This window comes from Streptomyces sp. NPDC034099, assembly GCF_055575415.1.
Genome location: NZ_JBVISR010000017.1, coordinates 1 through 115,343 on the forward strand (window position 1 = coordinate 1; position 115,343 = coordinate 115,343).

The 115,343-nt window shown below is 72.4% G+C and carries 91 protein-coding genes and 1 pseudogene (1 of these 92 running past the window's edge); 30 read left to right on the forward strand and 62 right to left on the reverse strand.

Annotated elements, in window-relative coordinates; all coding sequences use genetic code 11:
• Window positions 1-159 precede the first annotated feature (159 nt).
• The 3 genes from ACZ56V_RS34285 to thyX form a co-directional block, all read right to left on the reverse strand.
• Window positions 160-1,845, reverse strand: a complete 1,686-nt coding sequence (locus tag ACZ56V_RS34285) for a ribonuclease J (RefSeq protein WP_104636073.1) — start codon at window positions 1,843-1,845, stop codon at window positions 160-162.
• A 153-nt stretch (window positions 1,846-1,998) separates the two neighbouring features.
• The gene (gene dapA, locus ACZ56V_RS34290) at window positions 1,999-2,898 is read right to left on the reverse strand and encodes a 4-hydroxy-tetrahydrodipicolinate synthase (protein WP_356371547.1); all 900 of its coding nucleotides are present in this window, start codon (window positions 2,896-2,898) and stop codon (window positions 1,999-2,001) included.
• A gap of 219 nt (window positions 2,899-3,117) precedes the next feature.
• Window positions 3,118-3,858 (reverse strand): FAD-dependent thymidylate synthase, encoded by a 741-nt coding sequence (gene thyX / locus ACZ56V_RS34295; RefSeq protein ID WP_356371546.1) that lies wholly within the window; start codon window positions 3,856-3,858, stop codon window positions 3,118-3,120.
• Between the two features lie 190 nt (window positions 3,859-4,048).
• Between thyX and ACZ56V_RS34300 the strand changes: the two genes are divergently transcribed.
• Window positions 4,049-4,288 (forward strand): hypothetical protein, encoded by a 240-nt coding sequence (locus ACZ56V_RS34300; protein WP_104636076.1) that lies wholly within the window; start codon window positions 4,049-4,051, stop codon window positions 4,286-4,288.
• 116 nt (window positions 4,289-4,404) lie between these two features.
• Window positions 4,405-4,956 carry a hypothetical protein gene (locus ACZ56V_RS34305; protein ID WP_398914983.1) on the forward strand — a complete coding sequence of 184 codons (552 nt, stop codon included), beginning with the start codon at window positions 4,405-4,407 and terminating at the stop codon, window positions 4,954-4,956.
• Window positions 4,957-5,045: 89 nt separating this feature from the next.
• Here ACZ56V_RS34305 and ACZ56V_RS34310 read toward each other — a convergent pair whose 3' ends face one another.
• From ACZ56V_RS34310 to rpsO, 5 genes are all read right to left on the reverse strand, one after another.
• Complete coding sequence (locus tag ACZ56V_RS34310) at window positions 5,046-5,501, reverse strand: tetratricopeptide repeat protein (protein WP_356371544.1); 456 nt, start codon at window positions 5,499-5,501, stop codon at window positions 5,046-5,048.
• A gap of 13 nt (window positions 5,502-5,514) precedes the next feature.
• The gene (gene dapB / locus ACZ56V_RS34315) at window positions 5,515-6,267 is read right to left on the reverse strand and encodes a 4-hydroxy-tetrahydrodipicolinate reductase (RefSeq protein ID WP_398914979.1); all 753 of its coding nucleotides are present in this window, start codon (window positions 6,265-6,267) and stop codon (window positions 5,515-5,517) included.
• 35 nt (window positions 6,268-6,302) lie between these two features.
• Window positions 6,303-7,682: a M16 family metallopeptidase gene (locus ACZ56V_RS34320; RefSeq protein WP_356371542.1), complete on the reverse strand. Its 1,380-nt coding sequence runs from the start codon at window positions 7,680-7,682 to the stop codon at window positions 6,303-6,305.
• Window positions 7,679-9,898 carry a polyribonucleotide nucleotidyltransferase gene (locus tag ACZ56V_RS34325; protein WP_398914977.1) on the reverse strand — a complete coding sequence of 740 codons (2,220 nt, stop codon included), beginning with the start codon at window positions 9,896-9,898 and terminating at the stop codon, window positions 7,679-7,681. The genes ACZ56V_RS34320 and ACZ56V_RS34325 overlap by 4 nt, the downstream gene beginning before the upstream one ends.
• A gap of 283 nt (window positions 9,899-10,181) precedes the next feature.
• Window positions 10,182-10,469: a 30S ribosomal protein S15 gene (rpsO, locus tag ACZ56V_RS34330; RefSeq protein ID WP_161166086.1), complete on the reverse strand. Its 288-nt coding sequence runs from the start codon at window positions 10,467-10,469 to the stop codon at window positions 10,182-10,184.
• 284 nt (window positions 10,470-10,753) lie between these two features.
• On the opposite strand from rpsO, the gene ACZ56V_RS34335 reads away from it, so the two are divergent.
• Entirely contained in the window at window positions 10,754-11,050 is a 297-nt protein-coding gene (locus tag ACZ56V_RS34335; RefSeq protein ID WP_104636082.1) for a DUF397 domain-containing protein, read from the forward strand.
• A gap of 14 nt (window positions 11,051-11,064) precedes the next feature.
• On the opposite strand, the gene ACZ56V_RS34340 is transcribed toward ACZ56V_RS34335, so the two are convergent.
• Window positions 11,065-12,642, reverse strand: a complete 1,578-nt coding sequence (locus ACZ56V_RS34340; protein ID WP_468947513.1) for an outer membrane protein assembly factor BamB family protein — start codon at window positions 12,640-12,642, stop codon at window positions 11,065-11,067.
• Window positions 12,643-12,985: 343 nt separating this feature from the next.
• Between ACZ56V_RS34340 and ACZ56V_RS34345 the strand changes: the two genes are divergently transcribed.
• The 6 genes from ACZ56V_RS34345 to ACZ56V_RS34370 all read left to right on the forward strand — a co-directional run bounded on the left by ACZ56V_RS34345 (window position 12,986) and on the right by ACZ56V_RS34370 (window position 22,358).
• Window positions 12,986-16,135, forward strand: a complete 3,150-nt coding sequence (locus ACZ56V_RS34345; RefSeq protein ID WP_468947515.1) for an SCO5717 family growth-regulating ATPase — start codon at window positions 12,986-12,988, stop codon at window positions 16,133-16,135.
• Window positions 16,136-16,438: 303 nt separating this feature from the next.
• The gene (locus ACZ56V_RS34350) at window positions 16,439-18,304 is read left to right on the forward strand and encodes an ABC transporter substrate-binding protein (protein WP_468947517.1); all 1,866 of its coding nucleotides are present in this window, start codon (window positions 16,439-16,441) and stop codon (window positions 18,302-18,304) included.
• Window positions 18,297-19,349 (forward strand): ABC transporter permease, encoded by a 1,053-nt coding sequence (locus ACZ56V_RS34355; protein ID WP_398914969.1) that lies wholly within the window; start codon window positions 18,297-18,299, stop codon window positions 19,347-19,349. The genes ACZ56V_RS34350 and ACZ56V_RS34355 overlap by 8 nt, the downstream gene beginning before the upstream one ends.
• Entirely contained in the window at window positions 19,346-20,293 is a 948-nt protein-coding gene (locus tag ACZ56V_RS34360) for an ABC transporter permease (protein WP_398914967.1), read from the forward strand. The genes ACZ56V_RS34355 and ACZ56V_RS34360 overlap by 4 nt, the downstream gene beginning before the upstream one ends.
• Window positions 20,290-21,306, forward strand: a complete 1,017-nt coding sequence (locus ACZ56V_RS34365) for an ABC transporter ATP-binding protein (protein WP_468947519.1) — start codon at window positions 20,290-20,292, stop codon at window positions 21,304-21,306. Before ACZ56V_RS34360 ends, ACZ56V_RS34365 begins: the two co-directional genes overlap by 4 nt.
• On the forward strand, window positions 21,303-22,358 hold the full coding sequence (locus ACZ56V_RS34370; RefSeq protein WP_468947520.1) for an ABC transporter ATP-binding protein: 1,056 nt from the start codon (window positions 21,303-21,305) through the stop codon (window positions 22,356-22,358). The genes ACZ56V_RS34365 and ACZ56V_RS34370 overlap by 4 nt, the downstream gene beginning before the upstream one ends.
• Window positions 22,359-22,398: 40 nt before the next feature.
• Here ACZ56V_RS34370 and ACZ56V_RS34375 read toward each other — a convergent pair whose 3' ends face one another.
• The 9 genes from ACZ56V_RS34375 to rimP form a co-directional block, all read right to left on the reverse strand.
• A complete protein-coding gene (locus ACZ56V_RS34375) occupies window positions 22,399-23,355 on the reverse strand; it encodes a bifunctional riboflavin kinase/FAD synthetase (protein ID WP_398914961.1) in 957 nt (318 codons plus the stop codon).
• Window positions 23,356-23,497: 142 nt separating this feature from the next.
• Window positions 23,498-27,433 (reverse strand): trypsin-like peptidase domain-containing protein, encoded by a 3,936-nt coding sequence (locus ACZ56V_RS34380; protein ID WP_468947522.1) that lies wholly within the window; start codon window positions 27,431-27,433, stop codon window positions 23,498-23,500.
• Between the two features lie 255 nt (window positions 27,434-27,688).
• Window positions 27,689-28,594 carry a tRNA pseudouridine(55) synthase TruB gene (truB, locus tag ACZ56V_RS34385; protein ID WP_356371532.1) on the reverse strand — a complete coding sequence of 302 codons (906 nt, stop codon included), beginning with the start codon at window positions 28,592-28,594 and terminating at the stop codon, window positions 27,689-27,691.
• A complete protein-coding gene (gene rbfA / locus ACZ56V_RS34390) occupies window positions 28,591-29,055 on the reverse strand; it encodes a 30S ribosome-binding factor RbfA (protein ID WP_104636672.1) in 465 nt (154 codons plus the stop codon). Before rbfA ends, truB begins: the two co-directional genes overlap by 4 nt.
• A gap of 56 nt (window positions 29,056-29,111) precedes the next feature.
• Window positions 29,112-29,405, reverse strand: coding sequence for a DUF503 domain-containing protein (locus ACZ56V_RS34395; protein WP_104636674.1), 294 nt, complete (start codon window positions 29,403-29,405; stop codon window positions 29,112-29,114).
• 152 nt (window positions 29,406-29,557) lie between these two features.
• Window positions 29,558-32,659 carry a translation initiation factor IF-2 gene (gene infB, locus ACZ56V_RS34400; protein WP_398914956.1) on the reverse strand — a complete coding sequence of 1,034 codons (3,102 nt, stop codon included), beginning with the start codon at window positions 32,657-32,659 and terminating at the stop codon, window positions 29,558-29,560.
• A gap of 161 nt (window positions 32,660-32,820) precedes the next feature.
• Window positions 32,821-33,126 (reverse strand): YlxR family protein, encoded by a 306-nt coding sequence (locus tag ACZ56V_RS34405; protein ID WP_467384924.1) that lies wholly within the window; start codon window positions 33,124-33,126, stop codon window positions 32,821-32,823.
• A 102-nt stretch (window positions 33,127-33,228) separates the two neighbouring features.
• Window positions 33,229-34,251, reverse strand: a complete 1,023-nt coding sequence (nusA, locus tag ACZ56V_RS34410; protein ID WP_398914952.1) for a transcription termination factor NusA — start codon at window positions 34,249-34,251, stop codon at window positions 33,229-33,231.
• A 2-nt stretch (window positions 34,252-34,253) separates the two neighbouring features.
• A complete protein-coding gene (gene rimP, locus ACZ56V_RS34415) occupies window positions 34,254-34,793 on the reverse strand; it encodes a ribosome maturation factor RimP (RefSeq protein WP_468947525.1) in 540 nt (179 codons plus the stop codon).
• A 298-nt stretch (window positions 34,794-35,091) separates the two neighbouring features.
• On the opposite strand from rimP, the gene ACZ56V_RS34420 reads away from it, so the two are divergent.
• The 3 genes from ACZ56V_RS34420 to ACZ56V_RS34430 are packed head-to-tail and all read left to right on the forward strand — an operon-like array spanning window position 35,092 to window position 37,041.
• Window positions 35,092-35,646: a hypothetical protein gene (locus ACZ56V_RS34420; RefSeq protein ID WP_468947527.1), complete on the forward strand. Its 555-nt coding sequence runs from the start codon at window positions 35,092-35,094 to the stop codon at window positions 35,644-35,646.
• Window positions 35,647-35,649: 3 nt separating this feature from the next.
• A complete protein-coding gene (locus ACZ56V_RS34425) occupies window positions 35,650-36,102 on the forward strand; it encodes a ferritin-like domain-containing protein (RefSeq protein WP_398914947.1) in 453 nt (150 codons plus the stop codon).
• A gap of 39 nt (window positions 36,103-36,141) precedes the next feature.
• Window positions 36,142-37,041, forward strand: coding sequence for an aminoglycoside phosphotransferase family protein (locus ACZ56V_RS34430; RefSeq protein ID WP_468947528.1), 900 nt, complete (start codon window positions 36,142-36,144; stop codon window positions 37,039-37,041).
• Window positions 37,042-37,362: 321 nt separating this feature from the next.
• On the opposite strand, the gene ACZ56V_RS34435 is transcribed toward ACZ56V_RS34430, so the two are convergent.
• The 7 genes from ACZ56V_RS34435 to ACZ56V_RS34465 form a co-directional block, all read right to left on the reverse strand.
• Window positions 37,363-39,066, reverse strand: a complete 1,704-nt coding sequence (locus tag ACZ56V_RS34435) for a proline--tRNA ligase (RefSeq protein WP_467384932.1) — start codon at window positions 39,064-39,066, stop codon at window positions 37,363-37,365.
• Between the two features lie 73 nt (window positions 39,067-39,139).
• Entirely contained in the window at window positions 39,140-39,682 is a 543-nt protein-coding gene (locus ACZ56V_RS34440) for a GNAT family N-acetyltransferase (RefSeq protein WP_398914941.1), read from the reverse strand.
• Window positions 39,683-39,752: 70 nt separating this feature from the next.
• Window positions 39,753-40,601, reverse strand: coding sequence for a GNAT family N-acetyltransferase (locus ACZ56V_RS34445; protein ID WP_198601929.1), 849 nt, complete (start codon window positions 40,599-40,601; stop codon window positions 39,753-39,755).
• A 100-nt stretch (window positions 40,602-40,701) separates the two neighbouring features.
• Window positions 40,702-41,859, reverse strand: coding sequence for a flavodoxin-dependent (E)-4-hydroxy-3-methylbut-2-enyl-diphosphate synthase (gene ispG, locus ACZ56V_RS34450; protein ID WP_352146767.1), 1,158 nt, complete (start codon window positions 41,857-41,859; stop codon window positions 40,702-40,704).
• Window positions 41,860-42,115: 256 nt separating this feature from the next.
• The gene (locus tag ACZ56V_RS34455) at window positions 42,116-43,408 is read right to left on the reverse strand and encodes a M50 family metallopeptidase (RefSeq protein WP_398915004.1); all 1,293 of its coding nucleotides are present in this window, start codon (window positions 43,406-43,408) and stop codon (window positions 42,116-42,118) included.
• Window positions 43,409-43,416: 8 nt separating this feature from the next.
• A complete protein-coding gene (gene dxr, locus ACZ56V_RS34460) occupies window positions 43,417-44,673 on the reverse strand; it encodes a 1-deoxy-D-xylulose-5-phosphate reductoisomerase (protein ID WP_398914937.1) in 1,257 nt (418 codons plus the stop codon).
• Between the two features lie 96 nt (window positions 44,674-44,769).
• Window positions 44,770-46,743, reverse strand: coding sequence for an acyl-CoA dehydrogenase family protein (locus ACZ56V_RS34465; RefSeq protein ID WP_468947531.1), 1,974 nt, complete (start codon window positions 46,741-46,743; stop codon window positions 44,770-44,772).
• Window positions 46,744-47,035: 292 nt separating this feature from the next.
• On the opposite strand from ACZ56V_RS34465, the gene ACZ56V_RS34470 reads away from it, so the two are divergent.
• Together ACZ56V_RS34470 and ACZ56V_RS34475 are read left to right on the forward strand one after the other, a co-directional pair.
• Entirely contained in the window at window positions 47,036-48,049 is a 1,014-nt protein-coding gene (locus ACZ56V_RS34470; protein ID WP_398914933.1) for a LacI family DNA-binding transcriptional regulator, read from the forward strand.
• Between the two features lie 57 nt (window positions 48,050-48,106).
• On the forward strand, window positions 48,107-50,158 hold the full coding sequence (locus ACZ56V_RS34475; protein WP_467384617.1) for a glycoside hydrolase family 31 protein: 2,052 nt from the start codon (window positions 48,107-48,109) through the stop codon (window positions 50,156-50,158).
• Window positions 50,159-50,213: 55 nt separating this feature from the next.
• Here the strand turns inward: ACZ56V_RS34475 and ACZ56V_RS34480 are convergent, their stop codons facing one another.
• The 6 genes from ACZ56V_RS34480 to ACZ56V_RS34505 are packed head-to-tail and all read right to left on the reverse strand — an operon-like array spanning window position 50,214 to window position 58,918.
• On the reverse strand, window positions 50,214-50,954 hold the full coding sequence (locus tag ACZ56V_RS34480) for a glycoside hydrolase family 12 protein (RefSeq protein ID WP_398914930.1): 741 nt from the start codon (window positions 50,952-50,954) through the stop codon (window positions 50,214-50,216).
• Between the two features lie 38 nt (window positions 50,955-50,992).
• Window positions 50,993-53,221: a glycosyl hydrolase family 95 catalytic domain-containing protein gene (locus tag ACZ56V_RS34485; protein ID WP_468947534.1), complete on the reverse strand. Its 2,229-nt coding sequence runs from the start codon at window positions 53,219-53,221 to the stop codon at window positions 50,993-50,995.
• The gene (locus ACZ56V_RS34490) at window positions 53,218-55,200 is read right to left on the reverse strand and encodes a beta-galactosidase (RefSeq protein ID WP_468947536.1); all 1,983 of its coding nucleotides are present in this window, start codon (window positions 55,198-55,200) and stop codon (window positions 53,218-53,220) included. The genes ACZ56V_RS34485 and ACZ56V_RS34490 overlap by 4 nt, the downstream gene beginning before the upstream one ends.
• Window positions 55,200-56,126 (reverse strand): carbohydrate ABC transporter permease, encoded by a 927-nt coding sequence (locus ACZ56V_RS34495; protein WP_468947600.1) that lies wholly within the window; start codon window positions 56,124-56,126, stop codon window positions 55,200-55,202. Before ACZ56V_RS34495 ends, ACZ56V_RS34490 begins: the two co-directional genes overlap by 1 nt.
• Before the next feature lie 41 nt (window positions 56,127-56,167).
• The gene (locus ACZ56V_RS34500; protein ID WP_398914924.1) at window positions 56,168-57,205 is read right to left on the reverse strand and encodes an ABC transporter permease; all 1,038 of its coding nucleotides are present in this window, start codon (window positions 57,203-57,205) and stop codon (window positions 56,168-56,170) included.
• Between the two features lie 27 nt (window positions 57,206-57,232).
• A complete protein-coding gene (locus ACZ56V_RS34505; RefSeq protein ID WP_467384623.1) occupies window positions 57,233-58,918 on the reverse strand; it encodes a type 2 periplasmic-binding domain-containing protein in 1,686 nt (561 codons plus the stop codon).
• A 332-nt stretch (window positions 58,919-59,250) separates the two neighbouring features.
• Between ACZ56V_RS34505 and ACZ56V_RS34510 the strand changes: the two genes are divergently transcribed.
• On the forward strand, window positions 59,251-62,091 hold the full coding sequence (locus ACZ56V_RS34510) for a glycoside hydrolase family 3 C-terminal domain-containing protein (RefSeq protein WP_468947538.1): 2,841 nt from the start codon (window positions 59,251-59,253) through the stop codon (window positions 62,089-62,091).
• 41 nt (window positions 62,092-62,132) lie between these two features.
• On the opposite strand, the gene ACZ56V_RS34515 is transcribed toward ACZ56V_RS34510, so the two are convergent.
• Both ACZ56V_RS34515 and ACZ56V_RS34520 read right to left on the reverse strand, forming a co-directional pair.
• Window positions 62,133-62,846: a response regulator gene (locus ACZ56V_RS34515; RefSeq protein WP_468947540.1), complete on the reverse strand. Its 714-nt coding sequence runs from the start codon at window positions 62,844-62,846 to the stop codon at window positions 62,133-62,135.
• Window positions 62,843-64,039 (reverse strand): sensor histidine kinase, encoded by a 1,197-nt coding sequence (locus ACZ56V_RS34520; protein ID WP_468947541.1) that lies wholly within the window; start codon window positions 64,037-64,039, stop codon window positions 62,843-62,845. Before ACZ56V_RS34520 ends, ACZ56V_RS34515 begins: the two co-directional genes overlap by 4 nt.
• A 142-nt stretch (window positions 64,040-64,181) precedes the next feature.
• Here ACZ56V_RS34520 and ACZ56V_RS34525 point away from each other — a divergent pair, with 142 nt between their 5' ends.
• The 3 genes from ACZ56V_RS34525 to ACZ56V_RS34535 are packed head-to-tail and all read left to right on the forward strand — an operon-like array spanning window position 64,182 to window position 66,926.
• A complete protein-coding gene (locus ACZ56V_RS34525; RefSeq protein WP_468947543.1) occupies window positions 64,182-65,315 on the forward strand; it encodes a glycosyltransferase 87 family protein in 1,134 nt (377 codons plus the stop codon).
• The gene (locus ACZ56V_RS34530) at window positions 65,312-66,499 is read left to right on the forward strand and encodes a glycosyltransferase family 4 protein (RefSeq protein WP_398914913.1); all 1,188 of its coding nucleotides are present in this window, start codon (window positions 65,312-65,314) and stop codon (window positions 66,497-66,499) included. Before ACZ56V_RS34525 ends, ACZ56V_RS34530 begins: the two co-directional genes overlap by 4 nt.
• 13 nt (window positions 66,500-66,512) lie before the next feature.
• Window positions 66,513-66,926 (forward strand): cytidine deaminase family protein, encoded by a 414-nt coding sequence (locus ACZ56V_RS34535; protein ID WP_468947545.1) that lies wholly within the window; start codon window positions 66,513-66,515, stop codon window positions 66,924-66,926.
• 9 nt (window positions 66,927-66,935) lie between these two features.
• Here the strand turns inward: ACZ56V_RS34535 and ACZ56V_RS34540 are convergent, their stop codons facing one another.
• From ACZ56V_RS34540 to ACZ56V_RS34550, 3 genes are all read right to left on the reverse strand, one after another.
• Window positions 66,936-68,381, reverse strand: a complete 1,446-nt coding sequence (locus ACZ56V_RS34540; protein WP_468947547.1) for an aldehyde dehydrogenase family protein — start codon at window positions 68,379-68,381, stop codon at window positions 66,936-66,938.
• A 142-nt stretch (window positions 68,382-68,523) separates the two neighbouring features.
• Complete coding sequence (locus tag ACZ56V_RS34545) at window positions 68,524-70,173, reverse strand: PucR family transcriptional regulator (protein WP_398914907.1); 1,650 nt, start codon at window positions 70,171-70,173, stop codon at window positions 68,524-68,526.
• A gap of 152 nt (window positions 70,174-70,325) precedes the next feature.
• Window positions 70,326-72,449, reverse strand: coding sequence for an ATP-binding protein (locus ACZ56V_RS34550; protein ID WP_398914905.1), 2,124 nt, complete (start codon window positions 72,447-72,449; stop codon window positions 70,326-70,328).
• Between the two features lie 252 nt (window positions 72,450-72,701).
• Here ACZ56V_RS34550 and gabT point away from each other — a divergent pair, with 252 nt between their 5' ends.
• Entirely contained in the window at window positions 72,702-74,036 is a 1,335-nt protein-coding gene (gene gabT / locus ACZ56V_RS34555; protein ID WP_398914903.1) for a 4-aminobutyrate--2-oxoglutarate transaminase, read from the forward strand.
• A gap of 398 nt (window positions 74,037-74,434) precedes the next feature.
• Here the strand turns inward: gabT and ACZ56V_RS34560 are convergent, their stop codons facing one another.
• Complete coding sequence (locus ACZ56V_RS34560) at window positions 74,435-75,247, reverse strand: tetratricopeptide repeat protein (protein WP_468947550.1); 813 nt, start codon at window positions 75,245-75,247, stop codon at window positions 74,435-74,437.
• 44 nt (window positions 75,248-75,291) lie between these two features.
• On the opposite strand from ACZ56V_RS34560, the gene ACZ56V_RS34565 reads away from it, so the two are divergent.
• Window positions 75,292-75,999 carry a phosphatase PAP2 family protein gene (locus tag ACZ56V_RS34565; RefSeq protein ID WP_468947552.1) on the forward strand — a complete coding sequence of 236 codons (708 nt, stop codon included), beginning with the start codon at window positions 75,292-75,294 and terminating at the stop codon, window positions 75,997-75,999.
• Here ACZ56V_RS34565 and ACZ56V_RS34570 read toward each other — a convergent pair.
• The 8 genes from ACZ56V_RS34570 to ACZ56V_RS34605 all read right to left on the reverse strand — a co-directional run bounded on the left by ACZ56V_RS34570 (window position 75,938) and on the right by ACZ56V_RS34605 (window position 85,670).
• A complete protein-coding gene (locus ACZ56V_RS34570; protein ID WP_468947554.1) occupies window positions 75,938-77,755 on the reverse strand; it encodes a chitinase in 1,818 nt (605 codons plus the stop codon). The two genes, ACZ56V_RS34565 and ACZ56V_RS34570, sit on opposite strands and share 62 nt — an antisense overlap.
• A 112-nt stretch (window positions 77,756-77,867) precedes the next feature.
• Window positions 77,868-78,326, reverse strand: coding sequence for a hypothetical protein (locus ACZ56V_RS34575; RefSeq protein ID WP_398914896.1), 459 nt, complete (start codon window positions 78,324-78,326; stop codon window positions 77,868-77,870).
• Between the two features lie 129 nt (window positions 78,327-78,455).
• Complete coding sequence (locus ACZ56V_RS34580) at window positions 78,456-79,883, reverse strand: NAD(P)/FAD-dependent oxidoreductase (RefSeq protein WP_467384641.1); 1,428 nt, start codon at window positions 79,881-79,883, stop codon at window positions 78,456-78,458.
• Window positions 79,884-79,917: 34 nt separating this feature from the next.
• Window positions 79,918-80,730, reverse strand: coding sequence for an ABC transporter permease (locus tag ACZ56V_RS34585; RefSeq protein ID WP_356365749.1), 813 nt, complete (start codon window positions 80,728-80,730; stop codon window positions 79,918-79,920).
• Complete coding sequence (locus ACZ56V_RS34590; protein WP_398914892.1) at window positions 80,731-81,660, reverse strand: ABC transporter permease; 930 nt, start codon at window positions 81,658-81,660, stop codon at window positions 80,731-80,733.
• Complete coding sequence (locus tag ACZ56V_RS34595) at window positions 81,660-82,826, reverse strand: ABC transporter ATP-binding protein (RefSeq protein ID WP_467384671.1); 1,167 nt, start codon at window positions 82,824-82,826, stop codon at window positions 81,660-81,662. The genes ACZ56V_RS34590 and ACZ56V_RS34595 overlap by 1 nt, the downstream gene beginning before the upstream one ends.
• 5 nt (window positions 82,827-82,831) lie before the next feature.
• The gene (locus ACZ56V_RS34600; RefSeq protein WP_468947556.1) at window positions 82,832-84,079 is read right to left on the reverse strand and encodes a polyamine ABC transporter substrate-binding protein; all 1,248 of its coding nucleotides are present in this window, start codon (window positions 84,077-84,079) and stop codon (window positions 82,832-82,834) included.
• A gap of 55 nt (window positions 84,080-84,134) precedes the next feature.
• A complete protein-coding gene (locus tag ACZ56V_RS34605) occupies window positions 84,135-85,670 on the reverse strand; it encodes a gamma-aminobutyraldehyde dehydrogenase (RefSeq protein WP_467384646.1) in 1,536 nt (511 codons plus the stop codon).
• Between the two features lie 202 nt (window positions 85,671-85,872).
• On the opposite strand from ACZ56V_RS34605, the gene ACZ56V_RS34610 reads away from it, so the two are divergent.
• Window positions 85,873-86,463 carry an NADAR family protein gene (locus ACZ56V_RS34610; protein WP_467384648.1) on the forward strand — a complete coding sequence of 197 codons (591 nt, stop codon included), beginning with the start codon at window positions 85,873-85,875 and terminating at the stop codon, window positions 86,461-86,463.
• Between the two features lie 72 nt (window positions 86,464-86,535).
• On the opposite strand, the gene ACZ56V_RS34615 is transcribed toward ACZ56V_RS34610, so the two are convergent.
• The gene (locus tag ACZ56V_RS34615) at window positions 86,536-87,867 is read right to left on the reverse strand and encodes a class II 3-deoxy-7-phosphoheptulonate synthase (protein ID WP_467384650.1); all 1,332 of its coding nucleotides are present in this window, start codon (window positions 87,865-87,867) and stop codon (window positions 86,536-86,538) included.
• A gap of 216 nt (window positions 87,868-88,083) precedes the next feature.
• Between ACZ56V_RS34615 and ACZ56V_RS34620 the strand changes: the two genes are divergently transcribed.
• Window positions 88,084-89,577, forward strand: a complete 1,494-nt coding sequence (locus tag ACZ56V_RS34620) for an anthranilate synthase component I family protein (protein WP_468947558.1) — start codon at window positions 88,084-88,086, stop codon at window positions 89,575-89,577.
• Entirely contained in the window at window positions 89,574-90,161 is a 588-nt protein-coding gene (locus ACZ56V_RS34625) for an anthranilate synthase component II (RefSeq protein ID WP_398914884.1), read from the forward strand. Before ACZ56V_RS34620 ends, ACZ56V_RS34625 begins: the two co-directional genes overlap by 4 nt.
• Here the strand turns inward: ACZ56V_RS34625 and pdxR are convergent.
• Window positions 90,127-91,542, reverse strand: coding sequence for a MocR-like pyridoxine biosynthesis transcription factor PdxR (pdxR, locus tag ACZ56V_RS34630; RefSeq protein ID WP_398914882.1), 1,416 nt, complete (start codon window positions 91,540-91,542; stop codon window positions 90,127-90,129). The two genes, ACZ56V_RS34625 and pdxR, sit on opposite strands and share 35 nt — an antisense overlap.
• A gap of 108 nt (window positions 91,543-91,650) precedes the next feature.
• On the opposite strand from pdxR, the gene trpD reads away from it, so the two are divergent.
• Window positions 91,651-92,739, forward strand: coding sequence for an anthranilate phosphoribosyltransferase (gene trpD / locus ACZ56V_RS34635; protein WP_468947560.1), 1,089 nt, complete (start codon window positions 91,651-91,653; stop codon window positions 92,737-92,739).
• Window positions 92,740-92,862: 123 nt separating this feature from the next.
• On the opposite strand, the pseudogene trpC reads toward trpD, so the two are convergent.
• The 10 genes and pseudogenes from trpC to ACZ56V_RS34685 form a co-directional block, all read right to left on the reverse strand.
• A pseudogene (gene trpC / locus ACZ56V_RS34640) lies at window positions 92,863-93,677 on the reverse strand (indole-3-glycerol phosphate synthase TrpC); the annotation flags it as partial.
• Window positions 93,677-95,293 carry an FAD-binding oxidoreductase gene (locus ACZ56V_RS34645; RefSeq protein ID WP_468947562.1) on the reverse strand — a complete coding sequence of 539 codons (1,617 nt, stop codon included), beginning with the start codon at window positions 95,291-95,293 and terminating at the stop codon, window positions 93,677-93,679. The pseudogene trpC and the gene ACZ56V_RS34645, both read right to left, overlap by 1 nt.
• Entirely contained in the window at window positions 95,293-95,940 is a 648-nt protein-coding gene (locus ACZ56V_RS34650; RefSeq protein ID WP_398914876.1) for a DsbA family protein, read from the reverse strand. The genes ACZ56V_RS34645 and ACZ56V_RS34650 overlap by 1 nt, the downstream gene beginning before the upstream one ends.
• On the reverse strand, window positions 95,937-97,223 hold the full coding sequence (locus tag ACZ56V_RS34655) for a flavin-dependent oxidoreductase (protein WP_468947564.1): 1,287 nt from the start codon (window positions 97,221-97,223) through the stop codon (window positions 95,937-95,939). Before ACZ56V_RS34655 ends, ACZ56V_RS34650 begins: the two co-directional genes overlap by 4 nt.
• Entirely contained in the window at window positions 97,220-98,329 is a 1,110-nt protein-coding gene (locus tag ACZ56V_RS34660) for a monodechloroaminopyrrolnitrin synthase PrnB family protein (protein ID WP_398915000.1), read from the reverse strand. Before ACZ56V_RS34660 ends, ACZ56V_RS34655 begins: the two co-directional genes overlap by 4 nt.
• 185 nt (window positions 98,330-98,514) lie before the next feature.
• Window positions 98,515-99,948 (reverse strand): polyketide synthase, encoded by a 1,434-nt coding sequence (locus ACZ56V_RS34665; protein WP_398914873.1) that lies wholly within the window; start codon window positions 99,946-99,948, stop codon window positions 98,515-98,517.
• 96 nt (window positions 99,949-100,044) lie between these two features.
• Window positions 100,045-100,962 (reverse strand): SDR family oxidoreductase, encoded by a 918-nt coding sequence (locus ACZ56V_RS34670; RefSeq protein WP_467384659.1) that lies wholly within the window; start codon window positions 100,960-100,962, stop codon window positions 100,045-100,047.
• A gap of 81 nt (window positions 100,963-101,043) precedes the next feature.
• A complete protein-coding gene (locus tag ACZ56V_RS34675) occupies window positions 101,044-102,474 on the reverse strand; it encodes an MFS transporter (RefSeq protein ID WP_398914869.1) in 1,431 nt (476 codons plus the stop codon).
• A complete protein-coding gene (locus tag ACZ56V_RS34680) occupies window positions 102,461-103,960 on the reverse strand; it encodes a 4-hydroxyphenylacetate 3-hydroxylase family protein (RefSeq protein WP_468947566.1) in 1,500 nt (499 codons plus the stop codon). The genes ACZ56V_RS34675 and ACZ56V_RS34680 overlap by 14 nt, the downstream gene beginning before the upstream one ends.
• Window positions 103,961-104,061: 101 nt before the next feature.
• Window positions 104,062-105,366: an FAD-dependent monooxygenase gene (locus ACZ56V_RS34685; RefSeq protein WP_398914865.1), complete on the reverse strand. Its 1,305-nt coding sequence runs from the start codon at window positions 105,364-105,366 to the stop codon at window positions 104,062-104,064.
• A 146-nt stretch (window positions 105,367-105,512) separates the two neighbouring features.
• On the opposite strand from ACZ56V_RS34685, the gene ACZ56V_RS34690 reads away from it, so the two are divergent.
• Complete coding sequence (locus tag ACZ56V_RS34690) at window positions 105,513-106,469, forward strand: AraC family transcriptional regulator (protein WP_398914864.1); 957 nt, start codon at window positions 105,513-105,515, stop codon at window positions 106,467-106,469.
• A 23-nt stretch (window positions 106,470-106,492) separates the two neighbouring features.
• Here the strand turns inward: ACZ56V_RS34690 and ACZ56V_RS34695 are convergent, their stop codons facing one another.
• Window positions 106,493-106,942: a DUF4190 domain-containing protein gene (locus ACZ56V_RS34695; RefSeq protein WP_468947568.1), complete on the reverse strand. Its 450-nt coding sequence runs from the start codon at window positions 106,940-106,942 to the stop codon at window positions 106,493-106,495.
• Window positions 106,943-107,000: 58 nt separating this feature from the next.
• Window positions 107,001-107,666: a DUF4190 domain-containing protein gene (locus ACZ56V_RS34700; protein ID WP_398914862.1), complete on the reverse strand. Its 666-nt coding sequence runs from the start codon at window positions 107,664-107,666 to the stop codon at window positions 107,001-107,003.
• A gap of 156 nt (window positions 107,667-107,822) precedes the next feature.
• Here ACZ56V_RS34700 and ACZ56V_RS34705 point away from each other — a divergent pair, with 156 nt between their 5' ends.
• The 3 genes from ACZ56V_RS34705 to ACZ56V_RS34715 all read left to right on the forward strand — a co-directional run bounded on the left by ACZ56V_RS34705 (window position 107,823) and on the right by ACZ56V_RS34715 (window position 110,921).
• Complete coding sequence (locus ACZ56V_RS34705) at window positions 107,823-108,884, forward strand: adenosine deaminase (RefSeq protein WP_467384663.1); 1,062 nt, start codon at window positions 107,823-107,825, stop codon at window positions 108,882-108,884.
• 14 nt (window positions 108,885-108,898) lie between these two features.
• Window positions 108,899-109,606, forward strand: a complete 708-nt coding sequence (locus tag ACZ56V_RS34710) for a glycerophosphodiester phosphodiesterase (protein ID WP_398914858.1) — start codon at window positions 108,899-108,901, stop codon at window positions 109,604-109,606.
• 157 nt (window positions 109,607-109,763) lie between these two features.
• Window positions 109,764-110,921 (forward strand): serine hydrolase domain-containing protein, encoded by a 1,158-nt coding sequence (locus ACZ56V_RS34715; protein WP_468947602.1) that lies wholly within the window; start codon window positions 109,764-109,766, stop codon window positions 110,919-110,921.
• On the opposite strand, the gene ACZ56V_RS34720 is transcribed toward ACZ56V_RS34715, so the two are convergent.
• The 3 genes from ACZ56V_RS34720 to ACZ56V_RS34730 all read right to left on the reverse strand — a co-directional run bounded on the left by ACZ56V_RS34720 (window position 110,899) and on the right by ACZ56V_RS34730 (window position 114,320).
• Window positions 110,899-111,474, reverse strand: coding sequence for an HXXEE domain-containing protein (locus ACZ56V_RS34720; RefSeq protein WP_468947570.1), 576 nt, complete (start codon window positions 111,472-111,474; stop codon window positions 110,899-110,901). The genes ACZ56V_RS34715 and ACZ56V_RS34720 overlap by 23 nt on opposite strands.
• A 12-nt stretch (window positions 111,475-111,486) precedes the next feature.
• Complete coding sequence (locus ACZ56V_RS34725) at window positions 111,487-112,686, reverse strand: polyamine ABC transporter substrate-binding protein (protein WP_468947572.1); 1,200 nt, start codon at window positions 112,684-112,686, stop codon at window positions 111,487-111,489.
• A 194-nt stretch (window positions 112,687-112,880) separates the two neighbouring features.
• Window positions 112,881-114,320 (reverse strand): gamma-aminobutyraldehyde dehydrogenase, encoded by a 1,440-nt coding sequence (locus ACZ56V_RS34730; protein ID WP_468947573.1) that lies wholly within the window; start codon window positions 114,318-114,320, stop codon window positions 112,881-112,883.
• Window positions 114,321-114,484: 164 nt separating this feature from the next.
• On the opposite strand from ACZ56V_RS34730, the gene ACZ56V_RS34735 reads away from it, so the two are divergent.
• Window positions 114,485-115,000: an Lrp/AsnC family transcriptional regulator gene (locus ACZ56V_RS34735; protein WP_356365722.1), complete on the forward strand. Its 516-nt coding sequence runs from the start codon at window positions 114,485-114,487 to the stop codon at window positions 114,998-115,000.
• Window positions 115,001-115,002: 2 nt separating this feature from the next.
• Window positions 115,003-115,343, forward strand: partial view of an aspartate aminotransferase family protein gene (locus ACZ56V_RS34740; RefSeq protein ID WP_356365719.1) — the beginning only. The gene runs 1,033 nt beyond the window's last position; the window shows 341 of its 1,374 coding nt (coding positions 1-341); the start codon lies at window positions 115,003-115,005; its stop codon lies off the right edge, out of view.

The window sequence follows — 115,343 nt, forward strand, 5'->3', positions numbered from 1 at the left end:
GACTCCTGGTTGGGGTTTTCACCCCTCCGGGTCGTCTCCGAACAAAGAAGGCGCGTGTTCCCTTTCAACGCGAGGGTGAACCCTCCTGGAGCCGTGCCCCCCCACTCACACCCGCCCCCCCCCGCTCCTGGTTGGCGCTGTCGGTGGTCCGACGGTCCGTCAGACCTCCACGACGACAGGCAGGATCATCGGCCGGCGCCGGTAGGTGTCCGAGACCCACTTGCCGAGGGTCCTGCGGATCAGTTGCTGCATCTGGTGCGGCTCGACGACACCGTCCTGGGCCGAGCGCTCCAGCGCTTCGGTGACCTTGGGGAGTACCGCGGCGAAGGCCGAGTCCTCGATGCCCGAGCCGCGGGCCTGGACGTGCGGCCCACCGGTGATCTTGCCGGTGGAGGAGTCCATCACCACGAAGACCGAGATGATGCCCTCGTCGCCGAGGATCTTGCGGTCCTTGAGGGCCGGCTCGCCGACGTCGCCGACCGAGAGCCCGTCGACGTAGACGTACCCCGCCTGCACCTTGCCGGAGATCTTCGCCTTGCCCTCGACGAGGTCGACGACCACGCCGTCCTCGGCGATGACGATGCGGTCGTGCGGGACGCCGGTGAGGGCGCCCAGTTCGGCGTTGGCCCGGAGGTGACGCCATTCGCCGTGCACCGGCATCAGGTTCTTCGGGCGGCAGATGTTGTAGAAGTACAGCAGCTCACCGGCCGAGGCGTGGCCCGAGACGTGGACCTTGGCGTTGCCCTTGTGGACCACGTTGGCGCCCCAGCGGGTCAGGCCGTTGATCACCCGGTACACCGCGTTCTCGTTGCCCGGGATGAGGGACGAGGCCAGGATCACCGTGTCGCCGTTGACGATGCGGATCTGGTGGTCGCGGTTGGCCATGCGGGACAGGGCGGCCATCGGCTCGCCCTGGGAACCCGTGCAGACCAGGACCACCTCGCTGTCGGGCAGGTCGTCGAGCGTCTTGACGTCGACCACCAGGCCCGGCGGCACCTTCAGGTAGCCGAGGTCTCTCGCGATGCCCATGTTGCGGACCATGGAGCGGCCGACGAAGGCGACCCGGCGGCCGTACTCGTGCGCGGCGTCCAGGATCTGCTGGATGCGGTGGACGTGGCTGGCGAAGCTCGCCACGATGATGCGCTTGCGGGCACTGGCGAAGACCTGGCGCAGGACGTTGGAGATGTCCCGCTCGGGAGGGACGAAGCCCGGCACCTCGGCGTTGGTCGAGTCGGCGAGGAGCAGGTCGATGCCCTCCTCGCTGAGACGCGCGAAGGCGTGCAGGTCCGTGAGCCGGCCGTCCAGCGGAAGCTGGTCCATCTTGAAGTCGCCGGTGTGGACGACCATGCCCGCGGGGGTGCGGATGGCGACGGCCAGCGCGTCCGGGATGGAGTGGTTGACCGCGACGAACTCGCAGTCGAAGGGGCCGACGCGTTCGCGGTGCCCCTCCGCCACCTCGAGGGTGTACGGACGGATGCGGTGCTCCTGGAGCTTGGCCTCGATGAGCGCGAGGGTCAGCTTGGAGCCGATCAGCGGGATGTCCGGCTTCTCGCGGAGGAGGAAGGGGACGCCGCCGATGTGGTCCTCGTGGCCATGGGTCAGGACGATGCCCTCGATGTCGTCGAGGCGGTCCCGGATGGACGAGAAGTCCGGCAGGATCAGGTCGATGCCGGGCTGCTCCTCCTCGGGGAAGAGCACGCCGCAGTCGACGATCAGCAGACGGCCGCCGTATTCGAAGACCGTCATGTTGCGGCCGATTTCACCGAGGCCGCCGAGGGGGGTGACCCGGAGGCCGCCCTTCGGGAGCGCCGGGGGACGACCCAGTTCAGGATGCGGATGACTCAAAAGACTCTCCTCACCACACGCGCCACGTACCGGTGGGCACGTGGCGCGCGTGACGTTCGTGCAGAAGCAGTTGTCGTATGGGGTGCGGGCACCGGTGGCCCGCCTATTCAGTTGTGAAGTCCGTCCGGTCGTGCGGTGGTGCGAAGTCTGATGTCAGAGCTGTACCCCGCCGGCGGCAAGATCGATCTTGAGCTGCTCGGTTTCCTCGGGCGTGAGGCCGACCATGGGGGCGCGCAGCGGCCCGGCGGGCAGCCCCTGGAGGGCGAGCGCGGCCTTGGTGGTCATGACGCCCTGGGTGCGGAACATGCCGGTGAAGACGGAGAGCAGCTTCTGGTGGATCTCCAGTGCCTTCTGTACGTCACCCGCGACGTGCGCGTCCACCATGGCGCGCAGTTCGGGGGTGACGACGTGGCCGACGACGGAGACGAAACCGACCGCGCCCACGGAGAGCAACGGCAGGTTCAGCATGTCGTCACCGGAGTACCAGGCGAGGCCGGAGCGCGCGATGGCCCAGCTGGCGCGGCCGAGGTCGCCCTTGGCGTCCTTGTTGGCGACGATCCGCGGGTGCTCCGCGAGGCGGACCAGGGTCTCGGTGTTGATCGGGACGCCGCTGCGGCCGGGGATGTCGTAGAGCATGACCGGGAGCCGGCTGGCGTCGGCGATGGCCGTGAAGTGCTGGTACAGACCCTCTTGCGGGGGCTTGTTGTAGTACGGCGTGACGAGCAGCAGGCCGTGGGCGCCGACGCGCTCGGCGGCGCGGGCCAGCTCGATGCTGTGCTGGGTGTTGTTGGTGCCGACTCCGGCGACGACGTGTGCCCGGTCGCCGACGGCCTCCAGGACGGCTCGTACGAGGTCCGCTTTCTCCGCGTCGCTGGTGGTCGGGGACTCGCCTGTGGTGCCGTTGATGATCAGGCCGTCGTTGCCTGCGTCCACCAGGTGGGTGGCGAGCCGCTGGGCGCCGTCGAGGTCGAGTGCGCCGTCCGCCGTGAAGGGCGTGACCATGGCGGTGAGGACCCGCCCGAAGGGGATCTGCGGAGTGGAGGTCGGAGCCATGGGTTACACGCTACTCGTTGCTCAGGGCGGGGTCTGCCCTCGGGGGAGGCGGCAGGCCGGTACGGAAGTGGAGCCCGGCACTGCCTGCTCGGGGGTTCAAGCAGTGCCGGGTCCCTTTGATCAGGCTAGATGAACTTCACCAAACGCCGCAATCCGGACACTTCACATGGTTGATGCGTACATCAGTGCCCAGCCCGGCCGGCCCGGAGGCCAGGCTCGTTACGGCGCCACGCGGCCGTTGGCGTTGAAGGCGGCGTGGGTGAGCGGCATGAGGCGGGCCCACTCCTCTTCCATCTTCTCGCCGACCATCTCGATCTCCCGCTGCGGGAAGGAGGGCACCTTCGCCAGCTCGTGCTGGGTGCGCAGGCCCAGGAAGTGCATCAGCGAGCGGGCGTTGCAGGTCGCGTACATCGACGAGTACAGGCCGACGGGAAGCACCGCGCGGGCCACCTCGCGGGCGACACCGGCGGCGAGCATCTTCTGGTACGTCGCGTAGGCCTGGCGGTAGGAGTCCTCCATCGCGCCGCCGACCAGCTCGTGCTGCTCCGGGGTGCCCTCGACGAAGACGTACTTGCCGGGGCGGCCCTGCTGCACCAGCTTGCGGGAGGCGTCGGGCACGTAGAAGACCGGCTGGAGCTCCCGGTAGCGGCCCGACTCCTCGTTGTAGGACCAGCCGACACGGTGCCGCATGAACTCCCGGAAGACGAAGATCGGGGCGCTGACGAAGAAGGTCATCGAGTTGTGCTCGAACGGGCTGCCGTGCCGGTCCCGCATGAGGTAGTTGATCAGGCCCTTGGAGCGCTCCGGGTCCTTCTTCAGCTCGTCCAGGGACTGCTCCCCCGCGGTCGAGACGCGGGCGGCGAACAGCACGTCGGAGTCGGTCGCGGCGCTCTTGACCAGCTCGACGGTGATGTCACCGCGGAGGTCGATCTTGAAGTCGTCGGCGGGTGTGTCGGTCACGGTGTGGTGGGCCTTCCCATCTCGTCACTTGGCGGGGTCACTCTACGACCGCCGGGTCGCGGGCCGCCGAATCGGGCGATCGGTGCCGTGCCGCAATGAAGTCGGCGAAACAGGGCACCTGGAGGGCCGTTCGTTCGTCTGTATGAGTAACAGCACTTCATTCCAGTCCCTGAAGGGAGACGCAGTCCCTATGATCCGCCGGCGTGAACCCGTGCCGTTCGCCTTCGTCGCCGAGGCCGACAGGTTCCGCAGCAATGTCGCACCCCCGCCGCGTGAGCGGGCGTCCTTCGGCCAGCTGGCCGGACGCTGGCTCCTCGGCGTCACCGTCGTCGCCGGTCTCGTGGGCTCCCTGGTGATAGGGATGCCCGCTCTGTCGGCCGACCAGCCCTCCTCGCACAAGCAGCCGTCGCAGGCGTCCGAGGGGCGCTAGGGGCGACGGGCACGGTCGGCCCGACTCCGTCCGGACCCCCGAGGGTGGTGACCGGAGACACAGGTCGGTAGCCTCACCGGGCACAACACCTGCCTTGGAACGAGTGAGGACCAGCCGTGCCCCTGCCCTTCCTGACGGCCGACCGCGCCTTTGACACGGCCGACGACGTCGCGCTGCCGTACGACGACCGCGACCTCTGGCGCCGGCCCTACCGGCCGGGGCCGTGGCGGGTGGGGGCGGCGGCGCTGATGCTGCTGCTCGCCTCGTTCGTCCTGTTCGCGGCGGTCATCATCGCGGCGACGGGCGGGCCGTCCTCCGCCGGGGTGGTCTTCGGTCTCGCGGTGGTCGTCATCCTGTGCTCCCTGCGGATGCTGCGCATGGGCGTGTGGGTGAGCGCGCACGGAGTGCGTCAGGTGGGCTTCTTCACCACCCGCACGGTGGCCTGGCAGCAGGTCGCCAGCCTGCGCACGGTGCAGCAGCCGGTGCGCTGGCTGGGACTGCCGCGCACGGTGCAGGGGCAGGCGCTGCTGCTCGTACGGCAGGGCCGGTCGACGGAGCCCTCCCCGCTGCTGACCACGCACAACTGCGACTTCCTCGCCCGCGACGGCGCCTTCAACCGGGCGGCCGACGCGGTGGAGGCGTGGGCCGACGAGTACCGACGGGGCTGACGCACCCGACAGTCGAAACGCCGGGGCCCGGACCGCACAGCCGCGGTCCGGGCCCCGGCGTTCGGTCCAGGCCTCGGCGTTCGGTCCGCTCAGGCGGCCTCGACGTGCTTGCCGTCGTGCAGGGCGATCGCCCGTTGCATCGCCTTGCGGGCGCGCGGGGTGTCGCGGGCGTCGTGGTAGGCGACCGCCAGGCGGAACCAGGTGCGCCAGTCGCCGGGGCTGTCCTCCGTCTCGGCCTTGCGCTGGGCGAAGACCGCGTCGGCCGACTCCCGGTCGACGCGGCCGCTGGGGGTGCGCTTCAGCTCGTCGACGGGCAGTCCGCCCTCGGCGTCGAGTTCGGCGGCGAGCCGGTTGGCCCGGCGGACGAACTGGGTGTTCTTCCAGAGGAACCACAGGCCGATCACCGGCAGGATCAGCACCGCGACACCGAAGGTGACGGTGAGGAGGGTGCCGGCCTCGATGAGCAGCACGCCGCGGCTGCCGACCAGGAGGAAGTAGAAGACCAGGACGGCGGCCGTGACGAGGTAGGTGATCTTCGCGCGCATCAGGGTGTGGGTCTCAGTTCAGGTCCAGGAAGTGTTCCAGGCCGAAGGTGAGGCCCGGGGTGGTGACCACCCGGCGGGCGCCCAGCAGGATGCCCGGCATGAAGCTGCTGTGGTGCAGGGAGTCGTGCCGGACGGTGAGGGTCTCGCCCTCGCCGCCGAGCAGGACCTCCTGGTGGGCGAGCAGGCCGCGCAGCCGAATGGCGTGCACCGGGATCCCGTCCACGTTCGCGCCGCGGGCGCCGTCCAGGGCGGTGGCAGTGGCGTCGGGCGCCGGTGCGGAGCCTGCCTTCTGCCGCGCCTGGGCGATCAGCTGGGCGGTACGGGTGGCGGTGCCGCTGGGGGCGTCCACCTTGTTCGGGTGGTGCAGCTCGACGACCTCGACGGACTCGAAGTACGGGGCGGCGAGCTGCGCGAACTTCATGGTGAGCACGGCGCCGATGGAGAAGTTCGGCGCGATGAGCACGCCGGTCTCCGGGGAGGCGTCGAGCCACGCGTTCAGCCGCGCGAGACGCTCGTCGGTCCAGCCGGTGGTGCCGACGACGGCGTGGATGCCGTGGCGTACGCAGTAGTCGAGGTTGTCCATCACCGAGGCGGGGGTGGTCAGCTCGACGGCGACCTGGGCGCCGGACTCGGCCAGCGCCTCCAGGCTGTCGCCCCGGCCGAGGGCGGCGACCAGCTCCATGTCCTCGGCGGCCTCGACCGCCCGTACCGCCTCGGAGCCGATCCGGCCCTTGGCGCCCAGGACGGCCACGCGCAGCTTGCTCATGTTGTGTTCGCTTCCTTACCGAGAGACCGGGAGTGTCAGGCGACGGCGTCGTGCAGCCGGGCCGCCTGCTTGTCCTTGAGCGGGCCGATGACCGACAGGGACGGCCGTCGGCCCAGGACGTCACGGGCGACGGCGCGGACGTCGTCCGGCGTGACCGAGGCTATCCGGGCCAGCATGTCGTCGACCGACATCTGCTCGCCCCAGCACAGCTCGCTCTTGCCGATACGGTTCATCAGCGCGCCCGTGTCCTCCAGGCCGAGGACCGTGGAGCCCTGGAGCTGGCCGACGGCACGGCCGATCTCGTCGTCCGTGAGGCCGTGCTCGGCGACGTGGTCCAGCTCGTCGCGGCAGATCTTGAGCACGTCGTGCACCTGGGAGGGCCGGCAGCCCGCGTACACGCCGAAGAGGCCGCAGTCGGCGAAGCCCGAGGTGTACGAGTACACGCTGTAGGCCAGCCCGCGCTTCTCCCGGACCTCCTGGAAGAGGCGGGAGGACATGCCGCCGCCGAGGGCGGTGTTGAGGACGCCCATGGCCCACCGGCGCTCGTCGGTGCGGGCCAGGCCCGGCATGCCGAGGATGACGTGGGCCTGCTCGGTCTTGCGGCCGATCAGCTCGACGCGGCCGGCGGTGCGGATGGTGCGCCGGCCGTCGCGCGGAGCGAGGGGCTGGGCGACCGGGTCCTTGAGGGCGCCGGCCTTCTCGAAGGCGGCGCGGACCTGGCGTACGACCTTGTTGTGGTCGACGTTGCCGGCCGCGGCGACCACCAGGTGGGTGGGGTCGTAGTGCTTCCGGTAGAAGCGGCGGATGCGGTCGGCGGTGAGGGCGTTGACCGTGTCGACGGTGCCGAGGACGGGGCGGCCCAGGGCGTTGTCGCCGAACATGGTGTGCGCGAACAGGTCGTGCACGCAGTCGCCCGGGTCGTCCTCGGTCATCGCGATCTCTTCGAGGATGGCGCCGCGCTCGACGTCGACGTCCTCCTCCTGGATCAGCGAGCCGGTCAGCATGTCGCAGACCACGTCGATGGCGAGCGGCAGGTCGGTGTCGAGTACGCGCGCGTAGTAGCACGTGTACTCCTTCGCCGTGAACGCGTTCATCTCGCCGCCGACCGCGTCGATGGCGGAGGAGATGTCCAGCGCGCTGCGCTTGCGGGTGCCCTTGAAGAGCAGGTGCTCCAGGTAGTGGGTGGCGCCGTTCAGCGCGGGGGTCTCGTCGCGGGAGCCGACGTGGGCCCAGATGCCGAAGGTCGCCGAGCGGACCGAGGGGAGGGTCTCGGTGACGATGCGCAGGCCGCCGGGGAGGGTCGTCCTGCGGACCGTGCCGATGCCGTGCTCGCCCTTGATGAGGGTTTGGGTACGGGCGACGGCCCGCGCCTCCGAGGAGGTGCGGGCCGTCGCCTCGGCGCTACGGGACGTCACTGGTCGGCGTCGTCCTTCTTGTCGTTGTCGCCCTCTTCGCCCTCGATCACGGGGATCAGGGAGAGCTTGCCGCGGGAGTCGATCTCGGCGATCTCGACCTGGACCTTGGCGCCCACGCCGAGCACGTCCTCGACGTTCTCCACGCGCTTGCCGCCGGCCAGCTTGCGGATCTGCGAGATGTGCAGCAGACCGTCCTTGCCGGGCAGCAGGGAGACGAACGCACCGAAGGTGGTCGTCTTGACGACCGTGCCCAGGTAGCGCTCGCCGACCTCGGGCATGGTCGGGTTGGCGATGCCGTTGATCGTGGCGCGCGCGGCCTCGGCCTGCGAGCCCTGGGCGGCACCGATGTAGATCGTGCCGTCGTCCTCGATCGTGATGTCGGCGCCCGTGTCCTCCTGGATCTGGTTGATCATCTTGCCCTTGGGGCCGATGACCTCACCGATCTTGTCGACCGGGATCTTCACGGTGATGATCCGCGGCGCGTTCGGGGACATCTCGTCCGGCGTGTCGATCGCTTCCATCATCACGTCGAGGATGTGGAGGCGGGCGTCACGGGCCTGCTTGAGGGCGGCGGCCAGGACGGAGGCGGGGATGCCGTCCAGCTTGGTGTCGAGCTGGAGGGCGGTCACGAACTCCTTGGTGCCGGCGACCTTGAAGTCCATGTCGCCGAAGGCGTCCTCCGCACCGAGGATGTCGGTGAGGGCGACGTAGTGCGTCTCGCCGTTGATCTCCTGGGAGATCAGGCCCATGGCGATACCGGCGACGGGGGCCTTGAGCGGCACACCGGCGTTCAGCAGCGACATGGTGGAGGCGCAGACCGAGCCCATGGACGTCGAACCGTTGGAGCCGAGGGCCTCGGACACCTGGCGGATCGCGTAGGGGAACTCCTCGCGCGTCGGCAGCACCGGCACGATGGCGCGCTCGGCGAGGGCGCCGTGGCCGATCTCGCGGCGCTTCGGGGAGCCGACGCGGCCGGTCTCGCCGACGGAGTACGGCGGGAAGTTGTAGTTGTGCATGTAGCGCTTGCGGGTCACCGGGGAGAGGGTGTCCAGCTGCTGCTCCATGCGGAGCATGTTCAGGGTGGTGACGCCCAGGATCTGGGTCTCGCCACGCTCGAACAGGGCGGAGCCGTGCACGCGCGGGATGGCCTCGACCTCGGCGGCCAGGGTGCGGATGTCGGTGACACCGCGGCCGTCGATGCGCTTCTTCTCCTTGATGACGCGCTCGCGGACCAGGGACTTGGTCAGCGAGCGGTACGCGGCGGAGATCTCCTTCTCGCGGCCCTCGAACTCCGGCAGGAGCTTCTCGGCGGCGAGCCCCTTGACGCGGTCCAGCTCGGCCTCGCGCTCCTGCTTGCCGGCGATGGTGAGCGCCTGCGTCAGCTCAGGCTTGACGGCGGCGGTCAGCGCCTCCAAGACGTCGTCCTGGTAGTCCAGGAAGATCGGGAACTCGCCGGTCGGCTTGGCGGCCTTGGCGGCGAGGTCGGCCTGGGCGCGGCAGAGCACCTTGATGAAGGGCTTCGCGGCGTCGAGACCGGCGGCGACGACCTCCTCGGTGGGCGCCTCGGCGCCGCCCTCGACCAGCTTGATGGTCTTCTCGGTGGCCTCGGCCTCGACCATCATGATCGCGACGTCGCCGTCCTCCAGGACGCGGCCCGCGACGACCATGTCGAAGACGGCGTCCTCGAGCTCGGTGTGCGTCGGGAAGGCCACCCACTGGCCGCGGATCAGCGCGACGCGGACGCCGCCGATCGGGCCGGAGAAGGGCAGGCCGGCCAGCTGCGTCGACGCGGAGGCGGCGTTGATCGCCACGACGTCGTACAGGTGGTCGGGGTTGAGGGCCATGACCGTGGCCACGACCTGGATCTCGTTGCGCAGGCCCTTCTTGAAGGACGGGCGCAGCGGGCGGTCGATCAGGCGGCAGGTGAGGACGGCGTCCTCCGAGGGCCGGCCCTCACGACGGAAGAAGCTGCCGGGGATCTTGCCGGCGGCGTACATCCGCTCCTCGACGTCCACCGTGAGGGGGAAGAAGTCGAGCTGGTCCTTCGGGTTCTTGGAGGCGCTGGTGGCCGACAGCACCATGGTGTCGTCGTCCAGGTACGCCACGGCGGAACCGGCGGCCTGACGGGCCAGGCGGCCCGTCTCGAAGCGGATGGTGCGGGTGCCGAAGGTGCCGTTGTCGATCACGGCTTCGGCGTAGTGGGTCTCGTTCTCCACTAGTGATTTCTCCGATGCTTGTCGTCTTTTGTCCGCCCCGCCCGTGTGGCGGAGGGGACGGTGCCGGAGAAGCGTTCCGTGCAATGCGGGCCGGTCTTCGATCGAAGCACCCGGGGATCTGCCCCCCGGGGGCCACTACCGAGGACCGGCGGCGGCGGCGAGGTCCGCTTCTCCTCGTGCGTCTTGTTGTTCTGTTACCACACTACAAAGGGGCGGCGACAGCGCGCACGTACAGCAAAGGGAGCGGCCCCCTTACGATGGGAACCGCTCCCTCCACGGCGTGCTATCGGGCGCCCGCCGCACCGCGGCGGATGCCGAGGCGCTCGACCAGCGCACGGAAGCGCTGGATGTCCTTCTTGGCGAGGTACTGCAGCAGCCGGCGGCGCTGACCGACCAGGATGAGCAGACCACGACGGGAGTGGTGGTCGTGCTTGTGCGTCTTGAGGTGCTCGGTCAGGTCGGAGATCCGACGGGACAGCAGAGCGACCTGGACCTCGGGGGAGCCGGTGTCGCCCTCCTTGGTACCGAACTCGGAGATGATCTGCTTCTTCACTGCGGCGTCGAGCGACACGCGTACTCCTCTTGGTCTGTGACTTGCCACCGAGTGCCCCCGGTCTACATCTCGGGGGATCTTCCGTGACTCGGAAGGCGGGGATCCGCTGGGCGCGACCTCCAGGGCTCACAGCTCCGGGGGCGCGTACACAAACGTCCGTCACACAGCTTACCAGCCTGTAGGCACGCCTCCGCCCGTCCCCCGTACCGGTGCCTCCATGGGTGAACCGCTGACCTGGAGGAACGGGGGCAAGTATGGTGACCGCACAGTTCGTTGGCACAGCAGGAAGGACCCAAGCCGCGATGGCCGAGGCCGAGGACAAGGAACTCCGAGCACGCAAGGACCGGGAGCGGGACGAGCTCTACGCCCTCGACATCTCCGGCGTCGAATGGCACAGCGCGCCCGGCACCGAGTCCCATGAGGAACGGGTCGAGATCGCCTACCTGCCGGAAGGCGCCGTCGCCATGCGGTCCTCGCTGGACCACGACACCGTGCTGCGGTACACGGAGGCGGAGTGGCGGGCGTTCGTGCTCGGTGCGCGGGACGGGGAATTCGACCTGGAGCCCGCCGCGGAGCGCTCCGGGGGCGACGTCGAGTAGCGGAGGCGGGGCGGTCAGGACGTCCGCCGTGTGCCGCCGCCGATGCCGAGCACGAGGTAGCTCCACTGCTTGGTCTTGGCCTCGGCGGGTCCGTTCGCGGCCTTGACGCCGAAGAAGAGGCGCCCGTTCTGGACGACGATGTCGTTCTCGTCCGGCAGTGTCATCATCTGCGCCTCGCCCGGCAGCCCGAAGTAGAGGTACGGCTCCTCCTCGTCCGTCCGCGGGTCCAGGGCGACCAGCGCGTTCGGTGTGATGTGGTCGTCGCTCAGGCGCAGGGCGAGCAGCCGGTCGCCGCTCATGCGCACCGGGGAGAGCAGTGCGCCCGGGCCGGAGTCGAACTTCTTGGTGGTGTCCCCGGTGGCGAGGTCGAAGCCGATGATCCAGTTGGACGTCTGCTTCTCGAGCTGGTCCTTGCTGCGGATGAAGACCTGGTCCTTCCCCACGGCGATGGTCGGGCAGTCGTCGATCAGCAGATAGTCGGAGAGGGCGCAGTCGGCGACGTAGGCGCCGTTGCGGAGACTGATGGTGGCGCGGTTGCGGCCCCGGTCGTCGAGCGAGATCAGCTCGGTGATCTCGGAGTCTCCGGCGGAGACGGCGATGACGGCCGGATCTGCGGAGGGCACGTCGAGGCTCCGGATGCCCTCGGCCGCGGTGTACGTCCACAGGGGTTCGCCGGTGGCCGGGTCCAGCTTGCGCAGTTTGTAGGTGACGTTCTTCCAGGACTCGGCGGGGAGGTCGTCGCCGCCGCTCCAGCACTTCTCCCGGACGATCAGTCCGCGGCCGCCTGCGGCGCCCATGTCCTGGCAGGGGGCGGCGGTCGCCGTGGTCCAGCGGGTGGTGCCCTTCTCCATGTCGTACCCGACGGTGCCGCCGCCCCAGGTGACGGCGACCGTGCCGTGCGCGAGGGTCACACTGGGCCGGTCCTTGGCGGGGTCCGCGCCCTCGCCGGATTCGGGGCCGGACTCGGAGACGGGGAACCGTCCCTCCCAGACCAGCTTGCCGTCGTCGAGGTCGACGAAGGCCACCTGGTTGCAGTACGCCTCCTCCGCCCAGTCGTTGGCCCGGAAGAGGACGGCGGTGCGGTGGTCGCCGGTGACGTGGCGCGTGTAGCCGCAGATCGGGCCGTCGAGTCCGAGCCGCCACTTCTCGTCGCCCGGCTCGGCGTCGGTGCCGATGCTCAGGCCGACGAGCGTCTTGTTGATGCCCTTGGCGAGGATGCGGTCCGTGGCCCACATTCCGGGCATCTCCACGTGCTCCCCGGGCTTCATGTCGTCCACGGAGAAACGGAAGGCCATCTCCCCGTTGGTGCTCGCGGGCCGCTTCTCGACCGTCTCGCGGACGTCGAGCGGACCTTGTCCGACCGCGGTTCCCGACGTGCCGGACGCCTTCGGCTCCGCGCTGTCGCGCCCCCACACCAACCAGCCGCCGGTGCCCAACGCCCCGACGAGGACCACCGCGAGGAGCCCGAGGAGCAGCTTCCGGGGACCCTTCCGGCCCGGGCCTCCGCTGCCTCCGGGACCGTGCCGGGCCTCGGGCGGTTCCACGGGGGCGGCGGGGCCCGGGGGCATGGACGGGGGCGGGCCGAAGCTCACTCGGGGCCTCTTCCTGTTCCTCGGAATCCCTGTGGTGGTCAAGGAATTCCTGCGACGGACGACGGAGATCGACGCCAACTATGCCGGGCTCGCGATCACTCGACGGGAGTGGGTGGTGGAGGGCGTCCTCGTCCTCCGTGCGGGGACGGGGGCTGACGGGGCGGGGCTGGTGATGATTAGGCTGGTGTGGGGCGCGGCACCAGAACCCGTGGAGGGGGCGTCGGCGTCTCAGGGGGAAAGCCGGTGGATCGGACGACCTCGAACGGCCTCGGACCATTTCGAAATGACAAGCAAGGGTCGCCCCAGCACGGCATGAGGGTGCTCGACCACACCAGGAGGAACTGTGAGCAGCGATCGGGACGGGATCCGCGGGGGCTGGGCTACACCCGGCGATGACCAGCCCGACGCGGAGTCCTCCGTCGAGACGACCGGCGAGTTCACCATCGACTACGCGCCGCCCGCCTGGTACACGCAGAACGCGTCCGGCGACGGTGGGGAGGGCGAGGGCGAGGGGGCCAATTCGTCTGCCAATTCGTCCACTTCCTCCTCGTCTTCCGGTTCGTCCGGTTCTGCGTCTCCTGCCGGTTCATCCGCGTCTTCGTCTCCTGCGACTCCGGCCGCTCCGCCCGCTCCTCGGGGGCCGGTTCCGCCGTTGCCGGGGTTGACTCCGCCGCCGCACGCGACGCCCAACGGGCCTTCCTCCGTTCCGGCTCCCGCCCCGGGCGCTCCCTTCACGCCGCCGCCTCCCGCGCCCGCTCCGGGGGCCGCGTTCACGCCGCCTCCGCCGCCGGGACCGGGTGCGCCGTTCACGCCGCCCGCGCCGCCGAGCGGGGGGCCGACCGGGGTGCCCAGGTTGCCGGTGGGGAGCGGGTTCGAGCCGCAGCCGGCGCCGTCGCAGCCGTCGGCGCCGCCGGAGCCCGGGCCGGAACCGCGGGTGCAGGCGCCGGAGCCCGAGCCGGAGACCGAGGCCGACCCGGCACCCGCCGCGGATCTCGCCTCGCCCACGGCCCTGCCGTCGTTCCCGGCCGGTGGGTTCCAGCTCCAGGCTCCGGCTCCGCCGGCCGCCGCGGAACCCGAGGCAGTGGCCGAGACAGAGGGCGAACCGGAGCCCGAGCCCTACAGCAAGCCCGACATCGCCGATCTCGACAACGGTGACCTGGAGAGCGGCGCGACCATGCGCTTCTCTGCCGTCGCCCTCAGGCGCGAGATCGCGGAACGGGCCGCCGCGGAGGACACCGCCGAGGAGTCCCCGTCGGCCGGTTCCGACGTGGCCGGTGACACGCCGGACGAGGGCTACCCGAGCGCGGACGACACCAAGGACGAGGCCGACGTCGACTTTGACGCCGACTCCGGCTCCGGCTCCGACTCCGACTCCGACTCCGAGGGGGTCTCCGACGGGGGGCCGGTTCAGGACGCCGAGCCCGCGCCGGTCGCCCTGACCGCCGTACCCGACCCCGAGGACGCAGACGAGGACGAGGTCGCAGACGAGCCTGCGGACGACCCCCGGGACAGCGTCCCGGCGAGGAACGAGCCCGAGGACGCCGTGCCCGCCGACGCCGCGCCGCCGGCCGACAGCGTGCCGCAGGACGCCGTGCCGCAGGACGCACCGCCGCCCCCGGCGCCGGACGGAATGCCGCCGCTGCCCCCGTCGTACCCGCCGGCCGCGCCCGCGCCCGCCCACCAGTGGCCCGTGCAGCCGCAGCACCCCTCCGCGCCTCCCGAGCAGCCGGGCGTGCCGGCCCAGCAGCCGCCCTTCCAGCCGCAGGCTCCGCAGCCGGCGCCCGCGGCGTGGAACCCGCCGCCCCCTGCCCCGCAGACCGGTTACGGCTTCCCGCAGCAGCCCGGTGCGCAGGCTCCCCAGCCCCAGGCTCAGCCCCAGCCCCCCTCCCCCGGCCAGCCCGGCGGATACGGCTTCCCGCAGGCGCCGCACGGGCCGTCGGCGCAGCAGCCGTACCCCGGAGTTCCGCAGCAGGGGCAGCAGCCGCAGGCCGACGGTCAGGCTCCGCCCGCCCAGCCCGGCCCGCCGGTTCAGCCGGTCCAGGCCCCCCACGCACCGCAGCAGGCAGCCCCCCAAGCGCCTCAGGCACCTCAGCCGATGCAGCAGCCCGCGCACCCGGCCCAGCAGCCGGAGCACCAGCCCCTCCCGCCCCAGCAGCAGGCACCGCAGCCCTACCCGCAGCCCCAGCCGCCCGCCGACCCCCGGCTCGGTGCCGCCTGGCCGCAGCCCATGCAGCACGACCAGCGGCAGCCCACCAACCCGGGGGCCGCGCCGCTCGGTTACACGGCGGCCGTGGAGCTGTCCTCCGACCGGCTGCTCAACAACAAGCGGCAGAAGGCGAAGAGCAGCCGTCCGGCGGCCGCCGGTTCCCGGTTCAAGCTGGGCGGGAAGAAGGAAGAGGCCGAGCGACAGCGGAAGTTGGACCTGATCCGCACCCCGGTGCTGTCCTGCTACCGCATCGCGGTGATCAGCCTCAAGGGCGGCGTCGGCAAGACGACCACGACCACCGCGCTCGGCTCCACGCTCGCCACCGAGCGGCAGGACAAGATCCTCGCGATCGACGCCAACCCGGACGCCGGTACGCTCGGCCGCCGGGTGCGCCGGGAGACCGGGGCCACCATCCGGGACCTCGTCCAGGCCATCCCGTACCTCAACTCGTACATGGACATCAGGCGGTTCACCTCGCAGGCCTCGTCCGGTCTGGAGATCATCGCCAACGACGTCGACCCGGCGGTGTCCACGACCTTCAACGACGAGGACTACCGGCGCGCGATCGACGTGCTCGGCCAGCAGTACCCGATCATCCTCACCGACTCGGGCACCGGTCTCCTCTACAGCGCGATGCGCGGCGTGCTCGACCTCGCCGACCAGCTCATCATCATCTCGACGCCGTCCGTGGACGGTGCGAGCAGCGCCAGTACCACGCTGGACTGGCTCTCCGCGCACGGGTACGCCGACCTCGTCTCCCGGTCGCTCACGGTCATCTCGGGGGTCCGCGAGACCGGCAAGATGATCAAGGTCGACGACATCGTCGGGCACTTCCAGACCCGGTGCCGGGGCGTGGTCGTGGTGCCGTTCGACGAGCACCTGGCCGCCGGTGCCGAGGTCGACCTCGACATGATGCGGCCGAAGGTGCGGGAGGCGTACTTCAACCTCGCGGCGCTGGTCGCCGAGGACTTCGTCCGCCACCAGCAGGCGCACGGCCTGTGGACGTCCGACGGCAACCCGCCGCCGGTCGCCGCCCCGCCCCTGCCGGGCCAGCAGATGCCCGGGCAGCCGATGGCGCCGCAGCAGCAGCCCGGGCAGCCGATGCCGCCACAGCAGCAGCCGGGGCAGCCGATGCCGGGCCAGCCGTATCCGCCGCAGCCCGGACCCGGACAGCAGCAGCCGCATCCCCAGCCCGGTTACGGTCAGCCCTACGCCCAGCCCGGTTACGGATATCCACAACCGGGACAGCAGGGGCAGACTCCCCCTCCTCCCCCGCCCCAGCAGTAGCTCCACCCACCTCCGAAGGCCCGCGCCGTCCCCGACGGCGCGGGCCTTCGGGCGTGTGCGAACAACAACGTCCGTCCCAACCGCCACGCTCTCACCAGGCAAGCGCCAGTGGTCTGCGCCAATGAGGGTGACGTATCGGTCAACACACCGTTTCCGCAGGCCACATGGGGTTTGACATACCGTTGACGCGCGCAGACTGCCGCTGGTAGACACACACTTCATTCCGCGTTCACCACTGTTCAAGCCCGCCCCACGCGAGGACGCCCGGCGTCTGCGCGTGCGATGACGCGAGGTCAGGTAGTCATGAACACACACGATCAGCACGGCAGCGGCCGTACCGCCCACCGGCCGTGGAGAACCCGCCTCCTCGCGGCAGCAGGCGCCGGCGCCCTGCTCCTCGCGTCGGGGGCGATCGCCCCCTCGGCCGCGGCGAAGGACGGTGACGGGAGCGACGGCGGCGACAAGGTGCTCACCGTCGCCGTGGCGCAGAGCGTCGACTCGCTCAGCCCGTTCCTGGCGGTGCGGCTGCTCAGCACGAGCATCCACCGGCTGACGTACGAGTACCTGACCAACTACGACGCCAAGGACAACCACGTCATACCGGGGCTCGCCACCGAGTGGAAGTCCTCGCCGGACAAGCTCACCTGGACGTACACGATCCGCTCCGACTCCAAGTGGTCGGACGGCGAGCAGGCCACCGCCGAGGACGCGGCGTGGACGTTCAACACGATGATGACCGACCCGGGCGCCGCCACCGCCAACGGCAGCTTCGTCGGCAACTTCGAGAAGGTCACCGCGCCCAGCCCGACCCAGCTGGTGATCCGGCTGAAGAAGCCGCAGGCCACGATGACCGCGCTGGACGTGCCGATCGTGCCCAAGCACGTCTGGGAGAAGGTCGACGACTTCTCGAAGTTCAACAACGACAAGGACTTCCCGGTCGTCGGCAACGGTCCGTTCGTGCTCACCGACTACAAGCCGGACAGCTATGTGCGGCTGAAGGCCAACAAGGACTTCTGGCGCGGCGCCCCGAAGTTCGACGAGCTGGTCTTCCGGTACTACAAGGACCAGGACGCCGCCGTCGCCGCCCTGCGCAAGGGCGAGGTGTCGTTCGTCGCCGGGTCGCCGTCGCTCACCCCGGCCCAGGCCGACTCGCTCAAGGGCGAGGAGAACATCCGGGTCAACGACGCCCCCGGCCGCCGCTTCTACGCGCTCGCCACCAACCCGGGCGCACGGGCGAAGGACGGGACGAAGTTCGGCGACGGCGACCCCTCGCTGCTGGACCAGCGGGTGCGCAACGCGCTGTTCATGGCGGTGGACCGCAAGGCGATCGTCGACAAGGTGTTCCAGGGCCACGCGGTCGAGGGGGCGGGCTACATCCCGCCGCGCTTCTCCTCGTACTTCTTCGAGCCGTCGGGCGGGCAGGAGCTGGCCTACGACCCCGAGAAGGCCACGCGGTCGCTCGACGAGGCGGGCTACCGGACCAACGCCGACGGCAGGCGCGTCGGCAAGGACGGCAAGCCGCTGGACTACCGCATCCTGTGCCACGCCACCGACCCGAACGACAAGGCGGTCGGCAAGTACCTCCAGGAGTGGTGGGGCAAGCTGGGCATCTCGGTCACCCTCGACTGCCTGGACAACGTGACCGACCCGTGGCTGGCCGGCAAGTACGACCTCGCCTTCGACGGCTGGTCCGTCAACCCCGACCCGGACTTCGTGCTCTCCATCCACACCTGCGCGGCGCTCCCGGCGACGCCGAAGGACACCGGGGCCACCGACAACTTCATCTGCGACAAGAAGTACGACGAGCTGTACGCACGGCAGTTGGGCGAGTACGACGCCGGCAAGCGGGCGGAGATCATCAAGCAGATGCAGTCCCGGCTGTACGACACCGGGTACATGAACGTCATGGCCTACCCGAACGCGGTCGAGGCCTACCGCACGGACCAGATCAAGTCGATCACCACGATGCCGTCCGCCGCGGGCAACATCTACGGGCAGGACGGCTACTGGAGCTGGTGGTCGGCCGTGCCCGCCGACTCCGGCGACTCCTCCGGGGGTTCGTCGTCGACCGGCACCGTGATCGGGATCGCCGCGGGCGTCGTCGTCCTCGTGGGTCTCGGGGTGCTCTTCGCCGTCCGCCGCCGGGCGTCGGCCGACGACCGTGAGTAGCGCGACCGGCTCCGCGAGCGTCTCCGCGATCGGCAAGCGTCCGTCCGAGGCGCCGCGGGGGCGCGCCCGCAGCGGGTATCCGCGGTACGTGGCGGGGAAGCTGGCGGGCGCGGTGGTCTCCCTGTTCGCCGTCCTCGTCACGAGCTTCTTCCTCTTCCGGCTGATCCCCGGCGATCCGGTGAAGTTCATGACCGGCGGCCGCCCGGTCTCGGCCGAGCAGCTCGCGGTGTACAAGGAGGAGTTCGGGCTCGACCTGCCGATGTGGGAGCAGTTCACGGACTACTGCCTCAAGGCGCTGACCGGGGACCTGGGCACGTCGTACCAGTTCCACGCGCCCGTCGTCGACAAGATCACCGAGGCGCTGCCGAACACCCTGCTGCTCACCGGCACGGCCTTCGTGCTCTACACCGCGCTGGGTGCCTTCCTCGGCACCCGCTCGGCGTGGCGGCACGGGGGTCTCGGCGACCGGCTCAACACCGGTCTGGCGCTGACGCTGTACTCCATCCCGTCCTTCTGGCTGGGACTGCTGCTCATCATCGTGCTGTCGGTGGGCGTGGACCCGATCCCGGGGATGTTCCCGACCGGGGGCATGGAGTCGGGCCGCGAGGAGGGCTTCGCCCACGTGCTCGACGTGGTGCACCATCTCGTGCTGCCGGTGGTGACGCTGGTCGCGGTGGAGTACGGGCAGACGCTGCTGGTCACCCGGTCGGCGCTGCTGGACGAGATGGGCGGCGACTATCTGACGACCGCGCGGGCCAAGGGGCTCAGGGACGACCTCGTACGGCGTCGGCACGCCGTGCCCAACGCGCTGCTGCCGACGGTGACGCTGGTCTTCGTCAATCTGGGGCGGACCGTGGCCGGCGTCATCCTCGTCGAGACGGTCTTCTCCTGGCCGGGGCTGGGCGGACTGTTCTACCAGGCACTCAGCGTGCCCGATCTCCCGCTGGTGCAGGGGCTGTTCTTCGTGTTCGCCGCCGCGGTGATCCTGATGAACACCCTGGCCGACCTGTTGTATCCGATGCTCGATCCGAGGGTGGGCCGATGACCGCCGAGACCACCGAATCCGCGTCCGGGCCGCCGCCGGTGAAGTCCGGCGGGCCAGGTCCGCGCGCGCTCGCCCGGCGGCGGCGCCGTGCCTCCGTCGCCCGCTTCTGGAGGGAGTACCGCAAGCACCGCGCGGGGGTGTTCGGGCTGGCGGCGCTGGTGCTGTTCGTGCTCGTGGCACTGACCGCGCCGCTGACCGTCGGATCGGACGTGGACAGCGTGACCGACGCGCCCGGGCAGCCGCTGGAGAGCCCCAGCGGCCGGTTCCCGCTGGGCACCGACCAGTTCGGGCGGAGCCTGCTGGGCCTGCTGATCTGGGGCTCGCGCGTCTCGCTCCTGGTCGGGCTGCTCGCGGCGGTGCTGTCGGTGCTCATCGGCGCGCTCATCGGGATCACGGCCGGGCACTTCCGAGGCTGGTACGCCACGGTGATGATGCGGATCACGGACTGGTTCCTGGTGATGCCGACGCTGGTGCTGGCGATCGTGCTGGCGACGGTGCTGTCCCGGTCGCTCGGCACGATCGTGCTCGCGATCGGCGTGACCACCTGGCCCACCACGGCGCGGCTGGTGCGGGCGCAGACGCTGGCGGTGGAGTCGCGGCCGTACATCGAGCGTGCCAAGGCGCTCGGGGGCGGGCACTGGCACATCATGTCCCGGCACGTGCTGCCCAACGTGATGCCGCTGATCCTGGCGCAGACGACGCTGATCATCTCCTCCGCGATCCTGGCCGAGGCGACGCTGGCCTTCCTCGGTCTCGGAGACCCGGCTGTCGTGTCCTGGGGCGGGCTGCTGCAGGACGCGCGGGAGGCGGGGTCGGTGAGTTCCGGCGACTGGTGGTACCTGGTGCCGCCGGGCATCGGGATCGCGGTCGTGGCGCTGGCGTTCACGCTGTGCGGGCGTGCGGTGGAGGCCGTACTCAATCCCAGGCTGGGGGTGTCCCGTTGAGTCTGCTCGAGGTGAGGGACCTGAAGGTGACGTATCCCGGCGGTGCGGCCGCCGTGCGCGGGGTCGACCTGACCCTGGAGGCGGGCGAGAAGCTCGGCGTCGCGGGCGAGTCCGGCTGCGGCAAGTCCACCCTGGCCCTGGCGCTGCTGCGGCTGCTGCCGCCCGGTGCCCGGGTCGGCGGGGAGGTGCTGCTGGACGGCGAGGACGTGCTCACGATGAAGTGGGGCCGGGTACGGGCGGTCCGCTGGGCCGGCGCGTCGATCGTCTTCCAGGGCGCGATGCACTCCCTGAACGCCGTCCACCGCGTCGGTGACCAGATCGCCGAGCCGATCGTGCTGCACCGCAGGGCCACTGCGGCCGGGGCCCGCAAGCGGGCCGGGGAGCTGCTGGAGCAGGTCGGTCTGCCGGCCGCCCGGGCGAACGCCTACCCGCACGAGCTGTCCGGCGGGCAGCGACAGCGGGTGATGATCGCGATGGCGCTCGCCTGCGACCCGCGGCTGATCGTCGCCGACGAGCCGACCACGGCGCTCGACGTGATGATCCAGGCGCAGATCCTGCGGCTGATCGAGGGCCTGGTGGGCGAGCAGGACGTGGGCCTGATCATGATCAGCCACGACCTCGCGGTGCTGGCCGACACCTGCGACCGGCTCGCGGTGATGTACGCGGGCCGGGTGGTCGAGGAGGGCCCGGCCCGGCAGGTGTACGAGGACGCCCGGCATCCCTACGGCCGGGCGCTGTCGGCGGCGTTCCCCACGATCGGGGACCCGGCCTCACGGTTCGCACCCCGCGGGCTGCCGGGCGACCCGCCCGACCCGGCGGCGGTGCCGTCCGGCTGCGCGTTCCATCCCCGCTGCCCGGTCGCACTGGACCTCTGTGCCACCCAGGACCCGCCGCTGCGGGAAGCGGGCGCGCGACGCCGTGCGGCCTGCGTGCACGTGGGCCCGGACGACACGGGAACAGCGGGCGGGGCCGCTGCGGAGAAGGACGACGGAGTGAGGAGCAGTGCGCCATGACCAGCACCGCGTCCAGCGGCACCCCCACCGGCGCCCCCGGTGACTCCCCGCGTGACACGCCCCCGTTGCTGAGTGTCCAGGGGCTGCAGGTCACGTTTCCCGGCAGGCGCGGGGCGGCCGACGCGCGGGCCGTGGACGGGGTCGACCTCGACATCCGGCGGGGTGAGATCGTCGCGCTGGTCGGTGAGTCGGGCTGCGGCAAGACGACCCTGGCCCGTTCGCTGCTCGGCCTGGTGAGGCCCACCGGGGGGCGCGTCACCTTCGACGGCGCGCCCCTCACGTACTCCGCCCGGGCCCTCAAGGCGTACCGCAGGCGGGCCCAGCTCGTCCTGCAGGATCCGAGCGGTTCGCTGAACCCGCGGCACACGGTGTACGACATCGTCGCCGAGGGCCTGCGCATCCACGGCCACGCCGGGGACGAGCGGACGGCGGTCGCCGAGGCACTGTCGCGTGCCGGGCTGCGCCCGCCGGAGCGGTTCTTCCTGCGCTACCCGCACGAGCTGTCCGGGGGCCAGCGCCAGCGGGTCGTCATCGCGGGCGCGCTGGTCCTGCGACCCGAGCTGCTCGTCGCCGACGAACCGGTGGCCTCCCTCGACGCGTCGGTGCGCGGCGAGATCCTCGCGCTGCTGCTGCGGCTGCGCACCGAGCTGGGCCTGTCCGCGCTGGTGGTCACCCACGACCTGGGCCTGGCCTGGAACATCGCCGACCGGGTCGCGGTGATGTACCTGGGCCGGATCGTCGAGACCGGCCCGGTGGAGCAGGTGCTGACGGCACCCCGGCACCCCTACACCCAGGCCCTGCTGTCCGTGCTGCCCGAGGCGCCCGGCACGCCGGTGGTGCTCACCGGGGAGCCGCCGGACCCGTCGTACATCCCCGACGGCTGCCGCTTCCACGTCCGCTGTCCGGTCCTGGCGGGCGGCGAGGCCGAACGGGCCGGTGTCGCGGACGCCTGCCGGAGCCGGGGGCTGGAGATCCTGCGCGGCGGCGACGAGTCCCAGGTCGCCTGCCACTGGGCGCGGGCCGAGCAGTCCGCGGCCGGACGGCCGGGCTGACCGGAGGAGGGCACGGGCCCGGGACGGGCGTCGTCGGCCGTCAGGGCCTGGGGGCGTCCGCCGCGGTGATCTCGCGGCACCGGTCCACGTCCTCGGCCATCTGCTCGAGGAGCGCGTCCAGCGTCTCGAACTTCGCCTGCCCGCGGACGAAGGCCACGAAGTCCACGGCGACGTGCAGGCCGTACAGCTCCAGGCCCACCCGGTCGATGGCGTACGCCTCGACCGTGCGCTCGGTGCCCTCGAACTGCGGGTTGGTGCCGACGGAGATCGCGGCCGGCATCGCCTCGCCCTGGGCGTGCAGCCAGCCGGCGTAGACGCCGTCGGCCGGGATCGCGGTGTGCGGGAGCGTCTCGACGTTGGCCGTCGGGAAGCCCATCTCACGGCCGCGCTGGGCGCCCCGTACGACCACGCCCTCCACGCGGTGCGGACGGCCCAGGATCTCCGCGGCGCCCGACACGTCGCCCTCGGCCACCAGGCGGCGGGTCAGGGTGGAGGAGAACGGCTCGCCGCCGCCCGCCTCGCCGGTGACGTACAGGTCGACGATCTCGACCTCGAAGTCGTAGACCTTGCCCTGCTCGGTGAGGAAGTCCACGTTCCCGGCGGCCTTGTGGCCGAAGCGGAAGTTGGGGCCCTCGACGACCGCCTTGGCACGCAGCCGGTCGACCAGGACCTTGACCACGAAGTCGGCCGCGGAGAGCTTCGAGAACTCCTTGGTGAAGGGGAGGATCAGCACCGCGTCCACGCCCAGGTCCGCCATCAGTTCGGCCCGGCGGTGGTGCGGGGCGAGCAGCGGCGGGTGGCTGCCGGGGCGGACGACCTCGCTGGGGTGCGGGTCGAAGGTGACGACGACGGCCGGAACGCCCAGCTCGCGGGCGCGGTCCACGGCGTGCCTGATGATCAGCTGGTGCCCGCGGTGAACGCCGTCGTAGGAGCCGATGGTGACGACGCTGCGTCCCCAGTCCTCGGGGATGTCCTCCAAGCCACGCCAGCGTTGCACTGTGTCCGCTCCTCGGTGCTTCCGTGGTTTCCATGGTTCCGTGGTGACCCTTACGCAGGTCTAAGGGTGCCATGCCGTCCGGCTCCAACCCGCATCGGCATCGGCATCGGTCCCGCATCGGCGCTGTGACCGGAGGCCGGGGTCAGGCGGGAACGCGGGCGCCCGCCAGGTGCTCGATCGTGCGGCGGGTGCTGGGGCCCACCAGGGCGGCCCAGTCCTGGGGCGCCTCGCTGAGCCAGCCGGTCAGCCGGGGGGCGAAGCCCGGGAGGTGGCGGGCGAGGTCGACGAGGCCGCGGTCGAAGCGGGTGGCGCCCTCGGGGGTGCGGACCAGGAGCAGCCCGGTGCGCTGGACGAGGGTGCGCAACTCCTCCCCGTCGCACCGGGCTGCCGCGTGCAGCAGCGCGTCCAGGACGGCGGGCTCGTGCTCGTGGGCGAACAGGCGCTCGCGCAGTTCGCGGCGGAGCGGGGCGCCGGCCGTCGCCCCGTCGGCGGCCAGGACTCCGGCGAGCGCCGCCCGCACCGGCTCGGGACCATCGTCCAGGAGGCGGGTGACCAGGGGCAGGAGTACGGCACGGGGTGCGGGGTCCCGGTCGAGGCGCCGGTCGACGTACGCGGCCAGGTGCCCGGCGGTCTCGGGGCGCTCGGCCACCGTCCGCCCGAGGAGGTCGGCCACCCGGTCGGCCAGCGCGGGCGTGGTGGCGTCGGCGAGCCTGCGCAGCGCCTCACCGGCGTCCGGGCCGAGCAGACGGGCCCGGAACGCTTCGAGGACGGGACCGGGGTGGGTCGGCAGGGCGGCGGCCACCGCGCTGGGCGGGAGGTACGGGTCGCCGGCGGTGAAGTGGTCGAGGGCCCTCGGGAGGTGGCGGTCGCGGCAGTCGGGGTCCTGGACGAGCAGGGCGAGAGCGCCGCCGCGCAGCGGGCTGTCGGAGGGTCCCGCGAGCAGGACCAGGGCGGCGTGGCGCAGCAGGGTGCGGTCGGCGCCGGTGCGTGCGTGCGGGGCCGTGCGCAGGCCGTGGGTGACCGCCGCGGTCTGCCGCGCGGGGCGCTCGTCGCGCGCCCACCGCTCCACCGCGCGGCAGAGCGCCGACGGCTCCTCCTCGGCCAGGACGGCGAGCAGTTCGTCGGCGCGTCGGTGCGCGCTGTCGACGAGTACCTCGGTGAGGCCGTCCAGGCCGCGGTGGCGATGGGTGTGCAGCAGCGCCTGCGCGGCCGTCGCCACGGTGGCGTGCGGGGTGGCGGGCAGCGGCCGTTCGTCGTCGAACCAGCGGACGAGGAGCGGCTGTACGGCCACGGGGTCGGCGACGAGCAGCCCGGCCGCGGTGTCGAGGTGGCGGGGGCCGGGCTCGTGCGGCGGTCCGTCGGCGAGGACGAGGCGGCGCAGCAGGTCCAGGCGGGTGGTCTCCGGCACCCGCAGGGCCGTCCAGAAACCGGGCCCGAACACCCGGGGCGCCGACTGCCCTTCGCCGCCCCGCTCCGCGATGCCGTCGGCGAGCAGCCGCAGCACCTCCGTGTACGGCGTCGCGTCGGGCACCCGGGTCAGCACCTCGGCGAGCAGCCGGGCGGCCCACCAGGAGTGCGGGTCGCGGTCCAGGGCGTGCACCAGCTCTTCGAGGGTCAGGGCCAGTTGGGGGACGCCGTGCTGACGGGCGAGGAGCAGGACCGCCTCGACGACGGAGCCGATGCGGTGGTGCGGGACGGGGAGGGTGTGGGTGCCGTGCGGGGTGTGGCGACGGTGGACGAGGGCGCGCAGGGCCTCCGCCAGGTCGAGGTGGATGCCCTGGATCCAGTCGGCGAGCTCCTCGTGCGCGAAGCGGTAGCCGCTGCCCGCGGGTACTAAGAGGCCCTCGGCGAGCACGGCCGGTGCCCAGCCGGTGCCGCCGCCCAGCCGGGCCGGGGACGGTCCCCACGGGAACAGCGCTTCGAAGGCCCCCCGGTCCAGTCCGCCCTGCCCGGGCCCGAGGCTGCGCCGGGCCGCCTCGTGGACCTGCCCGGAGACCTTCGCCGCGAGTCGGCGCACGGCGGTGCCGTGCAGGCCGTTCTCCCCGGCCAGGCGGGTGGCGACGCGCAGGCACATCAGGTCCAGGTGGGCGGCGAAGACCTCGTCCCGGGTGACGGGTACGGGGGCCGGGGGTCCGTCGAGGGCGGCGAGGACCTCCGAGAGCAGGCGGAGGGTGAGGGGGTGACGGGCGTCCGGGTCCGCCAGGACGCCTTCGGGTACGCCGTGGCGTGCGCGGGCCTCGCGGGCCTCCTCGTCGCTCAGGTCACCCAGGCGGACACAGGGCGGGAGCCCGGCGAGCCCGCTCCCCCGGGAGCCCGCGGACACCGGCTCGGCCGACGCCGGTCCGGGTCCGGCGGCGTCCGTCCCGCCCGAGGGTCCTGCGGCGGCCGCCCCGGACACCGGGTGCGGTCCCACGGCGCCGTCGGTGCGACGCGGCCGCGGTGCCGCGCCGGACGCCCCGCCGGTCGCCCAGGGCGTCGGCGCTCCTTCGGCCGCCCCCGGCCGCGGCTCCGGCAGGCCGGTCCCGGACCAGGACACGCCACCGGCCGCACCCGATCCCGGCCCCGGCAGGGCGAGCGCCGCCCCGGACGCAGGCACCACACCGCCCGGTCCGGGCCACGATCCCGGGGCAGTGGCCCCCCGGGCCGACGGGACCCGCGCCACCCGCGCCGACGCCCGCACCACAACCGCCCCGGCACCCGCACCCGTCGAACCCGACGACGGCCCCCCTGCGTCCGGCCCGTACAGCAGCTCCCTCGGGAACTCCGCCCCCGCGTGCTCCCAGTACTCCGCGCGGCAGGCCACCACGAGCCGTGCCTCCGTCTCCCGCAGCCAGCCGGCCGTGCCCTCGGTCCACTCGGGGAGGCGGTGCGCCAGGACGGGCGGCATCTCCTCGGGGCCGTCGAGGAGGACCAGGAGGGGCCGTCCGGCGGCGCGGGCCAGGTGGGCGAGGCGCTCAGGGGCGATGTCGCCGAGGTCGCCGGTGCCGGGACGGTCCGAGGCCGCGACGATGCGGGCGGCCCGGGTCAGCGTCCGGCGAGCCGCGTCCGCCAGCGACATGTCGTCGTCGCGCAGGTCGGCCCCGCGCAGCCAGAGCGTGGGCGCCGCGTCCGGACCCGTGGCACGACGGGCGGCGAGGGCCGCCAGCTCGGTCGTCCGGCCGCTGCCCGGCGCGCCGACCAGGCCGAGCACGCGGGCGCGGCCGGCGGTGAAGGCGGCGAACTCTCGTGCCACCGCCGCCCGTTCGACCGGTTCCGCCGCGCCGGTCCCGCCGCCTGGTCCGGCAGTGGGGTCCCCCTCCGTGACCGACGTCGCCGTGAGGGCCAGCACCCCTGCCAGGTTGAGGTCGGCGCCGTACGCCGGGACCGTCGCCGCGTTCTCGGCGAGGAGCTCGGCGAGCGGGCCCGCGGTCGCGCGGCGCAGCGGCACGGCGAAGCCGACGTCGCTGTGTCCGGAGCTGAGGGCGGTGCCGAGGACGCCGAGGACGGCGCCGGTCGCCACGTCGAGCACGGGGCCGCCGGCCGCGCCGCCGCCCAGCCGCAGGGCGTCCCGCCCACAGGTGCCGACGGCCAGTTCGAGGGCGTCGCCGAGGTGGTGGAAGCGGTCGGTGGCCGTGTAGGTGACGTCGGTGGCGCCCAGGACCCGGGCCTCGCGCCAGCCGCCGGCCGCGATCCGGACGTAGGTCCCGGCCTCGACGCGGTCCCGCGCGGTGAGGGGCAGCGGGTCGACGCCGAGCCCCTCGGTGCGCACCAGGGCCAGGCCGAGGGCGGGCAGCGGGGTCACGTCGGCGGCGGCCACGACGCGCCGGCGGTCCCCGGCGGTGCTCAGGACCAGCCGGGGCAGGCCGTCGACCGCTTCGTGGCTGGTGAGCACCGTGCCGTGGTGGTCGGCGACGAATCCCGTGCCGCGGGGGCGGCCGGCGAGGTCGTGGAAGCGGATCAGGGCGGCGTCGGACGCGCGCCGCGCCGGATCGGCCTCCCGGAGAGCCGGGGGTCCGCCTCGCGCTTCTCGGGAGCCGTCCCCGGACCGCTCCCCCGCCCTGCCGCCCGTCGCCTCCCGGGACCGGTTCCGCGACGCCATCGTCGAACCTCCCCGCCGTACACCCGTGCCGTGTGCTCGACGGTAGGCGCGAGATGATCAGCGGGACAGATCCCCTGGCGAACGCGCCCCCTTCCACTCCCCCGGTTCACTCCGAGCGCCTGCCCGGACGGGTGAACAGAAGGGGTGGGTTGGATACACCCTAGGAGGTGGGGGAACCGAGGGGGGACCGTGGAGCGGCGACAGTGGCAGTCCCCGTGATCGCCGCTCCACGGGCGGAGCCGACGGTGCGTCGGCTCAGCCGAAGACGGCCAGGCTCTTCGCCTTGCCCTTGTGCTCTTCGACGAGGGCCAGGAGGCGCCCCTCGGGATCGAAGACGGCGACGGCACCGGCGCCCGTGTACTCCTCGGGCATCTCCAGCCGCACGCCGTTGGTGAGCAGCCGGGCCCGCTTCACGTCCACGTCCCAGCGGGGGAAGGCGGCACCGGCCGCGTCCGCGACGGGCATGACGGTCAGCTCCTGCTGGAGCTGGTCCAGGGTCCGGGCGCCGTCCAGCCTGTACGGCCCGACGCGGGTGCGCCGCAGTGCCGTGAGGTGACCGCCGACGCCGAGACCGGCGCCCAGGTCGCGGGCCAGGGCCCGGATGTAGGTCCCGGAGGAGCAGGTCACCGAGACCACCAGGTCGAGCACCGGGGTGCCGTCGTCGGCGACGGCGTCCCGGACGTCGTACACCGCGAAGGAGGAGACGGTGACGGGGCGGGCGGGGATCTCGAAGTCCTCACCCTCGCGCGCCCGCTTGTAGGAGCGCACGCCCTTGATCTTGATGGCGCTGACCTTGGACGGCACCTGCATGATGTCGCCGCTCAGCTCGGCGATGCCGGCGTCGATCGCCTCCCGGGTGACCTTCGAGGCGTCCTGCGACCCCGTGATCTCGCCCTCGGCGTCGTCGGTCAGCGTCGTCTGCCCGAGCCTGATGGTGCCCAGGTACTCCTTCTCGGTGAGGGCGAGGTGGCCGAGGAGCTTGGTCGCCCGCTCCACACCGAGGACCAGGACGCCCGTCGCCATCGGGTCGAGCGTGCCGGCGTGCCCGACGCGCCGGGTGCGGGCGATGCCCCGCATCTTGGCGACGACGTCGTGCGAAGTGAAGCCCGACGGCTTGTCGACGATGACAAGGCCGTCGGGCGTGGTGTGCTTGTCGGTCATTTAGCGGTGTCGTCCGTCTCGTCGGCCTCGGTCTCGTCCTCGTCCGGCTTGCGGTACGGGTCCGCCTCGCCCGCGTACGCGGCGCCCGCGGACGCCTCGCGCACCTTCTCGTCGGACTGCCGCGCCTTGTCGAGGAGGTCCTCGATGTTGCGGGCGGTGTCCGGCAGGGCGTCCATGACGAAGGTCAGGGTCGGCGTGAACTTCACGCCCGCCGCCTTGCCGACCTCGGAGCGCAGGATGCCCTTGGCGCTCTCCAGGCCCGCCGAGGCGGCCTTGCGCTCCTCGTCGTCCCCGTAGACCGTGTAGAAGACGGTCGCCTCCCGCAGGTCACCCGTGACCCGGGTGTCCGTGATGGTGACGTGCGAGCCGAGCCGCGGGTCCTTGATCCCGCGCTGCAGCTTCTGGGCCACCACCTCTCGGATGAGGTCCGCCAGCCTTTTCGCCCGCGCGTTGTCGGCCACTGGTCCGTCTCCCGTTCTTTCTTCTCTTGCCTGATCTGGTCTTCTGCCCGATCTGGTCAGTCGTCGTCGCCGTGGAAGCGCCGCCTGACGGACAGCAGTTCCACCTCGGGTCGGCCGGCCACCAGCCGTTCGCACCGGTCGAGCACGTCGCTGAGGTGGCCCGCGTCGCCGGACACCATGGCCAGGCCGACGACCGCCCGGCGGTGGAGGTTCATGTGCTCCACCTCCGCCGCGCTCACCGCGTACTTCCGTTGGAGCTCGGCGACGATCGGGCGGATGACGGAGCGCTTCTCCTTCAGCGAATGTACGTCGCCGAGGAGGAGGTCGAAGGACAGCGTCCCCACATACATGTGCAGCCGGTTCACCCGCCGGTCCGGGATCGGTGGCCCCGCCGCGAACGGGCGGGATCACCAGAACCGTACAACGAACGGCCGGGGCCGATCGACGGATATTGTGCTCCGCCGACCGGCCCCGGACCGGTCACTCCCGGAAGTCGCGGTACTTACACCCGCGGCTTCTCGCGCATCTCGTACGTCGCGATGACGTCGTCGACCTTGATGTCGTTGAAGTTTCCGAGGTTGATACCGCCCTCGAAGCCTTCGCGGATCTCGGTGACGTCGTCCTTGAAGCGACGCAGACCCTCGATGTTGAGGTTCTCCGCGATGACCTTGCCATCGCGCAGGAGGCGCGCCTTGGTGTTGCGCTTGACCTCGCCGGAGCGGATGAGAACACCCGCGATGTTGCCCAGCTTGGAGGAGCGGAAGACCTCGCGGATCTCCGCCGTGCCCAGCTCGACCTCTTCGTACTCCGGCTTGAGCATGCCCTTGAGGGCCGCCTCGATCTCCTCGATCGCCTGGTAGATGACCGAGTAGTACCGGACGTCCACACCCTCGCGCTCGGCCATCTGCGCGGCACGCCCGGCGGCGCGCACGTTGAAGCCGATCACGATGGCGTCGGAACCCATCGCCAGGTCGATGTCGGACTCCGTGACCGCACCGACGCCGCGGTGCAGGACGCGGATGTCGACCTCTTCGCCGACGTCCAGCTGGAGCAGGGAGGATTCCAGCGCCTCGACCGATCCGGACGCGTCGCCCTTGATGATCAGGTTGAGCTGCTGGACCTCGCCGGCCTTCAGCACCTTGTCCAGGTCCTCGAGGGACACGCGGCGCGTGCGCTTGGCGAACGCGGCGTTGCGCTCGCGGGCGGCGCGCTTCTCCGCGATCTGGCGGGCCGTACGGTCCTCCTCGACCACGATGAAGTTGTCACCGGCGCCCGGGACGTTGGTCAGACCCAGCACCTGGACCGGCGTGGACGGACCCGCCTCGGCGACGTTGTTGCCGTTGTCGTCGAGCATGGCGCGGACGCGGCCGTAGGCGTCGCCCACCACCATCGTGTCGCCGACCCGCAGGGTGCCTCGCTGCACGAGGACCGTCGCCACGGCACCGCGGCCGCGGTCGAGACGGGACTCGATCGAGATGCCCTGCGCGTCCTGGACCGGGTTGGCCCGCAGGTCGAGCGAGGCGTCCGCGGTGAGGACCACGGCCTCCAGCAGGGAGTCGATGTGCAGACCCTGCTTGGCGGAGATGTCGACGAACATGGTGTCGCCGCCGTACTCCTCGGCCACCAGGCCGTACTCGGTCAGCTGACCGCGCACCTTGGTCGGGTCGGCACCCTCGACGTCGATCTTGTTGACCGCGACGACGATCGGGACCTCGGCCGCCTTGGCGTGGTTGAGCGCCTCGACCGTCTGCGGCATGACGCCGTCGTTGGCCGCGACGACCAGGATCGCGATGTCGGTCGACCGGGCACCACGGGCACGCATGGCGGTGAACGCCTCGTGACCCGGGGTGTCGATGAAGGTGATCTTGCGCTCTTCGTCGTTGACCTCGGTCGCGACCTGGTAGGCACCGATGTGCTGGGTGATGCCGCCGGCCTCGCCCGCGATGACGTTCGTCTTGCGGATGGCGTCGAGCAGACGGGTCTTACCGTGGTCGACGTGACCCATGACGGTCACGACCGGCGGACGGACGACCAGGTCCTCCTCGGAGCCCTCGTCCTCGCCGAACTCCAGGTCGAAGGACTCGAGCAGCTCGCGGTCCTCCTCCTCCGGGCTGACGATCTGAACCGTGTAGTTCATCTCGCCGGCGAGGAGCTGGAGCGTCTCGTCGGAGACGGACTGCGTGGCCGTGACCATCTCGCCGAGGTTCATCATGACCGCGACGAGCGACGCCGGGTTGGCGTTGATCTTCTCCGCGAAGTCGGTGAGCGACGCACCGCGCGACAGGCGAATGGTCTCGCCGTTGCCGCGAGGCAGCATCACGCCGCCGACCGACGGGGCCTGCATGGCCTCGTACTCCTGGCGCCTCTGCCGCTTCGACTTGCGACCGCGACGCGCGGGACCGCCGGGACGGCCGAAGGCGCCCTGCGTGCCACCACGGCCACCGGGACCACCGGGACGACCGCCGAAGCCGGGACGGCCACCGCCGCCACCGAAGCCGCCGCCACCACCGGGACGACCGGCGAAGCCGCCGCCACCACCGGGACGACCGCCGCCGCCACCGCCGCCGGGACGACCGGCGAAGCCGCCGCCGCCACCGGGACGACCGCCGCCGCCGGGACGACCGGCACCGCCGGGACCGCGACCGCCGCCACCGGGGCCGGGACGCGGGCCGGCAGCGGGACGCTGCGGCATCATGCCGGGGTTCGGACGCGGGCCGCCGCCGGGACGGGGACCGGCTGCGCCGCCCTGCGGACGCGGCATCGAGCCCGGGCTCGGACGGTTGCCGCCCGGAGCCTGGGGACGGGGGCCGCCGCCCTGGCCGCCGGGACCCTGCGGACGGGGACCGGCGCCGGGAGCACCGGGACCGCCCGGGCGCGGGCCGCCCTGCGGACGGGGCGCCTGCGGGCGCGCCATTCCGGCGTTGCCGCCGGAGGTGAAGGGGTTGTTGCCCGGACGCGGACCGCCGGGGCGGCCGCCGGGACGCTGTGCCGGGGCACCGGGACGCTGGCCGCCGGGACGGCCCTGGCCGCCCTGCTGACCGCGGTCCTGACCCGGACCGGAGGGACGGGCGCCGCCGGGCTTGGGGGCACCGGGACGCGCACCGCCGGGCTTCGGACCGGACGAAGCCGGGGCCGGAGTGGACGGAGCGGCCGGAGCCTCCGGCGGAGCGGTGAACTCCGGCGCGGCCGGGGCCGGACGCGGCGCGGGCTTGGGGCCCGGCGTCGGGCGCGGACCCTGGGACGGAGCCGGCGCGGGGGCCGACGGAGCCGCGGGCTGCTCGGCAGCCGCGGGCTTGGGTGCGGCCGGCGGCCGCGGGGCAGCCGGACGGTCCCCCGCCGCCGGAACGGCGCGGGAGGGGCCGGCCTGCGCCGGGGACGGCGCCGACGGCCTGGGGGCAGCCTTCTTGGGGGCCGCGGGGCGGCCGGCGGGACGGCCGTTGCCGCCGCCCTGCTGGAATGCGTCTGTCAGTTTGCGTACGACGGGCGCTTCGATCGTCGAAGACGCCGAACGGACGAATTCACCGAGTTCCTGGAGCTTGGCCATGACGACCTTGCTCTCGACACCGAACTCCTTGGCGAGTTCGTAGACCCGGACCTTAGCCACTTCGCTCCTCTGAGGTCCGGGTTGCGTCCGGACCGTCGCTAGTTCATGGGCGTACTCATCGCGTACTCATCGAGTGCTCATCGCAATCTCGACCTGCTTTCGACTCGCGAGGTACCAAGCCGCGCGGGGTTCCGCGCGGCATGTCTTCCTTACCACGTTGCTCACATGCTGCTTTCAGCAACCTTGTCGCAACCTTCTGCCTGCTCGACGTAGTGGCGCAACGCCTTTACGTCGAGCGGACCCGGGACGCGGAGCGCCCGCGGGAACGCCTTGCGGCGCACCGCCTGGTCGACACAGACCGGTACGGGGTGTACGTACGCACCCCGGCCGGGCAGCGTACCGCGTGGATCGGGGGCGCAATGACCCTCGATCGCCACGGTGCGCAGCAGCTCGTTCTTGACCGCTCGCTCCCGGCACCCCACGCAGGTGCGCTCGGGGCATGCTCGGGTACGTGTCCGGCCAGACACTTCTAAGTCTACCTCCCCGGACCGACCTCACCCCTTCGGGGCAAGAATCGAACACGTGCCGCACGCAAAGCTGTCGTGATCTCAGCGCCGTGCGGCTTGGATCTATTCCCCGCGGTCGTCGGACGGCTGGTCCGACGACGCGTCGGAGGGCTGCTCGGTGTCCGGGCGGATGTCGATCCGCCAGCCGGTCAGCCGGGCCGCGAGCCGGGCGTTCTGGCCTTCCTTGCCGATGGCCAGCGACAGCTGGTAGTCGGGCACGATCACGCGCGCGGAACGGGCCGCCAGGTCCACGACCTCCACCTTGGAGACACGGGCCGGGGAGAGCGCGTTCGCCACCATCTCGGCCGGGTCGTCCGACCAGTCGACGATGTCGATCTTCTCACCGTTCAGCTCGCCCATGACGTTGCGCACCCGGCCGCCCATGGGGCCGATGCAGGCGCCCTTGGCGTTCAGTCCCGAGCGGGTGGAGCGTACGGCGATCTTGGTGCGGTGGCCGGCCTCGCGGGCGATCGCGGAGATCTCGACGGACCCGTCGGCGATCTCCGGCACTTCGAGAGCGAACAGCTTCTTCACCAGGTTGGGGTGGGTGCGGGAGAGCGTCACGGAGGGCCCCCGTACGCCCTTGGCCACCCGGACGACGTACGAGCGCAGGCGCGTGCCGTGCGGATAGGTCTCGCCGGGCACCTGCTCCTGCACCGGCAGGATGGCCTCCAGCTTGCCGATGTCCACCAGCACGTTCTTCGGGTCGCGGCCCTGCTGGACCACGCCGGTGACGATGTCGCCCTCACGGCCGGCGTACTCGCCGAGCGTCGCGTCGTCCTCGGCGTCGCGCAGCCGCTGCAGGATGACCTGCTTGGCGGTGGTGGCGGCGATGCGGCCGAAGTCGGACGGGGTGTCGTCGAACTCGCGGGCCGCCTGGCCCTCCTCGAGGTCGTCCGGGTCCTCCTTCGCCCACACGGTCACATGGCCGGTGTTCCGGTCGAGCTCCACGCGCGCGTGCCGGCGGCTTCCCTCGGTGCGGTGGTAGGCGATGAGGAGGGCCGACTCGATCGCCTCGACCAGCAGGTCGAAGGAGATCTCCTTCTCCCGTACCAAGCCCCGCAGGGCGCTCATGTCGATGTCCACGGCTACGCCTCCTCCTCTTCCGTCTTGTTGTCGCTCTTGGCGTCGATGTCTTTCGCGTCCTTGGCGTCCTTGCGGTTGAACTCGACCTGGACGCGTGCCTTGTCGATGTCTCCGAAGGGCAGTCTGCGGGTGGTGGGCTTGCGGCCCTTCACTCCCGGTACTTCGAGGTCGAGTCCGTCCTCGTCCACGGCGAGGATGCGGGCGACCAGTTCGCCGCCCTCGTGCAGCTGGAACCGGACCAGGCGGTCCGTGGCGCGCACGTAGTGGCGGTGCTGGGTGAGGGCGCGCTCCGCACCGGGGGTGCCGACCTCGAGGGTGTACTCCCCCTCGCCCATCGCGTCGGTCTCGTCGAGCTTCGCCGAGAGCGCGCGGCTCACATCGGCGATCCGGTCCAGGTCCGCTCCGGTGTCGGAGTCGACGACCACGCTCAGCACACGCCTGCGGCCGACCGAGTCCACCGCGATCTCTTCGAGGTCCAGTCCCTGGGAGGCGACGAGCGGCTCCAGCAGCTCTCGCAGCCTCTCGCTCTGGGTGGTGCTCATCCGGGTGACTCCTCGGCCGCGTGTGCTGTTGTGGGACGGTGCGCGTGTCTGGTCAAAGGGTATCCGGTCGCGGGGGGTGTTGCCGTCCACCCGGGTCCGGCGGTGCCGATGAGTGGTGGCCGGGCGGGGCACGGGTACCGTGATCACGGGCAGGCGGGATCGCGGGGTATCGCGGGGCTCCGTCGCGTTGATCGTCGTTGTGCCGTCCGCTGTGCCGTCCGTTTTGCCGTCGTTTCTGCCGTCGTTTGTCGTCGCTTTTGTCGTCGTTTCCCGTACGAGCCTGTCGAGGACGTCTGCCGTGTCGCTTTCCCCATCGCCGCGCCCGCTCCGGGGGCCGCGCAGAAGGAGCCTGCTCGCGTCGGCCGCCGGGGCCGCCCTGCTCGTCGGCTGTACCGGGGGGCCCGGCTCCGGCGACCCGGGGGCCGACCCGTCGGCCGCCGAGCGGGCACGCGCGCGTGCGGCCCGGGACAGCGAGGAACTCGCCGCGCGGTACGCGGAGGTGATCACGGCCCATCCCGGGCTGGCGGAGCGGCTGGGGCCGCTGCGGGAGGAGGTCGTGCGGCACGCGGAGGCGTTCGGTGGTGTGCGGTCGGGCTCGCCGTCGGCGTCCGCGTCGGGGACGGCGTCGGCCGCGTCGCCTTCGGTCTCCGCTCGGGCCGCCGGGCCGGCGGACGACTCCGGTGCCGTGCCCGCGGACGAGAAGGGCGCCCTGGCGCTGCTCGTCGGTGCCGAACGGAAGCTCGCCGACCGGCGGGCCCGGGCGCTGCTCGATGTGCCGGGTGAGTTGGCGCGGCTGCTGGCCTCCGTCGCGGCGGCCGGGGCGGCGCACGTGTTTCTGCTGACGGAGGGCTGACGGGTGGGCAAGGCGGAGGACGGGCGGCTGGACGCCCTCCAGGCGGCGCTGGCGGCGGAGCACGCGGCGGTGTACGGCTACGGGGTCGTCGGCGGGCGGGTCGTCGAGGAGCGGCGTGCCGAGGCGCGGACGGCGTACGACGCGCACCGGACGCGACGGGACGCGCTGGCGCGCGAGGTGCGGGGCCTGGGCGGGGAACCGGTGGCCGCGGCGGCGGGGTACGCGCTGCCCTTCTCGGTGCCGGACTCCGCGGCGGCGGTGCGGCTCGCGGCCGAGCTGGAGGACCGGGTGGCCGGGGTGTACTCCGACCTGGTGCGGGCGGCCGAGGGCGAGGGGCGGGCCTCGGCGGCCTCGGCGCTGCGTGAGGCGGCGGTCCGTGCGGTGCGCTGGCGGGCCGGGAGCGTAGCCTTCCCTGGGCTCGCCGAGCGGGCCGCGACGGCATCACCGACTGCGTAACGCGTACGGCATTCCGTACGGGAAGGGAACGGCTCGCGCATGGCATTCGAACCGCCGCGGCGTCTGGTCAGGGCGCTCGGCGAGACGGCACCGGACGGTGACGACTGGTTGGCGAAGCTGCCCGAAGTGGCGGAGCGGGCCGTGGCGCAGCGCGAGTTGGCGGTCGAGCGGGTGCAGGTGCCCGGTGGGCGCAGCAGCCTGGTCGTCCTGGTGCGGACGGCCGAGGGGGCCCCGGCGGTGCTGAAGCTCGCGCCGCGCCGGGCGCGTCCGGAGAGTGAGCGGGCCGCGCTCGTGCACTGGGGCGGGCTGGGTGCCGTGCAGGTGCGCGAGGAACGTGCCGAGGAGGGGGTGCTGCTGCTGGAGCGGCTGCAACCGGATGTGTCGGTGCGGTCGCTGCCGGAGGCGAAGGCGTTGCTGGAGGCCGCGGGGACGCTGCGGCGGCTGTGGGTGGAGCCGCCGGACTCCCATCCCTTCGAGACCGTGGCCGAGCGGACCGGGCGGCAGGCCGAGGCGATGCGGGCGGGCGCGGCGGCGGACGCCGAGGTGGCGCCGCTGGTCGACGCGGCGCTCGCGGTGCGCACGGAGCTGCTGGCCGAGCCGCCGGAGCGGCGGTTGCTGCACGGGACGTTCCGGCAGAGCAAGGTGCTGGCCGGGGACCGGATGCCGTGGCTCGCGGTGGGGCCCGATCCGGTGGTCGGGGAGAGTGCGTTCGATCTGGCGCGGCTGGTGCGGGACCGGGTGGAGGATCTGGTCGCGCAGCCGTCGGGGGCGTCGACGACTCGGCGGCGGATCAAGCGGCTGGCGGAGTCGCTGGAGGTCGATCAGGAGCGGCTGCGCGGCTGGACGCTGTTCCGGGCGGTCGAGTCGGGGGTGCGGGCCCGGCGGGTGGGGCGGGAGCAGGACGCGGAGCTGTTGTTGGAGTTCGCGGGGTGGTTGTGAGAGTGCCTGCGGCGCCTGTGCGGGTTTGGCGGGGGTGCGCGTAGCGCGGTGCGTTGTCTGTGGGTCGGGGCCGCGCCGGGGGGTGTCCGTCGTCGGAACGGCGCGGAATCGGTCGGCCACAGATCTCACCGGCGCGGACGCGCCAACCGCTGCGGGCGGACACCCCCCGACACGACCCCTTCCCGCCCTACCTAGCCGCGGGCAGTCGTGCCTCCCCCAGTGCCTGAACGGCCTGAGAGGTACCCCCAGGCGGCACGGGTGGGCGCAGCGGCACCCGGTCGGCGCCGGGCTCGCGTGCCCACCCCCGCCCCCCGGAAGGCGTCAGCTGGTGAGGCGGGTGAGGGCCTCCTCGACCGTTACTTCCTCGCGCTCGCCCGTGCGGCGGTCCTTCAGTTCGACCACGCCCTCGGCGGAGCGGCGCCCGGCCACCAGGATCTGCGGGACGCCGATGAGTTCGGCGTCGGTGAACTTCACGCCCGGGGACACTCCCGCGCGGTCGTCCACCAGGACGCGGACGCCGGCCGCGGCCAGCTTGTCGGAGACCTCCAGGGCCAGCTCGGTCTGGAGGGCCTTGCCGGCGGCGACGACGTGGACGTCGGCCGGGGCGACCTCCTTGGACCAGACGAGGCCCTTGTCGTCGGCGTGCTGTTCGGCGAGGGCGGCCACCGCGCGGGAGACGCCGATGCCGTAGGAGCCCATGGTGACGCGGGCCGGCTTGCCGTTCTGGCCGAGGACGTCGAGCTTGAGGGCGTCGGCGTACTTGCGGCCCAGCTGGAAGATGTGGCCGATCTCGATGGCGCGGTCCAGCTTGAGGCCGGTGCCGCAGTTGGGGCAGGGGTCGCCCTCGCGGACGACGACGACGTCGACGTAGGCGTCGACCTCGAAGTCACGGCCCGCCACGACGTTCTTGGCATGCGTGTCGGGCTTGTTGGCGCCCGTGATCCACGCGGTGCCCGGCGCGACGCGGGGGTCGGCGATGTACGTGACCTTCTCACCCAGGCCCTGCGGGCCGACGTAGCCGCGGACCAGGTCGGAGCGGCCGACGAAGTCCTCGGCGGTGACCAGTTCGACGGCGGCCGGGGCGAAGTGCGCCTCGACCTTGTCCATGTCGACCTCGCGGTCGCCGGGGACGCCCACGGCGACGATCTCGCCGTCCACCTTCACCAGGAGGTTCTTGAGGGTGGCGGAGGCCGGGACGCCGAGGGACGCGGCGAGGGTCTCGATGGTGGGGGTGTCGGGGGTGGGGATGTCCTCGGCCGCGGGGATGCCGGTGGCGTCCGTGGGCGTGAGCTTGTAGGTGATCGCCTCGGTGTTGGCGGCGTAGTCGCAGTTCGGGCAGTCCGCGAAGGTGTCCTCGCCGGCCTCGGCGGGGGCCAGGAACTCCTCGGACTTGGAGCCGCCCATGGCACCGGCGGTGGCCGCGACGATGCGGTAGTCGAGGCCGAGGCGCTCGAAGATGCGCTGGTAGGCGGCGCGGTGCAGGGCGTAGGACTCGGCGAGGCCCTCGTCGGCGACGTCGAAGGAGTAGGAGTCCTTCATGAGGAACTCGCGGCCGCGCAGGATGCCGGCCCGGGGGCGGGCCTCGTCGCGGTACTTGTTCTGGATCTGGTAGAGGATGACCGGCAGGTCCTTGTAGGACGACGCCTGGTCCTTGACGAGGAGGGTGAAGATCTCCTCGTGGGTGGGGCCGAGGAGGTAGTCGCCGCCCTTGCGGTCCTGGAGGCGGAAGAGTTCGGGGCCGTACTCGTCCCAGCGGCCCGTCGCCTCGTACGGCTCGCGCGGCAGGAGGGCGGGGAGCTGGACCTCCTGGGCGCCGATGGCGTCCATCTCCTCGCGGACGATGCGCTCGATGTTGCCGAGGACCTTCTTGCCGAGCGGCAGCCAGCTCCACAGGCCGGCGGCGGTGCGGCGCACATAGCCGGCGCGGACCAGCAGCTTGTGGCTGAGGACCTCGGCGTCCGCCGGGTCGTCGCGCAGCGTCTTCGCCATCAACTTCGACATGCGCTGGACCGGTGCGTTGGCCATGGTTCTCGTGTCTCCTGCTGCGTAAGGGTGGTGCTAGGAGGTTAGCCGGGGGGTCCGGTGCGGTGGAAATCGGTTATCGACCGGCCGGTGGCCTGTGCAGGGGCAGCGGGGCGCCCATCACCGCGTACGGCTTGGGGGCGCTGGGGAAGTGCACCTGGCGGGCCAGGTCCTGGTAGCCGAGGGAGCGGTAGAGGCCTCGGGCGGGGCTCTCGGTGTCGATCGCGGAGAGGATCGAGCGGGGCTCGGTGGCGGCGTCGGTGATCGTGGTGATCAGGGCGCGGCCCGCGCCGCGGTTCTGGTACGCCGGGTGCACGTGGAGTTCCGTGATGACGAAGGAGTCGTCGAGCCAGGCGTCGGTGCCCTGGGCGCGGAGGTAGGGCTCGACGACGGTGGACCACCAGTGGGTGCGGTCGTTGGGCATGCCGTAGACGAAGCCGACGAGGCGGCCCCGGACGGTGGCGCCGAGGGCTCTGGCGCCCGGGTGGGTCATGTGGCGCAGGACGATCTGACGGCGGACGGCCACCTCGTCGGGGCCGAGGCCGAAGGCGGCGGCTTGGACGGCCAGGGCCTCGTCCACGTGCGCGGAGAGGTCAAGTGGGCCGATCACGTGGTCCATGCCGGGGAGCCTACAGGGGCGTTGTGGTGGGAGTGCTGGTGCCGGTGGTGGGCCCGGGGCTGCCGCGGGTTCAGAACAGGACGCTCATGAACGCGCCCACTTCTTGGAAGCCGACCCGGAGATACGTCCGTCGCGCCGCGGTGTTGAAGTCGTTGACGTAGAGGCTCGCCACCGGGGCGACGTCCGCGAGGGCGTAGCGCAGGACCGCCGCCATGCCGGGTGCCGCCAGGCCCTTGCCGCGGTACTCGGGGGCCACCCACACGCCCTGGATCTGGCAGGCGCGGTCGGTGGCGGCGCCGATCTCGGCCTTGAAGACGACCTTGCCGTCGGCGTCGAAGCGGGCGAAGGAGCGGCCGGAACCGACGAGTTCGGCGACCCGGGCCTGGTAGAGCAGGCCGCCGTCGCCGGCCATCGGGGAGATGCCGACCTCCTCGGTGAACATCGCCACGCAGGCCGGCATGATCCGTTCCATCTCGTCCTTGCGGACGCGGCGGACGTAGGGGTCCGGGGCGATGTCGTCGGGGAGGCGGTCGGTGACCATGAGGGGCTGGCGGGTGCGGACCTCGCGGGCCGGGCCCCAGCCGGGTTCGAGCAGCCGCCACAGCTGGGCGGTCGGGCCGGCGGGGCCGACGATCGAGGAGCAGCGGCGGCCGGCCCGGCGGGCGCGGTCGGCGAAGGCGCGGACGGCGCGGGGGGTGGCGCAGATGGGCACGAGGTTGGCGCCCGCGTAGCACAGGGACGTGAGCATGCCGTGCTCGTACCAGCCCCACATCTCGCCGCCGAGGCGCCACGGGTCGAGTCCGGCGATCTGGACGCGGGCGGTCACGAAGGCGTTCGTGACCGGGTCGCGGTCGAGGATGGCGAGCGCGGCGTCCAGGTCGCTCGGTTCGAGCACGCGGGAGGTGGTCTGCGTCAACACGTGCGGGGGCCTCACCCTGAGATCTGCTGGTTCCCGCACTGTACCTGCCGCGAATATGCCGCGCCGCCCCCCTGGGGCGACGCGGCAGCGGTGGGAGGGATCAGCCCGCCACGGCGACGGAGGGCTCGCCGGAGGCCACGCCGTCCTTCTCCATCTGCTCGGCGATCTTCATGGCTTCCTCGATGAGGGTCTCCACGATCTTCGACTCGGGGACGGTCTTGATGACCTCGCCCTTCACGAAGATCTGGCCCTTGCCGTTGCCGGAGGCGACGCCGAGGTCGGCCTCGCGGGCCTCGCCGGGGCCGTTGACGACGCAGCCCATGACGGCCACGCGGAGGGGGACCTCCATGCCCTCGAGGCCGGCGGTGACTTCCTCGGCAAGCTTGTACACGTCGACCTGGGCGCGGCCGCAGGACGGGCAGGAGACGATCTCCAGGCCGCGCTGGCGCAGGTTCAGCGACTCCAGGATCTGGATGCCGACCTTGATCTCCTCGACCGGCGGAGCGCTCAACGACACCCGGATGGTGTCGCCGATGCCCTGGGAGAGCAGGGCGCCGAAGGCGACGGCCGACTTGATGGTGCCCTGGAAGGCGGGGCCGGCCTCGGTGACGCCGAGGTGGAGGGGGTAGTCGCACTGGGCGGCGAGCTGGCGATAGGCCTCGACCATGACGACCGGGTCGTTGTGCTTGACCGAGATCTTGATGTCCCGGAAGTCGTGCTCCTCGAAGAGCGAGGCTTCCCACAGAGCGGACTCCGCCAGCGCTTCAGGGGTCGCCCTGCCGTACTTCTGGAGCAGGCGGCGGTCCAGGGAGCCCGCGTTCACGCCGATGCGGATCGGGGTGCCGTGGTCCTTCGCCGCCTTGGCGATCTCCTTGACCTTGTCGTCGAACTGCTTGATGTTGCCCGGGTTCACCCGGACCGCCGCGCAGCCGGCCTCGATCGCGGCGAAGACGTACTTGGGCTGGAAGTGGATGTCCGCGATCACCGGGATCTGCGACTTCTTCGCGATGACGGGCAGCGCGTCGGCGTCGTCCTGGGTGGGGCAGGCCACACGCACGATCTGGCAGCCCGACGCCGTCAGCTCGGCGATCTGCTGGAGCGTGGCGCCGATGTCGGACGTGCGGGTGGTCGTCATGGACTGCACCGACACGGGGGCGTCGCCGCCCACCGCCACGGGCCCGACCTGGATCTGCCGGCTCTTGCGGCGCTCCGCGAGCCTGGTCGGAACGTCCGGCATGCCGAGAGAAATCGCAGTCATCTGCTGTGCAACCCCAAGTCGTGGATCAAGGTCCGGTCCCGTTCAGCGGCGGGCTCCGGCAATCGAGATTACGGCACCCGCATGAACACCGGGTACGCGGCGTACGGGCCTGCACCCTTTGGCGTCCATCTGCCGGGCGTAGGGAGTGAAGCCCGGTCCGGAGGGACATGCTCTCCGGATCGGGCTTCTCATCGGATCGGTCCGACGGTCGGTGGATCGGGTGATCACGCCGGATCCCGCGCGGACGGTCCGGTCGTCAGGTGATGCGCACCGGGTTGACGACGTCCGCCACCAGCACGAGCAGCGTGAAGCAGACGAAGACGCCCGCCACCACGTAGGCCACCGGCATCAGCTTCGCCACGTCGAAGGGCCCGGGGTCGGGCCTGCGCAGCACCTTGGCGGTGGCCCGGCGCAGCGACTCCCACAGCGCGCCCGCGATGTGGCCTCCGTCGAGCGGCAGCAGCGGGAGCATGTTGAAGAGGAACAGGGAGAGGTTGAAGCCGGCCACCAGCATGACGAACATGGCGAGCTGCTGGGTGGGCGGGATGTCCAGGGTGGCGATCTCCCCGCCGACGCGGGCGGCGCCGACGACGCCCATCGGGGAGTCGGCCTCCCGGGGTCCGTCGCCGAAGGCCGCGTCCCACAGGGCGGGGATCTTGGCGGGCAGCGCGGCGAGGGAGTCGACGGCGTCGCCGATCCGGTCGCCCATCCAGGTCACGGACTGGCCGAAGTCCTGTTTCACCACGCCCGTGGCGGCGCTGAAGCCGAGGAAGCCGGCGGTCACGTACTCGCCCTGGACGATCTGTCCGTGGGAGTCCTTCTTGGCGACCTTGTTGGTGGCGATGGTCGCGTGGAGGGTGATCTCCTCGCCCTTGCGCTCGACGACGACCGGCACCTTCTCGCCGGGGTTGGCGCGGATCAGGTTGGACAGCCTGTCCCAGTCGTCAGTCCGTACGCCGTCGAAGGCGACGATCTTGTCCCCGGCCCGGAGGCCCGCCGCGGCGGCCGGGGAGGCCGGGTCCGCCTTGGTGCAGTCGTCGCGGTTCTCGCTCTGCGAGATGACGCACTGCGAGACGGAGCTGACGGTGGTGGTCTGCTGCGAGATGCCGAAGCCCATCAGCACGGTGAGGAAGAGCACCACGGCGAGGATGAGGTTCATGAACGGACCGGCGAACATCACGATGACGCGCTTCCACGGCTTGCGCGTGTAGAAGAGGCGCTTCTCGTCACCGGGCCGCAGTTCCTCGAAGGCGGCCGAGCGGGCGTCCTCTATCATCCCGCGCCAGGGCGAGGTGGAGCGTGCCTCCAGGCGGCCGTCGGGACCGGGCGGGAACATGCCGATCATGCGGATGTAGCCGCCGAAGGGGATGGCCTTTACCCCGTACTCGGTGTCGCCCTTCTTCTTCGAGAAGAGCGTCGGTCCGAAGCCCACCATGTACTGCGGCACCCGGATGCCGAACATCTTGGCCGTGGACAGGTGGCCCAGCTCGTGCCAGGCGATGGAGAAGAGCAGACCGACGGCGAAGAGGACTATGCCGAGGATGAACATCAGGGTCGTCATGCACGGGCCTCCGCCGTCTGTGCCGCCAGTTGCCGGGCCCGGGCGCGTGCCCAGGTCTCCGCTTCGAGGACGTCCGCGACGGTGAGCGAGGTTCCCGTACCGGGGGTGCCGTGCTCCTCGACCACCCGCGTGACGGTCTCCATGATCCCGAGAAACGGCAGCGCGCCGGAGCGGAACGCCTCGACGCACTCCTCATTGGCGGCATTGAACACCGCCGGGGCCGTGCCCGCGAGCTGTCCGACGTGCCGGGCCAGGTCCACCGAGGGGAAGGCCTCGTTGTCGAGCGGGAAGAACTCCCAGGTCGAGGCCTTGCTCCAGTCGAAGGCGGGGGCGGCGTCGGGGACGCGTTCGGGCCAGCCGAGGCCGACGGCGATGGGCCCGCCCATGTCGGGGGGCGTGGCGTGGGCCAGGGTCGATCCGTCCGTGTACTCAACCATCGAGTGGACATACGACTGCGGGTGCACGACCACCTCAATGCGGTCGAAGGGAATGTCGTAGAGCAGATGGGCCTCGATCACCTCCAGGCCCTTGTTGACCAGGGTGGCGGAGTTGATCGTGATCACCGGACCCATGGCCCAGGTGGGGTGGGCGAGGGCGTCCTCGACGGTGACGGCCGCCAGCTGGTCCCTCGTCCGGCCACGGAAGGGGCCGCCGGACGCGGTGACGACCAGCTTGCGCACGTCGGCGCGGGTGCCGGCGGCCAGCGCCTGGAAGAGGGCGGCGTGCTCCGAGTCGACCGGGATGATCTGGCCCGGCTTGGCCAGCGCCTTGACCAGCGGGCCGCCGACGATGAGCGACTCCTTGTTGGCCAGCGCGAGGGTGCGGCCCGCCTCCAGGGCGGCGAGGGTGGGCGCGAGTCCGATGGAGCCGGTGATGCCGTTGAGCACCGTGTGGCAGTCGGAGGCGGCGAGCAGGGTGGCCGCCTCCGGCCCGGCGAGGATCTCCGGGAGCGGCTCCCCCGCGCCGTACTGGGCGGTGAGCGCCTCCCGCAGCACCGGCACGACGTCCTCGCGGGCGACGGCGACGGTCCGCGCCTTCAGCCGGTACGCCTGCTCGGCGAGGAGGGCGACCCGGCCGCCGTTGGCGGACAGGGCGGTGACCCGGAAGCGGTCCGGGTTGCGCAGCACGAGGTCGATGGCCTGGGTCCCGATCGACCCGGTGGACCCGAGGATCACCACGTCCTTCGGGCCGTCGCCCGCCACCGGGTCGTAGACGAGGTGGGGGTCGGCGAGTGGGGCTGGACTGTCGCTCATCCCCCCATTGTGGCCGCAACGGCCCTCCGGGAGGACAGCGCGTCCCTCGCACGGGTGTCGCGCACCCGCGCGAGGGATCGCCGGGGCCGGGCCCGGTCAGCCGATGGCGCGGCGGACGTTCTCCCGCTGGGACGGGCCCGGTGTGGCGTCCGCGATCCACGGGCCGTCGCCCGAGGGGTCGACGACGCCCTGCTCCAGCCACTCGTACGCGCCGCCCAGCACGCCCTTGACGACCTTGCGGTCCAGGTCGTCGGTGTTGCTCCACAGGCGGCCGAAGAGTTCCTCGACCCGGAGGCGGGACTGGCGGCAGAAGGCGTCGGCGAGCTGGTAGGCCTCGCGGCCGTGGTCGTCCTTGGCGCGCAGGTGCTCGGCGCGCACACAGGCGGCGCTCATCGCGAACAGCTCCGCGCCGATGTCGACGATCCTGCCCAGGAAGCCCTGCTTGGTCTCCATCCGGCCCTGCCAGCGGGACATGGCGTAGAAGGTGGAGCGGGCGAGCTTGCGGGCGGTGCGTTCGACGTAGCGCAGGTGACCGGACAGGTCGGGGAGGCCCGAGGGGTGGAAGTCGGCGTACGAGCGCGGGAGTTGGCCGGGGCCGGCGACGAGCTTCGGCAGCCACTTGGCGTAGAAGACGCCGGCCTGCGCGCCCGCCCTCGCCTTGTCGGACAGGGTCTTGTCGGGGTCGATCAGGTCCCCCGCGACCGAGAGGTGGGCGTCGACGGCCTCGCGTGCGATCAGCAGGTGCATGATCTCGGTGGAGCCCTCGAAGATGCGGTTGATGCGCAGGTCCCGCAGGAGTTGCTCGGCGGGGACCGCGCGCTCGCCGCGGGCCTCGAGGGAGGCTGCGGTCTCGAAGCCCCGGCCGCCGCGGATCTGGACCAGTTCGTCGGCCATCAGGCAGGCCATCTCGGAGCCGTAGAGCTTGGCGAGGGCGGCCTCGATGCGGATGTCGTTGCGGTCCTCGTCGGCCATCTGGGAGGAGAGGTCCAGGACGGCCTCCAGCGCGAAGGTCGTCGCCGCGATGAAGGAGATCTTGGAGCCGACCGCCTCGTGCAGCGCGACCGGCTTGCCCCACTGCTCGCGCACCGCCGACCACTCGCGGGCGATCTTCAGGCACCATTTGCCGGCGCCGACGCACATGGCGGGCAGCGAGAGGCGGCCGGTGTTGAGGGTGGTGAGGGCGATCTTGAGCCCGGCGCCCTCGGGGCCGATGCGGTTGGCGGCCGGGACGCGGACGCGGTGGAAGCGGGTGACGCCGTTCTCCAGGCCGCGCAGGCCCATGAAGGCGTTGCGGTTCTCGACGGTGATGCCCTCGGAGGCGGCCTCGACCACGAAGGCGGTGATGCCCCCCTTGCCGTCCTTGCCGTCCGTGCCTCCCTCGCCCTTCTCCGGCTTGGGGACGCGGGCCATGACCACGAGGAGGTCGGCGACGACGCCGTTGGTGGTCCACAGCTTCACGCCGTCGAGGACGTAGTCGTCGCCGTCCCGGACGGCGGTGGTGGCCAGGCGGGCCGGGTCGGAGCCGACGTCCGGCTCGGTCAGCAGGAACGCCGAGATGTCGGTGCGGGCGCAGCGCGGCAGGAACGTGTCCTTCTGCTCCCGGGTGCCGAACATCTTCAGCGGCTGCGGCACGCCGATCGACTGGTGGGCGGAGAGCAGCGCACCGATCGCCGGGTTCGCGGACCCGACCAGGGCGAGGGCCTTGTTGTAGTAGACCTGGGTCAGGCCGAGACCGCCGTACTTGGTGTCGATCTTCATGCCGAAGGCGCCCAGCTCCTTCAGCCCGGTGATCACGTCGTCGGGGATCCGCGCGTCGCGCTCGATCACCGCCCCGTTGATCTTCGTCTCGCAGAAGTCGCGCAGCTTGGCGAGGAACTCCTCGCCCCGCTGGACGTCCTCGTCGGCCGGGAGGGGGTGGGGGTGGAGGAGGTCGAGACGGAAGCGGCCGAGGAACAGCTCCTTGGCGAAGCTGGGCTTGCGCCAGTCCTGTTCCCGGGCCGCCTCCGCGACCTGTCGGGCCTCACGTTCGGTGACGGTGGGACGGGAGGAGGGGGTGGGTGGTGCGGACATGAGGCTCACCTCGCCACGAATCGCCCTGCACGAACTTGCGGACGTACGTTACTAGTCGGTGCTACTCGATCGTATGTACCCGATCCCGGGCGGCCCAGCCACCCTTCGTGCGGCCGTTCGGCCGATACTGCGGGGGGAGACTCGACGAGGGGAACGCGGAGGAAATGGCAGTCGAAGCGCTTCGACTGACTATGGACACCTATCCTCGCTGCGGCTACTGTCGAACCACCCTCGCCCGCCCCTGTTAGCCCCCACGCGCTGTCGAAGCGCTTCACAAAGCTTGGAGAGCTGGATGGTCACCCTCGCCGAGGTCGCCCAGCACGCCGGAGTCTCGGCGAGCACGGTGAGCTATGTCCTCAGCGGCAAGCGGTCCATCTCCACCACCACCCGGCAGCGGGTCGAGGAGAGCATCCGGAAGCTCGGCTACCACCCGAACGCGGGTGCCCGCGCCCTGGCCAGCAGCCGGTCGAACATCATCGCTCTCATGATCCCGCTGCGCACCGACATGTACGTGCCGGTGATGATGGAGATCGCGATCGCGGTCGCGGCCGGCGCGCGCACCCACGGGTACGACATCCTGCTGCTCACCGGCGAGGAGGGCCCCGACGCGGTGCGCCGCGTCACCGGCAGCGGACTCGCCGACGCGATGATCCTCATGGACGTCGAACTCGACGACGAGCGGCTCCCCCTGCTGCGCGACACCCACCAGCCGTCCGTACTGATCGGGCTCCCCGCCGACACCGAGGGCCTGACCTGCGTCGACTTGGACTTCCGGGCGACCGGTGCGCTCTGCGTGGAGCACCTGGCACAGCTGGGCCACCGGGACATCGCGGTCATCGGCGAGGCCGCCGCCGTCTACGAGCGGCACACCGGCTTCGCCGAGCGCACCCTCGACGGTCTGCGCACCCGCGCACGGGAGCTGGGGCTGCGGCTGCTGCACCGGCCCTGCGACGGCGGGTACGACGCGATGGCCGCGACGCTGGCCCGGGTCTTCGACGAGCGCCCGGACACCACGGGTTTCGTCGTCCAGAACGAGGCGGCGGTCGAGCCGCTGCTCGCCCTGCTGCGCCAGCAGGGCCGGGCCGTGCCGGAGGACGTGTCGGTGGTCGCGGTCTGCCCCGAGCAGGTCGCCACCCAGGCCTCGGTGCGGCTCACCTCGGTCGCGGTGCCCGCGCAGGAGATGGGGCGGCGGGCCGTGGAACAGCTGGTCGCCAAGCTCGACGGCCGCGGCAGCGACGAGGTCGTGCTGCTCGCGCCGGAGCTGACGGTCCGGGCCAGCTCGGGACCGGCGCCCGTCCGGCCGTAGCACTCCTCCGCCCCGCTGCCCTCCGACCCCCGCAGGACTCTCCCAGGAGCGTGCCTCGTGATCCAGCCCGCCCAGTCGGCGTCCCCGGTCGGCCTCGCCCAGTCCTCCCCCACCGTCGGCACCTTCCGGGAGCGGGACGGCGCCCTGGAGTGGAGCGGCCGTCAGGAGACCGTCCGGATCGAGCCGTGGGGTCCGGATGCCGTCCGGGTACGGGCCCGCCTCGGCGGTCCGGTGCTGGAGGACCTGCCGGGGGCGCTGCTCCCCGAGGCCCCGTCGACCGGGAGCACCGTCAAGATCGAGGACGGGCACGGCACGCTCACCGTCGGCGCGCTGACCGTTGAGGTCGGTGCCGAGGGGCTGGTGCGCTTCGTGCGCACGGCGGACGGCGGTGAGCTGCTGGCCGAGGAGCGGGCCCACTTCTGGTGGCCCGGGCCGCGCCTGTACACGGCGGTCGGAGGCGGCCACCACCGCCTGGAGCAGCGCTTCGCCGCCTACGAGGACGAGAAGCTGTACGGCCTCGGTCAGCACCAGCACGGCAGGCTCGACCAGAAGGGCCTGGTCGTGGACCTGGTCCAGCGCAACGCCGAGGTCTCCATACCGGTGCTCACCTCCAGCCGCGGCTACACGCTGCTGTGGAACAACCCGGCGATCGGCCGTGTGGAGCTGGCCCTGGGCGGCACCCGCTGGGTCGCCGACTCGGCCCGCCAGATCGACTACTGGATCACCGCGGGCGCCCCGGCCGACACGCAGCGCCGCTACAGCGCGGTGACCGGCCGCACACCGATGCTGCCTGCCTGGGCGGCGGGCTTCTGGCAGTGCAAGCTGCGCTACCGCACCCAGGACGAACTGCTCGCCGTGGCCCGCGAGTACAAGCGGCGCGGACTGCCCATCGACGCGATCGTCTGCGACTTCTTCCACTGGACCCACCTGGGCGACTGGAAGTTCGACCCGGCCGAGTGGCCCGACCCGGCGGCGATGGTCCGGGAGCTGGACCAGCTGGGCGTCAAGCTGGTCGTCAGCGTCTGGCCGTCGGTGTCGCCGCTGTCCGAGAACCACCCGGTGATGGAGCAGCGCGGCCACTTCATCGGCACCCAGTACGGCCCGCTGGCGCACGCCGACTGGCCGGACAAGGGGGTGGCGTCAACGGTCCAGGTGGCCTTCTACGACGCCACCAACCCCGAGGCCCGCGCGTTCGTGTGGTCGAAGGTCAAGGAGAACTACCTCGACCCGTACGGCATCACGGCCTTCTGGCTGGACGCCTGCGAACCGGAGCTGAAGCCGGGCTTCCCGGAGAACCTGCGCTACTGGGCGGGCCCGGGACCGGAGGTCGGCAACCTCTACCCGGCCGAGAACTCCCGCGCCTTCGACGAGGGCCTGCGCGCGTCCGGCGTGGACGAGGTGATCACCCTCAACCGCTCGGCGTGGGCGGGCAGCCAGCGCCACGGCGCCGCCCTGTGGTCCGGCGACATCGGCACCGACTTCGCGACCCTGCGCCGTCAGGTCGCGGCCGGGCTCAACACCGCGCTCTCCGGCATCCCCTGGTGGAACACGGACATCGGCGGCTTCCACGGCGGCGACCCGGACGACCCGGCCTACCGCGAGGTGCTGGTGCGCTGGTTCCAGTTCGGCGCGCTGTCCCCGCTGATGCGGCTGCACGGCTTCCGCGACCCGGGCATGCCGCTGGGCCCGGACATGACCGGCGGCCCGAACGAGGTGTGGTCGTACGGCGACGAGGCGTATCCGATCCTGGAGAAGTACCTGCGGCTGCGCGAGCGGCTCAAGCCGTACGTGCTCGGCGTGATGCGCGAGGCGCACGAGGTGGGGCTGCCCGTGATGCGGCCGCTGTTCCTGGAGTTCCCCGCGGACCCGGCGGCCTGGGCGGTGGACGACGCCTACCTCTTCGGCCGGGACCTGCTGGTCGCGCCGGTGCTGACGGCGGGCGCCACGGTCCGGACGGTGCACCTCCCGGCGGGTGCGCGCTGGACGGACGCGTGGACGGGCGAGAGGTACGGGGGCGGCGCCGCCGTGACGGTGGACGCGCCGCTGGACCGGATCCCGCTCTTCCTCCGGGACGGCGCACGGTTGCCGGTGGCCGCGGACGCGGAGTGAGCACGGGGGCCGGCCCCGGGACCGGCCCCCGTGCGGTGGTGCGCGGGTGCCGTGGTCAGCCGCCGCTGACCGTCAGGTTGTTGGTGCGGAAGTCCAGGCCGCCGGCGGACGAGGTGATCTCGTAGCCGAACTGCACGTCACCGATGGTCTCGTTGCCCATCCAGCCCTTGGTGTCCTTGATCCACTTCAGGATCGGGAGGATGTCCACCGTGCCGGAGTTCGAGTCCGAGGTGCGCAGGAACGAGAAGACCTCGTTGGCGCCGTTGTCCCCCTTGTAGACGTTCCAGGTGTGACCGCCGAGGCTGACGGTCCCCTGCGCGGTGCCGAGGGGGCCGACGGCGCCGTTGTAGTTGACCCAGAGCATGATCTCGTAGTCGTAGTCCGTGTCCCAGATGTCGTACGAGGTGTTGTACGCGCCGGAGGACGGGACCGTGACGTTGTAGCTGCTGCTGAGCGAACCGAGGGAGGTGACCGGCTTGTTGATCACCTTCTTGGCGTTCGGGTAGGACTTGATGCCGCCGGTGTTGGGGTGGTCCGCCCAGACGCCCCAGTTGGTGCCGGAGTTGGCCCAGACACACTGGCTTCCCGCGCCGGAGCCCCAGATGTTGTTGTAGAGGGTGTAGCCGTCCAGGGTGGTGTTGCCCCACTGGTCGCAGGAGTTCCAGACGGCGGCCTGGGCGGGGGCGGAGGCGAGGCCGACGGTGGCGCCGAGCGCGAGGGCCGGGGCGAGGAGCGCGGTCAGGGTGCGCGTGCGGACGCGGGTCCGGGTGTGGGTGGGGCGCGTGCGTGGTGCCATGGCGTTTCCTTCCATGGGTGGGGGGACGTGCGCTGGTGTTACCGCGCCTTGACGCTGATGACGCGGTCCTCCCCGGCGACGAGGTCGAGCGGTTCGGCGCCGGAGGGAGTCCTGAGTTCGATGCGGCGGGAGCGGTCCGGGCGCAGGACGGCCGTCGCGCCGCCGTCGGGCGTCCAGGTGAGGTCGACGGTGGCCCCGAACCGGGTGCGTACGCCCCTGAGTCCGCCCTGCGGGCAGGAGGCGGGCAGGGCGGGCAGCAGGACCAGCCGGCCGGGGGTGGACTGCACGAGCATCTCGACGAGCACGGCGGGCAGGGCGTGCGCGGCGTCCGCGTTGTAGACGTCGCGGTGGGGGTAGTGCGCGCTCATCAGGGACGCGTGGAAGTAGTCGCCGTCCAGTACCCGGCCGAGCGCGTGGGCGACCCGGTCGCCGTCGCGGAGCCTGACCGCGACCAGGGCGTGGTGGAGGTGGCCGTGGGCGGAGTCGTTCTCGGCGCCGCGCAGTTCGAGGGCGCGGTGCGCGGCCTCGGCGAGGCCGGGGGTGTCGTACGGGTTGATCTCCTCCAGCGGCCAGACGCCGTAGAGGTGGCTGAGGTGGCGGTGGTCGTAGGTGTCCGCCAGGCCGGGCCACGCCCACTCGGCGAGCGCGCCGTCGGCGTTGACCCGGTGCGCGGGGAGGCGGTCGGCGAGGGCGCGCCAGCGGTCGGCGTGCCCGGGGTGGCGGGCGGCGGCGGTGAGCAGGGCGTGCCGGGCGGCGGAGAGGTCCATCGCCGCGTTCAGGGTGCCCCAGCTCGCGTTCGCGGGACGGTTCTCGGGCGAGTAGGAGGGGACGACGGCCAGGTGGCCGTGCTCGTCGGCGCGGTGGAGGAAGTCCTCGTAGAAGAGGGCGACTTCGGCCAGGGCGGCGGTGGTGCGGGGGTCCTCGGTGCCGTGGGTCTCGTCGTGGTCGACGAGGGGCTTGAGCAGCCAGTCGGCGCCCGCGGTCCACAGGTGCAGCGGGTATTCGCGGCTGAAGTGGTACGTGTGGCCGCACTCGCCGTCGGTGTGCGAGGGCGCGACCACGCCCCGGGTGCCGAAGATCTCGCGGGCGTTGTCCCGCCAGTCGGGCAGTTGCCGGTGGACCAGGGCGGCGTGGGCCTCGGTGACCTCGGGGAGGGCGGCGGCCGCGGCGGAGGCGGTCTGGAGGTTGAGGTTGGCGTTGGTGGTGAAGGCGCCGGACCAGGCGGTGTTCCAGTCGCCGGTCCACAGGCCGGTGAGGCGGGGCGGGAGCAGGCCGCTCGCCGACAGCAGGTGGTAGCGGCCGGCGGCGAAGAGCCGTTCCAGGAGGGCGGCGCCGCCGCCGGGCCGGGCGAGCAGGACCGAGCCCGGCAGGGCGCGTTCGGCGGGGTCGGCGGCGAGGTCGAGGGTGACGCGGTCGTAGGCGGTGCGGTGGTGGGTCAGGTGCCGGGCGAGCAGGTCGTCGTACGAGGCCGCGGGCGGGGCTCCGTCCAGCAGGTCGCGCAGGGCGCGGGTCTCGGCGACCGTGTCCAGCTCGCCGGTGTGGCGGCGCACCCGGGTCAGCAGCAGCACCTCGGTGGCGCCCTCGACGAGGACGCCCGGCGGTACGAGCTTCGTGGTGCCGCCGGTGACGGCGGCGAGGGTGACGCCGGTGTAGGCGAGGCCGCTGCCGGGATAGCGGGCGCGCAGGGTGAGCAGGGCGCCCTCGGGGGTGAGGACGGTGCCGTGGCCGATGCCCAGCCCGGCGGGGGCGCCGGGGAGACGGGGGTCGAGGGACAGGTCGAGGGTGAGGCGCGGGGCGGTGACGCGCTGGACGATCACGTCGTCGGCGCGGGAGACGAAGACACGGCTGATCCAGGCGCCGCGGGTGGCCGTGGTCTCGCCGGTGGCGAAGTCGACGGCGCGGCGGTAGGGGGCGTGGGTGTCGAGGGCGTCGGTGTCCTGCGGCCGGTCCAGGCGCAGTTGGAAGGCCGGGTGGAAGGGGCGTACCCAGCGCAGCGGGCGGCCGTCGGTGAAGTCCTCGGCGGCGGTGGCGTCCCCGGCGAGCAGGCGCTCCTGGAGGGCGGGGAGTCCGGCGGCGAGCGCGGGCGGGCGGCGGTGTGCGTCGTCGCCGTCCGGGCGGACCAGGGTGTGGTGGGTGACGATCACCCGGTCGGCGTTCGGATCACCGAACACGAGGGCGCCGTGGTGGCCGTTGCCGCTCAGGAAGGCGTCCTCCCAGCGGGCGGCGGGCTCCGGCTCCCAGGTGCCCTGCACGGGCGTGCCGCTCATGACGTCGGCTCCGGGTCGCCCAGCACGGCCACGCCGTAGCGGCCGAGGGCGACGTGGTCGGTGACGACGGCTCCGGTCAGCAGGTCCCGGTGGGTGCCGGGGACGTCGACGGTGACCGGGTCGCGGCCGTGGTGGAGGAGGAACAGCAGGTCGCCCCGGCGTACCGCCTCGACGTCGGCCGGGAGGGCGTCGAGCACCGGGCGGACGCCCGCGTCGGACGCGGCGCGGGCCAGGAGGTCGCGCAGCGCGTCCGGCTCGGGGAGGGTGGAGAGGTACCAGGCGCGGCCCTTGCGCAGGACGGCCGGGAGTCCGTCCAGCTCGCCGCCCCGGTACGGGACCGTCTCGGACGCGGTGCCGTCGGGTTCGATCTCCTCCGACCAGAGGGTGCCGCGGAAGCCGTCGCAGTCGGCGCTCTCGCCGGCGTCCAGGGGCCACCACTCGTGCAGGGTGCGGATGCCGAACAGCTCGCGCAGCCGGGCGTCCATGCCGCCGGCCCTGACCCGGTCGTCCAGGTCGGCGACGCCGGTGAGGAAGCCGCAGACGAGGGTGCCGCCGCCGCGGACATGGGCGAGGAGGTTGTCGATCGCCGCGTCGGTGAGGGCGTAGAGCTGGGGCACGACGACGACCCTGTACGGGGTGAGGTCGCCCTCCGGGTGGGCGAAGTCGGTGGTGAGGTGGGCCCGCCACAGCGCGCGGTGCCAGGTGCGCAGGACGTCCGCGTGGTCGACGCGGGCGGAGGGCCGGGCCTCCTGGTCGGCGGCCCACCAGGAGTGCCAGTCGTGCAGGACGGCGATGTCGGCGCTGATCGTGCCACCGGCCGCGTACGGGCCGAGCCGCGCGAGGTCGGCGCCGAGCTGGACGACCTCCTGGTGGGTACGGCCCTCCTCCCCCGCGTGGGACACCATCCCGGAGTGGAACTTCTCGGCGCCCTGCCGTGACTGGCGCCACTGGAAGTAGCAGACGGCGTCGGCGCCGCGGGCCACCGCCTGGAGCGACCAGAGGCGGTTGAGGCCGCGCGGCTTGGGGTGGTTCACTCCGCGCCAGTTGACGGGTCCGGCCGCCTGCTCCATGAGCATCCACGGGCCGCGCGCCTGCGAACGGGTCATGTCCTGGACCAGGGCGCCCTCCTGGGCGCCGAACGGGTCGCGCGGGTCGGGGTAGAGGTCGACGGAGACCACGTCCTCCTCCTCGGCCCAGCGCCAGGCGTCCTGGCCGGACCACAGCGGCATGAAGTTGGTGGTGACCGGGATGTGCGGGGTGTGGCGGCGGACGATGTCGCGCTCGGCGGTGTAGCACTCCAGGAGCATGTCGGAGGTGAAGCGCCTGAAGTCCAGGACCTGGGTGGGGTTCCTCAGGTAGTGGGCGTGGCGGGGTGGGGCGACCTCGGCCCAGTCGCCGTAGCCCTGGCTCCAGAAGGCGGTGCCCCAGGCGGTGTTGAGGGCGTCGAGGGTGCCGTAGCGGTCCTGGAGCCAGCGGCGGAAGCGGGTGGCGGCCTCGTCGCCGTAGTCGTAGGTGCAGTACTCGTTGTTGATGTGCCACAGGGTCAGGGCCGGATGGCCCGCGTACCGCGCGGCGAGGGCCTCGGTGACGGCGGCGGCGTGGCGGCGGTAGGTGGTGCTGGAGTGCGAGAAGTGCTGTCGGCCGCCCCACCACTCGGTGCGGCCCTCAGCGTCGCGGGGCAGGGTGTCGGGGTGCAGGTGTCCCAGCCAGGGCGGGGGCGAGGCGGTGGGGGTGGCGAGGACGACGCCGATACCGGCCTGGTGCATCAGGTCCATGAGCCGGTCCAGCCAGGCGAAGTCGTGGACGCCGGGGCGTGGTTCGAGCCTGGACCAGGAGAAGACGCCGAGGGTGACGGAGTTGACGCCGGCGGCCTTCATCAGGCGGACGTCCTCGGGCCAGGTCTCCTCGGGCCACTGCTCGGGGTTGTAGTCGCCGCCGTAGAGGATGCGCCGGCCGGTGACGTCGGACAGGTTCGGCATCAGCCCTTCACCGCCCCGGTGAGCATGCCCTTCTTGAAGTGGCGCTGGACGAAGGGCGACAGTACGGCGACCGGCAGCAGGGCCATGACCATCACGGCCATCTGCACGGCAAGGCCGGAGAGTTCACCGGTCTTGATGGCCTGGCCGAGGCCGACCGGAGCCTCCTGCTTCTGCACCAGCTGGATCATGACGTTCTGCAGGGGCAGCATGTCCTGGTCGTTCAGGTAGAGGGAGGCGTTGAACCAGGCGCTCCAGTAGCCGACGGCGTAGAACAGGGTGATCACCGCGACGACCGCGCGGGACAGCGGCAGGACGATCTGCCACAGGATGCGCAGGTCCCCGGCGCCGTCGATGCGGGCGCTGTCGGTCAGTTCCTGGGAGATGCCCATGAAGAAGCCGCGCAGCACCAGGATGTTGAAGACGCTGATCGCGCTCGGCAGGATCAGCGCGAGGTAGCTGTCGGTCAGGCCGAGGGACTGCACCAGCAGGTAGGTGGGGATGAGACCGGCGCTGAAGAACATCGTGGCGAGCAGCACCATGAGGATCCAGCGGTGGCCGAGGGAGCCGGTGCGGGAGAGGCCGTAGGCGCACAGCACGGACACCGCCATGGAGAACAGGGTGCCGACCAGCGTGACGCCGATGCTGACGAGGGCGGCGCGGGTGACCTGGCCGCCGCTGAGCAGTTCCTGGTAGGCGGCGAAGGTGATGTCCTTGGGGATCATCACCAGGCCGCCGGCCTCGTCGATGGACCTGCGGCTGGACAAGCTGGTGACGACGACGATCCACAGCGGGAACAGGATGCCCAGGCAGGCCAGGAGCAGCACGAGCCCCTTGCCGGCGAGTCCGGCCCGGCTGGGCTTCTCCTCCCACGCGGGGCGGGGCGGGGCCGCCCACGGGCGGGGCCGGCGCACGGGCGCCTCGCTCACGGCGGTCGCCTCCCGTACGGCCGTGGCTTCGGGTACGGCGGTCACTTCTTGTACACCCCCTGCTCGCCCATGAGGTGGGCCACCTTGTTGGCCACCAGCACCAGGCCGAGGCTGATGACGCCCTTGACGAGCCCCGCGGCGGCCGCGTAGCCGAAGTCCTGGTTGCGCACGCCGTTCCACCACACGAAGGTGTCGAGGACCTCCGCGGCGCCGGGGCCGACGGCGTCGCGTTGCAGCAGGATCTGTTCGAAGCCCACCGTCAGGGCGTCGCCGACGCGCAGCACCAGCAGCAGGGCGATCACCGGGCGCAGCGCGGGCAGCGTGACGTGCCACATGCGGCGCCAGCGGTTCGCGCCGTCCATCGCGGCGGCCTCGTACAGGTCGGGGCTGACCGAGGCGAGGGCGGCGAGGAAGACGATGATCCCCCAGCCGGCGTCCTTCCACACGCTCTGCGCGGTGACCAGGAACTTGAAGGTGTCCGGGTCGGTCATGACGCTGAGCCCGTCGTACCCGTGGTCGCGCAGCAGCTGGGACAGCAGCCCGGCGCCGCCGAGCAGCTGCTGGAAGACGGCGATGACCAGCACCCACGAGAAGAAGTGCGGCAGGTAGAGGATGGCCTGCGAGATCGCCCGCACCCGGGGCCTGACCACGCTGTTGATGAGCAGCGCGAGCCCGATGGGGATCGGGAAGTACAGCAGGAGCTGGAGCACGAAGAGCACGAGCGTATTGCGCACCGAGTTCCAGAAGGCGGAGTCCTCGAAGATCCGCTGGAAGTTCTCCAGGCCCACCCAGGGGCTGTGCAGCATGGAGACGACGCCGTTGTCGGAGATGTACGGGTCGTACTCCTGGAAGGCGACGACGTTTCCGAGGATCGGCACGTAGTTGAAGAGCAGCACCAGCAGCACGGCCGGCAGGGTCATCAGCAGCAGTACGCGGTCGCGCCGGAACCGCAGCCGCAGGCTCAGCTTCCCGGGGTGCCGCTTCTTCCGGCGGGGGCCGGTGGCGTCACCGGACGCCACCGGGGTCTTCTTCGTCGCATCGGCCTCGGTCCTGGTCCGAGGCACCGTGCTGTGGGACACGGTGGTTCTCCTTGCCTCGGTACCTGGTCAGCCGGCCGCCGGCCCGTTCTCGTCGAGGAGCTTCTGGTACCAGTCGCGCAGCTTGTCCCCGCCCTTGCTCTTCCAGTCGGAGACCGCCTGCTGCATGTCGCCGATCTTCTTGCGGCCGCGGACGATGTCGTCCTCCAGCTGCTCGAAGTCGTTGGAGAGGTTGGTGTAGCGGGCGGGCTCGACGATCTGCATGCCGTAGAACGTCGGCTTCTTGGTGACGGCGCCCGTCCGTTGCTGCCACTCGACCTGCCCCTTGGCGACCTCGGGGAAGTCGGGGTGGGCGATGGTCGCGGCGGGGCTCGCCACCATCACGTAGGCGTTCATCACGTCGATGTTGCCCTGGTCGGTCTTGGTGGGCACGCCGTCCTTGACGGTGTAGTGGGTGCCCTCGACGCCGTAGTTGGTGGCCATGTACTCCTTGGTCCCGTACGGCGCCGCGGTGACGTTGGCGACGGCCAGCACGTCCCGGATCACGGACTTGGACGCCTTCTTGTTGACGAAGGCGAAGATGCTGGCCGGGTTCTGCGCCCACAGCGTGGGGGCGCCGCCGTCGTGCCCGAAGAAGTCCATGCCCCAGATCTTGAACCCGGGATTCTGGGTGGCCTGTTCCGCGGTGCGGCTCCACCACTGGGAGATGTCCTGGTTGTAGACGAGGAACTCGCCGGCGGCGAACTTGGGTCCGGGGTCCGCGGCGTTGGATTTGCCGAGCTTGGCGTCGGGGTGCACGACCCCGGCGGCGAACAGCTTGCGCGTCCACTCCAGGGCTTCGAGGTACTCGTCGGTCTCGGCGCGGTAGACCAGCTTGCCGTCGACCTGGTTCCAGCCGAGCGACTTCTCGTTGCCGGAGAGCACACCGAAGGCGTTGAAGGCGGTCCACTTCATGTCAAGACAGGCCCAGCGCTTGGCCCTGGCGTTGGTGGCGTCCTTGGCCAGCGCCATGAACTCGTCGCAGGACCGGGGGACTTCGTAGCCCTCCTTCTCGAAGATGTCCTGCCGGTACAGCGGCACGATGCCGGACACGTACGAGGACGGCATCGGCAGGCCGAGCAGCTTGCCGCCGAAGATGGACCGCCGCCAGGCGTCGGTGGGGATCGCGGCGAGGTTCGGGTACTCCTTGACCGCGTCGCCGGACAGGTAGGGGCCGAGGTCGGCGAACTTGCCGATGATGGCGCTGGGTATCTTGCCGGTCATGTTCCAGCCGGGCACGACCACCACGTCCGGCACCTCGCTGGAGGCGAGGACCGCGCCGAGCTTCTGGTCGTAGGTGTTGCCGTCCTGGTTCTGCCAGGCCACGTCGACGCCGATGAGGTCGTTCATCGCCCTGTAGTAGGCGTTGTCCGCCTTGGGCGGGGACCCCCAGAACGGCGACATGATCGTGACCCCGCCGCCCTTGCCGAGCTTCTTGGGCACCGAGGTCTTCAGCTCCGCGAGGTCGAGCTTGCTCGTGAAGCCGACCGCGGAGCCGTTCTTGCTGGGGATGTCGGGCGTGACGACGCTGGCCGCCACGTACGCCGGCAGCAGCTTCTCGGCGTCCTTGCCCGACGTGGTGCCGTCGCGCGAGCCTCCGTCGGATCCGCCGCAGGCGGAGAGCAGCGGCACCCCTCCCGCCACCGCCGCGGTGGCGACCGCGGTGGAGGCGAGGAAACTTCTCCGGCTGGGACCGGAGGCGGCGTTCGGCGTCATGTGCGTCAACCCTTCGTGCCTTCGTGGCGCACCGCAGGAGACCCGACGGGGTCGTCGGCCGCGGTGTGTTGAGGGAACTGGAACCAGCGTGCGTCGAAGCGCTTCGATGTTGCAGCGAGGTTAAGTTAACCCCTCGGGGGGCACAAGAGTCGTCCCCAAGATTCCTGTCCGGCGCCGCCGGCAACGGTCTTGGCCGAACTTCACCTTTCCACGTTGCAATGCGGCGCGGGCGCGGCCGCGATCCGGTGCAGTGTCTTGACACCCACCCGGGGCTGCACAGAGCATCGAAGCGCTTCGACGTCCTACCCGCACCATCGCAAGGGGACCTCCACGTGACCGCACCCACGCCGCCGTTCCGTGATCCGCAACTGCCGTTCGCGAAGCGCGTCGACGACCTGATGTCGCGGCTCACCCTCGACGAGAAGACCGCCTTCCTGCACCAGTTCGCGCCCGCGGTCGAACGGCTCGGCATCGCCGCCTTCCGCACCGGCCAGGAGGCACTGCACGGCGTGGCCTGGATGGGCCCGGCGACCGTGTTCCCGCAGGCCGTGGGGCTCGGCGCCACCTGGAACGAGGAGCTGGTGCGGCGGGTCGGCGAGGCGGTCTCCAAGGAGGCCCGGGCGATGCGCGCCCGCGACGAACGCGTGGGCCTCAACGTCTGGTCCCCGACCGTGAATCTGCTGCGCCACCCGCTGTGGGGCCGCAACGAGGAGGGCTACTCCGAGGACCCGAGGCTCACCTCGGCCATCGCCACCGCCTACACCCGGGGGCTGCGCGGCGACCACCCGACGTACTGGCGCACCGCGCCCGTCCTCAAGCACTGGCTCGCCCACAACAACGAGACCGACCGGGACACCTCCTCGTCCTCCGTACGCCCGCGCGTCCTCAACGAGTACGACCTGCGGGCCTTCCGCGAGACGGTCGAGGCGGGCGCGGTGGCCGGCGTGATGCCGGCCTACAACCTGGTCAACGGCCGCCCCAACCACCTCTCCCCGTACCTCGCCCGGCACCTGCGCACCTGGACGGAGGACGACCTGCTGGTCTGCTCGGACGCGGGCGCGCCCTCCAACCTGGTCGACTCGGAGCACTACTTCGACACCCACGAGGAGGCGACCGCCGCCGCGCTGCGGGCCGGGGTGGACAGCTTCACCGACCACGGCACGGACTCCTCGCGGATCGTCGCGCGCCTGAGGGGCGCCCTGGAGCAGGGCCTGTTGACCGAGGCGGACGTGGACGCGGCCGTACGCCGTCAGCTGTCGGTCCGCTTCCGGCTCGGCGAGTTCGACCCGGAGCACGACCCCTACGCGGGTGTCGACGACTTCGACACCCCGGAGCACCGGGCGCTCGCGCGGGAGGCGGCCGAGCAGGCGGTGGTCCTGCTCAAGAACGACGGCGTCCTGCCGCTGGCCCCCGACACCCGCGTCGCCGTCGTCGGACTGCTCGCCGACGAGTGCAAGCTCGACTGGTACAGCGGCACGCTCATCCACCGCTCGACCCCGCTGGAGGGCCTGTACGAGCGGTTCGGCGCCGACCGCGTGAGCTTCGCGGAGGGCGTGGACCGCGTCCGGCTGCGCACCGCCGACGGCACCTTCCTGCACGTCCTCCCGTCGGACGACTCCCCCGCCGAGGCGCTCGGCACGGAGGGCGCCCTCGACCCCGCCCTGCTCGCCGGCCGCACCGACCTGCCGCCCCTGACCACCGACGCCGTCGGCACCGAACTGGCGGTCGTCGACTGGGGGGAGGGCGTGCTCACCCTGCGCGCGCCGGACGGCCGGTACCTGTCCGTCGCCGGGGACGGCTTCGTGCGCGCCTCCGCCGACCAGCCCGGCGGCTGGGTCGTGCAGGAGACCTTCGGGCTGGAACCCCATGCGGGCGGTCACCTCCTGCGGCACACGGGAACGGGTCGTCCCGTCCAGGTCGCCGCCGACGGCGTGAAGGTTGCCGAGGACGACGCGGACGCCGGGGTCTTCGACCTGGTCGTCGCCGAGCGCGGTGAGGACGCGGTGACGCGGGCGGCGGCGGGGGCGGACGTGGTCGTCGTGGTCGCGGGCAACGACCCGCACATCAACGGCCGCGAGACCGAGGACCGTACGACGCTGCGGCTGCCCGCGCACCAGGAGAGGCTGCTGCGCGCGGCCCGCGCCGCCAACCCGGCGACCGTGCTGGCGCTGGTGTCCGCCTACCCGTACGCGGTCGACGTGGCGACGCTTCCGGCGGTGCTGTGGACCGCGCACGGCGGCCAGGCGGCCGGTACCGCGCTCGCCCGGGTCCTCGCCGGTGACGTGTCCCCGGCGGGCCGGCTCCCGCAGACCTGGTACGCCGACGACGCCGACCTGCCCGGCCTGCTCGACTACGACGTGATCGGCGGCCGTCAGACCTACCTGTACTTCGAGGGGACGCCGCTGTTCCCGTTCGGCCACGGCCTGTCCTACGCGTCCTTCGGGTACGGGGACTTGACGGCACGGGTGCGCGACGGAGCCGGGTCGGTGTCCGTGTCCTTCACGGTCACCAACACCGGGGAGAGGACCGCCGACGAGGTGGCCCAGCTCTATGTCCGCGCCCAGGAGCCCTCGGTCCCGCGTCCGCGCCGCGAACTGCTGGCCCACCGCCGGCTCACCCTCGCCCCGGGGGCGTCGGGCCGGGTCTCCTTCGAGGTCCCGCTGTCCGCCTTCGCGTTCTGGGACGTCGCGCACGGCCGGTGGCGGCTGGAGCCGGGCCCGTACGCCCTGCTGGTGGGTGCCTCCAGCGAGGACGTGCGCCTGTCGACGACCGTCACCCTCGCCGGCGAGCCCGGCGCACCGCGCCCGGTCGGGGCACGCGGCCTGGACGCGGCGGACTTCGACGAGCAGAGCGGCACGGAGATCGTCGACCGTACGAAGACGGTGGGCGACGCGGTGACGGCGGTCACCGGACGGACGGGCGAACTGCTCTACCGCGCCTGCGACTTCGGAGCCGGCGTGACCGGGGTGGCCGTGTCCGTCGCAGGGGCGGGCTCGGTCGAGGTAGCCCTGGACGGCGGCCCGGCGGTGGCGGTCCTGTCGCCGGACGCGCCGACCGCGGGGCCGTACGACTACGTGGACCTGGCGAGCGCCTTCACCGCGGAGGGCGTCCACGACCTCCGCGTCACCCTGCGCGGCGCACTGCGGCTCGCGCACGTCGGCTTCTCCGGCTGAGGGTCCGGAGGAGGCAGGAGGGCGGGGCCCGGCGCCGGTGTCTACCGGTGCCGGGCCCCACCCGACTCGCCGCCCGCGCGGACCAGGCCCAGTTCGTAGGCGACGATCACCGCCTGGGCCCGGTCGCGCAGCTCCAGCTTGGCGAACAGCCGGTTGATGTGGGTCTTCACGGTGTGGTCGGTGATGGTCAGGCGCCCCGCGATCTCCGCGTTGGACAGTCCCCGCGCTATCAGGGTCAGCACTTCGGTCTCCCGGGCCGTCAGGTCACCCGCGGCGGGGACGGGCAGCCGCGAGCCGCGCGCGTGCACGAACTCGGCGATCAGCCGCTTGGTGATCTCGGGCGACAGCAGGGCGTTGCCGCCGGCCACCACCCGTACCGCGTGCAGCAGTTCGGGGAAGGTGGCGTCCTTGAGCAGGAAGCCGCCCGCCCCGGCCGCGAGCGCGTCGTACACGTACTCGTCGAGGCCGAAGGTCGTCAGCATCAGGACCTTCGTGGCGCCGCCGGAGGCGGCCAGGATCTCCCGGGCCGCCTCGATGCCGTTCTTGTGCGGCATCCGGATGTCCAGGAGCGCGAGGTCGGGCCGGGTCTCACCGGCCGACAGCACCGCCTGCGCACCGTCCTCCGCCTCGGCGACGACCTCGATGTCCTCCTGGGTGTTCAGGAGGTTCACGAACCCGGTGCGGACCACCGCCTGGTCGTCGGCGACCAGCGTCCTGATCACGCGCGTCCCCTTCGCTCGTTCCGCGGGACTCATCCGCTCCCCCACGGAAGCTCCGCCTCCACCAGGAACCCGCCGTCCGGACCGGCCCCCGCGCTGAGCCGGCCCCCGACCAGCGCGGCCCGCTCCCGCATCCCGGTCAGGCCGTGCCCCGGGCCCGTACCGGGGCGGGAGTCGGCGCCGGGGCCGTCGTCGTGGACGCGGAGGGTGAGCAGCCGGTCGGCGCCGTAGTCCACCTCGACCACGGTACGGGCGCCGGGGGCGTGCTTGCGGGCGTTGGTCAGCGCCTCCTGTGCGATCCGGTAGGCGGACAGCTCCCACGCGGCGGGCAGCGCCACCCGCTCCCCGGTGATCCGCAGCTCGGCCGTACCGCCCACCGCCCGGTGCTGGTCGACCAGTTCGGCCAGGTGGTCGAGGGTCGGCTGCGGGGCGGTGAGGACGCTCTCGCCCTGGGGTGTGCGCAGGACGCCGAGGAGGCGGCGCAGTTCGGCCATCGAGGAGCGGGCGGTGGCGGCGATCTGCTGGAAGCCGTCGCGGGCTTCGGCGGTGATCCCGGGCGTGGTGTACGTGGCGCTCTCGGCCTGGACGGCGATCATCGACACCGAGTGCGAGACGATGTCGTGCAGTTCACGGGCGATCGCGGCGCGTTCCGCCTCGGCGGCCTGCTGTCGCTCCATCGCGATCAACTGGGCCTGTGCCAGGCCCCGTTCGGTGCGGGTCTCCTCGCGGGAGCGGACCGCGTCCCCCATCATCACCGCCCCGAAGACGACCACGGTCACCAGGAAGGACTCGGCGAACAGGCTGAGCGAGCCCCGCTCCCACAGCGCGGGCACCGGCAGGTCCATCCGCGACCAGGTGTTGATGTGCACCAGGTTCACGCACAGCGCGCCGAGCGCGCCGCCCGTGACGGTGAGGGCGGGGTGCAGCACCCGGTTGCGGCCCAGCGAGTAGCAGCCGGTCAGCCCGCTCACCATGATGGACAGGTACAGGTTGACGTCCCCGGCGAAGCCGATCAGCCCCGCCGCGACCGTGAGCACCGCGACGGGCGGGAAGGAGCGCCGCCACATCAGTGAGACGGCGGACACCAGCACTCCGACCGTGGTCGTCACGCCGCCGGGAATGACGATCAGCTCCACGACCGCGCCGGCCGTCACGGCACCACCGGTGATCCAGGGGTAGGCGGGCGCGGCGATCCAGTCGCGCAGCCGCTGTGGGGGTGACGTCCTCATCCCTCCATGATTCCGGGCGGGGCGGGAGCGCGCGTCACCGCCCGGGTGGAGTCCGCGGGCCGAGGTCGTACCACGGGTTGACTCCCGGGTGCGGAGCCTCGGTTGACGCTCTTCGACCTGCGGATTCCTAGCGTCGACGGACATGAGGAAGACCTTTGGGGACCGGGTCGCGAGAGACGCCGGGCGGCCCCTCGAACGGTATGCGTGGGCCGGATGCGCGGTGGCGGCGGCGGGGTTCGCGCAGGTGTCGGACCTGGTGACGCACCGGGTGTGGGGGTGGTCGGCCGCGGCGGGGTACGCCCTCGCGGCGTTCCTGGCGTCGGGGGCCGTGCCGCGCCCGGCCGCCCGGGCGGTCGCCGTGGCGGGGGCCGTCGTGGCGCCGCTCGTCGGCCTGGTGGTGACGGGGCTCGGGCAGTCCGAGGTCGCCGTGATCGAGCGGTCGGGGCGGCTGCTGGCCGCCACCGGGAGTCCGTACGTCACGGCTCCCTCGGCCGTGGGCGACTTCAATCCCTATCTGCCGGGGATGGCGCTCTTCGGCCTGCTGCCGGGGGACCCCCGCTGGTGGCTGGGCGGCGTGTTCGTCGCGTCCCTCGGCGCCGCCGGGTCGCGCCGCCCCGGGCTGCTGCTCGCGTGCCCCCTGGTCGCGCTGCCCCTCGCGGTGGGCGGCGTCGACCTGCCGGTGGCCGGTCTGATGTGCCTCGGCCTCGCGCTGGCCGGGCGGGGCCGTCCCGGTGGCGCCGGTCTGGCTCTCGGAGCCGCCGCCGCCCTCAAGTGGACCGCCTGGCCCGCGCTGCCGGTGGCGCTGGCCCTGGTCGCCGTACGGCAGGGCGGCCGACCCGCGCTGCGGTGCGCGGGCGTGGGCCTGGGCACCGGGGCGGCGGTGGTCCTGCCCTTCGCCCTCACCGACCCCGCCGGCTTCTTCCGGAACGTCGTCGCGTTCCCCTTCGGGCTCACCGCCGCCGACTCGCCCGCCGGCAGTCCGCTGCCCGGCCACCTGCTCGCGGCGCACGTCCCCGGCGGCACGGTGATCGCGCTCGCGCTCCTGACGGCCGGGGCGCTGCTGACCGGTGCCTCGCTCGCGGTACGCCCTCCGGAGACCGTGCGGGCGGCGGCCGGCCGGCTCGCGCTCGGCCTGGGTCTCGCGACGGCCCTGATGCCGGCGACGCGCTTCGGCTACCTGGTCTACCCGTTGGTCCTGGCCGCGCCGGCGCACGAGGCGGCGCGCCGCGACCCGGAGGTCGCCGGCCGTCCCGTGGCGAGGACCCCCGCGCGATGAGCGACTCCCGCGCCCGCACGCTGATCGTCACCAACGACTTCCCGCCCCGGCAGGGCGGCATCGAGACCTTCGTCCGTGAACTGGCCGACCGCTTCCCGCCCGACGAGGTGGTCGTCCTCACCTCCGCGCCCACGGCCGCGACGATGTCCGGCGAGTCCTTCCCGTACCCGGTGGTCCGCCACCCGGTCCGCACCCTCCTGCCGACTCCCGCTGCGACCGCGCACGCCGCGGCGGTGGCCCGCCGGTACGGTTGCGACCGGGTGTGGTTCGGCGCGGCGGCCCCCCTCGCGCTGATGGCGGGGCGGCTGCGACGCACGGCGGGGATCCGCACCGCCGTCGCCACCACCCACGGCCACGAGGTCGGGTGGGCCCGCACCCCGGGGGCCCGCACCCTGTTGCGCCGCATCGGCTCCCAGGTGGACGCGCTGACCTGGCTGGGCGAGCGCACCCGGGGCCCGATCGAGGCGGCCCTCGCCCCCGGCACCCGGACCGCCCGGCTGGTCCCCGGCGTGGACACCGGGGCCTTCCACCCCGCTGCCGACGGCACCCGGGTCAGGACGAGGTACGGCCTGGGCCACCGCCCCGTGATCCTGTGCGCGGCCCGGCTGGTCCCGCGCAAGGGCCAGGACACCCTGATCAGGGCGCTGCCCTGGGTGCGCAGGGCGGTCCCGGACGCCGTGCTGCTCCTGGTCGGCGACGGCCCTCACGCGGCCGGGCTGCGGCAACTGGCCCTGCGCGAGGGCGTCATGGACTCGGTCCACTTCGCCGGCGGCCATCCCCACCACGCGCTCCCGGCCTTCTACGCCGCCGCCGACGCCTTCGCGATGCCCTGCCGCACCCGCAGGGGCGGTCTGGAGCTGGAGGGCCTCGGCATCGTGTACCTGGAGGCCGCCGCGTCCGGACTGCCGGTCGTCGCGGGCGACTCGGGCGGCGCGCCGGACGCGGTGCGCGAGGGCGAGACGGGGCATGTCGTCGACGGCCGCTCGGTCGCGGCGACGGCGGACCGGCTGATCAGGCTCCTGCGCGACCCCCGGCTCGCCCGCGCCATGGGCGGCGCGGGCCGCGACTGGGTGCGTACGGCATGGTCCTGGGACCGCTCGTACGCGACGCTGCGGGACCTGCTGTCGGGCCGGACGGCGGGCTGCCGCACAGTGGGACCGGCCGACACCCGACACCACACCTGACAAGGCGGAGACCATGACCTCACAGACGAAGCCCGTGAACCACGAACTCGTCGAGGCCGCGGCGCAGGTGGCCCGCACCCGTTGCCGGGGCGACAACCACACCATGGCCGCCGCGGCCCGCGCCCGGGACGGACGGATCGTCACGGCGGTCAACGCCTACCACTTCACCGGCGGCCCCTGCGCCGAGCTGGTCGTCGTCGGCGCGGCGGCCGCCCAGGGCGTGTACGAGCTGGAGACGATCGTCGCCGTCGGCGACCGCGGGCGCGGTGTCGTCCCGCCGTGCGGCCGGTGCCGTCAGGTCCTGCTCGACTACTTCCCCGGGCTCACGGTGATCGTCGGGGACGGTGACCGCGTCCGTGCGGTCCCCGTCACCGACCTGCTGCCCGAGACGTACGTCTGGGCGGACCACCAGCTCGACGCCGGGTGAGGCCGGGCGTCAGAGCGCGAGTCCGGTGAGGACCAGAACCCGCTCGTAGGTGTAGTCGTCCATCGCGAACTTCACGCCCTCGCGGCCGACGCCGGACTGCTTGGCGCCGCCGTACGGCATCTGGTCGGCGCGGTAGGAGGGGACGTCGCCGATGACCACGCCGCCGACCTCCAGGGTGCGGTGGGCGCGGAAGGCGGCCTGGAGGTCGTGGGTGAACACGCCTGCCTGGAGGCCGTACTTGGAGTCGTTGACGGCGGCGAACGCCTCGGCCTCGCCGGTCACCTTCTGCACGCTGAGGACGGGGCCGAAGACCTCCTCGCGGGCGAGGGTGGTGTCGGCGGGCAGGTCGGTGAGGACGGTCGGGGCGTAGGAGGCGCCGTCGCGCTTGCCGCCGGTGAGGAGCTTCGCGCCCGCGGCGACGGCCTCGTCGACCCAGGACTCCACCCGCTCGGCGGCGGCCTCGCTGACCAGCGGGCCGACGTCCGTCGCGTCGTCGTTCGGGTCGCCGGTGACCTGGGCCTCGACGGCGGCGACGATGCGGGGCAGCAGGCGGTCGTAGACGGCCGCGTCGGCGATCACGCGCTGCACCGAGATGCAGGACTGGCCGCCCTGGTAGTTGGAGAAGGTGGCGATGCGCGCCGCGGCCCGGTCCAGGTCCTCGTCGCTCGCCCAGTCGGCGAGGACGACGGCCGCGCCGTTGCCGCCCAGTTCCAGCGTGCAGTGCTTGCGGGGCACCGAGTCCATGATCGCGTAACCGACGGTCTCGGAGCCGGTGAAGGAGATGACCGGGAGGCGCTCGTCCTGGACGAGGGCGGGCATCCTGTCGTTCGGGACCGGGAGGATGCTCCAGGAGCCGGCGGGCAGCTCGGTCTCGGCGAGCAGCTCGCCGAGGATCAGGCCGGACAGGGGGGTGGCGGGGGCCGGCTTGAGGATGATGGGCGCGCCGGCGGCGATCGCGGGGGCGATCTTGTGGGCGCACAGGTTGAGGGGGAAGTTGAAGGGCGCGATGCCGAGGACGACGCCCTTGGGGAAGCGGCGGGTGAGGGCGAGGCGGCCCTGGCCGCCGGCGTCGGTGTCCAGGCGCTGGGCCTCGCCTCCGTTGAAGCGGCGGGCCTCCTCGGCGGCGAAGCGGAACACGGAGACGGCGCGGCCGACCTCGCCGCGGGCCCACTTGACCGGCTTGCCGTTCTCGGCGGAGATCAGGCGGGCGATCTCCTCGGTGCGCTCCGCGAGGCGGCGGCTGACGTGGTCGAGGGCGGCGGCGCGGAGGTGGGCGGGGGTCGCGGCGAACTCGTCCCGTACGGCGTACGCGGCGGCCACGGCCTCTTCGACCTGGGCGTCGGTGGGGAGGCTCACCGTGCCTACGGTGGTGCCGTCCCAGGGGGAGGTGACGTCGAAGTCGGACTCGCCGGTGGCCTGGCGGCCGGCGAGCCAGAAGGCGTGGGTGGAAGTCATTGTCGAGTCCCGGCCCTTCCGCGTTGGGGGTGGTGGTGTGTACGGGTGCGGGGTCCACGGTAGGGCGGGGCGGAGTGGACGGTGTTTGTCCGGGGTGTAGTGGTGGGTGGCGGGTGTTCGACGTGGTGGCCAGGTGGGGGCGTTACTCGGGTGCCGTCGCCTTCAGGGCCAGCCACAGCTCCATGCGGACGTCCGGGTCGTCCAGGGAGCGGCCGAGGATCTCCTCCACCCGGCGCATCCGGTAGCGCAGGGTGTGGCGGTGGACGCCGAGGTCGGCGGCGGCCGCGTCCCACTGGCCGTGGCGGGAGAGCCAGGCGCGCACGGAGGCGACGAGGTCGCCCCGGCCGGTGGCGTCGTGGTCGCGCAGCGCCCGCAGGAGGCCGTCGGCGAAGGCGCGCACCGCGTCGTCGGCGAGGAGCGGCAGGACCGAGCCGGCCGCCACGTGCTCGTGCTCCACGCAGACGCGGCCACGCCGGCGGGCCACCGACAGGGCCTGCTGGGCCTGCTTGTAGGCGGCGGACGCGGCGATGGGCCCGGACGGGGCCGAGAGGCCGACGACCAGGCTCTCCTCGTCGCCACCCGCACGGGACTCGGACACCGGGCGGGCGGCCTCCAGCGCCGACGCGTGCTCGACACAGGCGGCGACGGCCGCGCCGCCGTCGGTGGCCAGCACCACCAGGCGTTCGCCCTCGGGGACGACCAGCACCGCCTCGCCGGAACGGGCCGCCGCGGATTCCGCTGCCTCGGCGAGCGCGCTGAGGGTGCCGAGCGGGTCGCCGCCGGTGTCACCGCCCGTGTCACCGGCGGCCGTGGAGGTCCTGGCCCTGGCCGCCGACGACTCGGCGACGATGATCCGGAACGGCGCGTCCAGCAGGCCGCCGTACAGGTCCCCGGCGACCGTGCGCGCGTGGTCGGGTTCGCCGGCCAGGAGCATGCGCAGCACGGCCGCGTCGATGCGGAGCACGGCCTCGTGCAGGGAGCGGGAGCGTTCCGTGGTGAGGGTCAGCAGGGCGATGGCGGAGTGGACGGCGTACCGCTCGGCGGTGCCCGGGGCGGCGGCCGTGCCGACGGCGAGCGCGGAGCGGGGCCTGCGGGAGGTGCCCAGGGAGTGCAGCTCGACCCGGTCGGCGTTCTCGGGGTGCTCGGTGTTCCCGGCTCCGCCGACCACCGACGAGGCCGGTGCGGGGCGCTCGCGCAGCCGTTGCACGTCCGCCGTGAGCCGCGCCGCCCTGCGCCCCGCCCACTCCGGCGCGGCGGCGACGACGGCACCGGAGGCGTCGTACAGCGCCGCCCAGCCGTCGACCTGGGCGGCGAGCGCGGCCAGCAGGCCCTCCGGGCCGTCGGTCAGGGTCCGCCGGGTCAGCTCGCGCTGGGCGGCGAAGCCGGCCGTGACCGCGCGGTACTGGTCGGCGGCGATCGCGGCGGAGACGGCCTTGCTGATGGCGAGGAAGGGGGTGCGGCGCGGCACCTCCAGGAGCGGCAGTCCTTCCCGCCGGGCCGCGTCCACCAGGGCCTCGGGGACGTGGTCGTAGTTGACCCCGACGGCGAACCCGAGGCCCACCACTCCGGCGTCCGCCAGCCGTTTCACGTACCGGTGCATCGCCTCGGGGTCCTCGGCGTCCAGCTTGAGGGCGGTGATCAGCAGCAGTTCGCCGCCCTCCATGTAGGGCACGGGGTCGGCGAGTTCGCTGACGTGGGCCCAGCGCACCGGTACGTCGAGGCGGTCCTCGCCGGCGCGCACGGTCAGCTTCAGCGCCGAGTGGTGGACGAGCGAGGCGAGCGTGGGGGGCATGGGGCCTGGGCCTTCGGGTCTGCGTCGGGGTGTGAGGCTGGCTGCGGGGTCGGTGTGGAGTCCGTGTGATCTTTTGGCCGCCGCGTATGAACGACCTGTGTCGATTCTGCCTCACTGTACGGTCCCGGGTGCCCGCCCGGGGACCGTACGGCTCACCCGCGCAGATCCACCAGCAGGGGTGGCGCGTGCTCCCCCTTGACGCTGGTCAGCGACAGCACCGCGTGCCCGGCCGGCACGGCGTGCGCCAGCTCGGAGGCCGACCAGCGTTCCCGCTCGACCTGCCGCACGGTCACCGCGCGCGCGGTGGGCGCCTTGCCGGTGATCACCCGGCGGAGCATGTGCACGGCCTTGCCCGCCGGGGTCTCGGCGATGATCTGCCGGTCGGTGACGTCGCGGGCCTCGGTCCACTCCTTGCCCCACACCTCGGCGAAGTCCTGCCCGTCCCAGGGGGTGAGTCCGGACAGCGCCATCCGGCACCCGATGGCCCCGAGCAGCGGCCCGCGCAGCGGGCGCGGCACGTCGTCCAGGGTGCGCAGGGTCAGGACCACGCCGGCACCGGCCGAGCGCAGCCGCTGCACGCCCCGTACCGCCTCCGGCGTCACCACGCCGCTCGCGTCGTCCAGCACCAGGCAGGCGAACAGCGACCGGTCCTCCCGCGTCGAGACGCTCGCCGTGAACTGGGCGAGCACCAGCCGGGCCAGCATCCGGGAGGCGTCGGCGTGACCGCGCTGCGGCAGGTCGATGCGGACCCGCACCGGATGGTCGAGGGCCTTGAGGGAGAAGGGCCGGGACTGTCCCGAGGTGTCGAAGAAGGGGGCGAAGGCGGGCCGGTCGAGCAGCGCCACCCGGTCGGCCAGGACGCCGCCCAGGTCGCCGGGCCGCTCCAGCTGGCGTTCGCGCGCGTCCAGCTCGCGCAGCAGGGAGTCCTGCCCGGCCGCGCGCAGCCCCTCGCGCAGTTCGGCCAGCGGTCCGGGCGCGCCCTCCAGCAGCTGCCGCAGTTCCGGCACGCCGGGGAAGCGGCCGTGGACCGCGCGGAAGGGACCGAGCAACTGGGCGAGGACGGTGGTGGAGCGCCGGGTGTCGCCGCCCTGGTGCTGCTCGGTGAGGTCGCCGGCCAGGGCCTCCGCGAGGACGACGGCGGCCTCGTCCGGGTCGGTGGTGCCGCCGTACAGGTCCAGGTCGTACACGGAGTCCGGGTTGCCGATCCGGACGACGACGTCGTAGGCGTCGGCCGGGCCGAGGTCCGCGCCCGCCGCGCCGACCACGACGACCGCGGCGCGCCCGGCGAGCGCGTGCAGGCACAGCGACTCGGTGAGCGGACGCACCAGGCTGCCGGTCTTGCCGGAGCCCGCGGGTCCGACGGCGAGCAGGGAGGTGCCGAGCAGGTCGGGCCCGAGGGCGAGACCGGCGCCGCGGTAGGCGTAGGGGTTGCGGGCGTCGTCGGCGGCCGTGCCGATGCGCACCTGGCCGGTGACGAGGTCGTGCCGGGCCTGCCGGGCGGGCAGGTCGCGGGCGCCGGAGGGGTGGGGGCAGGCGGCGGAGCCGTGGCTGAGCACCGCACCGGTGAAGGTGGCGAGGCTGTGCCGTCCGCGCTGCACGCCCTGCCAGGCGCGGGTGATGCGGGCGTGGTCGACGTCCCGCATGAGCCCGGAGCGGGCCTCCGCGGCGAGCCGTTCGGCGGCGTCGTGGGCACCGGCGGCGCGGAGTGCGGGCCAGGCGGCGGGGTCCTCCTCGGGGGCGGGCGCGGGGCCCGCGCCGGGGGCGGCGCGGCGCCAGGCGGGCGGGCCGTAGCGCCGCCAGATCTCACCCCAGCGGCCGAGCCGGCCGACGGCGACCATGATGATGCCGGCGATCAGGACGTAGTAGGCGTAGACGACCACGACCGAGGCGAAGCTGTGGGGCTCGGCCCAGGAGTCCGGGATCATCGCGTAGAGAGGCAGCAGCCACCAGCCGCCCAGGTAGCCGTTCCAGAGCAGCGACCAGATCAGCCAGCCGACCAGGAAGGCGATCACCGCGCCGCTCAGCAGCTGGCGGCCCGGCACCCGCTCGGGCTCCTCGTCGGGCCGCGGCCGGTGCCCGAACCGCCACACGCCGGGCAGTGCCTCGGGGCGCGGGGTGCGCAGCCAGGTCAGGAAGGCCGAACCGTCCGAGACCCCGGGTGCCCGCGTCGGCCGTGGCGGCACCGCGGGCGCCGCGGGCACCTCGGGAGGACCCGCCGGACGCGGCACCGGATTCGCATGCGTGCCCCGCGCGTCCCGGGTCCCGTCGCCGTCCATCGCCCTTGCCCCCTGACCAGCCGCTCCGTCCACCATCAGCGAGCCAATCTAACGCCCTCCCAAGGGGAGTTCACCGCTTACGCGGCCGGGCTCGCGCCGACGTGTCCATATGTCGCCGTTCCCGGCACCTGTCCATGTCGGACAACCGGCCGCGCGGACAACGCCCACATGGAGCATGCCCACCCCACCGTGCCGGTCCTAGCCTGCGAGAAAAGAAGGCAAGCGTTCGTCCGCAAGACCCCAGGAGCCCCCATGACCGCAGTTCCGCAGGAGCGCCGCGTCGTCACCGCCATCCCCGGCCCGAAGTCGCGGGAGCTGCAGGCCCGCCGTACGGCCGTGGTCGCGCAGGGGGTGGGCTCCACGCTGCCCGTGTTCGTCGCGCGCGCCGGCGGCGGTGTGATCGAGGACGTCGACGGCAACCGTCTGATCGACTTCGGCTCCGGCATCGCGGTGACCTCCGTCGGCGCCTCCGCCGAGGCCGTCGTACGCAAGGCGTCCGCGCAGCTCGCCGACTTCACCCACACCTGTTTCATGGTCACGCCGTACGAGGGCTACGTCGCCGTCGCCGAGGCGCTGGCCGAGCTGACGCCGGGCGACCACGCCAAGAAGTCGGCCCTGTTCAACAGTGGCGCCGAGGCCGTGGAGAACGCGGTCAAGATCGCGCGTGCGTACACCAAGCGGCAGGCCGTGGTGGTCTTCGACCACGGGTACCACGGCCGGACCAACCTGACCATGGCGCTGACCGCGAAGAACATGCCGTACAAGCACGGCTTCGGTCCGTTCGCGCCCGAGGTGTACCGCGTTCCGGTCGCCTACGGCTACCGCTGGCCGACCGGTGCTCGGAACGCCGGTCCGGAGGCCGCCGCCCAGGCGATCGACCAGATCACCAAGCAGGTCGGCGCCGAGAACGTGGCCGCGATCATCATCGAGCCGGTGCTCGGCGAGGGCGGCTTCATCGAGCCGGCCAAGGGCTTCCTGCCCGCGATCAGCCGGTTCGCCAAGGACAACGGCATCGTCTTCGTCGCGGACGAGATCCAGTCCGGCTTCTGCCGCACCGGTCAGTGGTTCGCCTGCGAGGACGAGGGCATCGTCCCGGACCTGATCACCACGGCCAAGGGCATCGCGGGCGGTCTGCCGCTGTCCGCCGTCACCGGCCGCGCCGAGATCATGGACGCCGCGCACTCCGGCGGCCTGGGCGGCACCTACGGCGGCAACCCGGTGGCGTGCGCGGGCGCGCTCGGCGCCATCGAGACGATGAAGGAGCTGGACCTCAACGCCCGGGCGAAGGAGATCGAGGCGGTCATGAAGTCCCGCCTGTCCGCCATGGCCGAGAAGTTCGACGTCATCGGCGACGTCCGGGGCCGCGGCGCGATGATCGCGATCGAGCTGGTCAAGGACCGCGAGACCAAGGAGCCGAACCCGGAGGCGACCGCCGCGCTCGCCAAGGCCTGCCACCAGGAGGGCCTGCTGGTCCTGACCTGCGGCACCTACGGCAACGTGCTGCGTTTCCTGCCCCCGCTGGTCATCGGAGAGGACCTGCTGAACGAGGGCCTCGACATCATCGAGCAGGCCTTCACCCGCGTCTGAGCACGAGCGTCGAACGCGCATCTGAGCCGCCTTTCGCACGCCTGGCGGGGCGACCGGCAGAGCGTGTGAAGAACGTGTGCGAGGTGGATGTCAGGACGCCGATGACCCTGTCCTGAGCGCACCCCCTGCCGTAGGTTCTACGCAGATGAGAGATACACCCGCCCACAGGGGACTGTGGGCGGATCATCAGGACGAGGCCTCCCCAGCTTCGACCTGGTCGTGCCTCGCGCACACAACCGGAGCCCACGGGTTCCGGCTTCCTCACCGATCGGACGGTCGCCCGCCCCAAACCCCCCGGGGCGCGCGGCGTTCCGGTCAGGACGGCCGCCTCGGCACTCGGGACGGTGGTTCACCGAAGGGCCGGCACACTCCCCCCCTTGTGCCGGCCCTTCGGTGTTTCACTCCCCCGCCGCTTCCTCCCCGGTGATCCGGGCGAGCAGAGCGCGGGCCTCGCCGGTACGCGGATGGGCCGGGTGCAGCCGCCGCTCGCAGTCGGCCAGCGATCGTCGTACGGCGTCCTCCGCCTCGGCGCGGCGTCCCAGGCCGTCCAGGGCCTCGGCGGTGACCAGGTCCAGGTATCCGGCGGCGTAGCGGGGCGGCGGCGGCAGGCTCCGGCGTACCTCGGTCAGTGCCTCCTCGTGGCGGCCCTGCCCGTTCAGGCTGCGCGCCAGCGTGGCGTGCAGGACGCCTGCGGCGGGTCCGTCCGTCCGGGGCAGGTTGCCGCGGGCCACGGCCTCCGCCTCCTCGTGGCGGGCCAGCCCGCACAGCACGACGGCCAGGTGTCCGAGGGTGTTGACCTCCAGCGCCGCCACCGGGGCGCGGTGGGCGATCCGGTTCAGCTCGCGCAGGATGCCGTTCGCCTCGGTCTCCGCCTCCGTGTACCGCCGCAGGCCGGACAGGGCGACCACGCGGTTGCCGCGGGCGATCAGTCGCAGCATCTGCGAGTTGAGGCCGACCGGCTCCAGTTCCGCGATCAGCGTGTCCAGTTCGTCCAGGGCCTCGGCCGTCCGGCCGTGCATGACGGCCGTTCCGGTGGCCAGTACCCGCGCCTCCCAGTGCGGCGGACGCCTGCGCCAGGGGCGCCGCGGGAGCGCGGCGAGGGCCCGCGCCTCGGCCTCGGCCTCCTCGTACCGGCCCTCCCTGGCCATGGTCCGCAGCCGTACGAAGGTCTTCCCCCACTGGCTGTCCCGTGCCGTTCGTATGCTCGTCACGGGCGGTGAGACTACGCGACGGCGGGCCTGCGAAGCTGGGCGTCATGCCGGTCTCCGTCCCGCCACGCGCCCTGTCCGCCCTCGTCGGGCTTCCCGTGCTCCTGTTCGCGCTGATCACCTGGCAGGTCGTCGCCGACGGCCCGCTGGTCGGGGTGGACGAGCGGCTGAGCGGGGCGCTCGTCCACCCGGACCGGTTCTCCGAGCTGCTGTCCGACCTCGGGAATGTGCAGGTGGCGGTGCCGGTCCTGGTCGTTGCGCTGGCGTACGCGGCGTGGCACGGGCGGGTCAGAGGTGTGGGCCTCTGGTGGCTGCCGCCCCTGGCCGGGGCTCTGGCGATGGTCCTGGTGCCGGCGCTGGTCGCCCCCCTGAAGGAGTGGACCGACCGGCCCGGCACTCCGGCGGTGCCACCCGCGACCGGCTACTACCCCTCGGGCCACACCGCCACGGCGGTCGTCGCGTACGGCACGGCGACGCTGCTGCTGGTCCCGCTCCCGCGCTCACCCGCCGCACGCCGGGCACTGGTCGGGCTGTGTGCCGTACTGGTGCTGGGCACCTCCTACGGGCTGGTTCGGCGGGGTTACCACTGGCCGCTGGACGTGGTGGCGAGCTGGTGCCTGGGGGTGGTGCTGCTGGCCGGGGTCCGGCTGGTGGTCCGCCGGACCCCGGGCGGCGGCCGGACCCCGCCGGGCGTCAGCCGAAGTACGCGTCGAAGTTCTTCTGGAACTCCCAGTTCGCGTAACGGTCCCAGTTGATCGACCAGGTCATCAGGCCGCGCAGGGCGGGCCAGGTGCCGTGGGTGGCGTACGAGCCGCAGTCGGTCTTCCTGGTCAGGCAGTTCAGGGTCTTGGTGACCTCGGCCGGGGAGACGTGGCCGTTGCCCGCGTTGGTGGAGGCGGGCATGCCGATCGCGACCTGGTCGGGGCGCAGCGGCGGGAAGACGTTGTTCGCGTCGCCCGCGACCGGGAAGCCGGTGAGCAGCATGTCGGTCATGGCGATGTGGAAGTCGGCGCCGCCCATGGAGTGGTACTGGTTGTCGAGGCCCATGATCGGGCCGGAGTTGTAGTCCTGGACGTGCAGCAGAGTCAGATCGTCGCGCAGGGCGTGGATGACGGGCAGGTAGGCCCCGGCCCGCGGGTCCTGGCCGCCCCACTTGCCGGTGCCGTAGTACTGGTAGCCGAGCTGGACGAAGAAGGTCTCCGGGGCCATGGTCAGCACGAAGCCGTCGCCGTACTTGGCCTTCAGGGTCTTCACGGCCGAGATGAGGTTGACGACGACGGGGGTCTTCGGGTTCTTGAAATCCGTGTCGTCGGCGTTCAGCGAGAGGGAGTGGCCCTCGAAGTCGATGTCGAGGCCGTCCAGGCCGTACTCGTCGATGATCGCGGAGACGGAGGAGACGAACCTGTCGCGGGCGGCGGTGGTGGTGAGCTGCACCTGGCCGTTCTGGCCGCCGATGGAGATCAGCACCTTCTTGCCGGCGGCCTGCTTGGCCTTGATCGCGGCCTTGAACTCGGCGTCGCTCTCCACGTTCGGGCACTCCGTGACCGGGCAGCGCTCGAAGCGGATGTCGCCGGAGGTGACCGAGGTGGGCTCGCCGAAGGCCAGGTCGATGACGTCCCAGCTGTCGGGCACGTCGGCCATGCGCGTGTAGCCGGAGCCGTTGGCGAAGCTCGCGTGGAGGTAGCCGACCAGGGCGTGGGCCGGGAGGTCGGAGGAGCCGCCGCCGTCGTCCGGGCGCTGGGCGGTGGTCGCCGTGACCGTGGCCGAACGCGCCGACTCGCCCGCGTCGTTGACCGCCGTCACCTGGAAGGAGTACGCCGTCGAGGGGGTCAGTCCGGTCACGGTGGTGGAGGTGCCGGTGACGGTGGCGACCTTGGCGCCGTCACGGTAGACGGCGTATCCCGTCGCGCCCGGCACCGGTGACCAGGACAGGGCGACGCTGGAGGAGGTCACCGAGCCGGCCTTCAGGCCGCCGGGGGCCGCCGGGGGCCGGCCGGTCTCGCCGCCCGGGCCGGTGAGGGAGATGTCGTCGGCGTGGTAGGCGCCGGTGCCGTACCAGCCGTGGGTGTAGACGGTGACCTTGGTGGTCGACGGGCCGGTGCGGAACGTGGTGGTGAGCTGCTGCCAGCCGGGGGCCGACTGGGCCCAGGTGGAGACGTCGGTGGTGCCGGTGCCGCTCGCGCCGAGGTAGACGTAGGTGCCCTGGACGTATCCGGAGAGCGTGTACTGGGAGTCCGGTTTGACGGACACCGTCTGCGCGCAGCGGGCGTTGTCGGCCCCGGCCGGGGTGGCCTTCAGGGCCGTCGTGCCGCTGTGGACGGGTGAGGTCACGGTGGTGCCCGCGGTACAGGTCCAGCCGTCGAGCGCGGACTCGAAACCGCCGTTGCGGGCGAGGTCCGCGTCGGCCGCACGGGCGGCCGACGTGAGCGCGGTCAGGCCGGACACGGCGAGGGCCGCGGCCGTGAGCAGGGTGACGAGGGGGCGACGGGCCAGCGGTCTGGCGTGTTCCACACGTGCGCGTTCCACAAGTGCCTCCGGACATGGGGGAGATGGGGAGGGTGGAGCGCGCCCAATTTGGTCCAGACCAATTCTGTTGTCAACCCCTTGCGCACCTCGCCGCCCGTTACCCCTCGTCCCCCTCCACCGCGAGAGCCGCAGCCGCCTCGTGCATCGCCAGCTCCAGGAGCGAGGGGTCGGTGAGGGTGCCGGTCCCGTCCGGCGGGATCAGCCAGCGGGTGCCTCCGGACGACAGTCCGCCGGGGTACGGCACCACGATCCAGGTGCCGAGCCCGGCGGTCCGGATGCCGGTGCCGACCCAGCGGGCCGCCGTGCCGGCCGGCACGAAGAAGCCCGTGCGCGCGTCGCCGAAGTCGGCGAGCACCGGCCCTGGCTGGTCCAGGACGCGGGAGAGCACGTCCAGGGTCGGATAGCCGAGCCTGCTCGGCAGGATGAGCACGTCCCAGGCCTTGCCGGCGGGCAGCAGCGCGACGCCCGAAGGATCGCGCTCCCAGTCCCGGCGGCAGGACTCGGGATCCGGTGCGACGGATGCCAGCCACGCGACCGCCGTCTTCGCACCAGGCATGTGAAACCTCCCTTTCACTCGTCGACGCGGGGTGCGTCACGAGGGAGAGGGGGGTCTCCCGGCAGCATTACGCGGGTTGTCGTGCCTCGTTGGGGTGAACCGGGTCACACGCCCGCTCACCGGCCCTGCTCAGCTGTCGAAGCCGAGGCCCAGGCGGTCCATTGTCCGCAGCCACAGGTTGCGCCGGCCGCCCTGCGCGTCCGCGCGGGCCAGCGACCACTTGGTGAGCGCGATGCCGGTCCAGGCGAAGGGCTCGGGCGGGAACGGCAGCGGCTTCCTGCGCACCATCTCCAGCTCGGTGCGCTCGGTGCGCTCCCCCGCCAGCAGGTCGAGCATCACCTCGGCGCCGAACCGGGTGGCGCCCACGCCGAGGCCGGTGTACCCGGCCGCGTACGCCACCTTGCCCTGGTGCGCGGTGCCGAAGAACGCCGAGAAGCGCGAGCAGGTGTCGATGGCGCCGCCCCAGGCGTGGGTGAAGCGGACGCCCTCCAGCTGCGGGAAGCAGGTGAAGAAGTGCCCGGCGAGCTTGGCGTAGGTCTCGGGGCGGTCGTCGTACTCGGCGCGCACCCGGCCGCCGTACGGGTAGACGGCGTCGTAGCCGCCCCACAGGATCCGGTGGTCGGCGGAGAGGCGGAAGTAGTGGAACTGGTTGGCGCTGTCCCCGAGGCCCTGCCGGTTCTTCCAGCCGACGGAGGCGAGCTGCGCGTCGGTGAGCGGCTCGGTCATCAGGGCGTAGTCGTAGACCGGGACGGTGTACGGGCGGACCCTGCGGACGAGGTTCGGGAAGATGTTGGTGCCGAGCGCGACCGTGCGGGCGCGGACCCCGCCGTACGGGGTGCGTACGGCCATCCCGGCGCCGTACGGCTTGAGGGTGAGCGCCGGGGTGTGCTCGTACACGCGCACCCCGAGGGCGAGGCAGGCGCGCTTGAGGCCCCAGGCCAGCTTGGCGGGGTGGACCATCGCCACGCCCCGCCGGTCCCACAGGCCGGCCCGGAAGGTCGGGGAGTCGACCTGGTCCCGTACGGCCTCGGCGTCCAGGTACTCGATGCCCTCGGCGAGGCCCTTGCCGCGCAGCTCCTCGTACCACTCCTCGAGTTCGCGGGCCTGGTAGGGCTCGGTGGCGACGTCGATCTCGCCGGTGCGTTCGAAGTCGCAGTCGAGGCCGTGGCGGGCGACCGCCTCCTCGATGGCGTCGAGGTTTCGGGCGCCCAGCCGCTCCAGCTGGTGGATTTCGTCCGGCCAGCGGGTGAGGCCGTTGGACAGACCGTGGGTGAGGGAGGCGGCGCAGAAGCCGCCGTTGCGGCCGGAGGCGGCCCAGCCCACCTCGCGGCCCTCCAGCAGCACCACGTCCCGCCCCGGGTCGCGCTCCTTGGCGATCAGCGCGGTCCACAGTCCGCTGTAGCCACCGCCGACGACCAGCAGGTCGCAGGTCTCGGCGCCGGTGAGGGCGGCCTCGGGGCGGGGGCGTCCGGGGTCGTCCAGCCAGTACGGGACCGGCTGGGCGTCGGAGAGGGATTTCGTCCAGTCGTTGCTGCGGCTCATGGCGCTAGGGGCCATGATTTCAACTCCCTACGAATACAGCTGATGCGCTTTATGCCTTGCGGCGATTCCGGCGGTTGCCGATGACCATGGAGGCCAGGACGAACAGTACGGCGATGACGAACATGGCCGTACCGATGACATTGATCTGGACGGGCGTTCCGCGCTGGGCCGATCCCCAGACGAACATGGGGAAGGTCACGGTCGAGCCCGCGTTGAAATTGGTGATGATGAAATCGTCGAAGGACAGCGCGAAGGCGAGCAGCGCGCCGGCCGCGATGCCGGGGGCGGCGATCGGCAGCGTGACCCGGACGAAGGTCTGGAAGGGGCCGGCGTACAGGTCCTGCGCCGCCTGCTCCAGCCGCGGGTCCATCGACATCACACGCGCCTTGACGGCCGTCACGACGAAGCTGAGGCAGAACATGATGTGGGCGATCAGGATCGTCCAGAAGCCGAGCTGAGCACCCATGTTGAGGAAGAGGGTGAGCAGCGAGGCGGCCATCACGACCTCGGGCATCGCCATCGGCAGGAAGATCAGCGAGTTGATCGCGCCGCGCGCGCGGAAACGGTAGCGGACCAGCGCGAAGGCGATCGCGGTGCCGAGCGCGGTGGCGCCCAGTGTCGCCCAGAGGGCGATCTGGAGGCTGAGCGAGAGGGAACCGCACAGCCCGGCGACTCCGCACGGGTCCTTCCAGGCGTCCGTGGAGAACTGCTGCCATTCGTAGTTGAAGCGCCCGTTCGGTTTGTTGAACGAGAACACCGTGACGACGACATTGGGCAGCAGCAGATACGCGAGCGTCAGCAGTCCGGCGATCACGACCAGATGGCGTTTGAGCCAGTTCTTGGAGGAGGTGACGAAGGCCATTTAAACGAGATCCTCCGTTCCGGACCTGCGGATGTAGAAGGTGACCATGGCGAGAATCGCGGCCATGAGGACGAACGAGAGCGCGGCCGCCGTCGGATAGTCCAGCACCCTGAGGAACTGGGACTGGATGACGTTTCCGATCATTCCGGTGTCGGCCGAGCCCAGCAGGGAGGCGTTGACGTAGTCGCCGGTGGCCGGGATGAAGGTCAGCAGGGTGCCGGAGACGACGCCCGGCATCGACAGCGGGAAGGTGACCCTGCGGAAGACCGTCGACGGCTTCGCGTACAGGTCCCCCGCCGCCTCGTGCAGCCGGCCGTCGATGCGCTCCAGGGAGGTGTAGAGCGGCAGGATCATGAAGGGCAGGAAGTTGTACGTCAGACCGCAGACCACCGCGAGCGGGGTGGCCAGCACGCGGTCGCCGGACGTCCAGCCCAGCCAGCTGGTCACGTCCAGGACGTGCAGCGTGTTCAGGGCGCCGACCACCGGCCCGCCGTCCGCGAGGATCGTCTTCCAGGCCAGGGTGCGGATCAGGAAGCTGGTGAAGAAGGGCGCGATCACCAGGATCATGATCAGGTTCCGCCAGCGTCCCGCGCGGAAGGCGATGAGGTACGCGAGCGGGTAGCCGAGCAGCAGGCACAGCACGGTCGCGGAGGCGGCGTAGGCGACCGAGCGCAGGAACTGCGGCCAGTACTCGGACACCGCGTCCCAGTAGGTCACGAAGTGCCAGGTGACCTTGTAGCCCTCCTCCAGCGAGCCCGTCTGCACGGAGGTCGAGGCCTGGTAGACCATCGGCGCCGCGAAGAAGACGACCAGCCAGAGGATGCCGGGCAGCAGCAGCCAGTACGGCGTCCAGCGGCCCCTCTTGCGCGGGGGCTTCTGCTCGGGCGCGGCCGGGCTCAGCGGCGGTGGCGCCTCGGTGAGGGTGGACATCAGGCGGCCTCGCCCTCGGCCACACCGGCGTCGATGTCCTGGTCCGCGTCGAGCCCGAAGGTGTGCGCCGGGTTCCAGTGCAGGACGACCTCGGCGCCGGGCGCGAGGCGGGCGTCGCGGTCGATGTTCTGCGCGTAGACCTCGAACTCGGGGCAGGCGGCGCAGTCGATCACGTACTGGGTGGAGACGCCGATGAAACTGGTGCTGCCGATCCTGCCGGTGATGCGGTTGCGGCCCTCGGGGACGGAGCCCGCGTCGTCGGCGTGGGTGAGGCTGATCTTCTCGGGGCGGACCCCGACCAGGATCTTGTCGCCCGCCTTCGCCGGCGCGGAACACCGGGCGCCGGGCAGCACCAGCTTGTCACCGGCCGCCTTCACGACGACGTCGTCGCCGCTGCGGGTGTCGACCTCGGCCTCGATGAGGTTGGAGGTGCCCAGGAAGTTGGCGACGAAGGTGGTCCTCGGGTTCTCGTACAGGTCGGCGGGGGCGCCCAGTTGCTCGACGCGGCCCGCGTTCATCACGGCGACCTGGTCGGCCATCGTCATGGCCTCCTCCTGGTCGTGGGTGACGTGCACGAAGGTGATGCCGACCTCCGTCTGGATGCGCTTGAGCTCCAGCTGCATCTGGCGGCGCAGCTTGAGGTCGAGGGCGCCGAGGGGTTCGTCGAGGAGCAGCACCTTGGGGTGGTTGATCAGGGCGCGGGCGACCGCGACGCGCTGCTGCTGGCCGCCGGAGAGCTGGTGCGGCTTCTTGCGCGCCTGCTCGCCGAGCTGCACCAGGTCGAGCATCTCCCCGACCTGCTTCTTCACGCTCTTGATGCCGCGCCGGCGCAGACCGAAGGCGACGTTCTCGTAGATGTCGAGGTGCGGGAAGAGGGCGTAGGACTGGAAGACCGTGTTGACCGGCCGTTTGTAGGGCGGCAGCGCGGTCACGTCCTGGTCGCCGAGGTGGACGGTGCCGCCGCTCGGCTCCTCCAGTCCGGCGATCATGCGCAGGGTGGTGGTCTTGCCGCAGCCGGAGGCGCCGAGCAGGGCGAAGAAGGAGCCCTGGGGCACGGTCAGGTCGAGCGGGTGCACGGCGGTGAAGGAGCCGTAGGTCTTGGTGATGCCGGCCAGGCGGACGTCGCCGCCGCCGTCCGTCTGGTTCTTCGTCGTATGCGTCGTCATCGTCGTCACGCCCCGGTGAGCTTCGCGAACTTGGCTTCGTATGCCGTCTCTTCCTTCGCGCTCAGGGAGCGGAAGGAGTGCGACTTGGCCTGCATGGCCTTGTCGGGAAGGATCAGCGGGTTGTTCGCCGCGTCCTCGTCGATCTTCGCCAGGTCGTCCTTCACGCCGTCGACCGGGCAGACGAAGTTGATGTAGGCGGCGAGTTCCGCGGCCGGTCCCGGCTCGTAGTAGTAGTCGATGAGCCGTTCGGCGTTCGTCTTGTGCCGTGCCTTGTTGGGGATCAGCATGTTGTCGCTCGACGTGACGTAGCCGCTGTCCGGGATGACGAAGTCGATGTCCGGGTTGTCCGCCTTGAGCTGGACCACGTCACCGGCCCAGGCCAGACAGGCCGCGAAGTCGCCCTTGCTGAGGTCGGACGTGTAGTCGTTGCCGGTGAAGCGGCGTATCTGACCGCGGTCGACGCCCTTCTGGAGCCGGGCGACCGCGGCGTCGTAGTCGTCGTCGGCGAAGCGGGCCGGGTCCTTGCCCATGTCGAGCAGCGTCATGCCCATGGTGTCGCGCATCTCGGTGAGGAAGCCGACCCGGCCCTTGAGCTTCGGGTTGTCGAGCAGGTCGGAGACCGTCCTGACCTCGATGCCGTCCAGGGCCTTCTTGTTGTAGGCGATGACGGTCGAGATGCCCTGCCACGGGTAGGAGTAGGCCCGGCCGGGGTCCCAGTCGGGGCTGCGGAACTGGGGCGACAGGTTGGCGAAGGCGTGCGGCAGGTTGGCCGGGTCCAGTTTCTGGACCCAGCCGAGCCGGATCAGGCGGGCGGCCAGCCAGTCGGTGAGGACGATGATGTCGCGGCCGGTCTCCTGGCCCGCGGCGAGCTGCGGCTGGATCTTGCCGAAGAACTCGCTGTTGTCGTTGATGTCCTCGGTGTAGGTGACCTTGACGCCGGTGCGCTGGGTGAACGCCTCCAGCGTCGGGTGCCGGCGGCCGCTCTCGTCCACGTCCATGTACTCGGTCCAGTTGGAGAAGCGGACCTGCTTCTCCTCCTTGGAGTGGTCCTCGGCGGAGACGCCGCCCTCGGTCTTGCCGGCCGCCGGGATGCCGCAGCCGGTCAGGAGGCCGAGACCGCCGACGGCGAGCGCGCCGCCCGTGGAGGCGCGCAGCAGCGAACGGCGGGTGAGGGCGGCCCTGCCGCTCCTGAGACTGCGCCGCGTGGCGGCCACTTGGGCCGGGGACAGGCGGTCTGGCTCGTACTGCTCCATGCGCGTGGTTGCCCTTTCGGGTGGGTCGGCCGTGGTCGGCGGCCTGGCGTGATGGCTATCGGTCCCCGAAGACGGTGCGGTGCCAGTCCTTGGCCGCCACCGCGGTGTTGTCGAACATGACGTGCTTGACCTGCGTGTACTCCTCGAAGGAGTAGGCGGACATGTCCTTGCCGAAGCCGGACGCCTTGTACCCGCCGTGCGGCATCTCGCTGATGATCGGGATGTGGTCGTTGATCCACACGCAGCCCGCCTTGATCTCGCGGGTGGCGCGGTTCGCGCGGTACACGTCCCGGCTCCAGGCGGAGGCGGCGAGTCCGTACGGCGTGTCGTTGGCCAGCCGGATGCCCTCGTCGTCGGTGTCGAAGGGCAGCACCACCAGGACGGGACCGAAGATCTCGGACTGGACGGCCTCGCTGTCCTGGGCGGCGTCCGCGATCAGGGTGGGCCGGTAGTAGGCGCCCTCCTTGAGATCGCCCTGCGGTGCCTCGCCGCCGCACACCACGCGCGCGTAGGAGCGGGCCCGGTCGACGAACCCGGCGACGCGGTCGCGCTGGACGTGGCTGACCAGCGGGCCGAGGTCGGTGCCGGGGGCGAAGGGGTCGCCGACGCGGACGGTGTCCATGAGGGCGGCGGTCTGCTCGACGAACGCCTCGTACAGGGGCTGCTGCACGTACGCGCGCGTGGCGGCCGTGCAGTCCTGGCCGGTGTTGATGAGCGCGCCCGCGACCGCGCCGTGGACGGCGGCGTCCAGGTCGGCGTCGTCGAAGACGAGGAAGGGCGCCTTGCCGCCCAGCTCCAGGTGGAGGCGTTTGACGGTGGCGGTGGCGACCTCGGCGACGCGCTTGCCGACGGCGGTGGACCCGGTGAAGGAGGTCATGGCGACATCGGGGTGGGCGACGAGGTGCTCGCCGGCCTCCCGTCCGGTGCCGCTGACGATGTTGATCACGCCGTCGGGGATGCCGGCCCGGGTCGCCGCCTGGGCGAACATCAGGGAGGTGAGCGGGGTGATCTCGGCGGGCTTCAGCACGACGGTGTTGCCCGCGGCGATGGCCGGCAGGATCTTCCAGGCGGCCATCTGGAGCGGGTAGTTCCAGGGCGCGATGGACCCGACCACGCCGATCGGCTCGCGCCGCACGTACGAGGTGTGGTCGCCGGAGTACTCCCCCGCCGACTGGCCCTGGAGGAGGCGGGCGGCGCCGGCGAAGAAGGCCGCGTTGTCGACCGTGCCCGGCACGTCGAACTCACGGGTCAGCTTCAGCGGCTTGCCGCACTGCAGCGACTCCGCGCGGGCGAAGTCCTCGGCGCGGTCGGCGAGGACGGCGGCGAACCGGTGCAGGGCGTCGGAGCGCTCGCCCGGGGTGGCGCCGGCCCAGCCGGGGAACGCCTCCCGCGCGGCGGCGACGGCCGCGTCGACGTCGTCGGGACCGGCGAGTTCGTAGGTCAGGACGTCCGCGCCGGTCGCCGGGTCGACGACGGTGTGCGTCCGTCCGGAGGTGCCCTGGGTCAGACGGCCCGCGATGTACTGGGCCCCGTCCGCGAAGCGGTCCTGGGCCGGGAATCGGTCCGGGGTGGCGTTGCCCGGGTTGTGCATGTCGGCTCTCCTCGGTCTCCCCGTGGCGGGGGCCGGCGTGGCTCAGGCTCGATGTGAGTGCCGATCCTGACAGAGCACTAGGCCCCCAACAAGTGATTCCGTTGTTGCCATTTGGTTACGCGACGGAATCTGTCGACCAGGTGTCGAGTCGCCACGGAAAAGGACGGACGGAGTGTCAGTGGCGCGTGCCACACTCGCATGCATGGACAAGATCACGGGGGCGGTCCGGAGGGCCGTGGAGGGCATCGACAGCAGGGAAGCGCTGGTGGCGCGGGTCCGGGCGGGCGCGCGGATCAAGTACCTGTGCTTCTGGGGGCACCGGCCGCTCCCGGACGGTAGGCTCGGGCCGGGCTGTCTGAGCCAGTGGTGGCCGTCGCCGTTCACCGTGGCCGGGGTGGAGTACGCGACGGCCGAGCACTGGATGATGGCGGGCAAGGCCCGACTCTTCGAGGACGCGGAGGCCGAACGGCGGGTGCTGGCGGCCGCTCACCCCGCCGGGGCGAAGAAGGCGGGCCGGCTCGTGCGCGGTTTCGACGAGGCGGTGTGGGAGCGGGAGCGCTCGCGGATCGTGGTGGAGGGCAGCGTCCACAAGTTCGACTCGGACCCGGCGCTGCGGGCGTTCCTGCTGAACACGGGCGAGAGGGTGCTGGTGGAAGCGAGCCCCGTGGACCGGGTGTGGGGCATCGGCCTGGCCGCGGACGACGAGGCGGCGCGGGACCCGGAGCGCTGGCGGGGGCCGAACCTGCTGGGCTTCGCACTGATGGCGGCCCGGGAGCGGCTGAGAGGAAACTGAGCAGCATCGCGCCCCCTGCGGCCGGCCGACGCGGCCGTCGGCTCGGCCGAGGGGGCGCCCCGGCGGGCGGGCTCAGCCCGCGCGGTACCACTCCGCGAGCAGGAAGGCCAGGTCCAGCGCCTGTGCGTGGTTGAGGCGTGGATCGCACGCCGTCTCGTACCGGTACGGCAGGTGGTCGAGGCCGACGGTGCTGCTTCCGCCCAGGCACTCGGTGACGTCGTCCCCGGTGAGCTCCAGGTGGACGCCTCCGGGATGGGTGCCGAGGGCGCGGTGCACCTCAACGAAGCCCCGGACCTCGTCGGCGATCGCGTCGAAGTGCCGGGTCTTGTGACCGCTCGGTGCGACGAAGGTGTTCCCGTGCATCGGGTCGCAGACCCAGCAGACGAGGGCGCCCTCCGCGCCGACCTTCTCCACCAGCGGTGTCAGCAGATCCCGGACCCGCTCCGCTCCCATCCGGACGACGAAGGTCAGCCGGCCCGGCTCCCGGTCCGGGTCGAGCCGGTCGACGTACCGCAGGACCGTGTCCGCCGTCACGTTCGGACCCAGCTTGACGGCGACCGGGTTGCGGATGCCGGCCGCGTAGTCGATGTGCGCGCCGTCGGGCCTGCGGGTGCGTTCCCCCACCCACAGCAGATGGCCGCTGGTGCCGTAGCTCCTGCCGGTCTGCGGATCGGTGCGGGTCAGCGCCCGCTCGTAGTCGAGCAGCAGCGCCTCGTGGCTGACGTGGAACTCGGCCGTGGCCAGGGTGCGGGTGTCGCCGCCGCAGGCGCGCAGGAAGGCGAGCGCCCGCTGGATCTCGTCGGCCAGGCGCTCGTAGCGCCACCCGCTGGGCGCGGCGGCGACGAAGGCGCGGTTCCACTCGTGCACCTGCGCCAGATCGGCGAAGCCACCGGTCGTCAGCGCCCGCACCAGGTTGAGCGTGGTCGACGACGTCTCGTACATCCGCAGCATCCGGGCCGGATCGGGGGTACGCTCGCTCGCCGAGAAGCCCGGCGCGTTGACCGCGTCCCCGCGGTACGACGGCAGTCGCACGCCGTCCCGCTCCTCGAACGCCTGGGACCGGGGCTTGGCGAACTGTCCGGCCATACGGCCGACCTTGACCACGGGCAGCGACGCGCCGTGCGCCAGGACCACCGCCATCTGCAGCAGGGTGCGCAGCTTGCCGGCGACCGACTCCTGTGTCGCGGTGGCGAACGTCTCCGCGCAGTCACCGCCCTGGAGCAGCAGGGCCTCGCCCCGGGCGACCGCGGCGAGCCGCGTGCGCAGTGTCTCGCACTCCGCGGGGAAGACCAGCGGCGGCGCCGCGGCCAGCTTTCCGGTGGCCTCACGCAGCCGCTCCGGGTCGGGCCACTCCGGCTGCTGTTCGGCCGCCGGTCGCGGACCTGTTCCGTGTTCCGACGCCATTTCGGCTCCCTCGGTTTTCCTCGGCCACGTACCGGAGATCTCACTTCAATCGCCGGCCGCATTTCCGTCAAGCGCATGCGGAGTTGGACCGGCCGCGCACGACGGAATTGGTCTGGCCGTCCGCACGCGCTTCTTGATTCGCTGTCCACCGGCACCGCGAACCGAGGGGGACGAAGAATGGCGCGCAGCGCACCCGTTCACGTACGAGTCACGAAAGTGGCCCTGCCGATCCACGACCCGGTCGATCTCTACGAGGAACTGCTTCGCACGCGCTCCGCGGACGACGTCTTCCTCCTGGAGAACGCATCGGGTCCGGGCCAGGCTCCCGACCGGGCCTTCCTCGGGTGCGGGCGGCTGCTGGAGGTGCGGGTCCTGGCGGACTCGGAGACCGCCGTGGTCGTGCGGGTGACCGGGGAGCCGGTACTCGTCGACGCGCTGCTGGACCTCGCGGTCGGCGTCGGGCTGACCCGCTGTGCCGACCCCGCGGCGGCGGAGGCCGACGGCGCGGTACTCGCGCTCCGGGCCGAGCACCCGGACCTGTTGTGGGCCTTCCTGGACACCGTGCGGCGCGACGTGTTCGCCGTGGACTGCGACGTGCCGCCGGACGAGTTCGCCTTCGGGTTCCTGACCAGTCTGGCGTACGAGTCGACCTGGCACATGGACCGGCTCGGTCCCCGCACCAAGGCTCCACGCGGTCCGGACATCACGCTCGCGCTGTTCCGGCACACGGTGTGCTACGACCGCGAGGCCGGCGAGGTCCGGGAGCTGCGGGCCGAGAGCGACGTGCTCGACGCCGGGTCCGGCCCCGGGTTCGCGCGGCTCGCGGCACGGCTGACCGGGCGGCCGCCGGCCCCCGTGCCGCCCGCGCCCGAGCCCCGTTCGGTGCGTGACAGCCTGGACCGCGAGACGTTCCTGGAGTGGGCGGGTCGCTGCCTGGAGCACATCCGGGTCGGCGACATCTACCAGATCCAGATCGGCCACCGCATCGACGTCCGCAGCGAGTTGACGCCGGTGGACCTCTACCGGCGGCTGCGGTCGCGCAACCCCTCGCCGTACATGTACCTGGCTCCGCGCGGCGACACGGTGCTGATCGGGGCGAGCCCCGAGCTGTTCTTCCGGATCGAGGGGGGACGGATCACGATGCGCCCGATCGCGGGTACCGCCCGGCGCGGCGCGGACGACGAGGACAACCGGCTGCGGATCAAGGAGATGCGGGAGAGCACGAAGGAGCGGGCCGAGCACGTCATGCTGGTGGACCTGTGCCGCAACGACATCGGCCGGGTGTGCCGGCCGGGCACCCTGCCCGTCGACCGGCTGATGGAGGTGGAGGCGTACTCGCACGTCTTCCATCTGGTCTCCACCGTCTCGGGCCGCCTGGCCGACGGCGTCACCGTGTGGGACGCGGTGCGTGCCACCTTCCCCGCCGGCACGATGACCGGTGCGCCGAAACTCCGGGCGATGGAGATCGTCGACGGACTGGAACGCGAGGCGCGGGGCGCCTACGCGGGCGCCCTGGGGCTGGTGGACGTGCGGGGGTGGAGCGAACTGGCGCTGTGCATCCGAACGGTCGAGTACGACGGCGCGACCTACTCCACGCAGAGCTCCGCCGGCCTGGTGGCGCAGTCCGCGCCCGAGGCGGAGTGGCAGGAGACGCTGGCCAAGATGGGTGCGGCCCACTGGGCGCTCACCGGGGAGGAATTGCTGCCGTGAAGGTGCTGCTCATCGACGCGTACGACAGCTTCGTGCACGTCATCGACCAATACCTGCGCACACTGGGGGCGGAGACCCGGGTCGTGCGCTCAGGTACCCGGACACCGGACGAACTGGCGGCCCTCGGGCCCGACGCGGTGGTGCTCGGCCCGGGCCCCGGCCATCCCGCCGACTCCGGCCACGTGGAGCTGGTCCACCGCTTCGCCGGAAGCGTCCCGGTGCTCGGCGTCTGTCTGGGGCATCAGGCGATCGCCCTGGCGTACGGCGGGCGGATCGAGGTCGCCCAGCAGGTGATGCACGGCCGTACCAGCGTCGTCCGCCACGACGGGGCGGGCCTGTTCGCGGGGCTCGGCAACACGCTGGAAGCCACCCGCTACCACTCGCTGGTGGCGGCGGAGCCGTTGCCGGAGCCCCTGGTGACCACCGCGGTCGCCGTCGACCACGGATACGTCATGGGGCTGCGGCACCGGTCGCTGCCGGTGGCCGGGGTGCAGTTCCATCCGGAGAGCATCATGACCACGGGCGGGCTGCGTCTGTTCGAGAACTTCCTCACCGGCGCCCGGAGGCCGGTCCCGGTGGACTGACCCCGGCCCCGATCTCACGGAGTGCCTCGTCGATCCCCGACCGGGGCAGATGGGCGTGGCCGACGACGAGCGCGGGACTGCCGCGGCGGGGCACGGCGCCGAACGCGGCGCCCCCGCGCACCAGGACTCCGCGGCGCAGCGCGCCGGCGATCAGTGCCGCCTCGTCGGTGCGGGCCGGCAGCCGGACGGTCGCGTGCAAGCCGGCGGCAGGTCCGGACACCGTCGCACCCGGCAGATGGGTGCGCACCGCCTGCTCCAGGGCACGCCGGCGGCCCGCGCAACGCTGGTTGAGCCGACGCAGGTACCGGTCGAGCAGCCCGCTGCGCAGCAGTTCCGCCAGGGCGAGCTGGGTGAACGACTCGGTGCCCAGGTCATGACCGGCGCGGACGTGCAACAGGCGGTGCAGCAGGTCCTCGGGCGCGGTGAGCCAGCCCAGCCGCAGCCCGGGGTCGAGGAGTTTGCTGGCGGTGCCGGCGTAGACGACCCGTTCGGGGGCCAGGCGTTGCAGTGCCAGGGGCCGCGGGACGCGGTCGTCGTACCAGAGCCCTCCGTCGTAGTCGTCCTCCACGATCCACCCGTCGACGGCCCGTGCCCAGCGTACGAGTGCCTCGCGCCGGGCGGCCGAGAGCACCGCTCCGGTGGGAAACTGGTGCGCCGGGGTGACGAGGACGGCCCGCGCGGAGGTCGCGGCGAGGGCGTCGACGTCGATCCCCTCGTCGTCCACCGGCACCGGGACCACGCGCAGTCCGCTGTCCCGTACGAAGCGGCGCTGCCCGGGATGGCAGGGGTCCTCCACCGCCAGCTCGGTGATGCCGGTCGCCGGGAGCGCGGCGCACAACAGGGTCAGGGCCTGAGCGAATCCGCTGACCACCAGGACGCCGGTCGGGGTGGCCGAGACCCCGCGCAGCCGGCCGAGATGGCGGGCGAGCTCACCCCGCAGTTCCGGCTCACCGGCCAGGTACGGATACGTCGTCCCGCGGGGGCGCGGGGCGCTCAGGGCGCGCTGGTAGGCGGTGAGCCACTCGCGGCGGGGCAGCCCCGGGGCGTTGTGGCTGCCCGGACGCAGGTCCCAGCGCATCGGCGGGACGGGGCCCTCGTCGAGCAGCGCCGGTACCACCGTCTCGGGCGAGAGATGGCCCCGCACCCGGGTGCCGGCGCCGCGGGCCGCCTCCAGGTAGCCCTCCGCGGCCAGTTGCGCGTACGCCTCGACCACCACGCTGCGCGAGACCTTGAGGTCCGTCGCGAGCCACCGGCTGGGCGGCAGCCGGGTGCCGGGGTGGAGGGTGCCCCGCTGGATCTCCTGTTTGATGAACCGTTGTATCTGTGCGGTGAGGGATTCGCCGGAATTTCGCGAAACCGGCACCGATAAGTGCAGTGCCATTCATCTTCCTCTCCGGTGCGTCGTGTTCCGGTTCTGTGTTTGGACCGCACGGGTCATTCGTGATTGGTCTGCCGTACGGCGTCGCGTTTCCCGACAATGGACGACGGCATGAATTCAGCGCCGACGAGGGGGAATTCCGTGACCGCACGGCCGAGGGCTCGCGAATGGGCCGCTCTGATCGACACGCTGCTGGACGGGCGGGACCTCGCCTCGGACGAGACCGACTGGGCGATGGAACGGATCATGGCGGGCGAGGTGGGCCCGGCCGCGCTGGCCGGGCTCCTGGTGGCGCTGCGGGCCAAGGGCGAGACGGCCGAGGAGGTCGAGGGGCTGACCCGGGCGATGCTCCGGCATGCGCTGCCCCTGCCGACGACCGGCCCGTCGCTGGACATCGTGGGCACCGGCGGTGACGGCTCCCACAGCGTGAACATCTCCACCATGTCGGCGATCGTCGCGGCGGGGGCGGGCGCCCGGGTCGTCAAGCACGGGAACCGTTCGGCCTCGTCGTCCTGCGGGTCGGCGGACGTGCTGGAGGAACTGGGGGTGGTGCTCGACCTGCCGGTGCACGAGGTGGCGGAGGTCGCCGACGAGGCGGGCATCACGTTCTGCTTCGCGCCCGTCTTCCATCCGGCCCTGCGGCACGCCTCGGCGCCCCGGAGGGAGTTGGGGGTGCGCACCGTGTTCAACCTCCTCGGTCCGCTGTGCAACCCGGCCGGTCCCACGGCGCAGGCCGTCGGGGTGGCCGCCGCCGACGCCCTCGCGCCGGTGGCCGGGGTACTCGCCCGGCGTGGGGTGTCCGCCCTGGTCTTCCGCGGGGACGACGGCATGGACGAGCTGACCGTGACGACGACGTCCCGGGTGTGGACGGTCCATCGGGGCGAGGCGCGGGAAGAGGTCTTCGACCCGCGTGATCTCGGGTTCCGGTTCGCCCTCCCCGAGGAACTGCGCGGCGGCGACCGACGTCACAACGCCCGGGTGGCCCACGAGGTCCTCGACGGGGTGAGGGGGCCGGTCCGTGACGCGGTGCTGCTGTCCGCGGCGGCCGGCCTGGCCGCCCTGAGCCCCTCGTCCGCACCGCTGACGGAACGGCTCGCGGAGGGAGTGGCCCGGGCTCGCGAGGCCATCGACTCCGGTGCCGCGGCCGGAGTCCTCGAACGATGGGCGGCCGTCACCGCCAAGCGGTCCGGGACCCGATGAGAAGGGCCGTCCCGGGCCCCGCGCGGCCCGGGACGGCGACCGCCCGGTGCCCGGGAGCACGGTGCGGCCCCCGGACACCGGATGCGTGGCACGTCCGGTCATGGGAGTGCGTCGGCCCTCGGGGCTCCGTCGGTGTCGGGCGCTGCTCGGGTGGGTCGTCCGGCCTCGACCAGGGCAGCCACCGCGGCGCCCGGGTCCCCGTGCGTGACCAGCGAGCCGCCGACCAGGACCGCGTCGGCGCCGAGCCGGGCGCAGCGGGCGGCGTCCTCGGGTCCGCGCACCCCTGACTCGGCGATCCGGACCACGTCGTGGGGCAGCCGGGGGGCGACCCGCGCGAAGACGCCGGGATCGATCCGCAGGGTGCGCAGGTCCCGCGCGTTGACGCCGATCAACCGTGCCCCCGCGGCCACCGCCCGCTCGGCCTCCGCCTCGTCGTGCACCTCCACTAGGGCGTTCAGGCCCGCCTCGTGCGCCACGGCCATCAGTTCCGCCAGCAGCGGCACCTCGAGCGCGGCCACGATCAGCAGGACCAGGTCCGCGCCGTGCGCACGGGCCTCCCACACCTGGTAGGGATCGACCACGAAGTCCTTGCGCAGCACGGGCAGGTCCACGGCCGAGCGGACGGCGTCCAGGTCGGCGAGGGACCCCGCGAACCGCCGTCGCTCGGTCAGCACGCTGACGGCCGACGCGCCTCCGGCCGCGTAGGAGGCGGCCAGCCCCGCGGGATCGTCGAGGGCGGCGAGCCGGCCGCGGGCCGGGCTGGCCCGCTTGACCTCGGCGATCACCCGCAGTCCGGCGGGCGACCGCAGCGCCACCGCCGCGTCGGGCGCGGGCCCGGCCGAGACGGCCAGGTCCCGCACCGCGTCCAGGGACACGGCCCGGCGACGCTGAGCGAGGTCGGCGCGCACGCCCTCGAGGATCGAGGTGAGGACGCTCATCACTCGCCCCGCCCCGCGGGCCGCACGGACAGGGCGTGCCGGAACTCGTCCCTCGGGTCCCAGTGGGCCTTGGCCCGGCGCAGCCTGGCGTGGTTCGCCCCGAAGTACAGCTCCTGCCAGGACACCCCCGACCGGTTGCGGCGCGGATCCTTGAGGTCGGCGTCGGCGTAGTTGACGTATGCGCCGGCGGTGCTGCGGCCCGGTGCCGGGGCTCCCCCGGTGGCCGCGTACACGTCCTCGTACAGGTCGCGCAGGAAGCCCACGTGCCGGTCGTCCTCGACGGCGGACGTCCACTCGCTGACGTACATCAGCATCAGGGCGCTGTCCCGGTGGACCAGCGCGGTCTCGTGCGGTGCGACGGCGTTGACCCGGCCGCCGTAAGGTGCGATGAGCACGCCGCTGCCCGGGTGGTCGTAGTCCGTGCGGGTCAGGTGACGGTGCAGGGCCTGGGCCTGGGCGTCGTCGAAGGCCGTGCGGTGGTAGGCGGACTTGCCCTTGATGCGCTTGCCGCCGGGGCGGTCGGCGAACCCGGACCACTGGGTGGCCATCAGCCAGGGCAGCCGGTGGCGTTCCACGGTCCGGGACGGCGTGGCCACCCCTCGTCCCAGCGCGGCGAGGAAGGCGTCCAGCCGGCGGTCCGGGTCCCCCTGCCCCGTGGACAGCTGGACGTTCAGCGCCACCGCGCCGCCCGACCGGTGGAAGACGGCCAGGTGACTGTAGAGGTCGGCCTCCGGGTCGCCGGGGGTGTTGTGGGCGACGTGCCAGGCGCTGTAGTTCTTCAGCAGGGTGACGAAGGAGTCCCGGTCCAGGTCCTGCCAGGGCCACACCACGGTGGCGACCAGCAGTTCGGCGGGCGGCGCGGGCAGGACACGGCGGGGGTCGGAGCCGGGTGCCCCCGGGCTCCGCAGCCAATAGCGGGTGACGACGCCGAAGGTGCCGCCGCCCCCGCCGGTGTGCGCCCACCACAGGTCGTGCAGCGCACCCCGGTCGTCCCTGGAGGCCACCACCGCCCGCGCGGTGCCGTCCCGGCCGACGACCACCACCTCGACGGCGTGCAGGTGGTCCACGGTGAGCCCGAGGGTGCGGTTCAGCGGGCCGTAGCCCCCGCCGCTGATGTGTCCGCCGACGCCCACGGTGGGGCACGAGCCGCCCGGCAGCGCCACGCCCCACCGCTTGAACAACTGCTCGTTGACGTCTCCCAGACGGGCACCGGCCCCGACCTCGACGGCCCGGCGCCGGGTGTCGTACCCGATGGCGTTCATGGCGGACAGGTCGACGACGGCCCGGACCTGGTCGTTGCCGACGAAGTCCTCGAAGCAGTGGCCGCCGCCGCGGACCGCGACCCGGCGGCCGCTGTCCACGGCCCGCTGGACCGCGGCGACGACCTGCCCGGCCGAACCGGGCAGCGCGATCCAGTCCGGGGTGCCGATCCAGCGCTGGTTCACGCCCCGGGCCAGGTCCGCGTACTGGGGGCTGCCGGGGCCCACGACGACGGGGGGCCGCGCCGCGTCCCCGCTGTCCCGGGCGGCGGCCGGGTGCGCGGTCACGCCGGTCACCGCGGCGGTGCCGGCCAGGGCCGAGGCGCCGACGAACGAGCGGCGGCTGACGGTACTCATCACTGTTCTCCTCGGGTGGTGACGGACTCGGGCTTCAGGACCCGCAGGAAGACGGCGGGGTCCTCCTGCGGTCCCTCGACACGCTGAGCGCCGCCGAAGTCGAACCGGGGGACGGTGGTGACGCCGAGTTCCCGGGCCCGGCGCACCTCGGCGCGCACCTCCGCGACGCCCTCGTCGGACGCGAGGAGCCGCGCGGCCCGGTCACGGTCGAGACCGGCCCGCTCGACGCGCCGGAGCAGTTCACCGTGGTCGCCGAGGTCGGCGCTCTCCGTGAAGCAGGCGGCGAACAGGAGTTCTTCCAGGCGGCTCTGCACGGGGCGCCCGTGGCTCAGGCCGGCCCACCTGAGCAACCGGTGGGCGTCGAGGGTGTTGACCGCGTACCCGGTCTCGTTGCGGAAGGCGATGCCGTGCCGGGGTCCGGCGGCGGAGACCTCCTTGTTCATCCGCGCCGCGCGCTCGGGGCCGTACTTGCCCGCCAGCCACTCGAGCATCGCAGTGGGCTCGGCGGGTTGCTCGCCGTCGATCTGGTACGGGTGCAGGACGATGTGGACGTCGCTGCGTCCGGAGGCGGAGAGGGCCAGTTCGAAGGTGCGCTTGGTGATGTAGCACCAGGGGCACGAGATGTCGGACCAGATGTCGATCCTCATGGGCGGCCTCCACCGGTGCCCGCGACGGCCAGGGACGGCCGGGTGTTGACGGTCTCCGGGTCGAAGCCGCCGATCCGGGCGAACTCCGCCGAAACGGACTGCAGTTCGCCGTCCTCGAAGACGTCGGCGGCGTCCGCGAAGCCACCGGGCGCCCGCTCGTGGGCCATGTCGATGACGACCTCGGGGCCGCGACGGCGCGCACTGGCCTGGATCCGGGTCAGCGCGGGCAGCCGTTCCGCCTCGTAGGCGGCCAGGGCGTTCGCCGGAGTGTCGGCCAGCACCAGTGCGCGGGCCAGCACCCGGGCGTCGACGATGGACTGCGTGGCGCCGTTCGAGCCCATCGGGTACATGGCGTGAGCGGCGTCGCCCAGCAGGGTGACCGGGCCGTGGGTCCAGCGTGGCAAGGGGTCGCGGTCGACCATCGGGTAGACGTACGCCTCCTGTGCGGAGCTGACCAGTGCGGGGACGTCGAGCCAGTCGAAGGCCAGGTCGGCGAAGTGGTGCAGGAAGCTGTCCGGGGACACGGCGCGGTTCCAGTCGGCGTCCTCGAAGACCGCCTCCGGATCGGCGGCCCGGGCGACGGCCCAGTTCATCAGGACCGGGCCGTCGGCCCCGCCCCGGGGCGGAGACATGGGGTAGACGACGGCTCGCCGCCGGTCGTCGCCCGCGATGATCATCGTGCGTCCGTCCAGGAAGGGAGGGGCGACGGTGGTGCCGCGCCAGACCACCAGTCCGTTCCACGGCGGCGGGCCCTCGTCGGGGTACAGGTGGGCACGGACGGCGGAGTGGATGCCGTCCGCTCCGATCAGTGCCCCGGCCGGTGTCACGGAGCGGCGTCCGGCGCCGGAGTGGCGCACGCGCACGTCGACCCCGCCGTCCGCCCGCTGCGCGAACCCCTCGACCCGGGCGTCGGTGACGATGGCGTCGGGACCCAGCCGGCGCCGTACGGCCGCCGCCAGCACCGCCTGGAGCCGGCCGCGGTGCACGGACAGCTGCGGCCACCGGTAACCGGCACCGGTTCCGCGCGGTTCGCGCCAGATCAGCTGACCGTGGCGGTTGCGGTACTCCAGGGCGCCGGTCGGGACGGCGACCTCCAGCAGTTCGTCCAGCAGGCCCAGTTCGGCCAGTTCCCGCACCGCGTTGGGCAGGATGTTGAGGCCCACGCCCAGCGGCCTGAGGTCCGGTACGGCCTCCAGCAGGCGTACGTCGTCGATGCCTGCCTCGTGCAGGCCGAGGGCGGTGGTCAGGCCGCCGATTCCGGCGCCCGCGATCACGATGGTCACGCCGGCCTCCGCTCGGCACGCTCCGCGGACCCGCCCCGGCGCCGGGTGAGCTGGGCGGTGGCGCGGGTGAGGTCCGTGATCTGGCGCAGCAGGTCCACGCTGGCGCCGCCGCTGCCCACCGGGTAGAGCCGCAGGTCGGCGTCGTACGCCTTGCGGGCGATGCCGAGATGGCGGCCGCGGAAGACCAGGATGACGCGGAGCAGCCGGGCCAGCGCCTCGGCGGCGGGGCGCAGTCCCGGCATCCTGCGCTCGGCGCCGTCCGGGTCGTCGCCGTACGCCGCGACCAGCCGGGTCACGACCGAGGGGACGCCCGTCCAGTGGTCGTACAGTTCGCGCCAGCGGGGCAGGCTGTAGGGCACCGAGTCGCGCAGGAACTCCTCGTACTCGGGTTCGCTGTGGTCCGCGGCCCACACCGCCTGGTCGATCAGCCACAGCGGGACCTGGGCCGCTGCGGGGCCGAGCAGCACGCGACCGCCGACGGTGATCTCCTCGAAGTAGGCCCGCAGGTCCTGGGCGAAGAACTCCGGGCTGACGTTGGCAACGACCATGTCGATGGAGGAGACCATCGGCTCCACGTGTCCGGTCAGTTCGTCGGTGAGGTCGGCGAACTTCGGCTCGGCGACGTCGGTGTCGCTGAGCAGCCCGGCCAGTTCCAGGGCCTCGCGCAGGTGGGGGAAGACCATCCGCACGGATTCCTGTAGATAGGCCTCCTGGATGTCGCCGGTGTACATGCGCTGGCGCCCGCCCACGGGGTTCCAGGTCGTGTAGTGGTGCACGGTGTCCCGGGGCACCATGTCCGTGCGCCGGCCCAGCTCGTGCAGGACCGGCACGATCTCCGGTGCCAAGGGCACCGGTTCCGGGCCGTGGCGCTTGATGGAGCCCAGCACCATGCCGAGGTCGCGCATCGCCGCGACGCAGGCCTCGACCGAGTAGCCGGCGACGTCGTCGAGCGTGGGCACCATGCCGCGCAGGGCCGCCGTGAGGGCGGGGACGTCGGCGTCCTCGTTGAACTGCCGCAGGTTGAAGCAGGTGGTGTCGGCGGCGAGCGGGTCCAGGTCCCGGATCACCGCCGTGCGTATGGAGTTGCCGAGATCGATGCCGAGCATGCTGGTCAAGGGTCTCTCCCGAGTTGTGGCGCGGGTGTTCATGGACATCGGGGCGTGCACCGTGCCGGGGCACGCGGGCACGTCGGCCGACCGCCGAGGCGGCGTTCGGGCCCGGGGGCGGGTCGACGGGCCGTGCGGGGGCACGGTGAGGAGCCGGGGACGGCGGTCGTGGCGCCGCCGTGTGGTCAGTTGCCGCGTGGGGCGGGTCTGGCGCCGCCGTCCGACGGTCGACAGGGGGTACGCCGGTCGGCCGACGGGGCCGGTCCGGGCCGCCCGGCCGTCGCCAGGGCTCGCGGCGTGCGGTCGCGCGACTCGGGGCCCGGACCGAGCACGACGTGGGCGTTCACCCCCGACATGCCCTGGCCGTTGACGGCGGCGAGGGCGGGCCTGCCCGCGACGGCGGGCCAGGGCCGTGGCGAGTCCGGCAGCACCAGGGGCAGCCGGTCCCAGTCGACGCGTGCGGAGGGGGTGCCGACGTGCAGGGTCCGTGGCACCGCACGGTGTTCCAGACAGAGCACCGTCTTGACGAGCCCCGCGACGCCGGCGGCGGCCTCGCAGTGCCCGATGTTGGACTTGAGCGAGCCGACCAGGCAGGGCCGGCCGGGCGGGCGTCCCTCGGACAGCACGTCGTTGAGGGCGCCGAGTTCGACCGCGTCGATCCTGGTGCCGGTTCCGTGGGCCTCGACGTAGCCGACGTCGCCCGGCACGACTCGGGCGGCGCGATAGGCCCGGCGCATCGTCAGAGCCTGGCCGGCGGCGGAGGGGTCGGTGACGCGTGGCTTGGTGGCGCCGTCGTGGCCGAGGGCACTGCCGAGGATCACCGCGCGCACGGGATCGCCGTCGGCCAGGGCCCGCTCGAGTGTCTTGAGGACGACGACGGCGACGCCGTCGGAGCGGACGAAGCCGTCCGCCGCACTGTCGCCGAATCTGCAGTGTCCGTCGGCCGACAGTACGCCGGCCTCGTCGAAGACCTCGGTGGCGGTGGTGCCGAGCACGAGGTTCGCGCCGCCCGCGATCGCGACGGCACACTCGCCCGCGCGCAGACTGAGGCAGGCCAGGTGCACGGCCGCCAGCGAGGAGGCCTGGGCGCAGTCCACGGTGACGCTGGGTCCGTGCAGCCCGAGGTGGAAGGAGAGCCGTCCGGCGAGCATCGACCGCTGGTGGCCGCCGGCCAGGCAGTCCAGGTCGAGCTTTCCGGCACGGGCCTCGCGCAGCCGGTCCCAGTGGTCGGCGTGCGACTGGCCGGCGAAGACGGCGGTGGCGCTGCCGGCGAGGGAGCGCGGGTCGTGGCCGGCGTCCGCCAGCGCTTCCCAGGCGGTGTGCAGCAGCAGGCGCTGCTGGGGGTCCATCGCGTCGGCCTCGCCGGCCGGGATGCCGAAGAACTCCGCGTCGAACTCCTCGACGCCGTCCACGAAGCCGCCCCGCTCGCCTCCCCGGGGCAGGACGGTACCGGCCGGGAAGCGGCCCGCGGGCGCGGGGCCGGTGGCGTCCCGCCCGGAGCGGAGCAGTTCCCAGAGCTGCTCCGGTCCGTGCGCGCCCGGCAGCCGGCAGCCGGTCCCGATCACGGCGACCGGAGCCGCCTGTGGCGTGTGGTCAGGTCTCCCGCTGTGCAGTGACATCTCGTTCCCCCGTTTTCCGTGCTGTCGTGCGAGCCGTGCCGGTCGCCGGGGCGTGGCCGCGCGGCGGCGCGGCCCGTCCCCCGGTCCGGCCGCGGATCACGCGCCGGTGTGTGTCCAGTGCTCCCAGGGCTGTGCCTTGACCCACTCGATCGTGGGAGTGAGCTGGATGCCCAGCGCCTCTTCCACGGCCGCCGGGCGCGGGGCGAGCAGGTCGGGTGCCTGGCCCCCGCCGACGTGGTGGTAGATCCCGGCGACGCCGGCCGCCGCCGGGGCGCCGAGCAGGCCGGCGAGGCCCTGCTCGAACTGGGCGACGTCCAGGGGCAGGTAGCGCACTTCGCGGCCCAGTGCCTGGCCGAAGACCGCCGCGAGTTCGGGTCCGGTCAGGACGTCGGCGCCGCCGACGTGCAGCACCTGGCCGGCGGGTACGTCCGCGTCGAGGGCGCGGGCGGCGACCTTGGCCAGGTCCTCGTGGCTCATCCAGGCCACCCGCTGCTCGGCGGGCAGCGGGTAGGCGAGGACGCCGTCGTTGACGATGGCCGGGCCGTTCCAGGGGCTGAAGAGGTTCTCCAGGTACACCGGCGGGCGGATGGTCACCACCGGGACCCCGCCGGCCCGCAGGATCTCCTCGGCACGGCGCCGGGTCTCGAAGCCCGGGCGGTCGGTCGTCTCGTCCGGGACGGGAGTGTTCGTGTTGAAGACGATGCGGCGCACCCCGGCCTCGAGTGCGGCGTCGGCGACGTTGCGGGCGTAGTGCGTGACCGTGTCGAGGTCGTACTCCAGCGGCATCACGACGACGGCGTGCGAGGCACCCCGGAAGGCGGCGCGGAGGGACTCCGCGCTGCTCAGGTCGCCGCGGACGGGGGTGAACCCGCCCCCGTCCGCAGTGGCCTTGGCCACGTCGCGGACGAGACCCCGCACGTCGTGTCCCTGTCCGGCGAGCCAGCGGGCGACGGCGCCGCCCTGGTACCCGTTGGCGCCGGTCACGAGGACGCGCTTGAGGTGCTCTTGTGTCATGTCGTGCCTTTCGTCGTGTGGTTCGTTCGGCGGTGTGCGCACCGGTCGCGGACCGTGGGCGGTCCGGACCGGGCGGACGGTTCAGGGCACGGTTCGCCGCTGCCCGACGGCGTCCGGTGCCTCCGGTGCCGGCGGCGCGGGCAGCCGCAGCCGCAGGGACAGCAGGACTCCGAGGACGGCGAGGGCGGCGCCCAGCAGGAACGCGGCCCCGAAGCCCTGGGTCAGGGCGGTGTCGTGGGGCGCGTCGGAGGCGTTGGTGCGGGCGGCGGCGACGCCGGACAGCACGGCCAGTCCGATGACGGAGCCGAACTGGAGGCTGGTGTTGACCAGCCCGGAGGCGAGGCCGGCCTCGTCCTCGCGGGTGTCGAGGGTCGCCGCGACGTTGGTGGTGATGGAGACCAGCGGCAGGGCCACCCCGAGCACCAGCGTCGGCGGCAGGACGTCGGACACGAACGAGCCGTCGGCCGAGATCCGGGACAGCCCCGCCATGCCGGCCGCGACCAGCACGAACCCGGCGGCCATGACGCCCCGCAGACCGAAGCGTCCGATCAGCCGGTCCGCGAGCGAGGCCACGGCGATGACGACCACGCACAGCGGCAGCAGGGCGAGTCCGCCGAGCACCGCCTCGTGCCCGAGGACCGCCTGGAGGTAGAGGCTGACCAGGAAGAACATCGGGAACAGCGACATCTGCCACAGGGCGGCCAGGATGTTGGCCAGGCGCAGGGTGGGCCGGCGCAGCACGGCGAGCGGTACCAGCGGGTGCGCGACCTTGCGCTCCACCAGGGCGAACAGGACCAGCAGTGCGACGGCGGCGCCCCCGGTGGCGAGGGTCGCGGTGGACCGCCACCCAGCCTCTCCCGCATTGACCACGGCGTACGCCAGCAGCGCCAGACCGGCCGTGCCCGAGATCGCGCCCGGCACGTCGAAGCCCTGCTCGCGTCCGCCGCCCGCGCCACCCGGCAGCAGGCGGGGCACGGGAAGCATCAGCAGGACGCCGGCGACCACGTTGAGCGCGAAGGTCGACTCCCAGCCCAGCCAGCTGGTGAGTACCCCGCCCAGCACCGTGCCCACCGCTCCTCCGGCACCCGCCATGGCGGCGAACACCCCCAGTGCCCGGTGCCGTTCGGGACCGTCCGGGAAAAGGCTCAGCACCAGGGCGAACGCCGCCGCGGCGGCCATGGCCGCACCGACGCCCTGCACCGCGCGAGCGGTGATCAGCAGCGCCGCGTCGCCGGCGAGGGCGCCCAGCAGTGAGGCGGCGGACAGCACGCCGAGGCCGGCCAGGAAGACGCGGCGCCGGCCGAGCAGGTCGGCCGCTCGTCCGCTGAGCAGGAGCAGCCCGCCGAAGGACACGAGGTAGGCGTTGGCGACCCAGGACAGCTCCGCGGGCGAGATGTGCAGGCTCTCGCCGATGGAGGGGGCGGCCACGTTGATGATCGACGTGTCCAGGAGCAGGACGAACTGGGTGGAGGCGAGCAGTGCGAGCGCACGCCACCGGTCAGCGGAGTGCATCGAGGTCACCCCCGCCGCCCGGCAGGTCGTCCAGCCGGTATCCGTCGAGGCACGACTGGGTGAAGGCGGCCAGCAGGTCCGGGTTCCCGTCCCGCACGATGCCGGGGAGGTAGACGTGCGGGGCCCCGTGGTAGAAGCGCTCGTACTGCTCGTGCCGGGCGGCGAACTCGGAACCGAGCGCGTCCCAGGCCAGCTTGAGGAGCTTGATGCGCTGTTCCGCGGGGGTGCCGGGAGAGCGTACGTACTTGGCCACCAGCGGGCCGAGCTCCGGATGGGTCAGGTCGTACCCCGAGGCCGGGAGCTGGATGAGCCCGCCACCGGCCAGCATCTTGATCTCGGCGAGCACCTTCGGGTAGAGGTCGCCGGCCATGGCCCGGTGGGCGGAGGCGATCTCCTTGTTGAGGTGCACGGCGCTGCCTTCGCCGGCGACGCGTTCGTACGTCGTCTCGGCCGCCACCACCATGGACTTCGCGATGTTCAGCCATCCCATGAGGCGGCCGATCTGCATCTGCACGGGCGGCAGCGCATACGTGTTGTTGGCGCGGGTGAGCAGGATCGCCAGGCCGGTGAGGAACTCCAGCTTGGTCCAGAAGCGGGTGGCGGCCTGGTGCACGAAGTTGTTGTACGCGGGGGTGAACCACCACATCTGGAAACTGGTGTCGACGTCGCGGTAGGTCAGCACCCGCTCCCAGGGGACGAAGACGTCGTCGCACACCAGCAGCGCGTCGTTCTCGTCGAAGCGGGCGGAGAGCGGATTGTCGAACACGCTGCGCGCCTGGGCCTCGTAGGAGGTGCGGGAGATGAACTTCAGGCCCGGTGTGTCCAGGGGTACCGAGAAGGTGAGGGCGTACTCGGTGTCCTGGCGGGGCAGCGGCTCGATCGTGCCGACGATGACCTCGTCCCCGAAGACCGCGCCGGTGCCGATCATCTTGGCGCCGCGCACCACGATGCCGTCGTCGCGCTCCTTGACGACCCGTACGTACAGGTCGTCCTCCTCCTGCTCGCTGGCGGCCCTGGTCCGGTCTATCTGCGGATTGGTGATGGTGAACGCCTGGTAGAGGCTGCCCTCGGACATGCGGCGGTAGTAGGCGGCCAGGTTGTCCCGCCCGTCGAAGCCCGCTCCGGCGAAGACGTCGGGCGCGGACACGAAGCCGGCGATGCCGGCCGCCATGTAGTCGGGCGACCGGCCCAGGAAGCCGAAGCTCGCCTCGGACCAGGTCTTGAACGCCTTGCGGCGTTCGACCAGTTCGGCCTGGTCGCGCGGTACGTGGTAGGCCCGCAGCATCGGGTGGTCGGCGCCGTCGGGGCGGACCGTCAGGACGTCCCGCAGGCCGGGCTCGCGGGCCATGTCGTAGAGGTGGGCGATGGACCGGGCGGTGTTGCGGAACGCGGGGTGCTCGGTGACGTCCTTGACCAGCTCTCCGTCGAGCCAGACGGCTCGCCCGTCGCGAAGTGAGTCGAGGTATTCCTGGCCGCTGCGGGTCATGTCTCTCCTGACACGAAGGTGCGATGACTGGTGGGGGACGGTGAGGTCGAAGCCGGGCCCGGGCGCGGTGCCGTGCGGGCGCGGTGGGCAAGCCGGTGGCCTCAGGGCTCGCGGACCGCCTCGGCACGCGCTCCGGACGAGGGGCGGTGACAGGCGTAGGGGGAGGGCGCGTTGACGGACTCGGCGTCGAAGCCCGCGGCGCGGGCGTAGCTCTCGGTCACCCGGGCGAGCCGGTCGGCCGGTATCACGTCCTCGACCCGCCGAAAGCCGCCGGGGGCCCGCTCCTGGGCCAGATCGATCACCAGCTCCGGTCCCTTGGCCCGATTGAGCAACTGCAGGCGGTTCATCGGCGGCCGGCGGTCGCGGTCGTATGCGGCCAGGGCACGGACGGGATCGCGGTGGGTGGCCAGGGCGTGGGCGAGGCCGCGGGCGTCCAGGACGGCCTGGGTGGTCGCGTTGGACCCCATCGGTGCCATGGCGTGCGCCGCGTCGCCGAGGAGGGTGACCGCGCCGAACGACCAGCGCGGCAGGGGGTCCCGGTCGAGCATGGGGAAGGACCCCTCGGCCCCCGCGTCCGCGAGTACGGTGCTCAGCCGCAGGTCACCGCAGGTCCAGTCGGACACCGCGCGGGGGAAGCCGTCGCCGGGCGGCGGCTCCTGGGCCGGGTCCTGACCCGGGTCCCGCGGCGTCGCCGCGCGGGAGACGGCCCAGTTGACGAGGACCAGGCCGTCGGCGTCCGGGCGCCCGGCCAGGGGGTAGACGACGGCCTTCCAGCGTCCGTCGCCCATCACGACCATCGACCGGCCCCCGTGAAAGGGGGTGCTCCGGTTCACCCCGCGCCACACCGTGGTGCCGTTGGAGCGGGGCTCGCCCTCCTCGGGGTACAGGGTCCGGCGCACCGCGGAGCGCAGTCCGTCGGCCCCGACCAGCACATCGGCGTGGAGCCGGCTGTCCGGCCGGTCTCCGGAGCGGTGAGCGAGGAGCACCTCGGTTCCGCCCCCGTCGAGGGGGGTGAATCCCGTGACACGCGCGTCGGTCGTGATGGCGTCCGGGCCCAGGCGGTCCCGTACGGCGTCGACGAGAAGTGACTGGAACACACCTCGGTGCAGGGCCAGTTGGGGCCAGTGGCACTCGCTCGCCCGGCCCCGGGGCTCCTGCCAGATCCGCTGTCCGAGGTGGTTGTGGTAACTGAGCTCCGTCAGTTCGGTGCCGGCGTCCGCGACACTTTCCGCCAGACCGAGGTCGGCCAGTTCACGGACCGCGTTGGGCTGCACGTTCACTCCGGCGCCGAAGGGACGGATCCGCGGAACCGCCTCGAGCACGCGTACGTCGCGCAGTCCGGCGGCGTGCAGGCTCAGCGCCGCCACCAGGCCGCCGATGCCCGCGCCTGCGATCACGATCTTCATGGAACGAGCCCCCCAGTAACTCAACCCCGTAAACCGGCCAAAGGCGCGGCTCGGGTCTCATCGTTCTTGGCGGTCTGGCTACGATCAATTAGTCATGAGCCGAACGCGTTTAAGGATCGTCCGGAATGCCGCCGAAGGAATCGTCCGTGAATGACGACGTGCTGAGCGAGGTACTGCGCCCGCTGTGGCTGACCGACGTGTTCCACAGCACCTGGCGGGCCGGGGGGCAGTGGGGGGTCGAGGGGCACGACGACAGTTGTGCGATTGTTCATTACATGGTCGACGGTGGTTGTGTCATCTCCTTCCACGACGGCTCCGAACCCGTGTCGCTGAACGAGGGGGATCTGGCGGTCTTCCCGCACGGCACCGCGCACACCTTCGCCGCCGAGGCCGGTGCCGCGGTCACGCCGTTGTCCACACTGCTGCCGCACTGCCCGCCGGGCAGGTCGGGGGTCGTCACCGTCGGCAGCCCGCCGTACACGACGCAGATGCTCTGTGCGAGCCTGCGCTACTGCGCGATCGGGGAGCCGGTCCTGTACTCGGCACTGCCCCGGCTCATCGTGATCCGGCAGCACTTCCTCAAGGGCGAGTCGCTGCTGGTGCGCACACTGGAGTCGCTGCCCTCGGAGGTCGGGCGCACGGCCCCCGGCTCCCGCCTGGTCACGCTGCGCGCGTTCGAGACGGTCTTCATCCTGTCCCTGCGGATCGCGATGGAGCAGTTGGCGGACGAGTCGCCCGCGCTGCAGGCCCTGCACCATCCGGGTATCAGCAAGGCGTTGATGGCGATCCACGGCTCGTACAGCAAACCGTGGACGGTCGAGTCGCTGGCCCGCGAGGCAGGCCTCTCCCGCTCGGTGTTCGCCCAGTTGTTCCGGGAGCTGGTCGGTCAGCCGCCCATGCGGCACCTGACGCTGCGACGGCTCCAGGAGGCCAGGCGGCAGCTCGCGGAGACCACCGTGCCGCTCCAGGAGATCGCCCAGCTCATCGGCTACGGCAGCCAGGTGGGCTTCCACCTCGCGTTCCGCAAGGAGTACGCGATGACGCCCGGCGAGTACCGGAGCAGGAACAAGACCGGCCCCGCCCCGGTGCCCGTCACGACGTGAGGATCACCGGGGCGGGACCGGGCTCAGGCCACGCTCATCAGGCTCGCGAAGGCGAGGAAGCCGAGCAGCGGCAGAATGACGGTGGCCGTGATGCCGAGCACGAGACCGGCGGTCGCGGCGCCCTTGTTGGTGGCCTCGCCCCGGGTGGCCCTGCCCCGGCCGATCGCGCCGAAGATGATCCCGAGGATGCCCAGGATCACGCCGAAGAACCAGAGGAAGAAGGTCAGGCTGCACACCACGCCGATGATGCCGAGCACCAGTCCCGTGGTCCCCATGCCGTTGCTCTGCTGCATCGGCATGCCGTAGCCGGGCGCCTGCGGATAGCCCACCGGCGGCGCGGCCGGGTAGGAAGGCCCCTGGTTCGGATAGCCGTACCCGGGCGCGGACTGCGGGTACGCGTAACCCCCCGCGGGCGGCTGCCCCGGCTGTGGCGGCGGCCCGTAGTCCCCGGGTCCGGGATTGGAGTACGACATGAACTGCTCTCCCCTCGTTGGCGCTTGACATCGTAGAGGCAACCCTGCGGGGATGAGCTCAGCTTTCCGCGGTGACGGAGACCGGCACGGGGCGCGCGGAGCCGTAGTAGGGGTCGTCGTAGTCCGAGTCCTCGTTGATCGCGGCGGTGATCCCGATGGCGATCAGCACGATCACGGCGACACCGAGCACGATGCCGACGATGCCCATGACGAATCCGGCCTGCGCCTGCCCGTGGTTGGTGGCCAGACCGCTCTCCGCCTTCCGGCGGCCCTTGATCCCGAAGACCACGGCGAGGATGCCGAGCACCAGGGAGACCACGCCGTACAGGCAGAACAGCGCGCAGGCGAGGATGCCGAGCACCATCGACGCGGTGCCGAGCCCGTTCTGCGGGGGCGCCTGCATGCCGGGCCAGCCGTAGCCCTGGCCGTAGCCGGGGTAGCCGTATCCGCCCGGGACGCCGGCCCCACCGGGCGCGAGGGGCGGCGGGGGCACCGCGGCGTCCGGGCCGGGGAATCCGGCGCCGGGCATCGAGGTGACCGTGGCCTGGTCGTGCACGCCAGGCGGCGGCGGCCAGGGGGGCGGCGCGTCGGAGGCGGGCGGCTGGGACGGCTGCTGGGGCTGCCCGGCGCCGGCGCCCTTGTCCAGGGACGGCCCGCTCTCCGGGGGCGCCCAGGGGTCGTGGCCGCCGGAGGATTCCCCCTCCGGCCGTATCGCGTCCGTCATGTCCTGTCCCCCCGGGTCGTTCGTGCCCGCCATGCTACGGTCCCGGGCCGCCGGGCGTGAGACCGGCCTACGATGATCCCCGAACGACCGATCAGCCGATCACCCGCGCCCCGACGCCGCCCCGCGGCCCGGGGGCGCCGCCCTGGGGAGGAACCCTTGACCGAGCACCTCGTCGACCCCGACGTCCCGCGCGACCTGCACGCCTTCATCGCCGGACTGCCGAAGGCCGAACTGCACGTCCACCACGTCGGTTCCGCCTCCCCGCGCATCGTCTCCGAACTGGCCGCGCGCCACCCCGACTCCAAGGTCCCCACCGACCCCGAGGCACTGGCCGACTACTTCACGTTCACGGACTTCGCGCACTTCATCGACGTCTACCTGTCCGTGGTCGACCTGGTCCGCACCCCGGAGGACGTCCGGCTGCTGACCTACGAGGTGGCCCGGGACATGGCCCGCCAGCAGGTGCGCTACGCCGAGCTGACCATCACGCCGTTCTCCTCCACCCGGCGCGGCATCGACGAGGGCGCCTTCATGGACGCGATCGAGGACGCCCGCAAGGCGGCCGAGACCGAGTTCGGGACCGTACTGCGCTGGTGCTTCGACATCCCCGGGGAGGCCGGTCTGGAGTCCGCCGAGGAGACGACGCGGCTCGCGACCGACGACCGGCTGCGCCCGGAGGGCCTGGTCTCCTTCGGGCTCGGCGGGCCCGAGATCGGGGTGGCCCGCCCGCAGTTCAAGCCGTACTTCGACCGGGCGATCGCCGCAGGACTGCACTCGGTGCCGCACGCGGGCGAGACGACCGGCCCGCAGACCGTGTGGGACGCCCTCACCGACCTGCGCGCCGAACGCATCGGACACGGCACCAGCTCCGCGCGGGACCCTAAGCTCCTGGCCCACCTCGCCGAGCGGCGCATCCCGCTGGAGGTGTGCCCGACCTCGAACATCGCCACCCGCGCGGTGCGCACCCTGGACGAGCACCCGCTCAAGGAGTTCACCCGCGCCGGCGTCCTGGTGACGATCAACTCCGACGACCCGCCGATGTTCGGCACCGACCTCAACAACGAGTACGCGGTCGCCGCCCGGCTCCTCGGCCTCGACGAGCGCGGCCTCGCCGACCTGGCGAAGAACGGGGTCGCGGCCTCCTTCCTCGACGCACCGGGCAAGGCCCGCATCGCCGACGAGATCGACACGTACACCGCCGACTGGCTCGCCTCCTGAGAGTTGCCGCCCCCATGGACACCCCGCGCCCCCTGACCGCCGTCGCCCACCGCGGTGACCCCTACCGGCACCGCGAGAACACGATCGACTCGCTGCGCTCCGCCCTGGACCGCGGCGCGGACGCGGTCGAGACCGACGTACGACTCACCCGGGACGGCGTGCCGGTGCTGCTGCACGACGAGACGCTGAAGCGGCTGTGGCGGCACGACCGGCCGCTGCGCTCCCTGTCGGCCGAGGAGGTGCGCGGGCTGACGGCGGGCAGGGTGCCGACGCTCGCCGAGGCGCTGGCCGCGACCGGTGACGGCCGGCTGATGCTCGACCTGCCCGGGGCGCCCGGCGAGCGGGCGGTGCGGCGCATCGTGGACGTGGTCCGCGAGTGCGGGGCGCGGGACCGGGTGTACTACACCGCGGGCGCCGCCGCCATGCTCGCCGTGCGGGCCGCCGACCCCACCGCCGAGATCGCCATGACCTGGACCACGGCCGCCCCGCCCCGGCCGGCACTGCTGGCGGCGGTGCGGCCGCGGTGGCTCAACTACCGCTTCGGCCTGGTGCACCGGGCCCTGGCCGACCGCGTCCACGCCGACGGGCTTCTGCTGTCCGTGTGGACCCCCGACACCCGCCGCACCATGCGCCGGCTGCGCGCCCTGGGCGTCGACTCGATCACCACCAACCGCATCGACGTCCTGTGCGCGCTGCGCGACCGGGCCCCGCACCGCCCGTAAGGGCGAACCCGGACAACTCCTGTTCCTCATAAGGGAGTTCCCCGGGGTCCGGGCCGGGGTCCGGGCCCTCCTCAGCGACGATACGGCGTGCCGGGCGGCGCGACGAGGATGATCGACGACCGTCCCGTCCCGGAACCTGGAGTCGTCGATGCCGTCGATGCGTGTCCGTACCTCCTCCGTCCTCGCCGCTTCCCTGGTGCTCGCGCTGTCCGCCGGGCCGCTGGCGGCGCCCGCGTTCGCCGCACCGCCCACCGCGTCCGCCGCCACGCACCGGTCGCACGGACCGGACGGGGACGCGCTGCGCGCCGCCCTCGCCATGGTGCCGGGCGAACACGCCACGGCCGCCCTCGTGCGGGTCGGCGGCGCGGACAGCGGATGGCGGGGCAGCGCGGGGGTGCGCGACCTGGCCGGCGGCCGGCCGGCGCACCCGAACGCCCTCTTCCGGGCCGGTTCGGTCACCAAGGTCGTCACGGCCGCCACCGTCCTGCGGCTCGCGGCCCGGGGCGACGTCGACCTGGACGCGGCGGTGCAGGACTACCTCCCCGGCCTGTTCACGGTGGAGTTCGACAAGCCGATCAGCGTCCGCCGACTCCTCAACCACACCAGCGGCATCCAGGCGGGCGACGGGCTCGGCGACGACTTCGCCGAGCTGTACGCGCACCGCTTCGACACCCGCACCCCGCGGGAGGAGGTGGCATCGGCGATCGCGAAGGGGCCGGAGTTCGACCCGGGCGACCAGCAGCACTACCTCAACGTCAACTACACGATCCTCGGCCTGCTCATCGAGAAGGTGACGGGACGCACCTACGCCGCCGAGGCCACCCGCCTGGTCCTGCGCCCCGCCGGGATGCGGCACACGTACTTCCCGGGCACCGACCCGCGCGTCCGGGGCCCGCACAACCGGGGTTACCAGGCCGTGGAGCGGCCCGACGGGACGACGGAACTGCTCGACGTGACCGAGTGGAACCAGGCCGACCGCTGGGCGGCCGGTGACATGATCTCGACGACGGCCGACCTGGAACGGCTGCTCACCTCGCTCTTCCGGGGGCACATCGTGCCCGAGCCGCAGCTGGAGGAGATGTTCACGACCCCGGCGGGCCTCCCGGACGCGACCCGCAGCGCGGGACTGGAGTACAAGAAGGTGGGTGACCAGGTCTTCTGGGGCAAGTCGGGCTCCCGCTACGGATACAGCGCCGTCATCGGCGGCACCCGCGACCTGTCCCGCACCCTCGTCTGCTCGGTCAACTCCACGGACGCCAAGAGCGCGGAGGCGAACCCGGTGCTCGACGCGATCACCGCGGCCGCGCTGAAGTAGCCCGCGCCCACCGCCAGCCGCCCGTCAGCCGCCGCGCCACGCCGTGTGCCGCGACCGTCACCGCCCCCGCGAAGCCCAGGCCCACGGCGAGGTCGCGCGGGCGGGTGGCGCCGAGGACACCGGCGCGGCGCAGCCGACGGCGGGCCCAGAGGGTGAACGGGACGACGATCAGCGGCGAGGTCGCCGACCCGGGCGTGTAGCCGCGCACCAGCCCCGCCTGCGCGAGGTGGACGAGGCCGTGCAGGCCGAAGGCGGTGAGCGCGGTCTGGTAGGCGGCCGAGCGGCCGCCGGTCAGCCGTCCGGCGACGGAGGCGGCGGCCACCACCGCGGCCATCGCGCCGACCGCCACCGCGAACTCCCGCCCGTCGACCGACCCGGCCCGCCGCCACACGGCCTCCGGCACGGCCGGGCACCGCTCGCGCAGGGCCGGGAGGTTGCGCCGCCACCAGCCCGGCACGGTCGCCAGCTCTTCGAGGTCGTGCAGGGCCCAGGCGGCCAGCAGCCCCAGCGTGACCGCACCCTCGACCCCTTCATCAGCTGATGAATTCTTCACCTGATCAGTCTGCTACACCCCGACGATCCCGTTCCACCGCTTCGCGAACTCCGCCCGCTCCCCCGCCGGGATGTCCCGCGCGACGGCGAGCCGTTCCCGCATCGCCGCGTCCGGGAAGATCAGCGGGTCCTCGGCCAGGGCGGCGGTCTCCTCGTCGCCGGAGGAGGCGAGCACGTCCCGGGCGGCGGGGACCGGGCAGACGTAGTTGACCCAGGCGGCCAGCTCGGCGGCGACCTCGGGCCGGTAGTAGTGGTCGATCAGCCGCTCGGCGTTGGCCTTGTGGCGGGCCAGGTCGGGGATCATCAGGGACTCGGCCCACAGTTCGGCGCCCTCCTCCGGGACGACGAACTCGATGTCCGGGTCGTCCGCCTGGAGCTGGATCACGTCGCCGGAGTACGCCTGGCAGGCGAGGACGTCGCCGCTGGAGAGGTCCTTGATGTAGTCGTTGCCGGTGAAGCGGCGGATCTGCCCTGCGCCGACCTGCCGCTCCACCTGGTCGCAGATCCGGTGGAAGTCGTCCGTCTTCCAGCCGGTGATGTCCACGCCGTTGCCCTGCATCAGCAGCGCGAAGGCCTCGTCCATGCCCGACAGCAGGGTGACGCGGCCCTTGAGGTCGGCCGCCCACAGGTCGGACACGCGCCGGATCTCCCGGCCCAGCCTGCGCCGGTTGTACGCGATCCCGGTGATGCCCGACTGCCAGGGCACGGTGAACTTCCGGCCGGGATCGAAGGCGGGCGAACGCAGCAGCGGGTCCAGGTACCGGGTGACGTTCGGCTGGCGGGAACGGTCCATCTCCTGCACCCAGCCCAGCCGCACGAACCGCCCGCACATCCAGTCGCTGATGACGATCAGGTCGCGGTCGGTGTGCTGGTGGTTCATCAGGGACGGGCTGATCTTGCCGAAGAACTCGTCGTTGTCGTTGATCTCCTCGATGTAGTCGACGGAGAGGCCCGTCTCCTTCTCGAAGGCGTCGAGTGTGGGCCGCCGGCTGGGGTGCTCGTCGTCGGTGTCGATGTACAGCGGCCAGTTGGCCCAGGTCAGCCGCCGTTCACCGGCGGACCGGTCGGTCGCGGCCCGGTCGCCCGGCGCGACGTACGCGGCGGGCACACCGCAGCCGGCCAGTGTGCCGAGCGCACCGAGCGCGGCGGAACCGCCCAGGCCGCGCAGCAGGGTACGACGGGAGAGCGGGGGCGTCTTCGGGAGCAGGGGCATGGCACGAGGATCTCGTCCGGCGCCCACCGGGACAATCGACGCTGCGTCGAGCGGGCCCGGCCGGGCCCGACACCCTGTCGAGCGCGCGGAGTTCACCCCAGGCAGGCGCCGCACGCACCGCGGCCCCGGACGGAGACCGGGAAGGTTCCGTCCGGGGCCGCGCACACCGGGTGCGGTCCGCACACCGCCCGCGGTCACACGTCCAGCGACGTCATCACGTGCTTGATCCGCGTGTAGTCCTCGAAGCCGTAGCCCGACAGGTCCTTGCCGTAGCCGGACTTCTTGAAGCCGCCGTGCGGCATCTCGGCGACCAGCGGAATGTGGGTGTTGATCCACACGCAGCCGAAGTCCAGCTTCTTGGACATCCGCATCGCACGGCCGTGGTCCTTGGTCCAGACCGAGGAGGCCAGCGCGTACTCCACGCCGTTGGCCCACTCGACGGCCTGGTCCTCGTCGCGGAAGGACTGGACGGTGATGACCGGGCCGAAGACCTCCTGCTGGATGATCTCGTCGTCCTGCTTGAGGCCGGAGACGACGGTCGGGGCGTAGAAGTAGCCCTTGTCGCCCACCTGGTGACCGCCGGCCTCGACCTTGGCGTGCGCGGGCAGGCGCTCGATGAACCCGGAGACCTGCTTGAGCTGGTTGGGGTTGTTGAGCGGGCCGTAGAGCACGTCCTCGTCGTCCGGCTGCCCGGTCTTGATCTCGGACGCGGCCTTGGCGAGCGCGCTCACGAACTCGTCGTGGACCGACTCGTGGACCAGCACGCGGGTGGCCGCCGTACAGTCCTGTCCGGCGTTGAAGTAGCCCGCCTCCGAGATGCCCGCGACGGCCTTGGGGATGTCGGTGTCCTCGAAGACCACGACCGGGGCCTTGCCGCCCAGCTCCAGGTGGACCCGCTTGAGGTCCTTGGAGGCCGACTCGGCGACCGACATGCCGGCCCGCACGGAGCCGGTGATGGAGGCCATCGCCGGGGTCTCGTGCTCGACCATCAGGCGGCCGGTGTCGCGGTCGCCGCAGACGACGTTGAAGACCCCCTTGGGCACGATCGAGCCGATGATGTCGGCCATCAGGGCCGTGGAGGCGGGGGTGGTGTCCGAGGGCTTGAGGACGACCGTGTTGCCCGCGGCGAGCGCCGGGGCGAACTTCCACACGGCCATCATCATCGGGTAGTTCCACGGCGCGACCTGCGCGCAGACACCGATCGGCTCGCGGCGCACGAAGGAGGTCAGACCCTCCATGTACTCGCCGGCGCCGCGGCCTTCCAGCATCCGCGCCGCGCCCGCGAAGAAGCGGATCTGGTCGACCATCGGCGGGATCTCCTCGGAGCGGGTCAGCCCGATCGGCTTGCCCGTGTTCTCCACCTCGGCCGCGATCAGTTCCTCGGCCCGCTCCTCGAACGCGTCCGCGATCTTCAGCAGGGCCTTCTGCCGCTCGGCCGGCGTCGTGTCGCGCCAGGCCGGGAAGGCCGCCGCGGCGGCCGCCATGGCGGCGTCCACGTCCGCCTGCCCGGACAGGGGGGCGGTCGCGTACGCCTCGCCGGTGGCGGGGTTGACCACGTCCGTGGTCCGTCCGTCGGCGGCGTCCCGGAACTCACCGTCGATGTAATTGCGCAGACGACGCAGCTCGGTGCTCACTGCCGGCCCTCCAAGTTCGGTGTCCAGTGACTGAGACACCCACCCTAGACGGAGTCCCGACGTTTTCAACACCCCCACCACCCTCAGGGTTGCGATATCCGCAGATTGGAGCGAGTCAAACAACGAATTTCATCGAACCGGCCTTGCGAAACTGTCGATACGTCGTGCACAGTGAAGCCGTGGCCAGTCGAAGCGCAGACCAGAAGGACTCCCGCGAGTCCAGGAACGGCGGCACCCAGTTGGACGCCGTCTCCCTCGCCATCATCGAGCAGCTCCAGGAGGACGGCCGCCGGCCGTACGCCGCCATCGGCAAGGCCGTGGGCCTGTCGGAGGCGGCCGTGCGCCAGCGCGTCCAGAAGCTCCTCGACCAGGGCGTGATGCAGATCGTCGCCGTCACGGACCCGCTCACCGTGGGCTTCCGGCGCCAGGCGATGGTCGGCGTCAACGTCGAGGGCGACGTGGAGTCGGTGGCCGAGGCGCTGGCGGCCATGTCCGAGTGCGAGTACGTGGTGATGACCGCGGGCTCCTTCGACCTGATGGTGGAGGTCGTCTGCGAGGACGACGACCACCTCCTGGAGGTCATCAACCGACGCATCCGGGCCGTGCCCGGCGTGCGCTCCACCGAGAGCTTCGTCTACCTCAAGCTCAAGAAGCAGACCTATATGTGGGGAACCCGATAATCGTGAGCACCGACAGCCCCAAGGACCTCAGCCGGACCGCGTACGACCACCTGTGGATGCACTTCACCCGCATGTCGTCGTACGAGAACGCCCCCGTCCCCACCATCGTCCGCGGTGAGGGCACCCACATCTACGACGACAAGGGCAGGCGCTACCTCGACGGCCTCGCCGGCCTGTTCGTGGTCCAGGCCGGACACGGCCGCACGGAGCTGGCCGAGGCCGCCGCGAAGCAGGCGCAGGAGCTCGCGTTCTTCCCGGTGTGGTCCTACGCCCACCCCAAGGCCGTCGAGCTGGCCGAGCGGCTGGCGAACGAGGCCCCCGGCGACCTCAACAAGGTCTTCTT

Excerpts from the sequence above, each read along its gene's own strand:
- dapA (WP_356371547.1), bottom strand. The coding sequence starts at position 2,898 with ATGGCTCCGACCTCCACTCCGCAGATCCCCTTCGGGCGGGTCCTCACC.
- ACZ56V_RS34300 (WP_104636076.1), top strand. The coding sequence starts at position 4,049 with ATGATCCGCCGGCGTGAACCCGTGCCGTTCGCCTTCGTCGCCGAGGCC.
- ACZ56V_RS34310 (WP_356371544.1), bottom strand. The coding sequence starts at position 5,501 with ATGCGCGCGAAGATCACCTACCTCGTCACGGCCGCCGTCCTGGTCTTC.
- dapB (WP_398914979.1), bottom strand. The coding sequence starts at position 6,267 with ATGAGCAAGCTGCGCGTGGCCGTCCTGGGCGCCAAGGGCCGGATCGGC.
- ACZ56V_RS34335 (WP_104636082.1), top strand. The coding sequence starts at position 10,754 with ATGGCCGAGGCCGAGGACAAGGAACTCCGAGCACGCAAGGACCGGGAG.
- ACZ56V_RS34350 (WP_468947517.1), top strand. The coding sequence starts at position 16,439 with ATGAACACACACGATCAGCACGGCAGCGGCCGTACCGCCCACCGGCCG.
- ACZ56V_RS34360 (WP_398914967.1), top strand. The coding sequence starts at position 19,346 with ATGACCGCCGAGACCACCGAATCCGCGTCCGGGCCGCCGCCGGTGAAG.
- ACZ56V_RS34370 (WP_468947520.1), top strand. The coding sequence starts at position 21,303 with ATGACCAGCACCGCGTCCAGCGGCACCCCCACCGGCGCCCCCGGTGAC.
- ACZ56V_RS34380 (WP_468947522.1), bottom strand. The coding sequence starts at position 27,433 with ATGGCGTCGCGGAACCGGTCCCGGGAGGCGACGGGCGGCAGGGCGGGG.
- truB (WP_356371532.1), bottom strand. The coding sequence starts at position 28,594 with ATGACCGACAAGCACACCACGCCCGACGGCCTTGTCATCGTCGACAAG.
- ACZ56V_RS34395 (WP_104636674.1), bottom strand. The coding sequence starts at position 29,405 with ATGTATGTGGGGACGCTGTCCTTCGACCTCCTCCTCGGCGACGTACAT.
- rimP (WP_468947525.1), bottom strand. The coding sequence starts at position 34,793 with ATGAGCACCACCCAGAGCGAGAGGCTGCGAGAGCTGCTGGAGCCGCTC.
- ACZ56V_RS34430 (WP_468947528.1), top strand. The coding sequence starts at position 36,142 with ATGGCATTCGAACCGCCGCGGCGTCTGGTCAGGGCGCTCGGCGAGACG.
- ACZ56V_RS34435 (WP_467384932.1), bottom strand. The coding sequence starts at position 39,066 with ATGGCCAACGCACCGGTCCAGCGCATGTCGAAGTTGATGGCGAAGACG.
- ACZ56V_RS34440 (WP_398914941.1), bottom strand. The coding sequence starts at position 39,682 with ATGGACCACGTGATCGGCCCACTTGACCTCTCCGCGCACGTGGACGAG.
- ispG (WP_352146767.1), bottom strand. The coding sequence starts at position 41,859 with ATGACTGCGATTTCTCTCGGCATGCCGGACGTTCCGACCAGGCTCGCG.
- ACZ56V_RS34455 (WP_398915004.1), bottom strand. The coding sequence starts at position 43,408 with ATGTTCATCCTCGGCATAGTCCTCTTCGCCGTCGGTCTGCTCTTCTCC.
- dxr (WP_398914937.1), bottom strand. The coding sequence starts at position 44,673 with ATGAGCGACAGTCCAGCCCCACTCGCCGACCCCCACCTCGTCTACGAC.
- ACZ56V_RS34465 (WP_468947531.1), bottom strand. The coding sequence starts at position 46,743 with ATGTCCGCACCACCCACCCCCTCCTCCCGTCCCACCGTCACCGAACGT.
- ACZ56V_RS34470 (WP_398914933.1), top strand. The coding sequence starts at position 47,036 with ATGGTCACCCTCGCCGAGGTCGCCCAGCACGCCGGAGTCTCGGCGAGC.
- ACZ56V_RS34480 (WP_398914930.1), bottom strand. The coding sequence starts at position 50,954 with ATGGCACCACGCACGCGCCCCACCCACACCCGGACCCGCGTCCGCACG.
- ACZ56V_RS34485 (WP_468947534.1), bottom strand. The coding sequence starts at position 53,221 with ATGAGCGGCACGCCCGTGCAGGGCACCTGGGAGCCGGAGCCCGCCGCC.
- ACZ56V_RS34490 (WP_468947536.1), bottom strand. The coding sequence starts at position 55,200 with ATGCCGAACCTGTCCGACGTCACCGGCCGGCGCATCCTCTACGGCGGC.
- ACZ56V_RS34505 (WP_467384623.1), bottom strand. The coding sequence starts at position 58,918 with ATGACGCCGAACGCCGCCTCCGGTCCCAGCCGGAGAAGTTTCCTCGCC.
- ACZ56V_RS34515 (WP_468947540.1), bottom strand. The coding sequence starts at position 62,846 with ATGAGTCCCGCGGAACGAGCGAAGGGGACGCGCGTGATCAGGACGCTG.
- ACZ56V_RS34520 (WP_468947541.1), bottom strand. The coding sequence starts at position 64,039 with ATGAGGACGTCACCCCCACAGCGGCTGCGCGACTGGATCGCCGCGCCC.
- ACZ56V_RS34525 (WP_468947543.1), top strand. The coding sequence starts at position 64,182 with ATGAGGAAGACCTTTGGGGACCGGGTCGCGAGAGACGCCGGGCGGCCC.
- ACZ56V_RS34530 (WP_398914913.1), top strand. The coding sequence starts at position 65,312 with ATGAGCGACTCCCGCGCCCGCACGCTGATCGTCACCAACGACTTCCCG.
- ACZ56V_RS34535 (WP_468947545.1), top strand. The coding sequence starts at position 66,513 with ATGACCTCACAGACGAAGCCCGTGAACCACGAACTCGTCGAGGCCGCG.
- ACZ56V_RS34540 (WP_468947547.1), bottom strand. The coding sequence starts at position 68,381 with ATGACTTCCACCCACGCCTTCTGGCTCGCCGGCCGCCAGGCCACCGGC.
- ACZ56V_RS34545 (WP_398914907.1), bottom strand. The coding sequence starts at position 70,173 with ATGCCCCCCACGCTCGCCTCGCTCGTCCACCACTCGGCGCTGAAGCTG.
- ACZ56V_RS34550 (WP_398914905.1), bottom strand. The coding sequence starts at position 72,449 with ATGGACGGCGACGGGACCCGGGACGCGCGGGGCACGCATGCGAATCCG.
- gabT (WP_398914903.1), top strand. The coding sequence starts at position 72,702 with ATGACCGCAGTTCCGCAGGAGCGCCGCGTCGTCACCGCCATCCCCGGC.
- ACZ56V_RS34565 (WP_468947552.1), top strand. The coding sequence starts at position 75,292 with ATGCCGGTCTCCGTCCCGCCACGCGCCCTGTCCGCCCTCGTCGGGCTT.
- ACZ56V_RS34575 (WP_398914896.1), bottom strand. The coding sequence starts at position 78,326 with ATGCCTGGTGCGAAGACGGCGGTCGCGTGGCTGGCATCCGTCGCACCG.
- ACZ56V_RS34580 (WP_467384641.1), bottom strand. The coding sequence starts at position 79,883 with ATGGCCCCTAGCGCCATGAGCCGCAGCAACGACTGGACGAAATCCCTC.
- ACZ56V_RS34585 (WP_356365749.1), bottom strand. The coding sequence starts at position 80,730 with ATGGCCTTCGTCACCTCCTCCAAGAACTGGCTCAAACGCCATCTGGTC.
- ACZ56V_RS34590 (WP_398914892.1), bottom strand. The coding sequence starts at position 81,660 with ATGTCCACCCTCACCGAGGCGCCACCGCCGCTGAGCCCGGCCGCGCCC.
- ACZ56V_RS34595 (WP_467384671.1), bottom strand. The coding sequence starts at position 82,826 with ATGACGACGCATACGACGAAGAACCAGACGGACGGCGGCGGCGACGTC.
- ACZ56V_RS34600 (WP_468947556.1), bottom strand. The coding sequence starts at position 84,079 with ATGGAGCAGTACGAGCCAGACCGCCTGTCCCCGGCCCAAGTGGCCGCC.
- ACZ56V_RS34605 (WP_467384646.1), bottom strand. The coding sequence starts at position 85,670 with ATGCACAACCCGGGCAACGCCACCCCGGACCGATTCCCGGCCCAGGAC.
- ACZ56V_RS34610 (WP_467384648.1), top strand. The coding sequence starts at position 85,873 with ATGGACAAGATCACGGGGGCGGTCCGGAGGGCCGTGGAGGGCATCGAC.
- ACZ56V_RS34615 (WP_467384650.1), bottom strand. The coding sequence starts at position 87,867 with ATGGCGTCGGAACACGGAACAGGTCCGCGACCGGCGGCCGAACAGCAG.
- pdxR (WP_398914882.1), bottom strand. The coding sequence starts at position 91,542 with ATGGCACTGCACTTATCGGTGCCGGTTTCGCGAAATTCCGGCGAATCC.
- trpD (WP_468947560.1), top strand. The coding sequence starts at position 91,651 with ATGAATTCAGCGCCGACGAGGGGGAATTCCGTGACCGCACGGCCGAGG.
- ACZ56V_RS34645 (WP_468947562.1), bottom strand. The coding sequence starts at position 95,293 with ATGAGTACCGTCAGCCGCCGCTCGTTCGTCGGCGCCTCGGCCCTGGCC.
- ACZ56V_RS34650 (WP_398914876.1), bottom strand. The coding sequence starts at position 95,940 with ATGAGGATCGACATCTGGTCCGACATCTCGTGCCCCTGGTGCTACATC.
- ACZ56V_RS34660 (WP_398915000.1), bottom strand. The coding sequence starts at position 98,329 with ATGCTCGGCATCGATCTCGGCAACTCCATACGCACGGCGGTGATCCGG.
- ACZ56V_RS34665 (WP_398914873.1), bottom strand. The coding sequence starts at position 99,948 with ATGTCACTGCACAGCGGGAGACCTGACCACACGCCACAGGCGGCTCCG.
- ACZ56V_RS34670 (WP_467384659.1), bottom strand. The coding sequence starts at position 100,962 with ATGACACAAGAGCACCTCAAGCGCGTCCTCGTGACCGGCGCCAACGGG.
- ACZ56V_RS34675 (WP_398914869.1), bottom strand. The coding sequence starts at position 102,474 with ATGCACTCCGCTGACCGGTGGCGTGCGCTCGCACTGCTCGCCTCCACC.
- ACZ56V_RS34680 (WP_468947566.1), bottom strand. The coding sequence starts at position 103,960 with ATGACCCGCAGCGGCCAGGAATACCTCGACTCACTTCGCGACGGGCGA.
- ACZ56V_RS34685 (WP_398914865.1), bottom strand. The coding sequence starts at position 105,366 with ATGAAGATCGTGATCGCAGGCGCGGGCATCGGCGGCCTGGTGGCGGCG.
- ACZ56V_RS34695 (WP_468947568.1), bottom strand. The coding sequence starts at position 106,942 with ATGTCGTACTCCAATCCCGGACCCGGGGACTACGGGCCGCCGCCACAG.
- ACZ56V_RS34700 (WP_398914862.1), bottom strand. The coding sequence starts at position 107,666 with ATGACGGACGCGATACGGCCGGAGGGGGAATCCTCCGGCGGCCACGAC.
- ACZ56V_RS34710 (WP_398914858.1), top strand. The coding sequence starts at position 108,899 with ATGGACACCCCGCGCCCCCTGACCGCCGTCGCCCACCGCGGTGACCCC.
- ACZ56V_RS34715 (WP_468947602.1), top strand. The coding sequence starts at position 109,764 with ATGCGTGTCCGTACCTCCTCCGTCCTCGCCGCTTCCCTGGTGCTCGCG.
- ACZ56V_RS34725 (WP_468947572.1), bottom strand. The coding sequence starts at position 112,686 with ATGCCCCTGCTCCCGAAGACGCCCCCGCTCTCCCGTCGTACCCTGCTG.